Origin of the sequence: Brassicibacter mesophilus, assembly GCF_050433385.1 — a bacterium.
Taxonomy (GTDB): domain Bacteria; phylum Bacillota; class Clostridia; order Tissierellales; family Proteiniboraceae; genus Brassicibacter; species Brassicibacter mesophilus.
In genome coordinates this window covers 173,015-288,357 of sequence record NZ_JBNPXI010000001.1, presented here as the reverse complement: position 1 = coordinate 288,357, position 115,343 = coordinate 173,015, and the positions used below count along the sequence as shown (strand labels likewise).

Sequence of the window (115,343 nt, the reverse complement as noted above, 5' to 3'; positions counted from 1 at the left end):
AAAGTACCAGAATACTGAAAATCAATATCGGGGTGCATAGTGCAAGTAACATAAGCGATATAGTTAGCTTCATCTTCTCTGGCAAAACCGCGTTGATGCGCCATTTCATGAGAGGCTGTATTTGGAAGCATTATATCAGGAATATTTGTGTTTACATTTGCTTCTGCTGTATAGGGAAAGTAAATCCCCGAAATTCCTAGATAAGACATTGCTGTTGATGATAAGACCTTCTTAGGCTTGCCATATTTTCCTTCAAGTTCAGGATATATAGCAGAAACATTGTCATATCCTTTATATGCTCTATTAAGCACGTCCATATCATATCTTGACATATTTGCCGTATTGTTGTATGACTGCTTAATAGATTCGTCTTTTAACTTATTTGCTCTTTTTATTAAATCGGTACAAAGATTCTCTAGCTCTGACAGCGATGCAGGTTTAGTATCCAATTTAGCTATCCTTGAGAATGGTAGACGATAATAGTTTAGTCCCCAGACTAACAGGAAGCAAAAATATAATAAGCTAATAGTAATAAGTATATTTTGCAGAAAATATATTATTGCTTTTAATCTGTATTCTTTACTATTTTTAATCCTTACTATACTTAATATAATTTTAACGACTATGAAAATAAATAGAGCATAGAGAAGGAATTCTGCTACAGAATAAGGTACTATTCCTGTAATATTACTTAAAATATAAGTGACAGTTTTGTAAAATCCAGTTGAATAAACTTTTTCAACTATTTGAGGATTGTGTTTTGCAATATTTGTTAGAATTATACCTAAAGGTATAAGAAGTACTGATAACAGTTTTTTGTTTGTTTTTAAACATTTCATGATAATCACACTTTCTTTTGAGTATATATCAAGCTTAAGCCTTGATTTATTGATCATAAATCAAGGCTTTTTGTTATCTTAAATCTTCTAATAACTTTACCTTTTCTGCTGTTTTATTATCCTTTTCTTTGATAATTTTTGCTGGAGTTCCTGCAACTACACAATTAGCTGGAACATCCTTAGTTACAACAGAACCAGCAGCTACAACAGAACCTTTTCCAATCTTAACGCCTTCAAGTATTACTGCATTAGCACCAATTAGAACGTCATCTTCTATAGTGACAGGAGCTTTACTAGGAGGCTCTAAAACTCCTGCTACAACGGCTCCAGCACCTACATGGACATTTTTTCCGATTATTCCTCTGGCTCCAACTACTGCGTTCATGTCAATCATAGTATTTTCACCAATTTCAGCACCGATATTGATAACTGCTCCCATCATGATAACTGCGTTTTTTCCAATATTAACTCTATCACGAATTATGGCACCAGGTTCTATTCTTGCTTGAATGTTTTTTATATCTAATAGGGGGATAGCAGAATTTCTTCTATCACATTCAATATGATAGTATTCCATATGTTGCTTATACTTATTAATTAGCTCTGATATGGCGTTATATTCTCCTATGACAATTCTTGAATTACCTTCTCCAAATACCATTATATCAGAAAATTCTACATTTTCAAAATTACCTTTCATATAGACTTTAACTAGCGTAGATTTTTTTGCTTCTTTGATAAAACGTGCAATTTCGTATGGATCTGTTAGTTGATTACAAGAAGTGTATTCAGTGTGCTCTATTTTCATTAGTCTATAAGACCTCCTTATTTTCTGTTGTATAGTAAAAAAGTTGATTATTTAATTATTTAAATAAGTCATCCATTGTGTATAATCCAGGTTTTTTATCTATTAGAAATCTTGCTGCGTTTATAGAACCTGCTGCAAATATTTTCTTAGATGTAGCAGTATGTTTTATTTCGATTACTTCATCTATCCCAGCGAAGATTATTGAGTGTTCTCCGACAATAGTACCACCACGAACTGCATGTATTCCTATTTCGTTTTGAGATCTAAGCTCACTTTTTCCTTCTCTTCCAAACACATATGATTTTGAATTTTTTAATTCATTATTAATTGCATTTGCAATCATATATGCAGTTCCACTTGGAGCATCTACTTTTTTATTATGGTGTTTTTCTATGATTTCAATATCAAAAGAGCCATTTAATATTGGGGCAGCTTTTTTTGCCAAGTTCACTATCACGTTTACTCCTAAAGACATATTAGCAGAGAAGAATATAGGGATGCTATTTGCAGCATTTTTTATTTCTGTGATGTGATTATCAGAATATCCTGTTGTAGCTATAACTATAGGAATATTTTTAGATACTCCATACTTTAATAAATTTGAAATTGAATTTGGATTAGAAAAATCAATAATTATATCTGCATCTCCATTAAAATCAAATATATCTTCATATACAGGATAAGAATTATTCACTTTTTTAGGATTTTTATCTATACCAGCGACTGTTTTTAAATCATCAAATTCGAAAATCTGCTCGGATAAAACCTGACCCATTTTTCCGTTGCAGCCGCTAATAATTATTTTTATCATAACATTGCCTCCTTAAAGCACTCCATAAGCTTTCATAGCTTTTTTTAGGATATCTAGGTTAGATTCTGTCATCGATGTTAAAGGTAGTCTTAGCTCTCCAGCATTCATTCCCATTAAGTTCATGGCAGTTTTAACTGGTATAGGGTTAGTTTCAATGAACAATGTATCAATAAGCTCTTTCATATCAAGCTGTAACTTTCTAGCTTTCTCAATATTTCCCTCAAGATAGCTAACTACCATATCATGAGTATCTTTAGGTAGGATATTTGCAACTACAGATATAACACCGCTACCTCCAAGTGATAGTAATGGGACTACCATGTCATCATTTCCAGAATATACATAGAAGTTGTTATCACATAGTCTTGCTATCTCAGCTACCTGACTTATGTTTCCGCTTGCTTCTTTTACTGCTTTAATATTTCTGTGCTTTGAAAGTACCTCTACAGTTTTCGGAAGAAGATTAAGCCCAGTTCTACCAGGAACGTTGTATAATATAATTGGGATATTAACATTGTCAGCTATAGCACTATAATGTTCTATTAATCCTTTTTGAGTTGTTTTATTGTAGTATGGTGTTACTATTAATAGCCCATCAGCGCCTTGTTTTTCAGCGTATTTACTTAGCTCAATGGAATAAGCTGTATTGTTGCTTCCTGTTCCAGCGATAACTGGTACACGCTTATTTACTTTTTCTATGGTAAATTTGATTACTTCTCTTCTTTCTGAATCAGACATCGTTGAAGATTCACCAGTTGTTCCACAAACTATTATTGCGTCTGTATTATTCTCTATTTGCCATTCTATTAATTCAGACAGTTTATCATAATCAATCTCATCATTTGTAAAAGGAGTTACTAAAGCTACACCTGATCCTTTGAATAACATAGTTAACATTCCTCCCATCATAATAATTTCCTTGAATAATGATTATAGTTTTTGCACTAATAACTCTGCAATTTGTACAGTGTTTGTCGCAGCTCCTTTTCTAATATTGTCTGCTACAACCCACATATTGATTCCATTTTCGACACTAAAATCTCTTCTTACTCTACCTACATATACTTCGTCAGTATCTTCCGCATTTATTGGCATAGGGTATATGTTATTTGCAACGTCATCTTGAACAATAATACCTTTACTGTTTCTTAAAACTTCAAAAACTTCAGATAACTTAAATGGCTTTTCGAATTCAACATTTACAGAAACACTGTGACCAGTTTTTACAGGCACTCTTACAGTAGTAGCAGTTATTTTAAGATCGTAATCGTTTAATATTTTTTTTGTTTCTTCAATCATTTTGATTTCTTCTTTTGTATACCCGTTTTCCATAAATACATCAATATGAGGGAGACAGTTGTATGCAATTGGGTGAGGATATTTCTTATTAGGATCACCTTTTATGCCATTTTCTAAATCCATTATTCCTCCGACACCAGAGCCAGAAACGGCCTGATAAGTAGAATATACAATCCTTTTAATTTTAAATGCATCGTGAAGAGCCTTGATAGGTAAAACAACTTGGATTGTAGAACAGTTAGGATTTGCTATTATACCATTATGCCATTCTATATCTTGAGGATTTACTTCAGGAACTACAAGTGGTATATCTTTATCCATTCTCCAAGCACTGCTGTTGTCTACTACGATTACACCTTTTTCTTTTGCTATTTTAGCAAACTTCTTACTTATATCTCCACCAGCAGAAAATAATGCTATATCTATGTCTTTGTCAAAAGATTTTTCAGTTAGTTCTTCAACAACGTATTCTTTGCCTTTAAAACTTACTGTACTTCCGCTTGATTTTGCTGAAGCTAGCAAATGCAAATTGTTAATAGGAAAATCCCTTTCCTCTAGTACTTTTAAAAAAGTTCTTCCAACCATTCCTGTTGCACCGACTATTGCTAAGTTCACATTTTTCATTCTAGTCACCTCTATTTTAAATTTTCTAATGCATATAAACAAGTTATAAATAGCTAGTTATTCCAATTATATTCACCTTTACATACTAATTGTGCTGGTCCAGTCATAAATATGTGATTATTTTCCTGATTAATTTTTAGTTTTCCACCTAAAACATGAATATTTACTTCTTTATTAGTACCATATATCATAGAACATACGATAGCAGTAGCAGCTGCACCAGTGCCACATGCAAGAGTTTGACCTGCACCTCTTTCCCATGTTATAACCTTTATATTTTGATCGTCAAGAATCTCACAAAAATTCACATTTGTTTTTTTGGGGAATAATGTATAATTTTCAATTAATGGTCCTATTTCTGAAATTTTGATATTATTTAAGTTATCTACTCTTACAACTGTATGAATAGTGCCTACAAATAATGAAGATATTTTATAAGTTATTTTGTTTATTTCTATTTCTTTATCAATAAAATCTGCTTTATCAGTATTTATAGGAAAGCTATCTGTAGAAAAAACTGGTACACCTAAATCAACCTTAACACTATGAACTTTACCATCATTAATGATTAATTCAGGCTTCATCATTCCCCCAAGAGTCTCAACTGTAAATGTGGTTTTCGGTACGATTTTATTATCATAGACATATTTAGCAAAGCATCTTATTCCATTTCCACACATAGGAGCTTCTGTACCATCAGCGTTATAAAAAACCATTTTAATATCGGCTGTTTCTGATTTCTCGACAACTATCATACCGTCAGCACCAATTCCAAAATGCCTATCACATACACTTAAAGCAAGTTTTTTGTACTCTGGTAGATTACCATTTAATCCGTTAAATATTATGAAATCATTTCCTGTACCATGGAATTTTTCAAATGTTAACATCTTTTTCCACCCCCAACTTATTATAAATATATTATATATCAAAAGTAATAATCATTAAGATTACAAATTTAATTCTCTTGCCAAAACATTTATTGCTTTTTGTTTATTTAGATTGCTTATAGTGTATGAAATACTTATCTCTGATGTTGTAACCTGTTTAAATTCTATACTGTTATTTGCAAAAATATTAAATACTTTTGCTGCTACTCCAGAGTGATGTCTCATTCCTGTACCTATAACAGATATCTTTGATATATTTGAATCTTTAGTTACTTCAATGCTTGACATTTCTTTTTTTAATTCAGCAATTATAATATTTATAGAGTTCTCATCATCCTTAGCTGTGGTAAATGAAACATTGACGTATCCGTCATAAGGGGATGTTTGGCTAATCATATCTACATTAATATCCTCATCTGCTAATTTTTCAAAGATTAGTGAGATATTTTGTGTATTATATGGTACGTTGTTTATAGTGACCATTAGTACATTATCACTTGCTGTAAGTCCGGTTACTGTTCTTTGTTCCATGTTTTCATCGAGCTCCTTTATATAAGTTCCTTGGATTTTTCCATTGCTAAGTGCTACATATATTGGTACATTAAACTTGTGACCTATTTCTACTGATCGCGTTTCCATTACTTTTGCGCCTAGACTTGACATTTCCATCATCTCTTCATAACTAATGCTTTGAAGCTTCTTTGCACCTTTATAAAGTCTGGGATCAACAGAGTAGATACCTTCTACATCAGTATATATCTCACACAGGCAATTTAGTTTTGCAGCTAAAGCAACGGCTGTAGTATCTGATCCGCCCCTTCCTAGAGTAGTAATATCACCATCTTTATTAACACCTTGGAAACCTGCAACGATTACGATCTTATCCTTGTTTAAATGAGCTTTTATTATATCTATATCTATATCTTCTATACGGCTTTTAGTATGATTTCCTTGTGTTCTAATACCAGCTTGAAGGCCAGTTAGCGATATGGCATCATAACCAAACTCTTTAAAAACCATTGATAATAAAGAAATAGAAACTTGCTCTCCTGTGGATAACAACATGTCAAGCTCTCGTTTACAAGGACTTTCTGAAATATCCTTTGTCATTGCTATTAAATTATTAGTAGTTTTTCCCATGGCAGATATAACTATCACCATATCATTACCTTCTATTTTTCTATCTATTACTTTTTTTGCAATATCTTTCATTTTATCGATAGTCTCAACAGAAGAACCACCATATTTTTGAACAATTATAGCCATACTTAACCCTCCCAAAGTTCAAGTTAGAAAACATCATTTTTTATTAGATCTTCATATGATTCTCGTTTCACAACTAGTCTTGACTGACCATTCTTTACAAATATTACTGCCGGTCTTGGAATTCTATTGTAGTTACTTGCCATACTATAGTTATATGCTCCTGTACTGAATACAGCTAGAATATCACCTGCTTCAGCTTTAGGCAGCATAATATCTTTAACTATCATGTCTCCTGATTCACAGCATTTACCAGCGACTGTATAAAGTGTTTTGTTATTTTCGAGGACTTTGTTTGCAATTGTTGCTTCATATTTTGCTCCATAAAGGGCGGGTCTGGGGTTATCTGTCATTCCACCATCAACAAATATATAGTTTTTTTGTCCAAAAGTTGTTTTGGTAGCTCCAATATCGTAAAGAGTAGTACCTGCATTTGAAACAATAGATCTTCCAGGTTCTATCATTATTTTAGGTACCGATAGATTTAGCTCGTTTGACTTCTCAATTATTATCTTAAGCATATTATTAAGAAAACTCTCTAGTTTTATAGGAGTATCTCCGTTAGCATAATATATACCAAAGCCGCCGCCAAGGTTTAATTCTTCTGAAGAGTATCCGCAGTTGTTTTTAACTTTATTAAGAAACTTAAGCATTACCCAAACCTCTAGATAAAATGATTCCTCTTCAAATATCTGTGAACCTATATGACAGTGAAAGCCTTTAAGATTTATTGTTTTACTGTTAATAAGTGTATTTATTGTTTCGTAAATATTATTACTAAATATAGACTCTCCAAATTTAGAATCATTCTTAGTAGTTTGTATATATTCGTGTGTATGGGCCTCGATACCTGGGTTTACTCTAAGAAGCACATCAACTTTTTTATCTAAAGTTTCACAGATTTTTTCTATTATCTCAATTTCTTGCTTATTATCTATTATTATTCTTCCAACACCAGCTTTGATAGCCATTGTAAGCTCTGATTTTGTCTTGTTATTTCCATGCATATAAACTTTTTGAATTGGGAAACCTGATTTTATTGCAGTATATAGCTCTCCACCAGAGACTACATCTAAGCTTAGCCCTTCTTCGTTAATCAACCTACACATACCTATAGTGAGGAATGCTTTGGAAGCATATATCACTTCAGTTTCTATATTTTTTTCTACAAAGCTATTTTTAAAGATCTTACAATTATTTCTAACAAGCTCCTCATCTATAACATAGAGGGGAGTACCAAATTTCTTAGCCAAATCTAAAGAATTGCATCCACCAATTTCTAAAATACCTTTATCAGTTACTCTCGAAGTACCGAATAATTTCATGTCTTTTCACCACTTTCTAGATTTTTTTATAACCCATAGGAAAGTCTTAATTTTCCTTAATATTAACTTTCCGTTAGATGGATTTCAAAAAAGGTTTCCTTAAACATAATATTAATGCTTCAATAGAAGCTTTTTTTATAACGAATAGGAAAGTTGTACTTTAGTATTCCATATCAAGAACTTTCCGTGGATGAGTTTCAAGAAAAGCTACCTCTAATGCTTCGTTAGAAGCTTTTCTTATAAATAAAAAAACAGCTATGAGCAAAAGGTACCCATAGCTGTTTATGAATAGTCAAAAATAAACAGAACCTTTCGCCCCAACATGATATAGCACTCCAATAGAAGACTGGGCTATCTCCTATCGACAGTACTATGCTTATTCAGCATAGTCCCAACACATAAACTTTCAAAAATGTGCTTCGGCAATTGCACCTTTCCTTTAGAATGCTAACCTAAAGTACTGTTTACAATTGCGGCCTCTATATCATATTGCTGTTACCCAGTATTTAATTATCTCCAATCGTAACAGATATTAAAATTGTTGTCAATAACAAAAAATTACAAAGCTAAAGCTTGTATATATTTTATTCATAATTCAATAGTTAAAACTAATTAGAATATAAAAAAGTAATTCTTGTTATAGACTATAAAATAGATATAATATATTCTAAAAATAATATAATTAATGACGAGTATAAAAATGATTATGAGGGAGGTTTTAAAAGATGAATAAGTTATTGGATATATCGCAGATGGTAGTTAATTTTAGAAAAGAATTGCATCAGATGCCTGAAATAGGCTTTAGTGAAATAAATACATCAAGATATATAATAGAAAAGCTTCAGGAAGCTGGATTTAAGACAGAGGTTGTTGCAAATACTGGTGTAATAGGATTTAGAAAAGGCAGTATGGATTCGAAAGCCATAGCTATTCGGGCAGATATAGATGGCTTAAGAATAAAAGAAGAGACTGGACTTTCTTTTTCATCGAAGAATGAAGGTATGATGCATGCCTGTGGACATGATGGACATACAGCCATATTGTTAGGACTTGCATTCTATATATCTGGTTTAGAAAAAATACAAAGAGATATAGTGTTAATATTCCAACCAGCGGAAGAAGGTCCTGGAGGAGCAGAGGTCATAGTAAGAGAAGGGGTTCTAGAAAAATATAATATAGAGGCAATAGTGGGACTTCATATAATGCCTGAGCTAGAAGAAGGAAAAATAGGATTAAATTCAGGCCCTATAATGGCACAAACAGGAGAAATAGATATTTGTATTAATGCAAAGGGTGGACATGGAGCTATGCCTCATAAAGGGATAGATGGCATATGTATAGCAGCTCAATTAATAAACGCTTATCAATCAATTATTAGTAGAAATATTGAACCGATTGAAGGTGCTGTATTATCCATAGGAAAGATAAATGGAGGAGAGGCACGCAATGCCATAGCTGGTAAAGTTGAAATGGAAGGAACAATAAGAGCGTATAGACAAGAAATATATGATATTATCAAGGAAAAAATGAAAGAAATCAACAAAGGCATGGAAATAATGCATGGTATAGATATCAATATGCAGGTTAGAGATATGTATCCTGCAGTCGTTAATGATAATAAGCTATTTGAAATTGTTAAAGAAGCTCTAGATGATAATGAAGTAGAAATTATTAAACCTATGATGATAGCAGAAGATTTCTCGTATTATCAAAGACAAATACCAGGCATATTTTTTATGCTAGGATCAAGGAATGAAAAGGAGGGATTTGTCTTTCCTCTTCATCACTGTCGATTTAACTATGGTGAAGATGTATTGGTTCATGGTGTCAAAACATATGTCAAAATATGCAAAAAAATAGGAGTGTTTTAAGATAAGTAAAAGAATAGACGTGTCTATCACAACAATAAGATATTGAATTATAAAAAAATGCAAGTTAATTACAATTAACTTGCATTTTTTACTTGATATTTGTTTTTGTATATGTTAAAATCATTTTAAGTTATTATACGACGCAGTAATATATGTAATTATACGATATATTGAGGAGTAATAACAATCATTACTAATTATGCATTATAATCACATGTGCTAGAATACGTTAATTAAGAAATAACTTTAACTATATACGCATAAATATAATACAAAACGAATAAATACTACAAAATAACATTAAGAAGTCAAATGGATTATTGCATGGAAAATATATAAAACTTGCATAAAATAAAGTTGTATATATTTTCTTCTAAAGGCTGATAAAGGGAGGTATTGTGATGAAAAAATCAAAATCGGTGTCGTATCCATATAGTGTTATTGACACAATAAGACCAAATTTATTTAAAGAAATTTTTCCATATGAAGAAATCCCAAAGATTAATTTTAACAAAATCCAATTACCCATGGAATTACCGGATGATATTTGGATAACGGATACTACATTTAGAGATGGGCAGCAGTCAATGTCTTCTTTTACTGAAGAACAAATCGTTAGGCTTTATGATTACTTACATGAGCTTGATAATAGCTCAGGAATAATAAGACAGACAGAGTTTTTTTTATATTCAGATAAAGATAGAAATGCTGTACGAAAGTGTATGGAAAAAGGATATGATTTTCCTCAGATAACTTCGTGGATTAGGGCGACTAAAGAAGATCTTAAGCTAGTTAAAGATATGGGAATAAATGAAACAGGGATGCTTATGTCTTGCTCGGACTATCATATATTTGACAAGCTTAATATGACAAGACAGCAGGCAATGAATATGTATTTGTCTATAGCTGAAAGCGCTCTAGAAAATGGAATAATACCAAGGTGTCATCTAGAAGACATAACAAGAGCTGATTTTTACGGATTTGTTGTACCGCTAGTAAATAACTTGATGAAGCTTTCAGAGAAGTCAGACATACAAATTAAAATAAGAGCATGTGATACATTGGGATTAGGTGTGCCATATGTTGGCGTAGAGCTGCCAAGAAGTGTTCCGGCCATAATACACGGCCTTAGATATCACTGTAACGTTCCTTCTGACGCTATCGAATGGCATGGTCATAATGACTTTTATTCTGTAGTAACTAATTCGACTACATCTTGGCTTTATGGAGGCTCTTCAGTCAATACAACCTTATTTGGAATTGGTGAAAGAACGGGCAATTGTCCTATGGAAGCTATGGTTATAGAATATGCTCAGCTTAAAGGAACGACAAAAAAAATGAACTTAAAAATAATAACCGAAATAGCAGATTATTTTCAGAAAGAAATGGATTATACAATACATCCTAGAACACCAATTGTTGGAAGTGAATTTAATGTAACTAGAGCTGGGATTCATGCAGATGGATTACTTAAAAATGAAGAAATATATAATGCATTTAATACATCAAAAATATTAAACAGACCTGCTATAGTTGCTGTTAATCAATATTCGGGGTTAGCTGGCATTGCAGCATGGATAAATGGATACTTTAAACTTGATGAAGATAAAAAATTAAGCAAAAAAGATTCTAGAATTTTACCTATAAAAAAATGGGTTGATGAACAATATGCAAACGGAAGAACTACAGTTATAAGGAGTGAAGAACTTAAGAAAATGGTTCTTATGTATATACCGAACATTATTGAAGATGAAGAAACAAAAGCTATGTAGATGCAAAATAGGAGGGATAATGATGGGACTAACTGTTGCAGAAAAAATTATAAAAGAACATATAGTTACTGGAGAATTTAAAAGAGGAAGTGAGGTTGGTATAAGAATAGATCAGACCTTAACGCAGGATTCAACAGGTACTATGGCCTATCTTCAGTTTGAAGCTATGGGAATAGATAGAGTAAAAACAAAAAAATCAGTTGCATATATTGACCACAATATGCTTCAAGCTGGCCCTGAAAATGCCGATGATCATTTATATATTCAAACTGTAGCAAAGAAGCATGGAATATATTTCTCAAAGCCAGGAAATGGTATATGTCATCAGGTACATTTAGAAAGATTTGGGATACCAGGACAAACTTTACTTGGTTCAGATAGTCACACACCTACCGCTGGAGGTATTGGTATGCTTGCTATTGGAGCAGGTGGACTTGATGTAGCCGTAGCAATGGCAGGTGGCGAATATTATATTATAATGCCTAGCATTGTAAAAGTGGAACTAAAAGGAAAGCTTAATTCTGGAACTACAGCTAAAGATATAATACTAGAGGTTTTAAGAAGATATACAGTTAAAGGCGGAGTGAATAAAATATTTGAATACTGTGGAGATGGACTTGCTAATCTAACAGTTCCTGAAAGAGCAACAATAACTAATATGGGAGCAGAACTAGGGGCTACAACATCAATATTCCCTTCAGATAAATTGACTTATGACTTTTTAAAGGCCCAAGGGAGAGAGAATGATTTTTGTGAAATAAGAGCAGATGATGGTGCAATATATGACGAGGAAATAGTAATTAACCTTGATGAATTAGAGTCATTAATAGCATGTCCTCATAGCCCTGATAATGTTGTATCCGTATCTAAACTGCAAGGTACAAAGGTGAATCAGGTTGCAATTGGAAGTTGTACAAATTCTTCGTATATGGATTTGATGAAGGTAGCAAAGATATTAGATGGAAACACTGTTAATGAGAATGTATCTCTTGTAATTTCTCCAGGGTCAAAGCAAGTTCTAAATATGTTGGCTGAAAACGGAGCATTAGCCAAACTTGTTTCTGCCGGAGCAAGAATTCTAGAATGTGGCTGCGGACCATGCATTGGTATGGGACAAGCGCCAAATACTGATGGTATCTCACTAAGAACGTTTAATAGAAATTTCAAAGGAAGATCTGGCACTGTTTCTGCTAATGTGTATCTTGTAAGTCCCGAAGTGGCGGCTGTATCAGCATTAACAGGAGTTATAACTAATCCATGTAGTTATGCGCATAACATGGGAATATCTATGCCTGATAAGTTTAAAATCAATGATAATATGATAATAGAACCTAGCGAATCGAATAGTGAGGTTGAAATAATTAGAGGGCCAAATATAAAGCCATTTCCAAAGAGTGAACAATTAAAGAATAAATTGGAAGGGAAAGTGTTAATAAAGGTTGAAGATAATATTACTACAGATCATATTATGCCTTCTAATGCAAAGCTATTGCCATTTAGATCGAACATACCTCACCTTTCTGATTATTGTTTATCACCTTGTGATCCAAAATTTCCGAAAAGAGCAAAGGAGAATGGCGGAGGATTTATAATAGGAGGGTCAAATTATGGTCAGGGATCAAGCCGTGAGCACGCTGCCTTAGTACCACTGTATCTCGGGATAAAAGCAGTTCTTGCAAAGTCATTTGCGAGAATACACAAGCAAAACCTGATAAATAATGGTATTTTGCCACTAAGCTTTGAAAATATAGAGGATTATGATGATATAAATGTTTTGGATGAATTAGTTATTGATAATACTTTAGCTCAAATAGAGAATGATACTATGTTTTTAATAAATAAAACGAAAAATAAAGAATATAAAGTAAGTCTAGAAGTTACTGAAAGACAAAAGAAAATGCTTATAGAGGGTGGATTACTGAATCTTATAAAACTAGGGGTAAAATAATAAAAATATTATTGAATATTTATAAAAATTATTGTATATTATTGAATATAGCAGAAATAATAAATTACTTTAGTTTGTTTAACAAAAAATCCTTGTGTGACCCCATTCCCCCTAACTAATTTTCTGATACCTGTCTCGCACAAGGATTTTTCTTATAGGAGGGTAATAAAATGACGTATAGAATAACCTTGATTCCTGGAGATGGAATAGGACCAGAAGTAACATCAGCAGCAAAAAAGATAATAGATGCATGCGGATTAAATATTGAATGGGATGTAGTTGAAGCTGGTGCAAATGTCATGGAAACTTATAAAACACCATTGCCAGATCATGTAATAGACAGTATCAAGAAAAATAGGATTGCTCTAAAAGGTCCAATAACTACACCTATTGGAACTGGATTCAGAAGTGTAAACGTAGCCTTAAGGCAGAAATTGAATTTATATGCAAATATAAGACCAGTAAAGTCTTATGAAGGGATACCATCTATTCATAAGAATGTTGACTTCATAATTGTTAGAGAAAATACTGAGGATTTGTATGCTGGAGTAGAGCACATGGTAGGCGAGGATGCTGCTGAGAGCATCAAGATAATTACTAAAAAAGCAAGTGACAGAATAGTAAAGTTTGCTTTTGAATTAGCGCAAAAAGAAGGAAAGAAAAAAGTTACTGCTGTACACAAGGCGAACATCATGAAGTTATCTGACGGATTATTTCTAAAATGTGCAAAACAATATGCAAATGAGCATAGAGAGATTGGATTTGAAGATGTAATTGTAGATGCTATGTGTATGAAGTTAGTTCAAAACCCACAAGCATATGAGGTAATAGTTGCACCAAATTTATATGGAGATATATTGTCTGACTTATCAGCTGGGTTAGTAGGAGGATTAGGGCTTGCACCTGGAGCTAATATTGGTGACGATGTAGCTGTGTTTGAACCTGTTCATGGTTCTGCACCAGATATAGCTGGCCAAAATCTTGCAAATCCTACTTCGACGTTGCTTTCTGGGATAATGATGTTAAAGTATATAGGTGAATTTGACTTTGCAGAAAAAATTGAAAAAGCTTTAACAGAAGTTCTTAGAGAGGGAAACAAGCTTACTAAAGACATGGGAGGAACTTTAGGTACGGATGAATTTGCAAATGCTATAATACAGAAAATGATTTAGAATATGATAATCATTAGAAAAAGATATAGATAACTAAGCTAAATAATTAGTTTAGTTATCTATATTTATATATGTGAATAGTAAGACAAAAAAATGAGACTATATTTATATAACAAAAACGACATTATAATACTAGACAAATAAATAGCTTAACTTTATAATAACGATTAAGGTTAATGAGTCAATGTATTAAAAGATAAGATGATACAATAATTTTGCTTAGAAAGCGAGGCGATATAATGAGAAAATTTAAAAGGGTTTTAGTTGCTAATAGAGGAGAAATTGCAATAAGAATCTTTAGAGCATGTAATGAGTTAGGAATCAGAACAGTTGCTATTTATTCTAATGAAGATAAAAACTCATTGTTTAGAACGAAAGCTGACGAATCTTATTTGATAGGTAAGAATAAAGGCCCTGTAGAAGCTTACTTGAACATTGAAGAAATAATTAGTTTAGCAGTAAAGAAAGGAGTAGATGCCATACATCCTGGATACGGTTTCTTATCTGAAAACATGGAATTTGCAAGAAAATGTGAAGAGGCAGGAATTGAATTTATTGGTCCTACTCATGAGATGATGGATCAGATGGGAGATAAGATTAAATCTAAGCTTGTAGCTAATAAAGTTGGAGTTCCAACCATACCTGGAGTTGAAAAGGCTGTAGCATCAGAGGAAGAAGCAAAAGAGTTTGCAAATTTTTGCGGATATCCAGTAATTTTGAAGGCTGCAGCTGGCGGTGGTGGTAGAGGAATGAGAATTGTAAGGGAAGAAAATGAATTAATAAAGGAATTTCATAGTGCAAAAAATGAAGCTAAAAAAGCTTTTGGAATAGATGATATTTTTATTGAAAAATATTTAGAGAAGCCAAAGCATATAGAGGTACAAGTGTTAGGAGATAAATATGGAAATATAGTGCATCTATATGAAAGAGATTGTTCAATACAAAGAAGACATCAAAAGGTAATTGAATTTACTCCTGCTTTCTCAATAAGTGACAAACTTAGAAAAGCTATATGTGATGATGCGCTTAAAATTGCTAGAGCAGTAAATTATAGAAGTGCAGGAACAGTAGAGTTTCTTGTTGATATGCATGGAAATCACTACTTTATTGAGATGAATCCAAGAATACAGGTAGAGCATACAGTAACTGAAATGGTAACTGGAATAGATATAGTGCAAAGCCAGATATTAGTAGCAGAAGGCTATAGGCTAGATTCTAATGAGATTGGCATAAAATCTCAAGAGGATATTAAGCCCAGAGGATATTCGATACAATGTAGAGTAACAACAGAAGACCCATTAAATAGCTTTGCTCCAGATACAGGGATAATAGATGTATATAGAACTGGTTCGGGATTTGGAATAAGATTAGATGGAGGGAATGGATTTACAGGTTCTGTTATAAGTCCATATTATGATAGTTTACTTGTAAAAACTACATCATGGGGAAGAACCTTTGAAGACGCAGTGAGAAAGGTTAGAAGAGCTATAAAAGAGTTAAAAGTTAGGGGTGTTAAGACTAATACTGCTTTTTTAATAAATGTGCTTAATCATCATGATTTTTTAGATGGAAAGTGTGATACTGGGTTTATTGCAGATAACCCTGAGCTTTTTGATATTACATCAAAAGTTGATGTTGAGTTAAGAGTATTAAAATATATTGGTGAAAAAGTTGTAAATGAAACAAAAGGAAACAAGAGAGAATTTGATGTACCAATTGTGCCAAAGGTTGAAAGAAACGAAGAATTATATGGTACTAAACAATTACTAGATGATAAAGGACCTGAAGGTGTAGTTGATTGGATAAAAAATCAGAAAAAACTATTGCTTACAGATACTACTATGAGAGATGCTCACCAGTCACTTATGGCAACAAGAATGAGAACTATAGATATGGTGAAGATAGCAAAAGCAACTTCAGTATTAGCTCATGACTTATTTTCTGTTGAAATGTGGGGCGGAGCTACATTTGATGTTGCATACAGATTTTTAAAAGAATCTCCATGGACTAGACTTGAGCTACTAAGAAAAAAAATTCCTAATGTATTATTCCAAATGCTTATAAGAGGAGCTAATGGAGTCGGATATAAAAACTATCCTGATAATGTCATTAAAGAATTCATCAGAGAATCAGCTGAAAGCGGAATAGATGTATTTAGAATATTTGATTCACTAAACTGGTTAAAAGGAATGGAAGTAGCAATTGATGAAGTTGTTAAAACTGGTAAAATAGCTGAAGCGTGTATATGTTATACAGGTGATATATTAGATGAAAGCAAAGATAAATACACTTTAGATTATTATGTAAAAATGGCAAAAGAAATAGAAAAGACAGGTGCACATATATTAGGAATCAAAGATATGTCCGCACTGTTAAAACCTCATGCTGCATTTAAGCTAATAAAAGCACTAAAACAGGAGATTGGATTGCCTATACATCTTCATACACATGATACTAGCGGAAACGGAGTAGCTACACTGTTAATGGCTGCTGAAGCTGGAGTAGATATTGTAGATACAGCATTTAACAGTGTATCAGGCTTAACGAGCCAACCTGCACTAAACTCTGTTGTTGCAGCGTTAGAGAATACTGAAAGAAGTACAGGATTAGTTTTAGATGATATACAAAAAATTTCTGACTATTGGAGTGCGGTAAGGCCAGTATACAGCCAACTCGAATCAGGTCTTAAATCAGGAACAGCTGAGATATATAAGTATGAAATTCCTGGTGGACAATATTCAAATCTTAAGCCGCAGGTTGAAAGCTTTGGTTTGGGTCATAGATTTAATGAAGTAAAAGATATGTATAAAAAAGTTAATGAAATGCTAGGGGATATAGTAAAAGTAACTCCTTCTTCAAAGGTTGTAGGAGATATGGCGATATTTATGGTGCAAAATGATCTTTCACCAGAAAATATATATGACAAGGCTAAAGATATGGCATTCCCAGACTCTGCAGTATCCTTCTTTAAAGGAATGATGGGGCAGCCAATTGGAGGATTTCCTGAAAAATTACAGAAGCTTGTATTAAAAGGTGAGGAGCCCATAACATGTAGACCAGGTGAATTACTCCCATCAGAAGATTTTGATAAGATTCATGATCGTATTAAAACAAGATTTAATATAGAACCTGGAAAAAAGGATATGCTAAGTAGTGCGTTATATCCAAAGGTATTTGATGACTATCTACAATACATTCAGGAACATGGTGACTTTAGTAGAATGGGTAGCGATATATTCTTCCACGGATTAAGTGAAGGAGAGACATGTGAAGTTGAAATAGCAGAAGGAAAGGTCCTTGTTATAAAGCTTTTAGAAATAGGAAGATTAGACGAAGAAGGAAATAGAACTCTTTACTTTGAGGTTAATGATAGTAGAAGAGCGATAAAGATATATGATAAAGCTAGCTCGGTTAATAAAGAAGTTAACTTTACTCAAATGGCAGACCCTTCGAATAAATTAGAAATTGGGGCTAGTATACCAGGTACTGTGACTAAAATCATAGTAAAACTTGGAGAGACAGTAAAAGAAAATCAAACAGTGGCAGTAATTGAAGCAATGAAGATGGAAACAAACATTACTGCTCCAGCTGATGGTATTGTGGATTCAATCATTGTAAAAGAAGGACAGATTGTTAAAGCAGGAGAATTGATAATTAAATTACAATAAGAAAGGAGCATATGCTCCTTTCTTATTAGTGTGTAATTTTTTAGCATCTATTGCCGTAACCACAATTACAGAACAATACAACTAATAGCAAGAAGAAGAATAACAAGCTACTGTCGTCTCCGCATCCGCCACCAAATAGTCCACCTAATAAACCTTTGTTTTCTGCCATGTGATAAACCTCCTTATATGTTTTATGTTGATTTATTATCATAGTATGAAAATGAAGAAGAATTGGTGCTAAATAAAATAACCAAAAAATTCATTTGACAATGTAGGATTTTTATAATAAAATAAAATGAATAAATATAAATCTTGTTAACAAAAGAAGATATGATATGCTGAGAAAGGTAATAGTAGATATTTATGATTTACAGAGAGAAAACCCATGGCTGAAAGGTTTTTAATCCGCTAAATATTGAACCAGACCTAGAGCTTCTAAACTGAAAGTAAGTAAGTTTAGACGGTTTTAACCGTTATATTATTAGAGGTGAACTAGTTGAATAGCTAGTTAACAAGGGTGGTAACGCGGATAACCTTCGTCCCTATTTTTATAGGGATGAGGTTTTTTTTATTTACTTGATTTCCCTTGAACTAATTTTGGCTTAAATGCATGCATGCAATTTAACACAGTATAACTTTAAAACGATAAAGGAGGAACAATTATGAATAATTATAACTTAGGAATTATATTTACTTTTGTAGTGTATCTTGGGGTAATGCTGCTGATAGGTTTTATTTATTATCGCAAGACAGAAAATTTGTCTGAATACATTTTAGGTGGAAGAAAGCTTAATAGCTGGGTAACTGCACTAAGTTCGCAAGCGTCTGATATGAGTGGATGGTTATTACTAGGACTGCCAGGATACGCATATGCAAGTGGTATGGAAGCTATATGGATTGCAATTGGATTAGGCATAGGAACTTATTTAAATTGGAAATTTGTGGCAAAAAGATTAAGAAAATACACAGAGATATCTAGAAACTCTATTACGTTATCATCATATTTTGAAAACAGATTCAGAGACAATTCAGGAATTTTAAGGATAACTTCTGCAATAATAATTTTAATGTTCTTCACTGTATATACAGTATCTGGATTTGTAGGTGGTGGTAAGCTGTTTAGTACTATTTTCGGTATACCTTATACCTATGCATTAGGGTTAGGGGCTATTGTTATAATCGTATATACTTTTTTAGGTGGGTTCATGGCAGTGTGTTGGACAGATTTTTTTCAAGGAATGCTGATGTTCTTTGCTATTTTAGTAGTTCCAATAACTTGTATGCACCTAATAGGTGGTTATGATCAAACTGTAGTTTCTTTAAAGTCAATAAATCCAGAATTATTAAATGCGTTTACTACTATAGATGGCAAAAGTATATCATTTATATCGGTAGTTTCTTTATTGGCATGGGGTCTAGGATACTTTGGTCAGCCACACATACTAACAAGATTTATGGCAATAAAGTCTTCTGATCACATTAAAAAAGCTAGGTTAATAGCAATGGTATGGGTTATAGTATCTTTGGGTGCAGCAGTATTAGTTGGTATCGTAGGAAAAGTATACCTTACAGAAGCATTAGAAGGTGGAGCTGTAGAAACGGTATTTATGGTTATGGTGAACTCAACGTTTCCAACAATAATAGCAGGTATATTACTAGCAGCTATTCTTGCAGCAATAATGAGCACTGCTGACTCACAGTTATTAGTTTCAGCATCTGCATTGACGGAGGATATTTACAAGTCACTAATTAGAAAGAATGCAAGTGACAAAGAATTAGTTTGGGTAAGTCGTACGACAGTTGTTATTATAGCTGTGATATCTTTTTTTCTTGCACTTAATCCTGAAAGTTCAATACTTGTATTAGTATCCTATGCATGGGCTGGATTTGGAGCTGGATTCGGACCAGCAGTGATTATGTCTCTAGTATGGAAAAGGATGACAAGAAATGGGGCATTAGTTGGTATGATTACAGGAGGATTAGTAGTTATTATATGGCAGAGACTTCAGGGTGGAATATTTGATCTTTATGAAATAGTACCAGGCTTTATTTTTTCAGCTATTGCTATAGTGGTAGTGAGTTTGTTAGATAAAGAACCTATTCAAGAAATAACTGAAGAATTTGAAAGTGTAAAGGTAAGTAATATATAATTTAGAGCCCTAGAGCTGTAGGGATGCTCTAGGGCATTAATATTGTTTAGCTGTAAAATACTTCAGTAACTCTATTTAATATACCATTCATATGAGCTATAGCTATACCAAAATTAGTTATTGGAACGTTTATAGATTCTGACTTTAAAATTCGCGTCATCATCTGCTTTCTATTGAACATACAGGCACCGCAATGAATTATAAGCTTATATTTTGATAGGTTATCGGAAAAATCCACACCTGCTTTTACAGTTACGTCAAGATCTGCATTTGTATACGTTTTGAGCCAATTTGGCAGCTTAGTTCTTGCAATATCACCTTCGAGAGGATGATGAGTACATGCTTCTGCTATCAAAACCTTATCGCTAGACTTCAAATTATCAATTGAATGAGCACCTTTTATAAATATGTCTAAATCGCCTTTATATCTAGCCATTAATATAGAAAATGAAGTAAGCGGGACTTCTTCGGGTATTATAGCATTTACCTTTGCAAAAACCTGAGAATCAGTAATGACTAAGTTTGGTTTTTTATTTAAAATATTCAGAATGTTATCAAGCTCACTGTCCTTAACTGTCAATGCCATTGCATTGTGATCGAGAATATCTCTGATTACTTGCACTTGAGGTAGAATGAGTCTGCCTTTTGGAGCTTGAATATCCTGAGGTGCTACAACCACAACTGTATCTTTAGGGTTTACTATGTCTCCAACAATTGTAGATCTTTCGAAATTTATTGGTGCATATGAGTTAATTGCTTCTTTTAATTCAGAAATATTGGTTCTATCCTTTGCACTTACTTTTACTAAAGGAATATCTAGTTCAGATAATGATTTGTAGTCTACATTATCTATTAAATCAATTTTGTTAATTACACCTATTACTGGTATTTTTCTGCTTTTCAACTGATTTAACCATTGTATCTCAGGAGATAAATTATTATCTAAAGCATCAAACACTAATAAAGCTAGGTCTGTTTTATCCATTACTTCTTCTGCTTTCTTAATCCTAAGTTCACCTAGACTTCCAGAGTCATCTAGGCCTGCTGTATCAATAATAACTACTGGTCCTAAAGGTAGCAGTTCCATTGACTTATAAACTGGGTCAGTAGTTGTACCTGCAATGTTCGAGACTAAAGCTATATCTTGATTTGTAATAGCATTTATAAGACTTGACTTTCCAGCATTTCTTTTTCCGAAAATAGCGATATGCAATCTGTTTGATTTAGGGGTATCTTGCATATTAAGTCTCCTTTCTAGAATCTAAAGTCTCTTTCACCTGACTGCATTTTTTTCAAATACTCAGTAGTTACTTCCTTTGCTTTTTGATTTGGAATTTGCTCTATAGCTTTTTCAATAGTTTTTTGAGCAATTTCTTTTAGCTCTTCATCGCCGTAATCTAATACAAACTCATTTAAAGTTAAAATTGCATTTGGAAGGCATACGTTGTGTATCTGACCATTTTTAGCAAGTGACATAAATCTTTCTCCAGTTCTTCCTTCTCTATAGCATGCAGTACAATAGCTTGGTATATAACCTGAGTTGCATAAACTTTTAAGTATTTCTAGAGGAGATCTGTGGTCACCTACTTCGAACTGTGGTTTATCTTTATGCTCATGACTTCTATATTCCTCATTGTACCCTCCTACGCCAGTACATGATCCAGCACTTACCTGTGATATCCCAAGTGATAAAACCTCACTTCTAAATTCAGCTGTTTCTCGTGTAGATAGTATCATTCCTGTATATGGAACTGAAAGTCTTAATACAGCGACTATCTTTTTAAACTCATCATCTGAAACTAAATATGGGAACGTTTCAAGATTCACTCCTTCAGCTGCCCTAAGTCTTGGTACTGAAATAGTATGAGGACCAACGCCATAAACCTCTTCTAAATTCTCAGCATGCATTATAATTGCTATAGTTTCGTACATGTAGTCGTAAAGTCCATATAAGACTCCCATACCTACATCATCAATACCTGCTTGCATAGCTCTGTGCATTGCAGTGGTATGCCAATTATAGTCGTGCTTTGGACCTTGTGGATGCATTTTATCATATGTTTCTTTATGATATGTTTCTTGAAATAAAATATAAGTTCCTATATTAGCATCTTTTAGCTTTTTATAATTTTCAACTGTTGTAGCAGCAATATTGACATTAATTCTTCTTATACTGCCATTTTCAAGTTTAATAGAGTATATTGTGTTTATGCAATCGAGTATATAGTCAATGTCACAATTTACAGGGTCTTCGCCTGCTTCCAGTGCTAACCTTTTATGTCCTAATGATTCGAGAATTTTAACTTCTTCTATAAGTTCTTCTTTGTTAAGTTTTTTCCTTTTTAAATCGTCATTTGAATGTTTGTACCCACAATATTTACAGTTATTCACACAATAATTACTAACATAAAGAGGTGCAAAAATTACAATTCTTTTACCATAGATTTCTTCTTTAATATGCTTTGCTGTTTTAAACATCTCGTCTAGAAGTTCTTTATCTTTTATATTTAAAAGTACAGATGCTTCTTTATGAGTTAAGCCTTTGCATTCTTTTGCTTTACATAATAGTTCTCTAATATATTCTCTGTCCTTTGATTTCTGTTTCCCAAACTCAATACACTCTTTTATTTCAGAATCTTTGATAAAATCTTCAGCATTATAGTTACTCATAACACGGCCTCCCTGTTAAATTAATAACATTTCATATTACAGCTTCAATAAACTTAATTGTTTCTCTATACTTTTGTTAAAGCAGATTTCACACTCACTCCATTAATTTTACCAAGTTTACCTGTCATTGCACTTATTTCATCAGAGGTACCATCGACTATTAAAGATATTACTGAAATATTTTTCTCTCTGTATGGAATACCCATTCTTCCTACGATTATGCTAGAATGATCATGTAATACAGAGTTTACACTTTCAGCATTTTCAATAATTTTTACAACTATACCGACAACTCCAATTCTTTTCTCCATATAACTCCTCCTTCAGAAAAAATAATACCTCCCGTAAAATACGGAAGGTATTGATATACAAAAAATATATCTATAGTATCTCCCCCTTTTACTCAGAAACTCCTTGTAATTAGGCTGAATCCGATATCCAATTTACCAGTACAACCAGTATATCAGATGTCTTGTTAATATTATAACAAATTATTGAATTGATTGAAACTGTTTTTATCAAAAATTACTAATAATATTAAAAATTACTTATTAAAAAATTTCTTTCAAGGATGCCCAGTTAATTGCATACATAATACAATTGTAGTAAAATTTAATGTATAGATAAAGATGAAATCGTAATAGTTTGAGCAAAATATTGGAGGGATTTTTTTGCCTAATGAAAGGCTATTGATTAAAAATAAAGAATTTAATGAAGCTTGGGAATCATTTGTTTCGACAGGGATTTTAAAAAAAGAGTTCATTAGGGAAGTAATAGCTGACTCTTGGATAAGATGTAAAATGAATAATGTAGACCCGTTGTCTGAAATTAAACAAATTAAATTAAATAAAGATGAGATAATTGAGAGATATAAGAAGTACAATTCATTACTGAAAATTGCAAAGCCATTCATGATTAGTTTAAATAAAATAGTAGGAAGTGAAAGTTTTGTTGTTAGATTGACTGATGCGGACGGATATGTTTTAGTATGTGCTGGAGACAAAAATATAATTGAGCAAAACGAGAATGTTATTATGAAAGAAGGATATTGTGTTAAGGAAGAAGTAATCGGAACAAATGCTTTAGGAACAGCGCTTGTAGCTTGCGAACCACTACAAGTATTTGGATCAGAACATTATTGTAAGAAGTATCATAGCTGGACTTCATCTGCATGTCCAATAAAAGTAAACAAAGAAATTATAGCAGTTTTGAGTATGACTGGACCGCATAAAAAAGTTCATCCTCATACTCTAGGAATGGTAGTAGCTGCTGCCCAGGCAATAGAAAATGAAATGAAATTAGATGAAACTAATAAAATACTTACAATAGCTAATAATAATTTTCAAGCTATAATGAAGTCTATCTCAGAAGGAATAATTTCTTTAGACAACGATGGCGTTATTAGAAAGTTAAATCTTTTTGCTAGTAAATTGTTAGGGATTAAAGAGCGTGATATTGCTGGCAAAGATATTAACACTATATTACACAAAGATAACAGCGTAAATCTTATTAGATTAATAAATGATGAAAAAAAATATGAAGAAGAAGAGATTTTCTTTAAAAATAAAAGAGGTAAAAAAATATCTTGTATAGTGAATATGACCCCAATAAAAGATACTTCAACTAACAAGGCAGATGGCATAGTTATGACGTTTAAAGAAGCTAAAGTTGTTCATAGCTTAGTTAATAAAATCGTTGGCGCTGATGCAAAATTTACTTTTGAAGATATACTAGGGAATAGTAAGAAAATAAAAGATACAATAAAACTAGCATCTATGGCAGCGAAAACTGATGCAACAGTACTTTTGCTTGGAGAAAGTGGAACGGGAAAGGAGATGTTTGCTCAAGCAATACACAATGATAGCAGAAGAAAAAGAAAGCCATTTGTTTTTTTAAATTGTGGCGCGATACCAAGGGAATTAGTGGCAAGTGAGCTTTTTGGTTATGTTGAAGGAGCATTTACTGGAGCAAAACTGGGAGGGCATCCTGGTAAATTTGAACTTGCAAATGGAGGCACAATATTCTTAGATGAGATAGGAGATATGCCTCTTGACACACAAGCGAATTTATTAAGAGTTTTGGAAACAAAAGAAATAGTTAGAGTAGGAGGACATGATGTAATACCGATTGATGTTAGAGTAATTGCTGCAACACACAAGAATTTAGAAATAGAAGTTGAAAGAGGTAATTTCAGAAGAGATTTATTTTATAGATTAAATGTAATGCCTATGCATACACCATCTCTTAGAGAGAGAAAAGAAGATATTAAGATTTTTACTGATTACTTTTTTGACAAGTTTAATACAGCAAGCAATAAAGGTGTAAAAGGCATGAATGATAGTTTTTATATGGGGATGATGTCATACGATTGGCCAGGAAATGTAAGAGAGCTACAGAATGTTATGCAGCTTATTATCAATACAGCGACGTATGATGAGATTTTAGGATATGAACACTTGCCTAAACATATGAAAGCGATAAAAGAAACAGGTGATGAAATAAGCTTTAATGAACTATATTCATTAGTCGAGATAGAAAAAGCAGCTATAGAAAAAACTTTATTACGAGTAAATGGGAATATAGCATTAGCATCTAAAGTTCTTGGGATAGGTAGAAGTACATTGTATAGAAAAATGGAAAAATATAATATAAAAAGTGTCTAAAAATGAAACATATGTAACAAAATGAAACATTAAAAATTATTATTTATACTCGAAAGTGTTATAAAATGATACATTTCAAAGGAATTGAATTGCTCTATTCAATTCCTTTTTATTGTGTTTAATTTTTGAGTAAGGCGAATATAAGTAAAATAGAGGTATATAGGAAAGAAATAAAAAAAACATTAAATTGGCATACTTATTGCAAAGATATAATAAGGACATTTTATATGGAGGTTAGTTATGAAGGGCAATTATAAAATTATATTAAGCTTATTAGTATTTTGGATTGTATTATCTGAGAGATTAAATTTAGAAACTTTATTATTAGGACTAGTTATTTGCTTAGGGATTTCCTATATAAATGGAGATAATAATACACAAGTGACGAAAGGCGCGTGCAGTTATGCTAAAAAAATCTACTATTATTTTTTGTATGCGTTGGTTTTAATGAAGGAGATTGTTATTTCAAACATTCAGGTTGCAATGATTGTTTTGAGTAAAGATATGGACATTTCTCCACGTATTTTTGAGTATAAGACTAAATTATCTAAGGATGAATATAGAACAATATTTGCAAACTCAATAACACTAACTCCAGGAACTATAACAGTATCTTTGGATGAAAATAAAATAACAGTTCATTGTATAAAAGATGAATATGTTAGATCAGTTATGAATTCAAAATTAGAGAAAATACTATTAAAGATAGAGGGATAATTTATGGAAATAAAGATTCTAGTAATATCAATTATAATACTTGCCTTTACAATAATGCTATGTCTTATAAGAGCAATTAAAGGGCCGTCTCCTGCGGATAGATTAATCGCAATAAATGTAATAGGAACAAAGACTATTGTACTCATTTCCATTGTATCTTTTATATTGAAGGAAACTTATTTTATTGATGTAGTTCTAGTGTATGCACTTATTAGCTTTGTTGCATCAATAGTCATATCAAATATTATGCTGAACACGGGAGGGGAAAAAGAGTGAGGATTATATTGATGGCTCTTTTGTTATCCGGAGGACTATTCTTTTTCATAGTGGGAACGGTAGGACTATTAAGATTTCCTGATACGCTTACTAGGGCACACAGTGCAGCTAAATGTGATACATTAGGAGCTGTTTTGTGCTTAATGTCATTAATTGTTTATAATGGTTTTGGTTATTCTGCGGCAAAGCTTTTGTTAATAATTTTGTTTTTATGGATAACTAATCCTACTGCAACACACTTGATTGCACATAGTATTCACAAGAAAAATAAAAAGTAGAAAAAATTAATGGAGTGGAAATTTATGAAAACTTTTAGCATTATCATGATTTTATTTCTGATAGGATCATCCATAGCTGTTTCAGCTATAAAAAACTTATTTGGGGCAATAATTGTATTCATGGTCTATAGCTTAATTATGGCGATTTTATGGCAGCAGTTAAATGCTCCGGATTTAGCTATTACTGAAGCTGCTGTTGGTGCAGGAATTACTACATTGTTATTTGTGTTAACACTTAAGAGAATTAGAGGTGCTGGCAAATGAAAAAAGTTCTATCAGTAGTAATTGCTATAACTATTATAAGTATTTTGCTTATTGGTGTAATAGAACTACCTGAGTTCGGTGCAGCTGAAGTGCCTGCAAATAACTATGTGACTGAAAGATACATTGAAAAAGGAGTTCAAGAAACAGGTGCATTAAATATAGTTACAGGCATAATTCTTGATTATCGAGCATTTGACACTTTTGTTGAAGCTACAGTGTTATTCACAGCGGCAATTATAGTAACTTTTGTTTTAAAAAAGCATGATGAAATAGGATAAAAAGAAGGTGTTTCACTTGAACAACACAATTTTAAAAGAAATAAGTAAGATGATGATACCTATTATACAGGTTTTTGGGATATATGTTATATTTTTTGGTCATTTGTCACCTGGAGGAGGCTTTGCAGGAGGGACCATTATTGGCGTAAGTTTCATATTATACAGGATAGCTTTTGGAAAGAAACAAGCAAAAAATAAACTGAAATATGCAACATTATTAAAGACTATATGTTATGCATTAATTATTTATGGAATATTAAAAGGATATAGCTTTTTAGCAGGTGGAGGTAACATGCATGGGTTCAATATTCCATTAGGAGATCCAGGTAATATTTTTAGTGGTGGGTTCATATTACCGCTTAACATAGCTGTTGGTTGTATTGTAGCAATAACTATATACTTTTTTTTCAGCTTGTTCTATGAAGGAGAAATATAGATGGAAAAATTAATGACAAATTATATTGAAACAGGAGCAATTATTTTATTTGGTGTGGGCTTTGCAACCATGCTCATGCATAGTAACTTAATCAAAAAGATTATTGGCATGAATATAATGGACACAGCAATATTTTTGTTTTTCATTGCAAAGGGTTATATAAGAGGAAGAGAGGCACCGATTATTGTAGGTGCTAACAAAGGAATAGAGGGATATATAAATCCAGTTCCCACTGCATTAATGCTTACAGGAATAGTAGTTGCAGTGAGCATGACAGCATTTCTCTTAGCACTTACTATCAAACTTCATGAAAAGTATGGAACTATAGAACTTGATGAAATCGTTAAAATGAGAGGAGAGTAATATGACGTATATAAAAAATTTTCCACTTATAATAATACTAATTCTTTTTATAAGCTCTTTTACAATGCCAATAATAAAAAAGAGAAAAACAGTAAAGATTATAAGTTTATCAATAATGACAATAGCAAGTTTGCTGTCTACTATTGTTTTCATATATGTTGTAAAATCTGGAGGATTCACTTATAGAGTAGGGCATTGGGATGCTCCTTGGGGTATTGAGCTTCAAATAGGTATCGTAGAATCGATAATCAGCATTTTGTTTACGACAATATCAGCCATAATTATTTGGTATTCAATATACAGTATTGATAAAGAAATTGATGAGTCGAAAATACCTTTTTACTATTTATTGATAAATATATTAATAGGTGCATTATTAGGGATAGTATTTACAAATGACATGTTCAATGCGTTTGTATTTATTGAAGTTAGCACATTAGCTTCTTGTGGCATTATTGTGATTAAAGATAAGAAAGAAAATATTAAAGCAACTCTCAAATACTTAATTCTTAGTAGTTTGGGGTCAGGATTAGTATTAATGGGGATAGCGTTTATATATTCTATAACTGGGAATCTTAACATGACTTATATTGGGAAGGAACTTCTTTCTATTCATGGAGATTATCATAATACAATTCTTATTGCTATTTCATTATTTACTGTTGGATTAGGAGTTAAAAGTGCCATGTTTCCATTACACACATGGTTGCCTGATGCGCATTCAAGTGCACCATCTACATCAAGCGCTTTACTTTCATCAATAGTATTAAAAGCATTCGTATTGCTATATATGAAAATTCTATATAGAGTGTTTGGTTTTGAAATGCTAAGCAAATTTCCCATACTAGATATTGTGTTTATACTAGGAAATCTAGGGATGATTCTTGGTTCAGTACTTGCTATTATGCAGAAGGAAATAAAGCGAATTATAGCTTATTCTACAGTTGCACAAATGGGATACGTATTCTATGGTATAGGTCTTGGAAATACAGCAGGCATTACTATTGCTATATTTCATATAATAGGACATGCGATTACAAAAACAACACTGTTCTTATCAGTAGGAGCAATGATTGAACAGACTGGAAAGAAAAAGGTAGATGAGCTAAAAGGAATAGGAAGGGAAATGCCTGTTACATTGGGTGTATTTACAATAGGAGCATTATCAATGGTTGGAATTCCTATACTTCCAGGATTTATAAGCAAATGGAACCTTGCACTAGCTAGTATAGAAAGTGGAAAAATTTTATTTTTGTCTACAGTTCTAATTAGTAGTCTTCTTAATGCTGTATACTATTTCCCAATAGTAATAAATGGATATTTTGGTGAAGATAATATGAAGAATAACTTTGCAGGTTCAAAAAGAAAACCGATAAAGGAACTATTACCCGTACTAATATTAACTATCGGGATGCTCATATTAGGAATCGTATCAAGTGATTTGATTAATATGATAAGTATGACATTTGTGAATTAGCAGTTGGTTTTTTAGATTAGTGTATAAAGGATGTGAAGTTTTTGAATAGAGCAATAATACTTGTTCCTATATTTTTTCCGATTATAATGGCTATTATGATGGCGTTTATTAAATTTAAGAAAGAGAAAATCAGGAACGGATTTGTAGCAGCTGCAATAATCATTAATTTTTTGCTTATGATATTAATACTGTATAGCACAAAAATAACAGAGGTTCATTTGTTTAGGTTCAATGCTTTTATTGATATATATTTTAAAATCGATAAACTTGGTGTTTTATTTGCAGTGCTTGCATCATCATTATGGATATTTACAACGTTTTATTCAATGGAATATATGAAACATGAAGGAAAAGAAAAAAGATTTTTTGTTTTTTTTACGACAACTCTAGCAGTCACACTTGGAATAGCTTTTTCAGGAAATCTTTTTACCTTGTATATTTTTTATGAACTATTAACACTAGCAACTTTTCCGTTAGTTATTCATGCTGGAAGTAAAGAGGCGCTAGAGTCAGGTAAAAAGTATCTTATTTATTCTTTTGGAGGGGCTACATTAGTACTACTAGGTATGGTCTTATTGTTTAATTTAACAAATAATCTCGATTTTACTGCACATGGGATATTAAACAGTGCAAGTTCATCAGATAACAAGCTTCTTCTTTCAATATTTATGGCAATGTTTTTGGGTTTTGGAGTAAAAGCAGCAATAGTTCCTTTTCACTCTTGGCTCCCATCTGCTATGGTTGCTCCTACACCAGTTAGCGCACTGCTTCACGCGGTTGCAGTTGTGAAATCTGGTATATTTGCCTTAATAAGGATAAGCTATTATATCTTTAATGCAGATATAATAAAAGATATAAACGGAAACTTGTATATAAGTGTTTTGGTAGGTATAACAATATTATTAGGTTCTTTACTGGCACTTCACCAGGAAAATCTAAAAAAGAGATTAGCTTATTCTACAGTAAGTCAGTTAGGATATATACTTTTAGGAATCGTTTTGTTGAATGAAAAGGCACTAATTGGAGGATTGCTGCATCTAATTAATCACGCGCTAATAAAGATAACTCTATTTTTCTGTGCTGGAGCTATTTATTATAATACAGGGAAAAAAAGTATAAGTGAAATAAAGGGTATTGGCAAGCAGATGCCAGTTACAATGTGGTGCTTCGGAATAGCTTCGATTTCACTTGTAGGAATACCACCAACGAATGGATTTGTTAGTAAATGGTACCTAGCTTTGGGAGGATTGAGTGCAAACAAGCTACTATCAGCTGTAATTTTGCTTTTAAGTGCATTTTTAACAGCAGCATATTTACTTCCAATAGTAGTTACAGCATTTTTTCAAAGCAATAAAGATACTAGCACTGAAAGACAAGAAGCTCCATTAAAGATGTTAATACCAATAATGGCACTGACAGGTATAGTTGTATTTTTGGGATTGTTTCCTAATGTAGTATTGAACTTTATTGAAGGCATAGTAAAAGAGATTATTTAATATAGGAATAATAATCTACTATATTATTGGACTAGAAAAGGGGAGTGGTTAATGTTGCAATATACGATGTGGTTACTAGTCATAATGCTTTTACCGATGATTGGATCATTAGTTAGCTATTTTATTGGTAAGAAAAATGAAACTTATAGAGATTATTTTAATATTTTGATGACTGGAATAGAGTTTGTTATTGTATCATTTCTATATGTACCGGTTTCCCAAAACACATTAGAGCTGTTTATTCCTGATATAATGGGAATAGGCTTAAGTTTAAAGTTAGACGTTTTTAGATATGTATTTGTATGGATAACAGTTTTTGTGTGGTTTTTAACTACCATTTATTCAACACAATATCTTATAAAGTATAAGAATAGAAATAGATACTACTCGTTTTTTATGATGACTTTAGCTTTTACAGTAGGCATATTTTTATCGGAGAATATTGTTAATTTGTTTACTTTTTTCGAGATGATGTCATTTACTTCTTATGCTTTAATTATTCATGATGAGGATGAATACTCTCATGAGGCAGGTAAATCCTATATTGGTATGGCAGTAGGAGGTAGTCTAGTATTGCTAATGGGTATATTCCTGTTATTTGACTATACTTCTACTTTGAATATTAGCGACATAGCCATAAAAATCAGGGAGCTTGGAAGCATAAAATACCTTATTACTGGACTAATAATTGTAGGTTTTGGTGTAAAGGCAAGTATGTTTCCACTTCATGTATGGCTACCAAAGGCCCATCCTGCTGCGCCTACTCCTGCTAGTGCTATTTTATCTGGTATTCTTATAAAAACAGGGATATTTGGGATACTAATTACTTCAGGAATAATGATGGAGGGTGATTTTTCATTATCTGTTGTGCTGTTCATTATTGGTATTTTGAACATGCTTGTAGGCGGTTTCCTTGCCATGTTTCAAAGAAATATTAAACGGATTCTTGCTTATAGTAGCATGAGCCAAGCAGGATATATAATTCTTGGTATAGGGCTTATTGGAATATTGAAAGAGCATAAAGCCATTGCTGTTTATGGAGTTCTTTATCATGTATTTAATCATGCAATATTTAAAGTGCTGCTATTCTTGGTAGCAGGAATAATATACATGATACTGCATGAGCTAAGTATAAACAAAATAAGAGGATTTGGAAAGCATAAACTAGTTCTTAAAGTGGTATTTATAGTTGGACTATTTGCTATAACAGGAGTACCAGGGTCTAATGGGTTTATTAGTAAGACATTATTACATGAAGCATTGGCTGAAGCACATCATATGTATCACAGCTCATGGTTTACATTAGTAGAAATATTGTTTACCTTAAGTAGTAGCTTTACGGTAGCATATCTTTTAAAAATATTTGTAGCGGTATTTATTGAAGAAAACAGTGAGTTTAAAGGGCAGTATAAAGCGTTTATTAAAAAAAGAGCAATTATGCCTATGATTGTATTAAGTGTAGTAATTATTTATATTGGCATTAGACCCCATGTACTGTTAAATATAATCCAAGGAGCAGTATCAGTATTTAGTGTTGAAAGTCATATAGAAGTTAAGTTCTATACTGTAAAGAATATTCTAACATCAACTGTTACTATACTGATAGGAGTGGGAATTTATGTTGGATTTATTAGAAAAATATTGTTATCTAATGTCAACAATGAAAGAATATATATAAATCCTTCTCTCACGTGGGTCAGTTTGGAGAAAAGTGTATATAAACCAGTGCTATCAAGTGTATTTAAAATAAGCACTAAAATATTTCATAGTATAGATATATGTGCAATTAATACGGTTAAATCAATAAGTGATTGGGTTAAGAAACTGAGTCACACTGAAATTAGCTTGGATAAAAATAGAAAAGTAAATAAGTTAAAAAAAGGATTATCAACCTCTGTATCAGAAAAAAAACATATTAAACTTGAAGGTATAATGCAGGGCACTAGAAGTATAGCAGAGATATTAAGTGTGATCAGAGATAGATTAAATACTATGATGTATTCATTATTTGTTTTTGCATCAGTACTAGTAATTATTCTGATAATATTGGTTTTTTAGTAAAGAGCCGTAGCTGAATGAAATCTAGCTACGGCTCTTTTAGCTTTAAAATGTTACAAAAAAGAAATAAAAATATTAAATAAATTTAAATTAAGAGGTAAAATAAAGAAATAAATAGAAAATTACAATGTCTGTTAACGTCTATCATTAATTTATTACTAAAAAATTGTCTTATGAAGTAATAGTTAATTAGATTTTATTAAGGGGGCATAACAATGTCTAAAAATATAATTAGAATTGTGTCAATATTGCTAATATTAATTCTTCTTTTGATTTTAGTAAGATATAAAAATACTAGTAAACAAACATATGTTGAAGGAAGATACAATCACAACGAAGAGGTCACCATAATATTGCCAGATTACGATAAATGGTACTATTTGTCTACTTATAGAGTATTAGCTATGATGTCAGAAAGATTTTCTTATAAAACTGGTATACCTATAAAAATGGTAAAGATTAGTACTGATGATTATATTAGAAAGAGAAATGATGAATTATATACTAATAATGGACCTACTCTTATTTTTTTCCCTATGTGGGGAGAATCTTATAAGGATTTGGCATCTAAAGGGGTAGGATTAGATATTAAAGATAGGATACCTAATTATAGTAAAATTTACGACAGCTTAAAAGATGAAGAAAACTGTTATGTTCCTGTAGGAATGGTATATAAACCTTTAGTACTTAATAAGCTTGTATTAAATGACTTAGGAATAAAGGAACCTTCCTTTGATTGGAATTATGCTGACTATAAAGAAATCAGACGTAGTTGGCTAGACAAGGAACCTAGATATTTTACTAGAGATGAATTTTTTGAAATTATAAACAATCCAATAAGAACATTGAACATATTAGATTCAGAAAATAAAAGAGTAAGTTTTAATAATGAGAAGGTAAAGAAATATATGTTAGATGTTAAGAATGAAATATTTTCAGGGAAATATAAACTTAATGTAGAGTATACATATTCAAACTATGTAAACTTGATAAAAAATCCTAGAAGTAAGGAAAGCTATGACATAGGAAAGCTCATTGATTTTGGATATAAAAGTGAGCTATTGTCTCAATATTCTGGGAATCCCTTGAATACCTCAGGTTCAGTAGGTAGTTCCCATCAAATCATACTTCCTGAGGTTAGAAGTACTTCTTGCTTCTCTTCATGGGGTTTTATGGTAAATAAGAGAGGAAAAAATGTTGATAATGGATTAAAGTTTATAAATGAAATATTAAGTGACGAAGTACAGTTTGAGATATTCTTAACTGACCATAAAGTATATCCAGTTAATAAAAACATTACTAAACAAATTGAGGAATATGAAATAAGCAGAAATGTTAACAAACGCGCGATAGATTTAAAGAATTACCTTTTGAAACAAATAGAAAATGGAGAAGCAGCTTCGACAAGTGAACTAGATGAAATATATCAATATATTGAGGGTAAATTTGAAAATATATTATTTGATTACATTTTTAAGGATGAATCATTAACAGATGAAGAACTTGAAGAAAAACTGCAAAAAATAGAAGATGAGCTTAATTTATGGCTAAGTGAATAAAAAGAGGTGACAATATTGGAGTCCAAAAATATAAAAGGATATTTATTTTTATTACCAAGTTTAATAGGGTTTGCGTTTCTATACTTTATTCCTTTTGTTGCTGGTATAAAGTATTCATTTAACAGAAGTGGTTTTGATACTACTTTTGTTGGTTTTAAGAACTATCAAGATATTTTTGCCAGCTTTGCTTTTCGAACAGCCTTTAAAAATACTGCAATATTTATGCTTATATCCATACCACTAATTATAGTAATATCATTTGTCTTAGCGTTGATAATACATGAAATCAAAACACCGAGATTTGTTAAGTTTTTTATTATTTTACCTATCGTTATACCCTCTGCTGGTGTTGCGGGATTTTTTAGAAAAGCATTTGGTGAAGGAGGGTTAGATTTACTCTATACTAAATATGCTATGGTAATTGTAATTCTAATATTCATATGGAAAAATACTGGTTATAATTTGATATTATATTTGGCAGGTTTATCACAGATTAATAAAGGGCAAATTGAAGCTGCAATGATTGATGGAGCAAGCTATATTCAGAAGCTCAGACATATAATAATTCCATTATGTACTCCAACTACAGTATTTGTTGTAATATTATCAATTATTAATTCATTTAAAATATTTAAGGACGTATACATACTACAAGGGAAATACCCTAACATTAACATTTATATGCTTCAACACTATATGACTAATAAGTTTAGAGAATTTAACTATGAAAAGCTGACTGCGACAGCTTATGTATTTTCTATAGTTATATTTATTAGTGCACTATTATTTTTATTATTAGATAAAAGGTATCAGAGAAGGGTAGGTGAAGAATAATATGAAAAAAGCTATACTAATCTTTGTAATAATTATTTCTTTATTATATTTTTTGCCAGTGTTTTTTACTTTTTCGAGTTCATTTATGAATGTTCAGCAATTATATGCAGACGGGGTTAGGATATTACCTGATGAGTTTAGCTTACAGCAATATTACTCTATTGTACTATATAAAGGAGAATATTTTAAATTCTATATCAATTCTATTGTGCTAACTATATCAATTATAATAGGTCAGATAGTAGTTGGAGTATTTGCTGCATTCGCACTAGCAAAACTTAAATTTCCCGGAAGAAACTTCATATTTGCAGTATATGTTCTAGTACTCTTATTACCATTTCAAGTTGTCTCAGTTCCAAACTATTTAGTATTTGATAAGATGGAGAAAATGTTAAGTCTAAAGATTTTTGATACATATTGGGCCATAATTTTACCGGGAATATTTTCCACTCTTGGGATTTTTCTCTTAAGGCAGTTTATTGTTAATATTCCTAATGAGATAATAGAAGCTGCTAGGATAGATGGGGCTAGCTATACTAAAATATTTTTTACAATAGTTTTACCACTGGTAAGACCTGCGATTATTTCTTTAATATTTCTATCATTTATAGATAATTGGAACCTTGTTGAACAAGCAGTAATATTTATTGAAACTCCGTCAAAGCAACCATTATCTGTTTTTTTAGAAACAGTATATTTTCAAGATTATAGTGTTTTTTATGCAGCATCAATTCTGTATATTATCCCTGCAGTGTTTTTATTATTAAAAGGTGAGAAATATTTACAGGAAGGAATTCTAATGGGGGGAATTAAATAATGGAGATAAAGCTCGTAAAAAATATTAAGAAAGTAATTATTGCTTTTTTTGTAATTGTGTTTATCCTTGGATTTTTTTCTAAGTCTATAATCAATTCCTTTTTACCTAAAGTAAGTGTACAAGCACCTACTGGTAAATTCATAAAAAAAACGTTAGAAATTAGCGGAGTAATTGAGCCTCAGAGAACATATAAAGTTAGGCTTGATAGAGATGTTATTATTGATGAATTCTTTGTTCAGAAAGGCGATGAAGTAAAAGTAGGTGACCCAATATTCAAAATCAATAGCAGTTATATAGAGAGCGGATTAGATGACGAACTTAACAGACTACAGACTGCATTAGAAGAAGAGCATGTTAAACTAAATAAGCTTAATGGAGCTTTTTTTATTAAGGAAGAAAGTGATATTCAAGAACTTAAGGATACAATAGAAAAACAAAATACTAATATTATTAAATCAAGACAACTGTTTGAGCAAGGTGCTATATCTGAAGCTGAGCTTAATCAGCAAGTTGAGGAAATAGACAAGTTAAAGAGAGAATTGGTTACTAATCAGATACTTCTAGAGCAAAAGAAAGATGAAGCGTCTTTAGAAATAAAAGAAATACTAAGTAATATTGAAAGATTAAAAAGTGATATTGATAAATGCTCTAAGAAAAAAGGATTTTATAGTATAGTTGATGCGTACGGAATATATCATTCTGATGTTAATGGTATAGTATATAATCTAGGTGATACAGAATATGTATTAGGTCAAAATACAGTTCTAGCAGATATAGCAATTATAGAGGACTATAAATCCTTAAAATTTGTTGCCTTTTTACCAGAAGAAGAACAAGATTTTGTTTCTGGCGGAGGCTATATTGATGTGGTCTATGATGTTTCAGATAAGCCTCTAACTATTAGAATAACAAACATATCCAAGATTGTAGAAAATAATCATATAAGAATAGAAGGAGTTTTCCAAGAAAGTAGAAGAAGAATGCCAACCATAGGAGAAAGAATCAGCGGAACAAAGGAAAAAGAATTTAGAGCGCAAATGAGCATACCTAAAGCTGCAGTTGTACCTATAGAGGGTTTAAAGTCTGGATGTGATGCTTATGTGTATGTTGTTGATAAGAAAGAGGGCATTCTTGGTACAGAGTATATAGCTGTAAAAGTAAGAACCTTAATAACTGCTGTAGGGGATAGCAAAGTGAGTGTTGAAAATTTAGGGGGAATAGAGGATCCTATGGTTATAACTAATCTATCGTATAAAATAAGAGATGGAGTAAGAGTTTTTCTATGGCAATAAGAAAAAAATTATTTATTACTTTTATAATTATACTTTTATTAATCCCCTATTTTTTCTTAAAGAGTAAGTATAACTATATGACAATGGAGCTAAGATTTAGTGATAGATTGACTAATGAACAATTTTTAGAGGTTAAAAAGAAAAACAATATACAATTTTATTCGATAAACTATATAATGCCTAAAGAAGATGAAAATATAATAATGACAACTGGAATGGACTATGAGTTCAAGAAAATTTTCCTTGAAAAAGGAGAATTCGTCATTGATTTTAGTAAAAAAGAGGCTGTAATAGGAGATAATATAGTTGATAAATATTTTAGCAGACCAAATGTCATTGGAGAAAATATCAGTGTACTTGGAAGGACATATAAAGTAATTGCTATTGAAGATAAAAGCAGTAATATATACATACCATATAGCTATGACTTAATTGATAATAATTGGGAGAAGAGAGTGATAAAGTTCGAGACTTATAAAGATGAAAGACCTTTATTGTGGATGGAAAAAATTCAAACACATCTAAGAATCTTAGGTGTAAATACATATGATCCAATTATATATAGAGAAATTATTAGCTTATATATAAATATAATAATACTGTTAATTGCCATCGTTTCAGCTCTATATTTTAAAAAAAATATTGTTGATATAAAGAATCAAATAACCTGTATAAAGATGCAGTACCAAAATCAAATTAGAACAACTGAATGGCACAAATTTTTAAAAAGTGAAAAAGGAATGTTTGTTAGTACTATTAAATTAATTATAATAGATGTATTTATTATGATTTTTATAATAAAACTAATATCGTATTTAGTAATACCATTATCATTAGTTCCTGATAATTTATTTTCATTAAATAGCTATGTAAGCATGGCTAAATATAATATTCATATATCTAGAATGCATATGTTATACGGATATAATGAGTTAATGACTGACATGAAGTATATTAATATTTTAATAATCATATTTATATTACTAGTTTATTTTAAATTCATAAATGCCAATAGAGAAAAAGTCAATTAATATTTTGAAAAATAATGGTTGCATTTAAATGCGCAAAATCTGTTGATTTTTGGTGACTAAGATTGTATAATAGCTTAAAGCATTAGAAAACTATGGGTAAACAATAACTTCGCTCGTATAACTTTGGAAATATGGTCCAAGAGTATCTACCAGACCACCGTAAATGGTCCGACTACGGGTGTTTAATACAATGTTTAAAGCATTAAGCTTATAAATTGTCTTAGTGCATATATTTTTTATAAAGATATTTGTATTGAACTCCTAACCAGGCATGGCTAGGAGTTTTATGTTTTAAAATGAAATCATAGGAGGAGATTAAGTGGAATTATTAAAAAATAAAATTATGACAGAAGGTAGAATAGAGCATCCAGATATTTTAAAGGTAGATAGTTTTTTAAACCATCAGCTAGATATATCATTTTTAAATGATTTAGGAAAAGAATTTAAAAAGAGATTTGAAGATAAGAGAATTACTAAAATCCTTACTATAGAAGCTTCAGGAATAGCAATTGCAAGTATTGCAGCTCAGTATTTTGATGTTTCAGTTGTATTTGCAAAAAAGGTAGAATCTAAGAATTTGGATAAAGAGACTTACGAGAGCGATGTATATTCATTTACAAAAGCCAAGACATACAAAATAAAGGTTTCAAAAAGATATATAACATCAGATGACCATATTCTTATATTAGATGATTTTTTAGCCAATGGAAGAGCAGTTTTAGGATTAATAGATATTGTGAATCAGGCCGATGCTAAGCTAGAAGGAGTAGGTATAGTTATAGAAAAAGGATTTCAGGAAGGTGGAGAGATATTAAGAAACCAAGGCATTAATTTAGAGTCACTTGTAATAATTGACTCATTTGATGACGGGAAGATAGTGTTCAAATAGAATATTAATTTATCTGCTCATTTGACAAAGGACTAGTATACTTACTCGATTTTTGCTAAAATGTAGTATAATATATAATTATATGCAGAAATAAAAAGGGGGCAGGTATATGCTTATTAAAAATAATAAAAAAACCAGTATCAGAAAGCAGCTAAATAAGAGATTTATGCTATTAATTATAGGAATTTTTATAATCATGAACATTGTTTCGTTCCTATCAATACAAAGCATACTTTTAAGCACAGTTAAGCAGACTGTAGATGGAATATCATCAGTGATGGCATATCAGATGAAGCAAATTGATATAGAAAAATTAATTGATGATGGAGAAAGCAGTAGTGGATATGCTTTATTGGATAAAGCTTTAGACTATCTAACATCAAAACAAAAAGGGATAATTGATGATGTATTTATTATTTCAAAGCAAGATGATGGAAAATGGGCTTATATAATTGATAAAGCAAAAGAAAACCCTGCAAAATTAGGAGATGTTATGGAGAATTCAACTGATGATGAATTGAAAAATCAAGCTATTGAAACAAAACAAATGACAATCTCTAAAGGTGATAGTAATATCAAAAATAGAACTACTGATATTTCTGTTTATATACCTATAGACACTAAACAAGGCATTAACACATTAATGTGCTTTACTTTCAAAACAAATATTATTATTGAAGCTCTAATCAATATACTTGTTTGGTTTGTTATAATTTTAATTCTTTCTCTAATAATAATAAGAATTATAGTCGGTCGAATTACAAGAAGGCAAACAGCCTCTATTGATAAGCTAGTTGATAAAATGAAAGACATGGCAGAACTGGATGGGGACTTAACTCATAGGATAGAAATAAACAGCAATGATGAAATTGGAGAGCTAGCATACTATACAAATAAAATGTTAGATACTATTAATGACATCTTGATTAAGGTTAATAATACATCAAAACAATTAACAAATACCAGCAATGAGTTTGAGATGATACTGAATAAAGCTATTAATGACTTTGACAAAATGAATACATTAGTAGATGATATAACTAATAGAATAGATAATCAAACATCAGATCTTTTTGTTGTAAATGAAAATATCAGCATGATAAGTGAAGCAGTTAGTAATGTGGCAGAAAACTCTCAATCGGTTACTGCTCAAGCAGTAAATACTAGCACAAATGCAATAGAAGGAAATAAGGTAATGATAAGCTTGAAAGATCAATCTGAAGGTATAGTTGAGGTAGTTAATGAAACATCAGACCTTATTGACAGCTTGTCAGAAAAATCAGTTGCTATTAATAGTATTGCTGATACAATAAATTCAATTTCTGAACAAACTAATTTATTAGCGTTAAATGCTTCCATTGAAGCTGCAAGAGCAGGTGAATACGGGAGAGGGTTTGTTGTTGTAGCAGAAGAAGTAAGAAAGCTTGCTGAAGAGTCATCTAAGTCTGCTAAAGAGATATTTCATCTTATACAAGAAGTGCAAAATGGTATAATGAATGCAGGAAAATCCATGGAAAATGTAACAAAGAAATCTATTGAGGGAAACCAATATGTTATTGAAGTAACAGACAGATTTAATGAAATTGTAAATTCTATAAGTGAAGTATCAAACATGGTGGAGGAAGTTTCATCTGCTACTGAGGAAATGTCTGCAGGGGCAATGACTGTTGCGTCAAAGATGGAAACACTTACAGATATATCAGAAGAGAATAATGCTGCAGCAAACGACGTGTCTGCAGTAATTAATGATCAAACTGAAGAAGTAAGAAAATTATCTGAAATGATGACAAGTCTTAATATTTATGCTGAAGAACTATCTAACAGACTTTCAAAGTTAAAGCTTGAATAAATAAGAGCGTTGATCTAGTTAACTAGATCAACGCTCTTAACATATTATAAAGATTTTACTGCTCTTTCTATTCTTTGAAGACCATCAAGTAACATTTCTCTAGGACATGCAAAGTTTATTCTTTGAAATCCTTGTCCACCGTTTCCAAATGTGTATCCATATTTAAATCCAATTTTCATTTTTTCTATAGCTAGTTGTTCTAGTTCCTTATCATTTAGTCCAAGTCCATTAAAGTCAAGCCAAGCAATATATGTACCTTCAGGCTTGATGAGTTTAACTTGAGGAATATTCTTTTCAAAATAATCAATCATAAAATTCCTATTTGCTTCTAAATACTTTATTGCTTCATCGAGCCAATCCTCACATTCATTATAAGCAACTTCAATAGCTTCTATAGAGAATAGATTTTTTAACAAAATTTGCATAGCATCTGAAACGAAATCATATTCTTCTCTTAATCTAGGATTTGGAATTGCAATAATAGTTGGCTTTAGTCCAGAAAGATTAAACCCTTTTCCAGGTCCAAATATTGTAACAGTACACATTTCTAATTCTTTTGATAAGCTTGCTATAGGGATGTGCTTATTTCCTGTAAATACAACATCTGAATATATTTCATCGGATAGGATTATTATATTATTTTTTAGACATATTTCACCAATACGTATAAGCTCTTCTTTCTTAAACACCTTGCCAACAGGATTTTGTGGATTACATATGATTATCATTTTTACTCTTGAGTCAATTTGTCTTTCAAGAGTATCAAAATCAATTTTATACTCTCCATCTTCATATAACATTGTATTATTTACAATATGTCTTCCATTAAGTGTAACAGAATTATGAAACCTATAATATACCGGGTCTTGTATGATTACTTTATCACCAGGCTTAGTAAAAGCATTAACTGCTACAGATACTGCAGGGATAGCTCCAGAAGAGTTTCTAATCCAGTCTTTTTGTATAGTCCAACCATTTCTTCTTTTTTGCCAGTTAATAATTGAATCAAAGAATGAATTTTCTCTAACTGTATAGCCATAGATACCGTGCTGCGCTCTTCTTATCATTGCTTCCTTAAGTGCAGGAGCTACTTCAAAATCCATATCAGCTTCCCACATGGGAAGTAGATCATTAGTACCATAATGTTCTAGCATACCATCCCATTTTTCTGAGTGAGTATTCCAACGATCAATAATCTGATCAAAATTATATTTCATAGCATTTCCTCCTTTGAATTATCACATCAAGCTTTCCTTATATAATAAGTACTTCCACAAATATTTACAGATTAATATATTATAAGTATTATTACATATTAATTATTATTGTATTAATTTATAATGAATAAGTCAATTAACGTGTTGTAGAATTATTAAATAATAGCTCATATAACGTATAAATACTGATAATTTGTTAATTATATCTTAAGTATGTTTATTATAATATTTAGTTGTATTATTTGGCAAAAAAAGAGGGACAATTAATGTATATATTGAATTAATGAAATAAAAAATAGTATAATTAATAGTACTATTATTTTATCTGTTATACTATAAATAGGAGAGGGGGATTTTATGATACTAGATTGGAAAAAAATACTTATTCCTTATCAACAAGCAGTTGAGGAACTAAAAGTTAAGTTTAAAAGTATTAGAAATGAATATAAGAGGATTGATGAATATTCGCCTATAGAATTTGTAACAGGTAGAGTAAAGGAAATTTCAAGTATCTTAGATAAAGCAAAAAAAAGGAATGTCCCGATTGATAAAATAGAAGAACAAATTGAAGATATAGCTGGTATAAGAATAATGTGTCAGCTAGTAGATGACATTGATAAGGTTGTAAATCTTATAAGAAACAGAGATGGTAAGGACTTAAAGATTGTTGAAGAACGTGATTACATAAAAAACATTAAGGAAAGCGGATATAGAAGTTATCATATAATTATAAAATATACAGTTCAGACTGCTTTCGGAGAAAAGGAAATTTTAGCGGAAATACAGATTAGAACGTTAGCAATGAATTTCTGGGCAACTATCGAGCATTCACTGAATTATAAATTCCAGCATAATATACCTAAAGATATACTTGAAAGGTTAAAAAATGCAGCTGAAGCAGCATTTCTGTTAGATCAGGAGATGTCAGAGATTAGAGATGAAATAATGGATGCACAAGAACTATTTATACGAAAGTCTACACTTGTTGCAGATATTCTAACTAAAATTCAAAATCTTTACTTTTCAGGAAAATTTGAGCAGGTTGAACAAATTCAAAGAAGATTTATTACGCTTCAAGAAAATGGTAATATTGCTGAATTAAAAAGCTTTAATAAGGAACTAGATAGTTTAATTCATGAAGAATAGAATCTTTTGTCCACTATATGTCTATTATGAGTTTATATTATCTGATAAAGGGTAATAATAAACATGCGAAAAATAATACATAGGAGTGATTTTAGTGGATAGAATTGAAGAGAATTTGAAGTATTTTATTGAAAAGTATGGAGATATATATGAAGCATATGAAAATTATGGGAAAAAGATACATTATGAAGGAGGTCCATTGGATCAGAAAACACGTTGGTTGATAAAAGTATCGACTTCAGCAGCATGCAAGCATCATTATTCAGTAAGAACTCATATAAGGAAAGCTTTAAAGAGTGGTTGTACAAGAGAAGAAATCGAACATGCACTTATGCTTGTGGCACCGACAGCCGGATTTCCTGCATTTATGGAAGCACTACTCTGTTTAAGAGAAGAAATAGACGGAGATGCATTATAGTAGAGAGCAGTACATGATTAATCAAGGTTATCATGTACTGCTTTTTTTATTCTGACTCTAAGCTACGATAGTTATGCCTTTATTTCTTGTTTTATTATGTTAGAGAAATTTAACGCTCTATTTTCAACCTCAGGTATTTTATTGATTGCACCTATATCATTAGCAGTTTCCATGATACAAAAATGTGGAGGTAACCTAAAAGTTTTATTTATATTTAAAGCACTAATTAACTGTTTAGCTATTGCATCACTACCTGAATTACCTGAAACGATTACCCCAAAGATGCTTTTATTATAGAATTTAGTTTTTCTGAATAATGCTGTGAGCCGATTAATAACTGCAGAAATATTGGCGGTTATAGAATCATTATAGTTTGGACAAATCCAAACTACTGCATCAGAGTTCAAAACAGCTGGATAAATTTCCTCGACCATAACTCCTCCATAAAAGCAGCTAGTTTGTTGGCCATAGTGTTTGCAAGTCTTATAGGAGCATCCGATACAATCACGAACAGTACCATTTTCTATATGTATTTCAGTTATATGATACTCACACAAGTGTTTTTTTACCATGTCCCAAAGCATCAGAGTATTTGATGTTTTTCGATTACTTGCATGAAGAACTAGTATTTTAGGACTATGTATAAGCTTAGAATTATCAGCTTTAAGCCTTTGACTAAGCTCTATGCATGAATCTAGACAAACATCAACAAGAGGCTTTTTAATTACCTTTTGAATTGTAAGGAAATTTCTTAATGACCCAGTGGCTTCGACTATTGGTCTGCCAGGGAAGCGACAGCCAAGCTGATTAGCAGTAAAAATGATATTCTGAGCCATAGTTTTTGTATATAGTTCATTGTTACTGTGAATTAGTACTGCTCCAGTAGAGCCATATAAGGCATTTTCTCCTTCGTTACATATCTTTGAAAGTATTTTAAGCAGAGTTACATTTATACCATCATTATTTAGTTCTACTGCAAAAACTATCGTTTTATTTGTTAGAACAGGGATGTTTTTTTCATCTTTTATTATTATGGTGTTCCAACCAGAGATGAAAGCATTAATCATATTCAAAAGAGTCTCAGATGGTTTTTCAGGTATTATCAAATAAAGGTCTTTCATATAATTTTCGCCAGCCCTTCATAAGATTTAACTAATCTTTTATACAATGAATCTGATAGAACAAGTCTCTCTATTTCTGTTCCAGATGGAGATAATCTGTTCTTAGCTCCCATATATACTCCTCCCATAAATGTGGAGCTATAATGCCATTCTCCCTTTATAGTAGATAATATTGATAGCGCTCCAGAAGACAATGCAGGTGCGATAAATGGTTTGTATCCAGCTTTTCTTATTTCTAGATTTGCGGTAATGGCTTGTTGTGTTAATTGTAAAGATAAGGTGTCATTGTAGTTATTAATACTGTTAGCAATTACTAAGCCATTTCCATGAGGACCAAAAGCTCTCCCTTCATTTTTGTAGTGATTAGTTTCAGGTGATAAAGAAGCGTAATAATTAGCTCTTGCATTCATAACACCTAGCCCATAACCTCTTATTTGCTCTGGAACAAGACCTTTATAGTCAATAATTCCGTTATTATTTTTATTACTATCAATAAAAGCAACTTTGCATAGCAAATCAACTGGGTCAGAAACAACTGCAAATATTCCTTTAAAATTTTTTTCTCTTGCTAATTTTGCATATTCACTTATTATTCTTGAGTTACTTTCGAGCTGTACCATCCTAACGTCTTTAACACTGCTTCCAACTGGAGGAACTTGCTGAGATGCACAGAAAACAAACATATCACAGTCAAAAATCTGATGCTTCGATATTCCTTTTACGATAGGATAAGAGTCGGCTTCAAAAGCAGCCATTATTTGATTGCATTCATACTCCCATCTTTTAACTGTCTCTTGTGATCTAGAATAGATACCAATAGTTGAAACGTGATTTCCTGATAAAAGTCTAAGTCCTGTAAGAAGCATGCCACCTACGTCACCTAAGCCTACTAGATTTATCCTCCAGGCTGACGGATACGATTGACTAAATACCTGTTCCCATGTACTATAGCTAGTATTTATAGATATAACCTTTCTAGATTTGATTTTTGATAAGATCCAATCTGGAATACTTTTATCTTCACGATGTTTTGCCCTGAGTAAATCTAAACCTTCTTTCTCCAGATATAAAAGTGATTCATCAGATATGCAGAAACTCCTCCTAGAACGTCCAACTTCCATTTTAGTTAGGTAAAATATTTTATTACATATCGCTTTTGCATGATCTTCTGTTACTTTTTGTAATTCTGGATAGTCACAAAGAGAAAAAGCAATTTCATTTTGTATTTTATAGAAATACATTCTAATCACTCCTAGTGTACTATTTTTTATCACTTTCTTCGTATTATATCTTCGACTCTTTTTAGATGCTCAAGATCATTTACTAAATATTGCGATGGCTTAAGATTTAAATCATATTCAATGTTTTTACCATGATCTGGACATCTTGGAGAGATGAAAACCTCACTTAAATGCTTAAGTGTGAAATTTCTCTCATTAGTTGCCTGATATTCTTTTTCGATAGTTGATAAAATATCAATTGCATTAACGATACATGTTTCAGATAAGTTGTAAATTGCATCATTTGAAGTATCTTTTATAAAAGTGGGTGAAGTATATGGCATAATAAAATTTATTGATGGAATTAGATTTCGTTGAGGATAAGCTCCTCTCCATACAGTATCTCCTCCTATAAAAGGATACATAGAATTTTCATTAAACCATACTCTAAGGTTTGGTATAAAATATGCACTATCAACCTCTCTATTTTGTATATCCATAAGCTCTTTTCCACGTCCAGACAGAATCCCTACTACTATCTTCTTAACATTAACTCTTTCTTTTTTTAGAATAGGGTCTATGGCTTTTATTCTATATCCTTTGTGAAGAAGATCGTCTACAAGTATAACTGGTTTGCTAAATGAATTAAGCATTTTTATTTGATTTTCAAGAGTCATATAGTAGGGATATGGACCTATGGTAAAGCTTTTAATATCAGGTGTAAACATTTTTTCTGTGTGCATAGATTTTGTAATAGTATTTGGGACTATAAGTCCTTTTAGGATTGAACCAAAAGGAACACACATAAGATTACCTAAATTTCTTGGTATAAGATGCTCAGTTGAAACATTATTTATTTGGCATATCTTTTCTATTAATGATTCATACAATGTATCTCTGTCAAATGATAATACGAGATGACCAGGATAAAGCTTTGTTAAAGCCCACTGCAGTCTCTTTCTGGATCTTAGTACGGCTTTTCTTACATTAGGATTGCTTCTAAAAGGCTCTTTTATAACTGTATCAACGTCTAGGTTAAGTGTACATGGTTTTGTCATATTGACTACAAAAACAGGACTCTTTTTATTGCTATTTGCTATTCTTTGAAAGCCATGAGATTCTAAAGTTTCATAGAATAAATTTGGAGTTTTGTAATCTAGTAACGGTTTGTATATTGCATAAGTATAGTCTTTAGCTAAACAAAATGATAGAGTTTCTGTTAATAGTATTTGATACAGATTGTAATAAGGTGCCGATTTATCTATATATATTCCATCTATTAAAACAATTCTACCAATAGCATTTTCTCGGATGTATTCAGAAATATTATGGTCTTTTAGCTGATTGAATAGCATACTAGTTCTTATCCAATGAAACATGGAAAAGCCTAGTATTTTGTTATTATCTTTTATGTTTCTAATAATAATGATTCTAGGGTTTGAGTTAGTACTTGTAAACTTAAACTTTTCTATAACTTGATGACTAACATTGAAGAACTGAGAGCACAGCGCATAGATCAGCTCTTCATCAATATTATCTACTACCTCAATATTTAAAGATTTAGTCTGAAGCAATGTCTTGTATTGAGGTTCTTTTCTATATATACCATACTCATATATATATTTTTGTGCTAAAGGATCAATAAGTTGTGAGATATCTCTATTTTCATCGACGTAAGTTCTTATCTGAGTAGAGCTTATGTCCTCATACTGAGGAGCTAGAGATAATCTTATTATATCTCCATCTATACTTTTTATAGCTTTATCAAGCTTTACATCATCAAGTTCAGTAGATATTGAACTTCTTCTTTCAAAAATTATATGCGAAAAGTTGTGTATAGAGTGTTTTGATTTTGACTTTTTATAGCTAGATGCATTTAATACAACATCACTCCCAACAACGATATATACGTCTGAATCAACAAATGATTTTCTTAAGCCTTCTAAATCAGTATTGTTACTAATGTTAACTTGTATGTCTTCAGGGAAAAGATGAATGCTAAGCTCATCAGCTATTGACATACTTATGATTTCTCTACGAAGTTTATGGGGTTGGGTTCGCTTTGACCATGAGAATTCATCTACAGCTAAATAAACTTCAAAGCCCAAATCTCGTATTTCTTTTGCGATCTCTTTATGACCTAAAGAGAAAGGATCAAAGGTTCCAGGAAAAAAAGCAATTCTAGGATTATGGTCTAAATTTATTTTTCCATAGAAAAATATGAAATCAGAGATAAATCTGTAAATGTGATTTAAGGAAGCTGAATTATTTAAAAATACAAGCTCATTTTCATCAATTTTAGCTATTAGCGTTAATATTTTTTTAGCAATAAGTTGAAATATACCATTTTTTTGCAATAAGGAAAGAGCTTGAGATCCAAATATTTCTTTACCAATTACTCTAAAGGCTTCTTGATTAACTTGGTCATCATAACTTACTAACCCATTTAATAGTATTCCTAACAGTTTAGATAGCCTTGCTTCATAGACTTTATCATTTTCTTTAAACCTATTTTTATATTCAGAATAGTGCTGAATAGTACTTCCAATAGTTTTAAGTAATAGAAAGTTAATTTGGGTACTTGATTGTTTTATTTTCTCGATAAAGTCATCTAATATTTCATCAAGTTCTACTGGGTGTAAATATAGCATTATCTTTCCTAGAACTGGAGGGATATATTTTGTGAACTGAAAGCCTTGCATTTCAAGGGCTCTTAGGAGTTCTACAGTTACATCGTTTCTTTCATCTAGTGAAAGTAAAGGAAATAGCTTAAGTAATGCTTCTCCTGCATGCGTTCGAACATTTTCAGTAGCACTTACTTTTATTAGATTGCAATAATGCATTGCTGTATGAAGGCCATTTTCCTTGGGATTGCTTATTGCTTGTTCTAATAAGAAATCAACATGAATTTTTTTTACAATCCAACTAGTTGCAGTTTTGAGATTTTTTAAGAATATATCTGAAATTTTTTGTTTATCCATATTATAAAAATTTAGGTATTGAATATGAAGCATACTATTGGGGTTCAATTTTTTTATAATACTATATTTTAAGAAATTTTCTGCCGATGTATCCGAATATTCTATTTTCTTTGAAAATAACTCGACTATTATGTCAATATAATTGTTAGTACTATCAATATTAGAAATTAGAAAGTCAATATTTTCTAGTGCAGATAGCCGCACATCAAGTTCATCGCAACTTAGCATTTTAAGAACAAAGTTGAAAGGTCTATCTAATGATATATTTATATACTTTTTGATTGGTATATGCTTTATTGTTTGTAATAGATAGAGCTTTGTATTTTCTTCATTGCTCATTATATTGTAAAAATAATCAAAAAGAATTTCGATATACTTTAAGCCTTGTTCTTCACTACAATCTTTAAATAATGAGAAAATCATATTGCTTAAGCTATATCCTATCCACTCTCTGTGTACTTCTATAATTTTATGATCAGGATATAAAAACATCTGTAAATATTTTTCAAATAAGCTATAGCTTGTTATGTCAGGAGTTTGTAATATTACATCGTTTGGAACTTCTTTTCTATATTCTTCATCAAATGTAGATATTAGTGTGCCAATTAGCTGAGCACATTGCTTTCTAATATCTTCTTCACTATGGATCAGAAACTCATAAAGAAAGCTTAAAGTAATGAGTTTTTGCTTCTGTGTTAGATATGTTGAATATTCTTCAAATATATTTAAATATCCTCTTAGCTTTTTCCAATCACTTTCAGACAATGCCATTTCTAAAATCGTATTTAAAGAAGCCTCACTGCTTAGTTTATCCATGAGATATATGTTATGACTAATAGCTATATATTTGATATTATCAATAACTTCTTGACCATGCATTAGTGAAAAGTATTTTTGATTTATTACAGGTAGTTTATTTTCAAAGATGTCTACATTTATGCCAATATTAATCATGTAATCCTCAAAATCTTTAAGTTTAGCATATACACGTCGATATCTCTTCTCTTTAGCTTCATCAACGTTATCAAGCTTGTTAAGTATTATTTCAAAAGACTCTCTAAGAGAATATATATACATTTCTCTATTTCCGTAGCTATTGATTTTATTCTTTACTCTGAAATCGGAATATATAAGAATCAGCGATTCTACAGGCAGATTTTCAAGTTCTAAGTCCCAAGTAGAGTGGTTTGTAGCAATATGACCTATATATTGCATATCATATTGATTAAACCATAGATCAGTATAATAATAGTGAAGATATGGAACTCTTTTAAGTTCATTAATATTACAACCATATTTGCCAATATCATGGCCAGCAGCTGCACCAGAAACTCGTCCTAAGTCTACTGGTAATCCAGACTTATATAATTGACGGCCAATATGAAGAGCTAAAAAATGAACTCCACATATATGGTCAAGAGTATTATGTTGTGTAATTTCCTGATTTAATTTCATCATCTCGTAAATATAATTATTTTGGAAGATTTTTTTAAACCTTCTATATTCGCTAGTATTGGTCAGCTTTCTTTCTTCTTCTGCAGACAGGAATATTAGTGGGTATTTTTTTTGACAAGAACTAGTATCGTAGAGTTTTTCAAAATCTAATAGAACTCTAAATACTTTTAGGTAGAATAAAGCAGCTTTGTTAGATGATTCATTGAAGGATATATTCACAGCATTTGGAAAAGACATGCTTAATACAAATTGATATATATATAACAACCAATCGTTTGGAGGATTATGGTTACTTAATTCATATAACATAGTATCACATAGACTTAGGGCTGCTTTACATCCATAGTCATTATTATGTATAAAAGATTTAATTTTGCATGAAAAATCTTTACTATATATGAAATTTGAGACATAATTTTTATCTAATAAAATTGTATTTAAAAAAGTCTCATCGAGTAAAACGTTTTCTATTTTCTTTTGGATTTTTTGGTAAAGTAGCTTACTCATCGTATACCTCCTATCTGTTTTCTTAATTTTAACACTTATAAATACATTTTTCCAGCTTTCTCTCATATACATATAAGGTGGTCAAGACTTCTTATTTAGGGGGTACTGCTTTATGTCATATTCACATTATAGAATAGTTCTTTATACTATAATATCTATTTTAATACTTGGAACAATAAAAACATCAGATGATAAAAAGAATTTTGAGTCAGAAAAACATACCAAAACTAAAATAACAGAAGACTTAAGAGTATGGAAACACAGAAACCTTCAAAACAAGCTTGAATCAGAGGAGAAGTTAAAGGATAATATGAAAAATCAGAATACTAAACAAGAAGCTAAGATCAAGTACGGATTAATCAATGATGAATTACTATCTAATATTAAGTCACAAGTTGAGATTAAAGATAGGTTATGTGAAGAGTATGATATAGATGAAAGCATTATCATGAAAGAAGGACAAGAATATAACAAAACTATTGGAATAACAACGTTTAGAGGAAATACATACAGGGATTCCGCAAGCTATGGCAATGCAGACATAACACAACGAAAGCTTGAAAAAATATGGCATATTCCAATAGGAGCAATAGATAGATGGACTGGAATAGGATGGAATGGGCAACCTGCTATTGTAAAATGGGACAAAGAAATACTTAAAATGATGAATATATTTCAAGATAAAAAAGACAAGTCAGATTTAAAAGAAGTTATTTATGGAGCTCTTGATGGGAAAATATATTTCATTGATCTTGAAGATGGATCATATACAAGAGAACCAATAAAAGTTCCAGGTCCAATAAAGGGAAGTGTTACAGTTGATCCAAGAGGCATACCATTATTATACGCTGGTCAAGGTATAAACAGAGTAAATGGTAATATTGTTGAAATGGGATATAGGGTATTTAGTTTGATTGACCAAAAGAAGCTATTTTTTATTAACGGAAGAGATACATTTGCGCACAGAACTTGGTCTGCATTTGACTCAACTGCACTTATAGATGAAGATACAGACTCATTACTAATATGTGGGGAGAACGGTATATTTTATAGAGTAAAGCTTAATACTGAATTTGATCTCAAACAAAATACAATAGATGTAAATCCTGAAGTGATTAAATATAGATATAAGATTTCAGGAAATAATTATCAAGGAATTGAAAACTCTGTAGCAGCTTATAGAAACTTAGCTTACTTTGCTGATAATGGAGGCTGGCTTCAGTGCATTGATATTAATAGCCTTAAGCCTGTCTGGATACGTGATGTTACTGATGATACAGACAGTACAATAGTGCTAGAGGAGAAGGGTGAAGAATTGTATCTTTATACTGCTTGTGAGGTGGATAAGCAGGGGACTAAGGGTAAAAGTTATATTAGAAAGATAGATGGACTATCGGGGAAATTAATATGGGAGCGTTCATATGTATGTGATTCAAAGCTTGGGACTAATCCTAATAACGGAGGGGCACTAGCAACTCCTGTAGTTGGGAAACATGGCTTAGGCAACATAGTTATATACAACTTAGCTAGATATGGTGGCTATAATAAGGGATTATTAGTTGCTTTAGATAAAGAAACTGGGGAAGAAGTATGGAGATTTGAGCTTAATAATTATAGCTGGAGTTCCCCAGTCGCAGTATACTCTAAGAACGGGGAAGGTTTTATTATACTATGTGATTCTGGTGGAAATATTCATTTATTTGACGGGAAAACTGGAACTCAAGAAGACAAAATTAATTTAGAAGCAAATGTTGAGGGCTCACCGGCTGTATTTGAAGATATAATTGTTGTTGGAACAAGAGGACAAAAAATATATGGGATAAAGATTAAATAATCTTTATCCCATATATTTTTTATTTAATATCAACAGACAAATTGCCTACCCCTATGTCAATATCAATATCTACCTTCGAGTTAGCATTGGTATAATTAGGTGAAATGTAATAGGTATCAGTTTTTGTCCACCCTAATTCACCTAAGTTACTACTTTTAAGTCCTCCATCAAACCTTATCTTAACACCTAAATCACTTGGTACTATTAAGTTAACACTGGTCGCACCCGCTTCAATATCTATATTTGAGTTTTCAAGCAATGTACCTAACATAATATCTAGCTTTCCAGCTCCACAGTCTATGTCTAAAGACTTTGCTTTAATGTTATTTAAGTCTATTTTTCCATTTACTGCTCCTATATTTGCGTCAATATCCCATATTATGTTGTCTGATAGATTATATGTAGCGTTATAGCTTTTTTTAGTAACTGGAAAAGTCCTGTGCTTTTTTTCTTTAAATTCAATTGATGCAGTTTCATTATTATTTCCATATGATACATTATGAATTACATATGGGCTTGATATAGAAGTATTTATTAAATTATTTTTTGTTGAATCAATATTTAGATTCACTCCACTTAAATCTATACTAAGTTCAGCGTTTTTAATATTTTGATTTGATTGCAATTCAAAAGAAGGTGAAGCTGATTTAAATGGTTGATTTTCATTATATTGAATAAAAAAGCCATATGCAAAAATTATTACTAAAAAAATTATCCAAGCTATGCTTTTTATTATGTTTTTATCATTAAAAATAATCGATATACCAATGATTACAAACACTAAGGGCCATAGGTCTACGACTGCTTCCCATATAGACCATGTAATTAATCCCATATTACTAAGCAACCAGAAAAGGCCAATAAAAATGAAAAAAACACCTAAGAAAATACTATTTTTTTTCATTAAAAAAACCACCTTTCTCTTTGAGTATAAGGTATATACCAACTAACACCATAAAAATAGGTAAAAGGCTTCCAAAATCAAGCCAATGAATAAATTTTTTAGCTACTAGTACTAATCCTAAAATAACTAATACGACCCCTAAGATTATTTTACTATTGTCATCAGAGTAATTGCTTTCTGTATCTACATATTCAGAGTAAGCCGAGGTGTTTTCAGGTATTATTATCATACATATTATATATGCAATAAATCCTATGCCTTTAGTAAAAGTAATTAAAGCCCATAGTAGTCTAATAATAATTGGATCAATTTCAAAGTATTCAGCTATTCCACCACATACACCACTGATAATCTTATTATGAGTAGAACGATATAATTGCTTTTTCATGATGATTCTCCTTTCAAAATATTGTCTTGGTTTCTTTATATATTTAAGACTCTACTAAAATCTATTATACTTCATTATTATGAAAAAAGTTGAAATAATATGGTATATCTTTTGATTAGTGGTCAGTTTTTAGGAGATACTATTTTTGAAAAGATTTCAGGGAGGTATGTTGCATGAATAGATATGTAATCAGAACAGATAAGGAAATTTCATCACCTATGACAAGAGAAGAAGCTATTAAGACAGTCAAAGAATATGAGCAGAGAGGAATATCTGCTTATATAGTGTCCGAAGATGAAGGAGAGAGATTAAAGAACAGTAAGTTTAATATACCTAAATGGGACTAGGTATTTATTAATAACCCCGCGATTTTATCGTGGGGTTATTAATAAGGTGAATTATAATATATTTGACTAATGTATATACTTGTACTAAAGTATTTTAAAGAATATTGTTTTATGATAAATTATAAGAATAGAAGCATATACTGATATATCTGTTTTACTGCTTAAAATCAAGGATGTAAGACTATTAATAAAATAGTATGGTGGTGATAAAATGTTCAATATTTTATCTTTATTGTTTAGATATCTGTTTATATTACTTATATACCTTTTTATGGTTGGCATTATTAGAATGATATATTTAGATATCAAAAGCATGAGTGGTTCTACAAGTGATAATGGCACTTATCTAAAACTATTAAACAGAAAAGATACTCTTCCCTTTAAGATAAAGGAAGTATATAACGTGGAAGATGAATCCAGTATTGGAAGAGGCAATCAAAATGAAATAGTTATAAGAGATCCATATATTTCAAAAGCTCATGCAAAAATAGTACTAGATGAATGTCAATATTTCTTAGAGGATCTTAATAGTGCAAATGGAACATTTCTAAATGGAACAAAAATTTTAGATGCTGTTAAACTAAGTAATGGAGATAGAATAAAGTTAGGACAGATAGAGTTTATATTTGTTCATCAGGATTAAGAGGTGTGTATTATGATTAGAAAGCTGTTAAGTTATAAAGTACCACAAAACTTATTAGTACTGATTAATGCTTTGGCACTTCTGTTACTAATAACGTATAATAAAAACTTGGACAAAAACATTATAATTTCTGGAGTGTTATTGATTTTTACTATTTATATTTCAAGTTTCATTTTATATAAATTTTCAAGTGGTGATCATTATATTTTTCTTATTACAACGATGCTCGTAAGTATAGGAATAATAATGGTATATAGAATAAATCCTGCATTAGGTTTTAAACAAATAATATGGTTTGGTGTTGGGATTATAATTTTTTATCTAAGCTATTTTGTTGTTAAATATATTAAAGGATGGAAAAAATGGACTATTCTTTATTTAGTACTATCTTTAGTCTTATTTTTATCAACATTAATTTTAGGGGTAAAAGTTAAGGGTGCTACAAACTGGATAAAGATTGGTGGGCTTGGATTTCAGCCATCAGAAATTATCAAGATTCTATTTATATTTTTTTTAGCTTCTTATTATACAAATAAAGAAAAGATTAAAAATAAAATGTTTTTTTTAGGAATAGTTTATACGTTTATAGCTTTTCTTTTTATACAAAAAGATTTAGGTACTGCTTTATTATTTTATATGATATTTATCACTATATTTTATGTTTATGAAGATAATAGAAAACTTATTTTATATAATCTTTTAGGAGCTTCTGTACTTGGTATTTTGAGCTATTTAACACTAAATCATGTCAGAGTTAGAGTAGAGACGTGGATAAATCCATGGAAATATATTGATGGTAAAGGGTATCAAATTACTCAATCATTATTTGCAATTGCATCAGGAGGTTTTTTTGGAACGGGACTTGGATTAGGTCATCCAGAATTTATACCTGAAGTTCATACAGATTTTATATTTTCTGCTATATGTGAAGAAATGGGGATATTTGCAGGAATTTCAATTATCATGTTATTTTTGATAATAGTATATAGAGGTATAAAAATTACTCTTCAACAGCAGGACATGTTTTTTAGAATAATAGCTCTTGGAATAACTTCAATGTTTGGTTTTCAAGCATTTATTATACTTGGTGGCGTCATAAAAATGATACCACTTACAGGTATAACTCTACCCTTTGTAAGTTATGGAGGAAGTTCGTTAGTATCTAGCTTTATAGCACTTGGTATTTTACAAGTTGCTTCTGAGGAGCTTGATGTAGAACAGGAGGAAGACGATGAATATAGAGTCCAAAAGGATAATTAGGGTGCTTATAGGTCTTTGCATATTATTTATAAGCTTAATAGTGTATCTTAGCTATTTTGAGATTTTTAGTGCTGCTAAGGTAGAATCAAATAGCTACAATAAAAGACAATGGCTTAATGAAGAAAGTGTAATTAGAGGAAAAATTTTAGACAGAAACGGTAATGTTTTGGTATATAGTGAAAAAAAAGATGATAATCAAATCAGGTATTATAAATACGGTTCATTATATAGCCATATTATAGGATACAGCTACAAAGAATATGGAAAATCAGGACTTGAAGCCACATATAATAATGAACTACTAGATTTAAGTGATTTGAATCCAATAAACGACATCAAAAATATTATTTCGGATAAAGAAACTAATGGTAATGATATAATGATTACAATAGACCATGATGTTCAAAAATATGCTTCAAAATTATTAAATGGAAGAAAAGGCTCTATCGTTATGATGAACCCAAAAACTGGTGAAATATACACCATGATAAGTTATCCTAGCTTCAACCCATCTACACTTAAAGATGACTGGGAGGAAATAATCGAAGATACTAATAGCCCTTTACTTAATAGGGCGACAATGGGAATGTATACACCAGGGTCAATATTTAAGGTAATAACAGCTACTACTGCTTTACAGCATGAAAACATACAGACAGAATATAAATGCAAAGGTTCAGTTAATATTGATGGATATATTCTGAGTGATTATAAAGGAGAAGCACATGGTGATGTTGACCTAGAAAAAGCATTAGCAGAGTCCTGCAACGTTGCATTTAGTCAGATTGGATTATCTTTAGGTCAGGAAAGATTAAGGGATGCTGCTGAAGACTATTATATTAATAAGTTAATACCTTTTGATTTAAAAACATCAAGGTCGTTGTTTAGTACTAAAAATATGACAAAAGCTGATCTGGGTGCGACTGCTATAGGGCAAGGCAAAACGCTTGTTACACCACTAAATATGGCTATGGTGGCTTCTGCTATAGCTAATGACGGAGAGATGATTAAGCCTGTTTTGGTTAAAGAGGTTATAGCTGGAAATGGCAAGGTTATTAAGCAAAATAAAACTGAGGTACTTACAAAAACAAGTAGTACAGAGATATCAAATAAAATAAAAGATATGATGGTTAAGGTTGTAGATGAAGGTACTGGCAAAAATGCTAGAATAAGAAATATTTCAGTTGCAGGAAAAACAGGTACAGCAGAAAATGAGACTGGAAAAGAGCATGCATGGTTTATTGGATTTGCGCCTGCTGATGACCCAGAAGTAGCTATTGCAGTAATACTGGAGAATAGTGGCTCTACAGGAGGTAAGGTTGCAGCTCCTATTGCAAGAGATATTATGATAAAAATGCTTAATAAGCTAAAATTGTATTAGAAGAAAAAATGTCCATTCTTATATTAATTAATGTAGGAATGGACATTTTTAGTTATGATATAGTAGCAATTTCTAAATTTTTTAATATATTAATAGTAGCAAAAGATAAAGGAGGTGTTGTTTTGGCTTATTCCAATCGTGAACTATTAGCTAGAATAATCAAATGTGAAGCAGGTGGTGAAGGAGATACTGGGATGAAGGCAGTAGCAACTGTAGTAATGAATAGAGTAAATGTTCCAGATGGTGAATACAGAAGAGTAAATCAGGGAGATTTACGAAAGGTTATATATCAAAGAGGACAATTTGATTGCGTAAGAAGCGTTCTTAGAGGACAACCAAATCCACAAACTATATGGGCAAATCCACCAGAAGATATACATTATCAGATTGCTGATTGGGCAATAGCAGGAAATAAAGTATGGAATATTGGAAGAAGTTTATGGTATATGAACCCATTTAGACCAAATTGTCCGCCGACATTCCCATATAACGGGAGCGGAAGAATTAATTCAAGAATAAGAAAACATTGCTTCTATGATCCTACTGAGTTATATAAAAGCACATAATTAAATAAGGAGGGATATAAATGAGAAGACAACAAAGCGACCAAAGAGATAACAACATGCCAACTAGCCCAATTTTACCTAAAAGACCAATGATGCCAGATATGATGCCACAGATGCCTCAAATGCCTCAAATGCCACCATGTATATATCAGCCAGGAATGCCACCAGGGATGTTTCCACCAGGAACTGCATATAATCCTATAGGAGTTCCACCTGGAGCTATTGCTGATCCAGTATTACCACCAGGAAGAATGCCTACGCCAACTGTACCAGCTGTGCCACCAGGCAGAGGAGCGATTCCTGTAGTTCCAGTTGAAGGTTCACCTGTTGATATTATTCAGGAACCAGGACCTCCAGTTATGGTAGATACAAACTACATTCAAGGATATTTAAGAACACTTATAGGTCAGTATGTAAAGGTAGAATTCATTCTTGGTGCGAATATGCTGATGGACAGAGAAGGTGTATTAAAAGAGGTTGGTATAGATCATATAGTGTTACAAGAACCTCAAACAGATGATTTAGTAGTAGCTGATTTGTATTCTATTAAGTTTGTAAAAGTATTCTTATAACACATAGGAACTTATGTATTTTTAAAAATTGTATATAAGTAATAACTTCCTTAGTGTGTTTCAATAAAAATAACATGAAGTTTAAGAAGAAAGATTTTGTTTTAATATAACCCATATAGGAATAAATACATTTTTAGAAGTGCAGTTCATTAAATGAGATAAGAATCTAAAAATAGAGAATTGATAATCTATATTAATTCTCTATTTTTTATGATTTCTGAACAAGCATACAATGGTATGTCTTGTATAGAACACGCTTATATGATATTCTTTGAAATAATAGTTAACTATAATTAATTTGAAAGGTAATAATTGATATATAATATTATTTTGATTACATTTTCACATAAAAAGGGAGGCAATAATTATGGCGATTGTTAGACCATTTAAGGGAATAAAACCAAAGCAAGATATTGTGCATAAAGTTGCATCACTTCCATATGATGTTATGAATAGAGAAGAAGCTAAAGAAATGTCAAAAGGAAATGCACAATCTTTTTTACATGTTGTTAGACCTGAAATAGATGTAGATGATTGCATTGATGTCCACGATAAAATTGTGTATGAAAAAGCAAGAGAGAATCTAGAAAGTATGATATCAAATGGAGTGCTCATTCAGGATATCCAACCTAAAATATATATATACAGACAAGTGATGTTTGGAAGAGTTCAAACAGGGATTGTAGGGTGTACATCAATTGATGATTATTTGAATGATATAATTAAAAAGCATGAGTATACACGACCTGAAAAAGAACAAGACAGGATAAATAATTTTGATTATTGTGATGCTAATACTGCACCAATTTTTTTAACCTATAGAAAAAATGAAAAAATAAATTATATTATAAATGAATGGATTAAATTTCATAAGCCTATTTATGATTTTAAATCGGAGGATAGTATAACGCATATTGTATGGGATATAGATGATAAACACATTATAGATAAAATATGCAGTTTATTTAAAACTATTGAATATCTTTATATTGCAGATGGACACCATAGGTCTGCTTCTGCTGTAAAAGTCGGACTAAAAAGAAGAAAAGATAACCCAAACTATACTGGAGAAGAAGAATTTAATTATTTTATGTCAGTTATTTTTCCTGATGAGGATCTTTTTATCATGGATTATAATAGAGTAGCTAAAGATTTAAATGGATATTCTATAGAACAATTTATGGACAAGGTAAATGAGAAATTTCTAATTGAAGAGTATACAAAAGAGGGACCATATAAGCCGTACAAGAAACACACTTTTGGAATGTATGTTGACAGTAAATGGTATATATTAACAGCAATGAAGGACACATATGATGAGAGTGACCCAGTACAGAGATTAGATGTCTCAATACTACAGAATAATCTTCTTCAACCAATATTAGGCATACACGATCCAAGGACAGATAAAAGAATAGATTTTGTGGGTGGAATAAGGGGGTTAACTGAACTTGAGAAAAGGATATCTAAAGACATGAAAATTGCATTTTCTATGTATCCGACTACAATGGAAGATTTAATGTCAATAGCTGACAGTGGACAGGTTATGCCTCCAAAATCTACATGGTTTGAGCCGAAACTTCGTAGTGGGCTCTTTGTTCATAGATTATTTTAGTTATGTAAAAGGAAGAAGAAAAAACTTCTTTCTTTTTTGTTTTTTTGGGCATCATAATGATAGATATTTTTAACGTAGGGATGATAAAATGAAATTTGTTGAGAATTATTATGGGACTGCATTTAAGACTTTATTAAGAATAATAAATCCTTTCAAAAAAATAATAATAAAAACAGAAGTAAAAGTTCATCAATTTATTAATATTCAAGCTATAAGTATTTTATATGAACATGGTTACATTAGGCAATATGAATTTCTAAATAAATATATAGATCAAATAAACAAAGGAGTAGTATGGGCAGACCAGGATTTTAAGAGTATAAACCATTTCTATAACCCGGTCAAGAAAAAAGGATTATATGGGCATAGTAATGCATTATTATTAACTCAAAAATATTATGAAAACGCTATAAAGTACTGGAAAAAAAGCAATATCGAAAAGTCCATGTTTTACTTAGGAGCTTGTGTACATATTATTCAGGATTTAACTATACCTCAGCATGTTAACATTAGATTGTTAGATAGCCATCGCCAATATGAAAACTTTGTTAAAATGACACATGCTGTAGTAAATGAATTTAGCACATTAAAACCACCTATATTGTTTGATGACCTTGAAAAGTATGTTAGATTCAATTCTAAGGTTGCATTAAGAGTATATAAACAATTTAAAGATATTAAGAAAGATAAAGTTAGATTCCATAAGATTACACACTGTGCGTTGCCCCTTGCTCAAAGAACTACGGCAGGTTGTTTGCTGATGTTCATGAATGAGGTGGAATTATAGTTAAGGTTTAACATTGACTTACAAATGTAGTTTTTTACAGAATTAATATACTTAATGTTAATGGTTAACATTAAGTATATTAATGAAAATAACACATAATATATGGAAATATTTTCTCATACAGTATAAAATAGAAATATATTATAAAGGGAGATGAGATTAGTATGGCTGATAACAAAAAACAATTAAGAGATAGAAAAGATATTGATACGAAATATAAATGGAATATTAGTTCTATGTACGAAAACGATGAAAAGTGGGAAGAAGATTTTAAAAAATTAAAGCAGTTGTCAAAAAACATATCAAAATATAAAGGTGTAGTAGTTAGTTCCAGCCAACTGTTACTTGAAGTCCTGAGGTTGAAAGATAATATTTCTAGAATAAGTGAGAATATCTATACATATGCAAAAATGAAGCTTGATGAAGATAGCAGAAACGATAAATATCAATCACTTACAGACAGGGCTACAAGTCTAATGGTAGAAGTAGAAGAGAGTATGTCATTTATTGTTCCAGAAATATTATCATTAGATGAAGATAAGATAAAAGAGTATGCCAATAATGAAGATGGATTGAGGATATATAATCATCATATTCTAGAAATAATGAGAAAAAGGGAGCATGTTCTTTCGCCACAAGAGGAAGCAATAATAGCTCAAACTGGAGACATGGCAGGAACTGCTCAAAACATATTCTCTATGTTGAACAATGCAGATATTAAGTTTCCAACAATTAAAGATGAAAATGGAGAAGAAGTTGAAATAACTCACGGAAGATTTGTTCCACTTATGGAAAGCAAGGATAGAAGTGTTAGAAAAGATGCATTTAAGGCACTTTATGGAACATACAAGAATTTTAGAAATACATTTGCCACAGCATTAAATAGTGATATCAAAAAGAATATTTTTTACTCAAAGGTTAGAAAATACAATTCAGCCTTAGAAGCAGCTTTAGATGGGAATAATATTCCTGTAGATGTGTATAAAAATTTAATTAAAGCTGTTAATGATAATATTGAACATATGCATAAGTATGTCAGGTTAAGAAAAAAAGCATTAGGACTTGAAGAACTTCATATGTATGATCTATATACTCCTATAGTAAAGGACGTTGATATGAAAATCTGTTATGATGAAGCACAAAATCTTGTCCTTGATGGATTAAAACCACTTGGTGAAAATTACTTAAGTGTTGTAAAAAATGGACTTGAATCAAGATGGGTAGATGTGTATGAAAACAGGGGTAAGAGAAGTGGGGCATACTCTTGGGGTACATACGACTCTGAACCGTTTATATTACTCAACTATCAAGATACATTAGATAATGTGTTTACACTGGCTCATGAGTTAGGTCATTCACTTCACAGCTATTACTCAAAACATAATCAACCTTATATATATGGAAGCTATAGTATATTTGTTGCTGAGGTTGCATCAACTGCAAATGAAGCATTACTTATGAATCATATGCTTGAAAATTCAAAGAGCAAAGAAGAAAAGCTATACTTGCTTAATCATTATCTTGAGCAATTTAGAGGAACTGTATATAGACAAGCAATGTTTGCCGAATTTGAGATGCTTATACACGAGCGAGCAGAGAATGGTGAGTCGTTAACCGCAGATAGCTTATCTAAAATATATAGGGATCTTAACCAAAAATACTATGGTCCGGATATTATTGTTGATGATGAAATTGCTATGGAATGGGCTAGAATACCTCATTTTTACTACAATTTTTATGTCTTCCAATATGCTACTGGTTTTTCTGCAGCAGTTGCTTTATCACAAGGAATATTAAATGACGGTAATAAAGCTGTTGAGAAGTACTTAGATTTCTTAAAAAGCGGTAATTCTGATCATCCAATAAACGTTCTGAAAAAAGCTGGTGTTGATATGACTCAACCTGACCCAGTTAATAATGCTCTTAAGTTATTTGGAGATTTAGTGGATGAAATGGAAAAATTGCTATCATTTTAAGAAAATGAAGGCTTTCTCTTAAAATAGAGGAAGCCTTTACTATTGCTTAAAATATATTTTAATATTAAAATTAATAACTAGGAGACTTATTTAAGGATGTTTGATTAATGAATCTAGAAAAAGTTAGTAAATACTTAATATATTTGATTATTATTTTGGGAGCTTTTTTTCCTATAGCTTCATATGTTTTGATGGGAATCATTATCATTAATATAATTCTATTAAAAAAGGAACAGGAGATTATTATCAAGCTGAGGAATAATATAATATTGCTTATGATGGTTATATCTATGATATTGTCATCAATATTTTCTGAAATTTGGTATGTCAGTGTTTTTTTCTCTATTTTTTTTATAATACAGGTTCTCTTTTCAATATCTGTAAGTACATTTTTGGATGAGAGTGATTTTAGTCGTGTACTTTCTATTATAATGTACTTAGGAATAGCAGTTTCTGTAATTGGGTTATTTCAATATTATTTTCAGATTGGAAATATCCAGAAAAGTTGGATCGATAAAAATGTATATAATATTGACTTTAGGGTTTATTCTACATTTTTTAATCCTAACATACTAGCCATCTTCCTTAATTTAACTATTATAACGAGTGTAGTAAGCATTACTGAAACCAATAAAACAAAAATTCTTGTTCCAGCAGCTATTTGTACTATGACTTCTACTGTATGTTTGCTTTTAACTTATTCTAGAGGAGGATGGATTCCATTATGTATTTCCTTCGTGTTACTTGGTATTTTTGACAGAAGGTTTTTAAAATATATAGTTGTGTTTGGAGCTATTTTTGGGGGATTTGACTATGCTTCAGATGTCGGAAGACTTATGCCTCAAAAGATTGTGATAGACTCTAGTGTTGGCTATAGAATTAAACTTTGGAAAGCATCCTTTGACATAATCCAAGATAACCCTATATTAGGAATAGGAAAAGGAACTGTTTGGAACAAAATACCAGAGTATTCTAATACAATAACAGCATATGTTTCTCATGTACATAATGTTTTTTTGCAAATATTAGTTGATACAGGCGTAGTTGGAGCTACAGTGTTTGTTATATTTATCAAAGATATTTGGAATAGAATAAAATTTAATATAAAGAAAAAACAGTCTATAGGATTAATAACCAAAGTTTCACTTGGTTTTTATGTTACACTTATAGTTAATGGTTTCTTTGATGCAGTATGTTTACAATCTCAAATATCAATATTTGTATGGTTTCTAATAGGGATTAATTTTATAGATGAAAAAGCAAATGATTTAGAACTAATGCAGGAAGAATACTAATGATACTAAGAAAGGTGATATAATGAACGAATCGGTAAGAAGATTAAAAAGACTTGTTAGTGAACTTGAGTCATATGCGTACTGTGAGAATTCTAAAAAAGTGATTCAGTTGTCTGATGAAATAGTTACTATCGCAGCATCAATAAAAAAAGAATTTAATAGTAAAAAATCTAAAACAAGTTTCTATGATAATGAATATTCAGAACTAGAAAAAATAAGCTCACTTCCATTTATTTTTAAACCAGTTACAGTTAGAAATTATTATGAGGGGAATTACCTTGAAAAATTTAGTGAACAACGAACAGATGAATTAAAAAGAACTGGTATTCTTGATTTACATGATAAATTTTGGACATCAAATAATGTTGAAAGAGGTAATATTTTTGGATCAATTCCAATTGAATTAATTCCTAAAGATGCAGTTTCAAAATTATTAGGTATGGGCTGGGAACATGCAGATGTTACAATATATGAGGTAGTCAAACAAATGAAATTAACTCAGCTTATTAATTTATGTGATAAAAACTTCAAACATTACATAATTGCAACCGAGATGAGAAATAACAGTAGGCTTGTATTACACTTTGATCTTACAGATAAATGATAATGGAAAAGAGATATAAATTGGCTTATATCTCTTTTCACAGATATTATAAAAATTTGTCTTTGACATTTGACCAGAAGCTTTGAGTATCTATAGTTAATTTTCTTAAAGTCATATCAGAGAACTTAAAGGTGACTTCAACAATGTTATCATATTTAAATTGATTGCCATCTACAACCATTAAAATTGAGTTTTCATCTCTGTATTCTGGATTAACCTTTATGGTCATGCTATCTGGTATGATGGCACTATTAGTTAAAGATCTATATGCCTTAGAGTTTATAGGAGCTAAAGGTGTTAGTTGAAGTATCTTTAGTGATGGGTAAACGATGCTTCCTCCAGAAGAAAAGTTATAAGCAGTACTTCCTATTGGAGAAGATACAATTAATCCGTCACCACTAAATCTTTCAAGGTAATTATCATTTATAGAAACGTTTAGATGTATAACTTTTGATTCGATGCCTTTTATGACAATTTCATTAACTCCAACTAATTCTATGCAGCTAGTACGTGTACATACTAAAGCTTCAACTAAATATATTTCTTCTATCATGTATTTATTTTGGTGAAAGCTTTCAACAAAATGATCTAGTCTATCAGGCAGTATTTCTTGAAAAAAACCAAGATGACCGGTGTTTACGCCTATAAATGGGATATATGGGAAATTATAGTTATGTATAGCTCTTAGAAATGCACCATCACCACCAATACAAATGTTTAGTATAGCATTATAATCATATACCTCAGAAATGATGTACCCTTTTTGACGGAGTTTGTTTTCTAAAATTTCGGTAGTTTTTCTTGAACGAACATCATCATTATGTATTATATTTATAATGTTCTTTTCTTGTGTAGTATAGCTCAAAAAAGTCCCCTCCATAAAAAATGTATGCTAAACAAAAATAGATAATAGAAATAATTATTATGTTTATATTATACACTAAATAAACCTATAATAAAATGGAGGCAATGATATGAAAAATATTATAGAGAATGAAAGCGTATTACTATTTAAAGTAAATTCTTCTAACCATACTATAGAAGAGATATTAACTCAGACCTATGATATATCTGGAAGACTTCTTAGAAAACTTCAGAGAAGTAAATTAATTTTCTTAAATGGAAAAAAAGCGAAAGGTAATTCAATTACTAAAGATGGTGATGTTATATCTATTATTATGGAGGATGAAGAAGAAAACAATACTCCACAGAATATACCGATAGATATTATATATGAGGACTATGACCTGATCATCTTAAATAAGCAACCAAACATAGTTGTACATCCTACTAAAAGCCACTCAGAAGGAACTATAGCTAATGGTGTAGCCTTTTATTTCAAGCAAAAAAATATTAATAAAAAGGTGAGATTTGTTAACAGGTTAGATATGGATACATCCGGCGTTCTTGTTATAGCTAAGAACTCTTTTGCTCATCAGCAAATGTCTATACAGTTTGAAAATAATAATATAGAGAAAAAATATTATGCTGTTGTAGAGGGAGTAGTAAAAGATGATGAAGGAATTATTGAAGAGGCAATAGGTAAATTAGATAGTGAACCCATGCTGCGATCTGTTACTAAAGATGGTAAAGGGGCATTAACAAAATATTTAGTATTAGATAGATATGATGATGCCACTTTACTGGAAGTTCAGATTGAAACTGGAAGAACTCATCAAATAAGGGTACATTTAAAGCATATTGGACATCCGATTATAGGAGATTCACTTTATAATAATCCAAGTCATATGATAAACAGGCAAGCGTTGCATTCATATTCATTGAAGTTTAACCAACCAAGAACAGGAAGAAGAATAGAAGTGAAGGCAGAGCCATCAGAAGATATAAAACTCTTGATAAGTAGACTAAAATATAACGTGGAAGATTAAGTAATCTTCCACGTTAATTATGCTATATTTAGCATCCACCATATCCACCGTAGCATCCACAGAATAGAACAACTAAAAGTAAGAAGAAAAACAACAACGAAGAATCAATTCCGCCATAGCATCCTAAATTATTTGACATAAGATAACCTCCTTAAAATGTTTGTTACCAATATTTTGGTTACTACAGTATATTAATGAATTACCACTTTGGTTACACTTTAGGCTACAATGAAAAATAACTAGTAATTAAGGACTTTATATTTATTTTCTCTCCTCAATATACCACGTGAATAAGCTGTAACGTATGTTCCGTTCCTTTCATAGTATTTTTTTAAATTATAAATTCCGCGATTATACTCTGATAGTATTTTATGATAGTCATCTCCATATGCTTTTTTTAGGACATGAAGGTAAATAGCTCCTAGCCCTATATTATATTCGGGTTCAAAAATATTATTTGAACTATATTCTAAATCCAAAATATGCCCATAATTTTTAGTAAGCCATTTCTCTGTGCCAGGAATAATCTGACAATAGCCCCTGTCATTATGTTCTCCAACTTCATATTTGTTAAAATTACTTTCTTGCTCAATTAAAGCTATAAGTAGAGAAGGCTTTAAATCAAGCTTTTTTGAGTATCCTACTATAATGCCAGATGTATATAAATCTAGAGGTGTAGAGTTTGATATTGCAATTGTTGTTTCAAATTCTTTTTTATTATTTAGATCAATAAACTCTCTAAGTTTATTAAGTGATGCTATTTTTTGAGGCATTGCTGGATCATTCAAGAAGAAATCAATTTGCTTGAGATGTTGCAAAGTCTCGTTTATAGAATTATAGTTTTTTTCTATTAATTCTAAATTATTATCTTCTAGTTTTGATAAATGATTGTTTATTTTCTGAATATCTATTATCATGTACACAGTCATGAATAAAGTAAGGGTAAGAAATACTAAAATAAGAATCATAGAAATTTTAACTCTTGTTTCAAAGCTCATTATAAATCACCCTTTATATAAAATATGCTGTATATAATATTATGGACTTTGCTTATAGGGGGCGGGGGAGATTAATAAGCAAAGTCCAATAATATAGCTACTCATTATATTATCTGCCAAAAAAAAGAATATTAAACATATTTTGCAATAAACAAAAATAAAATTTATGAAAAATAATATAAAAATTGGGAAAAATACAACTGAGGTGATTAAATGCTAAATAGTATAAGAGAAATAAGGGTACGCAATAAGAAAGACTTATATAATCTTATGTTAGAAGTGCCAGAAAAAGAGTTTTTTCAAGTATACGACGATGCAAATAAAGAATCCGCACAGGATCTTATTAAACAATATTTAGTATATCGTCAAGACGATGCTAGACCAGAAAATATAGAGATAGAGTACGATAGAAACAAGCATATTGTAAGTTTATCTAGTGAGTTACATTACTTAGGAAATGACCATACAGATTATTCATAATAAAAAACACAAAGTTAAATAATTAATATACAAATATAAAAACAGATACAGCTTATCTAAATCAAAAAAGCTTTATCTGTTTTTATATACCTTTTTTTCATCTTTACTAATGAACTCTACTCCTATGTACAACAAAACTCCTAATACTATCACTAAACCATCCATAATATCACTCCTAGATTCCTTATATTTCTATATTATCACAGTATAAGGAATTATATGACATTGTAATAATATTTTAATATAACTGTAATCTATGTAATAAAAAAAGAAGCTTCATGAGCTTCTAATTGTTGAAAAGGTGATATTATTTTTCCGACTTTTCTTTATCTGGAGTATTTAATACATTAATCATTTCAAACATTTTCATCATTTCTTTTGCTTTATCCATACTTTTATCTGCGTCTTCTCCTAACATAGGCTTAATTGCATCAAGCATATTTTCTAATTGCATGTTTCTGTTAATTTCATTATTTTGGTCAGATTGATTACTTTGTTTCTCTGACTTGTTTGATGATGAACTTGTTGAAGTTAATGTAGACATCATATTAATAATAGTCTTATACTTATCAAAATTCAGTGCAATATCTAAAATAGGTCTAATATTTTTTATTTTATCCTCAGGCATCTCTTCTTGTATGATTGTTAAAATATGACTGATTCTTTCTTTGTTTGAAAGATTATCTACAGTAGCAATAGGTTTTTGCACCTTGTTTGCTGATACAACATCCATCAGACCTATAACTTTGTTTACACGGTCTAATGAGACAATTACTGTATTAATTGTTCCAACAGATGTTTCAGGTAAGTACGGTCCAATTTTTTTAAGTATTTCAATTTTACCTCCAAGATTTTCAAAGTCAAGTAAACTAGGCAGTTTATAGAGAATATCGCTAAATGCATTGTCGGTAACTGATGATTTTTTTACTGTGTTAGATAATATAAAAAATAGTGGGATAAATAGTATATATTTACTATTAAATAGATTATTTGATCTAGCTGGAACTATAGGATTTTCTGGAGCTGGTACTAATTCATTCACTTTTACGCCTCCTTAGCAAAAAATTACAATAAAAAGCTCTGTACAATATAGTATGTAAGTGCTTATTTTTTTGTTACACATTTTGAAAATAAAATGTTTGTAAAAGTATGAATACTGGATATAAATAATATATAGTAAAAAGACAAGGAGTGAATTACATGGGGTTTTATGAAGAGTTAAGTAAATATTATGACATAGTTTTTCCCGTTACTAATGACAAGGTTAGTTTTGTACACAATAAATCAATTAATAAATCTAGAATTCTAGATGTAGCTTGTGGAACTGGAGGATATTCTATCGCTTTATCTAAGTTAGGCCATACAGTGCATGGAATCGACCTAGACAAAGAAATGATAGAGTCTGCAATTAGAAAGGCTAGAAATGAGGGACTAGATATTTATTTTAGACATGGTGATATGAAAGATATATTTAATATATTTAAAGAAAATAAGTACGATACTATTTTTTGTATAGGGAACTCTTTAGTCCACTTGAATAGTGAATTGGAAATAGAGCAATTCATTCATGATACTTATAAAATGCTTAATGATAATGGAAAAGCCATTATTCAAATAGTCAACTATGATAGGATATTAGATTTTGGTGTAGACTATTTACCAACTATAATACGTGATGAAGAAAGACTTAAATTTATTAGAAGATATGAGTATAATAATGACAGTAATAAAATATACTTCAACACAGAACTGTCTATAGAAAAAGATAATAATGTAGAAAAATATGTGAACTCAGTTCTACTCTTACCATTGAGAAGTAATGTGTTAGCTAAGATGCTTATGGACGCTGGATTTAAAGAAGTAGATATGTATGGAAGCTTTAATGAAGATAAGCACATTATTCAATCCTTTGCTACTATAGCAGTAGCTTCAAAATAGATTATCTTAATATATGGACCTTCTATTACTATATTGATGTAATATATCCATGTAAAAGTTCATAGATATATATAGATAGTAAAAGGAGGTAATGTATATGGAAAATGATAATAATAAAAAAATTGAAAAAGCTATAGAAGACCTTAAGGGCAAAATTGAACCAACAGAGGAGCAGCTTGATAAGATTAAAAATATAGCTGAAAAGTATTCAAATAAGTCTGATGAAGAAATATTTTTTGAAATTATAAAGCTTAACAAACAAATGGCTGGAAGTATGGGAGAAGATGAATATAAAGATAAAATAGCTAAACTGGAGAAAATACGTCCTTTGTTGAATGAGGAACAAAGCAAGAAATTAGACATGATATTAATGTTAATGAGGAATGGACAGTAATGTAAACCTCATAAGATAACTAGACACACTTTAGAGTGTGTCTTTTGCTTTACCTATTATTGTAAACTATAGAAAATTGGTATATTAGACAATGATGATACTGTGTGTTATAATATCATATATATTATGTAAACCTAGAAAGGGGACGATTATGAAGCTTTCAAGGAACAAAAAGATATTGAGTGTAGCTATTTGCTTAATAATAGTCTTATCTTTATCCCTATTTGTTTTTCTGCAGGATAATAGAGACTACAAAGAAGTTTCATATATAAAATTTATTAGCAACATTGACAAAGGGAATATAAAGTCCGTAAATTTAAGTAGTGATGCCAAAATTACCGGTGAACTGAAGGATGGTACCTATTTTAAAACTGATAATCCTAGATCTGAAAATTTTAAGGAGAAGCTTCTTGAATCTGGGGTAGAGGTACAAGAGACTGAAGGAAGCAGTACTGCAAAGGATGTAGGAATGCTAATATTTGTACTTTTAGCATTCAGCGGAATGGCATATTTTTTTAATAGAAATTCAAGTAAACAGGCACAAAAGGAAATGACACAAATGTCTGATATAGATAATGATAATGAAGATTCAGCAAAAATTACATTTAATGATGTAGCAGGTAATGAGGAAGTAAAAGAGAGTCTCAAAGAATTAGTTGACTTTATTCAAAATCCAGAAAAATATGAAAAGTATGGCGCAAGAATGCCAAGAGGTGTATTACTTTATGGACCGCCAGGTACTGGAAAAACTTTATTGGCTAAAGCGTTAGCTGGAGAAGCAGGTGTTTCTTTTTTTGCAGTAACAGGTTCAGATTTCATACAGGTTTATGCTGGTATTGGTGCAAGTAGAATAAGAAGTTTGTTTAAAAAGGCTAGACAAGCAGGGAAATGTGTTATTTTCATAGATGAGATTGATGCTTTAGGTAAGAAAAGAAGAGGTGGAGCATCAAGTGGGGGTTCAGATGAAAGTGATAGAACGTTGAATGCTTTATTAACTGAAATGTCAGGTTTTAAAGGTAATGAGGGAATTATTGTAATTGCAGCAACAAATAGAATAGACACCCTAGATGAAGCATTATTAAGACCAGGAAGATTTGATAGACAGATAGAGGTCGGTCTTCCAGACATTAATGCAAGATATAAAATTCTTAGACTTCATAGTTTAAACAAACCAGTTAGTGATAATGTCGATCTGAAAAAAGTTGCTTACCAAACAGTATATTTTAGTGGTGCAAAACTTGAAAGCCTTATGAATGAATCGGCTATGTTAGCAGCGAAAAATAATGATACGCAAATACAAATGAATCATATTGATAAAGCATTCTATACAGTTATTGCAGGTGAAGAAAAAAAAGATAGAAGCAGTATTTCTCATGAAGAGAAAGAAATTACCGCATATCATGAAGCTGGACACGCACTAGTAACAAAGCTTGTTTCTCCAAAGAACAGAGTTACTAAAATCAGTATAATACCAAGTACAAAAGGTGCTGGTGGATTTAGCATGAATATACCTCCGGATAAGATGTATCAAACAAAAGAGGATATAAGAAATCATATCATAATAGCATTAGGAGGAAGAGCGGCTGAAGAGATTATATTCGGAAAAGAAATGATCACTACAGGAGCGTCTAATGATTTGCAGAAAGCTACAGATATGTCTTTAGCTATGATTGCAAGATTTGGTATGGATGAAGAAGCGGGATTATTGAACTATGAGACTTTATTAGGACATAGCTTAGGCTCAAATGCTTATATCCTAGAAAGAACTAAAAGTGTAATTAATAGTCTATATGAACATACGTTGAATATACTAAAATCAAACAAAGAAGTATTGGAGCTAATTGTAGCTACACTTTTATTAAAAGAAACCATTGATGAAGATGAATTGAACAGTATTTTAGATAAAAAAGTAGCCTAGATAATAATTGTAAATATTTTTATGAATTAAGGGGATAGTATAGATACTATTCCCTTAACAAAAAAAATGGCTATTTGTCAACACTTGTATATATGTGAAATACTTATTATAGTTTACATAAATAATAATAACATAAAATATTTTTCTATAATTCTAGTTATTAAGTTTTTAATTTTATTAGAATTGTAGTATAATAATTACATAATAGTTTTCCTAAGATGTACGATAGCTTTTGATAATTCAACCAACATAGAAGATACGGGAGTTTGGGTCCCCTTTCCGATGATAAGCCTTTATAATATGGAAATCAGGAGTTCGAGGCAGAACACCCACCTGCATGAGTAGCGGGTATGAATTAGATGGGCGACCGGCATCATGGGAATATAAAATCCTTAAGCGATTAGCTTAAGGATTTTATATTTTTGTCAATTTGTTACAATGTTTAGATTCTTTATTTATTAAAGTTAATATAATTTTAACAGATTTTTAATACTAAGTGTTATCTAATTATTATATGATAAATGAAGAATAAAGTTAAGGGAATGGTGTTATGGAGAACCTACATTTCGATCATCTATATACAGAGTTAAGTAATATTTTAAAAAGTAAAAGTGTTAACACACTTTTTCAACCAATTGTTTCTCTAAAGAATGGAGAAGTATTAGGGTATGAAGCATTAAGTAGAGGGCCTAAGAATTCATTTTTTTATAATCCGCTTGAATTGTTTAATACAGCAAAACAATATAACTTGTTATGGGACTTAGAATGTGTATGTAGACAGAAAGCTTTAGAGAATGCTTCTAATAATCTTAACGATAAAAAGCTGTTTATAAACATTGATCCTGATATAATACAAGACAAAAACTTTAAGCAGGGATTTACTAAAGAACTACTAAAGAAATATAATATTAATCCAAATGATGTGATCTTTGAAATTACTGAAAATACATCTATCAAAGATTTGAAAAGCTTAAGAAATATACTGGATAATTATACTGAGCAAGGATATAATATTGCTCTTGATGATACAGGTTCTGGGTATTCAGGTTTATTGATTCTCGCAGAAACTCGTCCAAATTATATTAAGATGGATATGGAATTAATTAGAGATATTGATAAAAATAAATTTAAAAAAGATTTACTTGCTACTTTTCGTGAATTTGCTCAAAATACTAGAGTACATATTATAGCAGAAGGAATAGAAACCGAAGATGAATTAAAGACACTCATAGGGTTAGGTATTGAGTATGGTCAAGGATATTTACTTCAGAGACCAAACGAAAAAATAAAAGATATCGACAGAGATATAGTTGAGATGATAAAGAGCTTAAATTCTAAAAATGAACTTTTAGAAGTTGGTGGAACAGAAGATTTCTGTATAGGATTTTTAGCTAGAAAAGATAGTTATATTGAGTTAAATACTACAGTAGAAGAGGTTAATGATATATTTTCATATAATTATAGGTTACAAGGTATACCAGTAGTATCTGAACGAAGACCTGTTGGATTAGTAATGAGAAATAAATTTTATTATCAAATCCTAAAAAAAAGCTATGTAGAAATAAACAATAAATCAATCGAAACTATAATGACAAAACTTCCGTTAATAATTGATTATGATGCACCAGTTAAAAAGGTTGCTAATTTAGCAATGTCTAGAAGAGAAGAATGCACATATGACTATGTTATAGTAGTTAAGGATAATGAATATTTTGGGATAGTTACAATATTAGATATATTGGATTTACTTTCAAGATAAAGAATACAGCTAAAAAATAGCTGTATTCTTTATCTTTTAAAACTATATAAAATTTTTATAAAATGTTGTGGTAGACCTTTAGTTATGATTAAGGCTAAAAAATATGTTACTCCTCCACTAATTAGACATATAAAAAAGCTTATATAGCTTTTCGTATTAATATTAGTTAGATATTTATAAGCTGTCAGTATTGTAAAGATGGATAATATTGATGCAAAAATAGGTTTAAATATATAATCAAAGATTTTTATTTTTATTTGGATTGTATGATTAAGGGTCATATAATTGAGCAAACAGATAGTAAATGTTGAAAGTATGAATCCTAAAAAGAATCCATTTATTCCGAATGCTGGATTACCTACAAGAAAGTATGTAGTAAAAAGTTGTATTGACATACCAATTAAATAATTAACAGTTGCACTAATCTGCTTACCCATGCCGTGCAGTATCCCGGATAGTGTATGTTGTAGTGAAATGAATATTGTACTATAGCCTAGTATACCGATATATTCACCAACAGCTTTATCGCCATAGAAAAACATTGCCAGTGGATTAGAGAAAAATACATAAAGTAAGGTTAAGGGTATTGATATGAGTAGTGTAATTCTCATAGATAATGCTATATTAGTTTTAATCAAACTATAATTTTTTAATTCCATTTCTTCTGATAAGTTTGGAATAATATTTATTACTAGTGCGGATGTAACTATAAATGGTAGAAAAATAATCGGCATAGACATTCCTACTACTCTTCCAAAGATAGATATGGCTTCTTTATTTGAGTATCCAGCAATCATTAGTCTCTGAGGTATAAGCACTGCATTAGCAAGCTGCATCAATACACTTATAACTCTGGAAATAGTGATTGGAACAGCTATATAACTAATTTTTGAGATAATTGTACGATATTTTACCTGTCTTTTTGCGTTTGAGTGTGTAGAGCGTGATAATAGTCTATAATGAAATACTAACCAAGCTAAACCAAAGAGTTCCCCGACACTAATTCCTACAACAGCTATTATAGAACCTAGTTTAGGGTTTACAGGATATAAATAATATATAATACCTAGAACAAATATAATCCTCGTCAGTTGCTCTATGATTTGTGCTATTCCAGCAGGACTTATCCTTTTTAGACCATAGAAATATCCTCGCATTACAGAAGATAATGAAATTATTAGTACAGCTGGTGCAGTTAATAACACAGAAAAATATATATCATTGTTTTTCAATATGATGGCACATATATTTTTACCAAGAAATATTATTAATAGACTAAAGAAAACAGCTATGATAAAGGTAAATAAAAACGCTACCTTAAAAACCTTTTTTGCACCGTAGCTGTTTCCTATTGAGTTCTGCTTTGCAACAAGCTTTGACACAGCTATAGGTATGCCAGCTGTAGTAAATGTTATGAAAAACATTAGAACTGGAAATACCATTTGGAATAGACCGATTCCCTCTGGACCGATAAGCTTAGACAATATGATTTTATAGCTGAATCCAATAATACGTACAATAAAGTTTACTGTAGCCAATATTATCGCACCATATATAAACCCTGATTTGTTCAATATATCACCCCGCTATTACTATATTATGCAAGAATAGATGTAAAAAGAATGCAAAGCTATAAAACTTAACTTCTATAAACAGTAGTTTTAAAAAGCATAAGTATTTTTTTGATAATATATAACATAATATTCTTGTTGTTTATAGTGATAATACATGGTATACTAAGCTAGAAAATTAAATAAGACAGTTCGTAACCATCCTGTCTATAAACAAAACTAGGATTGAATGTTAAGTATTTGATGTTCTGTTTGTGTTTTTTGGGGGTGTAATACCTCTTTTTTATTTAAAAAATTTACTCAAGCGCAAAAAGATGACTAATATAAATACTTGATTATGATAGTTTAGGGGCAGAATATGCCCTTTTTTTATTGGTTCAATTCGAAGAATTGACATCTTGTTAAAAGGAGGTAATGAAATGCGTGCAAAAAGAAGCGGTGAAAGAAATTTTGATAAGAGTTCAAGTATGTCTAATGTTAGGAAGATTACAACTTCAGGAATTGTTATAGCTTTGTACGTTGCGGTTATGTTTTTTACTCAAGGATTTGCCTTTGGGCAATATCAAATTAGGATTGCTACTTCAATCTATGCATTAACTGCTATTCATCCATTTTTAATTGTGCCAATGGGATTAAGTAATCTACTAAGTAACATACTTATGGGTGGATTGGGGATTTTTGATATTATTGGCGGTTTTATTGTAGGGATTTTGACATCTACTATCGTATATCTAATTAAAAGGTATAATCTAAATGATTGGCTTATTACACTGCCAATTATATTAATCCCAGGGCTAATTGTACCAATCTGGTTGTCTTACCTAATCAATGTGCCTTATAGAATATTAGCGACTAGTATTATTATCGGTCAGATACTTCCAGGAATTTTTGGGGTTATTTTAGTAAAGAACTTAAGAAATAAAGGAATATAAATTTTGATGCTTAAACTGTCAAAACATTTTTTTAGAAAAAATATAATTATTATATTAAATGGAGGAGTAATAATGAACGGAAGAAACGAAAAAGAATTAGAAGGAGTTACTTTGCTAGGAAATCAAGGTATTAAATATAATTATGATTATAACCCAGAGGTATTAGAGTACTTTATTAATAAGCATCCGGAGAACGATTATTTTGTAAAATTTAATTGCCCTGAATTTACTAGCCTTTGTCCTAAAACAGGGCAACCCGATTTTGCAACTATTTATATATCTTATGTGCCAAACAATTTTCTGATTGAAAGCAAATCGTTAAAGCTTTATTTACTAAGTTTTAGAAATCATGGGGATTTTCATGAAGATTGTATGAATATTATTATGAAAGATCTCATCAAGTTAATTAGTCCTAAATATATAGAAGTAAGGGGTAAGTTTACTCCTAGAGGAGGTATTTCTATCGACCCTTATTGTAACTATGGAAAACCTAATACTAAGTGGGAGGAAGTGGCTATAAAACGACTATGTTATCATGATATGTATCCAGAAAAAATAGATAACAGATAGTAAAATACTTTTGTTGGTTATTGATTCTATTACATTTATAATTTTTTCACAATAAGCTCAAGTTTTGTAGGCTTTAGCTAAACGTTTAATAGTAGTATTTGTATTATTACAAATGAAGTTTTGTGTAGTATAATTAGAGTTAAAGAAGTTTACGGGGGTGTTTCAAATAAAAAAGATTGAAAAACTAATCATAAACGGGAATTTTATTACTATGAATGAGGATAATCCTAAAGTGAGTTATTTAGGGATTACAGGTGGAAAAATAGTAAAGGCAGGAGATCAAGAAAAGTTGCCTGAATTGATAAGAAATTGTGACCGTGTAGTAGACCTTGAAGGAAGAACTGTTCTTCCTGGACTTACTGATGCTCATATGCATTTGATTTCTTATAGCAATAAGAAATCAAATCAGGTTGATTTGAATGAAGTAAATAGTATGGATGAGCTTATTAATACTGTAAAGGAATTCATTAATAAAAAGAATATAAAGCCTGGGGAATGGGTGATAGGCTCGGGATGGAATCATGAGAGATATGCCGATAGTGAGCTTCCAACAAGAGCACATCTTGACAAGGCATCTACGATTAATCCTATCATGCTTTTTAGAACATGTTATCATATTGTTGCGGTCAACTCAAAAGCACTTGAGGTAGCTAAAATAGACGAGAATACTACATATTCAGATGATGGGAAAATAGATAAGGATATACATGGAGTACCAACTGGAATAATAAGAGAAAATGCTATAGAGCTTATTGACGATGCCATTCCTATGTTTGAAGATAAAGAAACAATAAAAAAGTTGATAGTAAGTGGATGTAATGACTTAGCTGAATATGGAATAACAACAGTTCATACAGATGATTTTTCTTATATTAGTAATAAGAAAGTACTATTAGAAGCGTATAAAGAACTGGAATATGAAAACAAGCTTCCTATTAGGGTTGTATTACAGCTAAGGGTTCATAGCAAACAGGATTTATACGAATATATCGATATGGGAATTAAATCTTATGAGGGTAGTGATATGTTAAAATATGGTCCTGTTAAACTTATAGCTGATGGCTCCTTAGGCTCGGGAACAGCTGCATTAAACGAACCTTACTCAGATGAACAAAACAATAGAGGCATCTTTACATTTGATGAGAATGTTTTTGAAGAGATAATTTTTGAGGCTTTCAAATCTGACTTCGACATAGCAATACATGCTATAGGTGATAGGACAATGGAAATTGCATTAACAGCATTTGAAAAGCATAAAGACCTATATAAGAGTAAAGATTTTAGACCATCAATAATTCATTGTCAGATTGCAAATAAGGATATTATCCATAGGTTTAGCACGAATGATATAATTGCCAATATTCAGCCAATTTTTATTAATTATGACTGGTCAATTGCTGAGAAGAGAGTTGGTAAAAAACGACTTGAATATAGTTATTGTTGGAACAAATTCACAAAAAATGGCATAACATGTGTTGCAAGCTCAGATGCTCCGATAGACACTTTTAATCCTATGTATGGAATATACTGTGCTGTTACTAGAAAAGATTTAAAAGGAATGCCTGATAAAGGCTGGCTAGAGCATGAAAAACTTAATGTGTATGAAGCTATTAAGTTATATACAATAAATTCTTCAGTTTTATCAAAAGATGAAGAAGAAAAGGGATGCTTAAAAGAGGGAATGTACGCAGATTTTATAGTTTTATCAGATAACATCGAAAAAATTACTGAAGATAGTATTAGAGACATTAAAGTAATTGAAACATACATAAATGGGGAGAAACTAGGAAAGACTCTTAATAATATATAGAGCTTATGACGAGAGAAGGTATAGGTATGGAGTTAGTATGCCCATTATGTAATGGAATAGTAGACTTTAATATTAAGTGCCCTATATGCGATAATTCCATGATAAATGAGGGGCCTGTAGTTGATTATTTAGACGAATACAGTCCATATTTAGCTAGTGATATTACACAGCTAGTAGATGGAGCACCATATGATAAGTGCGTTCATCTTTTTCAATGTAAACATTGTAATTATGATAATAGAATTCAAATAGATAGAGTAAGAATGTAGTATTCTTACTCTATCTTTATGAAGTGCTTTTTTCTATTTTTATAATTAGTTATATATTTAAATCCTAGTTCTCTTAACAGATTTATTACATCATTATATGCAAAGCAGATATCCTCTGGTTTGTGTGCATCGGAACCAATAGAAAGTATTTCTCCACCCAAATCTTTATAAAGCTTTAATATTTCAACAGTTGGATGAAAGGAGTTTACTCCGTATCTAATACCTGAAGTGTTTATCTCGATCCCTTTTTCTTTAGCTATTAATTTTTCTAAAACCTTTGTAAGTAAAGGTTTATATTCTCCTAATTCCAATCCTTTATCCATATATTTAACATATCTATCTATCAAATTCAAATGTCCTATAACATCAAAATCATTGAAAGAGCTCAAACATGAGTACAGGTCGCCATAATAGTCTTTATAAGCATCTTGTGGAGCTTTATTGATGTAAAATTCTCCTTCGTGAAGTTCTTTTCCTTTTGCTGTATGAATAGACATTATTATAAAGTCAAACAAATCAAGGCATATTAAGCGGTTTATGGTTTTGCTTAAGTGAGGCTGCATACCTAGCTCGATACCACTGAGAATTTCAATCTGACCACGATACTTATGCTTTATTTTTTTGAATTCTTTAAAATAATCATTGACATCAAAAACAAAATCTATTTCACTGTTGCCATAATCAAAGTCTATGTGATCAGTAAACGACAAAACTTTTACATTTTTTTCTATTGCACCAAGAACCATTTCCTCCATAGAATATTTACAGTCACCTGAAAAATTACTATGGACGTGATAGTCATACATTAAATCCACTCCTAAATATATTTTAGATATTTTAGAAAACCACTACCAACTTATTCTACTAAAATAAGCTTAACAAGTAAAGAAGCTTAAGAAATAGTTTTAGCATATTTCTTAAGCTTAGTATATTTTAAACGTTATAAGCTTACTTTATCTTGAAAATCCTCCTTGTATTGCAACCTGTATAAGTCGTAATACATTCCACCTTTGTTTAATAATTCTTGATGAGAGCCAATCTCTTTTACTTTTCCTTTATGCAGAACTATTATTTTATCAGAATGTTGTATTGTTGAAAGTCTATGAGCCACAGCAATAGTAGTTCTTCCTTTGATGAGTTTCAGTAGTGCGTCTTGTATAAGTGATTCTGTTTCTGTGTCTATATTAGAAGTGGCTTCATCCAAGACTAATATATCAGGGTTAAAAGCTAAGGCTCTGGCAAATGCCAGTAGTTGCCTTTGTCCAGATGACAAAGTGGAACCTCTTTCCATTACTGGTTCATCATATTTATTAGGAAGCTTATCAATAAAGCTATGCGCATTTACATATTCTGATACTTTTATTATTTCCTCATCGGTTATATTTTCACTATTTAGCCTTATATTATTTTTTATACTACCTGTAAATAGAAATACATCTTGAAGAACTATACCTATATGCTTTCTAAGCTCATATTTATCTATATCCTTTATATTTTTATCATCTATGAGTATTTCACCCTTTTGAATATCGTAAAATCTATTAATCAGGCTGATAATTGAAGTTTTTCCAGCACCTGTTGCTCCAACAAAAGCAACTGCTTCGCCAGGGTTAATTGTGAAGCTTACATCACGTAAAACCCAATTTTCTTTTTCATAAGCAAACCATACATTTTTAAACTCGATCTTTCCTTTTGATTTCTTGAATTGAACTGGAGTTTGACTATTTTTTATATCTTCATCCTTATCAAGAATCATGAAAATTCTTTCAGATGATGCCATTGCTGCCTGGAGAATGTTATATTTTTCAGTTAAGCTTAGGATAGGCTCAAAAAACATTTGTAAGTAGTTTATGAATGCATATAGCACACCAAACTCAATTGCTCCAGATATTACATCACCACCGCCAATCCAAACAATCATAGCAATACCTAATGAACGGATAATTTCTATTCCAGGTCTAAATATTGCATACACGAATATCTCTTGTTTAGTTGCGTCTAGATAGTCATTATTAATATGATCAAATTCTTTGAATTTCTTGTTTTCTTTTTTAAATATATGGACAGTCTTCATTCCTGTAATATTTTCATTTAGTGTTGAGTTGATCCGTGCAAGCCTAACTCTTACAAGCCTATATACCTTTCTAATTTTAGCTCTGAATATCATAGAAGCAACTAGTATTAGCGGAACTACAGATAAAGAAAAGAGAGCGAGTCTGTAGTTCATTTTAAGCATTGTTATGACTATTCCTATCAATAAAAAAATATCCTTAAACAGATTCACTAAAACGTTAGTATACATTTCATTTAATGCTTCTGTGTCATTTGTAACTCTTGTAACAAGTCTTCCTAATGGGTTTTTGTCAAAATACGAAAGTGACATTTTTTGAAGATGAGAGAAAATTTCTTGTCTAATATTGAAAATAATTTTTTGACTAGTATAGTTCAGAATATAAACTTGTATATAGTTAAATACAAAACTTATTGTTATAACTCCAAGAAATAAAAGTCCTACTCTTGAAAGTCCATCTATGTCACCAGCTTTTATGTAGTTATCTATAGCAATTTTTAAAATATATGGTCTTGCTATGTCACTTACAGTTACTATTATAAGAAGTAAAAAGCATATTAAAATGTATATCCAATAAGGCTTTGCGTATGATAATAATCTTTTCATGAGCTTGGAGTCATACGCTTTGCCAAGGTTTTCTTCTTCGTGAATATTTGCCATTTAGATACCTCCTTTATTGGTTATTCAATTTTTCCTCTAAGAGCTGTTTTTCATATATATCATTATATATTCCTTTAATTTCTATCAATTCCTCGTGAGTACCTCTTTCTACGATATTTCCATCATCTAAAACAATTATTTCGTCAGCATTTTTAATAGTAGATATTCTATGAGCAATTAATATTGTTGTACAAGTATTCATTATATCTTTAAGGCTATTAAGAATTTTTTCCTCAGTTTGAGTATCAACTGCAGATAAACTGTCATCGAGTATAAGTATACTTGGCTTTTTTATTATAGAGCGAGCTATAGCTGTTCTCTGTTTTTGCCCGCCAGATAGTGTAACTCCTCTTTCTCCGAGCATAGTATCAAATTTATCAGGAAATTCCATAACGTTATCATAAAGCTCAGCTGCTTTTGCAGCATTTATTATTTCTTCATCAGATATGGTATCTTCAAATGCAAAAGCTATATTTTCTTTTATAGTATTTGAAAATAAAAAGCTGTCTTGAGATACATATCCGATGTTTTCTCTAAGAATCTTAAGTGGAATTTTGTTAATATCTATACCGTCTACAAGAATTTTTTCTTCAGACGTATTAAATAGTCTAAGTAATAGATTTACTAAAGTTGTTTTTCCACTTCCTGTTCTTCCTATAATGGCTAAAGTACGACCTTTTTCTATATTTACATCAATGTTACGAATTGCATAATTTTCGCTACCAGGATACTTAAAGGATAGGTTTTTAAATTCTACTTTTCCATCTATATGGGAAACATTCAAAGTATTATTATCATATATATCTGGCTTTTCATTGAAAATATCATTTAGCCTTTCCATAGATGCCGCTCCTCTTTGCAATACATTTATTACCTGTCCTATAGCAATCATTGGCCAAACCATTAATCCTAAATAACTATTAAACGCAATAAAGTCTCCCAGTGATATTTCTCTTTTGATTACAAGCATCCCTCCATACCATATTACTACTAGAAAACTAAGAGAAGAAATAAACTGAATTAGAGGATGAAATATTCCCCATACTTTAATTAACCGAATATTCATCTTAAAATTATGCTGGTTAGATTTAGTGAACTTTTCTATTTCTTTTTCTTCTTGAACGAAGGATTTTACTACTCTAATGCCAGCAAAATTTTCTTGAACCTTATCTGTTAAATTTGAAAAAGAATCTTGTACGTCTTTAAAACGTAAATGTATTAACTTTCCGAATTTTCCCACCATAATAGCTAGAAATGGTAGTGGGAATAAAGCAAGTATAGTGAGTCTAGCATTTGCGGTATGAAACATCATAATTACAGCTGATATGGTCATAAATACAGCATCAGTTATCATAACTACTCCTGGGCCTAAAGCCATTCTAACGGCATTTATATCATTAGTTGCATGAGCCATTAAATCTCCGGTTTTATGATTGTTAAAGTAATTTGTTGAAAGTGCTTGAAGATGTTTAAATAATTTGTTTCTCAAATAATATTCAAGAAATCTAGAGGTACCGTTTATATAAATTCGCCAGAAATATCTACCTATACCAATACCCAGTCCTGTTATTATTATGTAAGAAGAGTATTTTAATAGATCTTGACGTGTTAACAAACCAGATTCTAAAAGGTTAGTCAATTTTCGTAAAATTTGAGGGACTATCAATTGTATGATATCTACTAATATTAGCCATAACACACCTAGAATATATTTCCACTTGTGCTTGATGAAAAAGCTTTTGAGTGTTTTAAAGCTACTCATGTTATACCTCCTTAAAAAGACAGAATACTATATTTATTTCGATACTCAAAATATATTACCTGCTTTTTAAAAAAATTTTTTTATCACATAATAAATATGTAATAAACAAACAATAATCATGAATGAAAATTATTTTTAAACTTAGACTTTTGGATTATTTTGCAGGGAGGTGTTTGTATTATGGAAATGAATACGAAAGATATGGTAAAGAAAAAACTACTTGATGCGCAAGAGATGGTAAGAGACTATGAAATGTTTTCTAAGCAAACTAGTGATACTGAATTGGTAGAGACTTTCAAAATGTTTGCTGAAGAGTCTGGAATGCAGGCTAGAAGACTTCAAGCAATCCTAGATAAATACGAAGGTTTTAAATAAAGTATAAAAAATAAGACCCTAATATTGGGTCTGTTTTTTGTGTAAAAATATTATTGAAACAAAGCAGGAAACAATTAGTATGGGAAGAATATACTTTTAGAGAAGGGGGAGATGTTTGTGAATAATCCTAAAATAATTGCACATAGGGGGGCTTCAGGATACGCACCAGAAAATACTATGTCATCATTTAGAAAAGCTCTCTCAATGAATGCTGATGGTATAGAGCTTGATGTACACCTTACAAAGGATGGACATCTAGTAGTATGCCATGATGAAAGAGTTGATAGAACTACTGATGGGAAGGGCTTTATAAAAGAATTGACATTATCAGAAATCAGACAGCTAGATGCAGGCTCATGGTTTAATGAACAATTCAAAGGAGAAAGAATCCCAGTGCTTGAAGAAGTCTTTGATTTGATAAAGTGTAAAGATATTTTATTAAATATAGAGTTAAAAAGTGGTCCTATCTTTTATGATGGTATTGAAAATCAAGTTATAGATATGATTAGAAAATACAAGATGGAAGAAAGAACTATAGTGTCTTCATTTAATCATTATAGTTTAATAGAAATAAAGAAAATAAATAGAAAAATAAAAACTGGAATTTTATATATGGCTGGGGTAGTTGATCCATGGATATATGCTAAGAGAATAGAAGCAAATGCTATACATCCCTTATTCTATAATATTAATCAAAGATTTATAAAAGGCTGTAGAGAAAATGGACTAACTGTGACCCCTTTTACTGTAAATGAAGAGGAATATATGATAGCTATGATAATATCAGGAGTATCTGGTTTTATAACGAATTATCCAGATAAGGCAAAGCGAATAATTGATAGATTATAGGGCATAATTCGATTAACAGACTCTAGATTCATATATGTACTTTGCTGAACTTTTGTATTATAATAGTTACTGGTAATCGTAATTGTAGTAATATTTATAATTGATGTGTTGGTTAATCAAGTAAGGAAAGGTGACATTATGAAAAAGGTCAAAATAATATATAATCCTTCTTCAGGAAGACAGTTAATACAAAGAAGGCTAGATATAATATGCAAAATACTTATGGACAATGGTTATATAATAGGGAAATTTGCAACTAAGAAGAAAAATGATGCTATGAATGAGACCATTAAATGCTGCAATGAAGATTGGGATCTAATAATTACATGCGGCGGTGATGGTACTGTCAATGAAGTTGCTACCGGAATTGTGGTAGGAGGTAGAAAAATACCAGTTGCTATTCTAGCAGCAGGAACTGTAAATGACTTTGCTAATTTCATGTCATTACCAAGGACTTCTAGAGAATTTTGTGATATGATAATAAAAGAAAATATAATCGATGTAGATTTAGGTAAAATCAATGATAAATACTTCGTGAATGTAGCAGCGGGAGGACTTCTTACTAACGTTGCACATCAGGTTCCATCAGAAGTTAAAACTGTATTAGGCAGGGCTGCGTATTACATAGAAGGTATAAAAGAGATACCAAAGCAGATGTTTAAAGCAATCAACGTTAATTTTCAAAGTGATGAGTATACTGCACAAGATGAAATCTTTCTCTTTTTAGTATCTAATAGTTCGTCCATAGGAGGGTTTAGAAAACTTGCACCGAAGGCACAAGTAGAAGATGGGCTATTAGACTGTATAATCATTAAGAAATCTGAGATACAAGATGTGTTTTCAATATTTTTAAATATACTTAAGGGGGAGCACATTAACCATCCAAATGTTGAGTATTTCAAAACAAAAAAGATTAGGATAGATTCAAACGAAGATGTACAGATTGATGTTGATGGTGAATATGCTGGAATTCTACCATCAACATTCGAAGTTTTACCAAAAAGTTTTAGAATCTTTATAGCATAAAAAATGCACCTCAAAATATTAGACTGACGCCTAATATTTAGGGTGCGTTTCATTTTAGGCTCCTTTAGTTTCTAACTCTTTTAACTCTTTACTTTTATTTGATTTCTGACTTTTGCCATCCGTAGTATTTTGCATTTTACACTTTCCTTCAAAAATTGCATTTTCATCTACAATGAAAGTTTTAACATCTACATCTCCAAACAATGTAGCAGTACTTGCCAACCTGAGTTGCTCATTACATTTGGCATTACCTCTAATGGCTCCAGAATTGAACAAATTATCACACTTGACATTTCCAATTATTTTTCCATCAGGACCTATAACAACATTGCCTTCTACTATTAAATCACCAGTTAGTTCTCCGTCAACTCTAATTGTTCCTGTACCTTCGACTATTCCTTGAAGTTTGGTGTTTTTACCTATGAGTGTATCTATCCTATCTGTATTTATCTCCTTTTTTCCAAACATCATTATCTCTCCTTTAAATGGCTAATCATAATTGTTTATAACATTTTTAGGATTAACTGTCTTACCATAGAGACGTACCTCGAAATGAAGATGTGGGCCTGTACTGCGTCCCGTATTACCCATCTCGCTAATAAGTTGACCCTTTTCTACTTTATCTCCAACTTTGACAAGTAGCTCTCTATTATGTCCATATACCGATTGATATCCATACCCATGACTTATGACTATCATTTTGCCATATCCACTATTGTATCCTGCAAAAGTAACAACACCCTTACCAGCAGCTTTTATTTTAGTACCAGAATTGTTGGCAATATCTATTCCAGTATGGAACTCTCTACCTCTACCGAAAGGATTTTTCCTATACCCATATGGAGATGTAATCTTTCCACTTGTAGGCATAAGATTTGGCTTTGACTCTAAATATTTTAATTTTTTTTCGACATCAGTTATTAACGAATTCAAATCATCGCTGCTTTGATCCAACATTTTTGACAACTCACTCATCTGAGCCTCAAAATGATCATCATTTTCAGCAAGAGAATAATCACTTCTTGAAACTAATCCACCACCCCTAGAGGTATTAGTGATTGATTTGCTGCTGTCTTTTGAATCGGTTAATCCTACCATATTTTTCACAGTTTCTTGCAATGAAGATATGGATTTTAATTTTTCCTCAACTTCTGCAGTTTTCGTTCTTAAGCTATTTATTTCATCTTCTTGTTGAAGATTTATTTGTTCTAGCTTTTCAAGTCTAGTAGTTTTCTCACCATAGTTTTCTTTAAGTTGATTATATGATTCATATAGGTTCCATGTTAAATATCCAGAGGTGCAAATTACTAGTATTGCTAAGGAAAGTATAAATTTTGGTATCCATGAAGCAAATTTTAATTGCTTTATGTCTTTAGAATGTGGAACTATAAGGAGTGAAATTGACTTAGATTCCTTTGATTTAGTATGTATTGATTTCAATATTCCCCTCCTTTCATTTGGAATTTAAAAATTAGGCATGTCCCTATAACACTATTCTATCTTAAAATTAAAATTCCTTCTTTTGATTTAGAAAAAGTATATTGTTTTAATTGACAAAAATCGTTAAGTGCTTTATCCCGTTGACTTAATTATCACTATAATGTTAGAATATTTAGTGTACCGAAATATATTGGAGGGTGATAAATTGAGTAAGGTTGAAATGGATGCAAACGTGGTTCAAATTGAAAAAAATTTGAGAATGGTTGATTTTATTATCAGAAAAAAAGGTAGGGAAATTCTAAATGACTTTAACATAACAGGACCTCAGTTTACTGCACTTCAATGGCTGATAAGTGATGAAAAAATGACCATAGGAGAATTGAGCCAAAAAATGTCATTAGCCTGCAGTACCATTACTGATTTAATTGATAGGATGGAAAAAAGTAATTTAGTTTTACGTACTAAGGATGAACAAGACAAAAGAGTAGTGAGACTTCAAGTTCAGCCAGTAGGTCATGATTTAGTCAAAAAAGTTTTGGAGAAAAGACAAATGTATTTAAATGAAAAACTTAGTGCATTTACCGAAAAAGATAAGCAGTTTCTCAGTGATAGTTTAAAAGCATTGTATGAAGCAATGGGAGATGAGGGGGAATAAGCATGGCTGAGAAAACAATTATGGAACAAGAAAGGCAGCTTCCTGATACTGATCTTGGGAAAGCAACATTTAAGCTCGCGTTACCGGCTATAATGGAAATGTTAATGCAGACGTTATTAGGATTTGCAGATATGGCTATGGTAGGAAGCTTAGGAGCAGTAGCAATTGCTGCTATAGGGCTCAGTGACATGCCTATGATGACAGCTATGTCATTGTTTGCAGCTTTAAGTGTAGGAACAACTGCTTTAGTAGCAAGAGCTATTGGAGCACGAAATCAAAGTGAAGCTAGTAATGTAGCAAAACAGTCACTTATTGTAAGTATAGCAATGGCTATAATTTTTACTTCATTAGGGCTTTTATTGGCTACCCCTATAGTTAAATTGATGGGCGCCGAATCAGATGTCATTCCAAAATCAGTTGCTTATTTCAGAATTGTCAGCTTAGGACTACCATTTATGATTGTAACTATGATAATGAGTGGTGTCTTAAGAGGCAGTGGAGATACAAAGACACCCATGTATATAAACGGAATTTCAAATATAATTAACATAATTGGAAACTTTTTTATGATATTTAGCAGCAGAAATATATCGATAAATGTTCCTTTTATTGAAAAGAATATTTCGATATTTGTTCCAGGTGCTGGTCTTGGTGTATCAGGAGCTGCTATTTCAACAACCTTTTCTAGGTGCTTAGGTGGAATAATTCTTCTAATTATCTTAACAAAGGGAAGGGCTTTAGTTAAATTAAATCTACGAGAAAAAGTAGAGATTGATTTTGTTACAATCAAAAGAATATTTAAAATAGGTATACCTGCAGCTATAGAGCAATTTCTTATGAGGTTCGGACAACTTCTTTTTGCAAGAATAGTTTCATCTTTAGGCACAGTAATGTTTGCAGCACATAGAATAACCTTAACGGCTGAATCTTTATCATTTAATGCTGGATTTGGATTTGCACTTGCGGCAACTACTCTAGTTGGACAGTATCTTGGTGCCAATAAACCTAAGTTGGCTGAAAAAAGTGGATTTATTGCTGTTAAAATGGGGGCTATTTGGATGGCTGCATTTGGAGTATTCTTCTTTATTTGGCCTGATGCGTTTTTAAAAATATTTACTAGGGATAAAGAAATATTAGATAGTGCTAGATGGTGTCTAAAAATAGTTGCTATTTCTCAGCCTTTTTTAGCTGCCGTAATGGGATTTGCAGGGGCATTGAGAGGGGCTGGCGATACAAAAAGAGTTTTAATAATTACATTTACAGGTATTTGGGGGATCAGATTGACTTTTGCGTACTTGCTAGCTATCGTATTAAAGCTTGGGTTGATAGGAGCATGGATAGCTATGAGTATCGATTTGGTTGTCAGAGGAATACTGTTCTTTTTTATGTTTAAAGGAGGTAAGTGGAAAAGCATTAAAGTTTAGGTATAACTTAAATTAATTAATGGTCAAAATACATATAAAAATAGTAAAAAAGTATGATATAATATAAAAAAATTTGAATTTCCCCTAGGACTTTATTCTAGGGGAATCTTGGTTCTTCATTTTTCATGGGGGAAGTGTGAAGATGCAACTAATAAATAATAGATACAAAATTGAAGGTATCTATGGAGATTATGAAAATGCAACTGTTTATAGAGCAAGTGATCTATGGAATGGAAATAAAAAATTATTGTTGAAATTATTTCTTGATGAAAGTCAGAATATTGACATTGTTCAGAAAATATCAAGTGATTTTTTGGAATTGTCTAGTGTTAAGCATAAGAATATTATATCTAATCATAGTTTTAATATAGTTAGCTCTATTGACAATAAACTAGTAAGAAAAAACCAATTTTTCTACACAAAAGACTTTGTTGATGGAGTTAAGTTGAATTATTTTTTCGGTAAGCTTAGTTTGTACGAGATACTTGATATAATTGTTCAGTTGATTGAAGTTGCTGATTATTTACAATTTAGAGGATATGTATACCAATACATAACGCCTGATAATATATATGTAATTAAGGATAATAATAATAATATAACTGTTAAGGTAGCCGATCTTGCAGAAATCTTAGAAAAGAAAATAAATAATTCATACAATGATAGTCATAGCTTCTATTTAGCGCCTGAAGTAAGATTAAAACAAAAAAGTGTGGACAAGTCTTCAGACATATATTCTATAGGTATGATTTTTTACTCATTATTAACTGGACAGCAAAAGGAATATTTGCCTAATCGCTCTGATAATAGCTATTTAAGTATTAATACTAATCAGAAATACAAGATAGATGCTTTGCTAGAAAAAATGGTAAATAAGGAAACTAATCTTAGAACCTCAAACTCTGATGCTATTGTCAAAGAAATAAACAATATTTTTGAGACTAATTGCAAATTAAATGTTAAAGATGGTAGAAATGAGCTTAACTTTAAAACAAAAATAGTTGGAAGAGATAAAGAAATTAGGCTAATTAAGTACATAGATAATCAGTTTGAAAACAGGTGTTTCAATAATAATTTAGTAATTGTAACTGGAGAAGAAGGGATAGGTAAGACTAGGTTATTAAAAGAAATAGAATATGGACTGAGAATAAAAGGAAGAACAATTTATTCTACTAATATACCTGATGATAATACTAAGGAACTAGGTCCTATAATTAAAATTCTAAAACAAATGATTAATAATTGTGACACTAAGCTTATAGATAAGTATGGAAGTGAATTAGTAAAAATATTGCCTGATATAACATCAATTAAGGATGTAAAGCCATCATCCATGCTTAGTGGGAATCGTGAAAGGCTAAGGTTGTATGATAGGATATGCAACTTTATTGTTGATACTGTTAATAATAGGCCTACTTATATTGTAATAGATAATTTTCATAATAGTGACTTTGAAACAATAAATTTAATTAATTATATTGTCAATAATAATAGAGGATGCCCATTGTTAATAGTTTTATCCTGTAATAAAGATGTAATGCCAAATAGGAAAAAATTTAATAGTATTATTGATGAGTGGTCTGAAACTGAAGGAGTAGAAGAACTAAAACTTCTTAGGTTTAATTTTGAAGAAACAGCAGAAATGATAAAAAATGTTTTAGGCATTAGCTTTAGACCTATTAATTTTTCTACTAGAGTAATTAATGACACTCTTGGCAATCCAAGACATATAGAGGAAACTTTAAAAAGTCTCCTAGCTGTAGGAGAAATATTTATTAACGATAGCGGATGTTGGGACTCTAAAACAAAAAACTATACTAAAATACATATTCCTGCAAATGTTGATGAGGCTATTAAAAGGCAGTTAAAGCTATTAAATAAAGAATTGCTTGGAGTTGCTGAGTATGTATCAATTTTTAACACATCAGTATCAAAGTCAATAATAGGCAAGATAGTTAATAACCAATTCACTGACATTGATGAAAAGATAAATAAACTTGTTTCAATGAAGATATTAGAAGAAAGGGTGGAAGATTGGGGCTATACTTATGATTTCTATAACAAACAGCTAAAAACATACATATATCAAAGTATAGACCAAGAAAAAAGAACTAAGTTTCATAAATTAGCTGCAGATATTTTGGAAGAAGTATATTTAAGACAGAACAGAGGTAATACAGATGAGCTTATTTATCATTACAACTTATCTAATCAAATAGAAAAATCCATTAAACAAGCAATATCTACTGCAAAAAAAATGAGAGGACTTGTAGGAAATCTTCAGTTGATTTCATTATGGGAAAATGCTTATGACCTAATGAAGGGAAGGGCAAACATTGATAAGGTAGATGTATTGGTTAATCTTGGAGGTCTTTGTATTATTCAAGGTATGAATGAAAAGGCTTTTGATTATTATAGAGAAGGATTAATTGATGCACAGAAGCTTAATGCGCATAAATACATTGTAGTATGTAACAATGGAATTGCTGATGTTTTTTACAGACGAAAAAACATTGAGGTATCAGAAAAATATGTATTAGAAGCAAAAAAAATTGCTGATAAGTATCATGATATCGAGGGTACATTAGAATGTATAAGAATACTAAATAAAATCAACATAGCAAAAGGTAAATACTATGATGCAATTAGAGATAGTGAACAGTATCTTTCTTTAGCGTTAGGGGAAGAACTTTATTACTATGTAGGACATTTTTATAACCATATAGGAATATCATATGCATTTACAAACCAAATTGAACGGACGAGGGAATGTTTTGAAAGAAGTATAGATTACTTTTTTAAATCTGGTGATTTTATAGAATCTACTAGGCCTATCAATAATTTAGGAGCTATATATTCAGATTATTATAATGATATGAATAAAGCAATGGAATATTACTTGCAAGGGTTAGATATTTGTCAGAAATACCATTCTTTTGAAAGTGAAGCCAATTTTTTAAATAATATTGGAGAGTTATACATTAGAGATGATCAGTATGAAAAGGCTAAAGATTATGTGGAAAAAGCCGAAACTATAACTAGAGAAATAGAAGATGAAAGCCTACTGTTTATGATACAAGTAAATCTTGCAACTATATATTTAAACCTTGGGGAGTATGAAAAGTGTTACAAATATTTCCTAGTTGTTAAGAATGAATTTGAGAAGACATTCATAGAAGAGCAGCATATCAGCAGATATCATAATTTCTTGAGTATTTTTTATCATAAATTTGGTATGTATAAGGAATCATTAGATCATGCCATTATGACAAAGGATAAAAGTAAAGAACTTGATAAAAAACTCATATTAAGCTCTGAAAGTAGAATTGCATTATTAAATTATACAATAGAAGGAGTTTCTGATGAAAAAGACATAGATAGGATATCATTAAAGTATAGAAAATCTAATTATATAGGTGATAGGAGAAAGCATCTTCTGATGTTTGCTTATATTGCTGTACAGGCTGGAGATGTAGAGTATGCTGATAGACTATTGTCTGAAGATGAAGAGGCATCTTTAATGTTTACAAATGCTTATATTGATGCATTTAGAGAATATGTTATTTGCCTAATTGATAAAGATAACGATGGATTAATAGAACTGAAAAACAAGATTAAAGGTCTTCATTTTAATGGGTTAGAGTATTATGTATATTTATCTTTAGGTGATAGTCATTTTAAAAGAAAAGAGTATTATAAATCTGCAAACTATTATTTAGCTGGACTAGATTTGTTGTATAGATTGGCAAAAAAAATACCTAATAAACATCTTCAGGTATCTTATATTGAAAAATACTGTGGAAAAACAGTTAAGAACAAAATCAATATTATTACAGCGGTTGTTAAGAAACAAGGAATTTATAATTTAGAAGAAAAAAGCTTTAGCATTGATATGGAGCTTGAAGATTATTTTGATTTTACTAGCATGATAGAACTATTTAATGAGGAAATATTTAATCTTGAATACAGAGAAAACACTAACACAAAAATTAAATATATTAAAAATATTGAAGAACTAATATCATACTTTGCTTATAATTACAAAGCAAATTTAGAATTGATATTGGATTTTGTTGTTCAAAAGACTTTTGCTAATAGAGCTATGATATATGTTTACGATGACCATTCAGATGAATTAGAGACATTGGTTTCTACTACTGAAAATAATTTTTTGCCAGAAAAAATGCAGATATTATCAGAGCTTAGACAAGAGAGCGAGGGACTATTAATTAATAGATCCTTTAAGCATGATAACAACAACTTGTTCATGTTATTACCTGATGATATAAAAGCATTGATGTGTGTTCCTATATTAAAAATACGAAGTGAGCATATAAATGTACAGACTAAGGATAGAAGAAAGAAATCGAAGCTAACATTACATGACGATATAATAGGTTATTTGTATTTAGACACTGATAAATTGTTTAATAGATTTGATACTAAAAGGCTTAAACTAATAGAAGTATTGTCTCATCTTATCTCTTTAAATATGGATAATCATAACCTTAAGATTACTTCTTCTGTTGATAAAATGACCGGTGCTTATACAAGAAAGTACTTTGACTTAGTGTTTAAAGAGATAATAAACAAGGCTATAAAAGAAGAGTCTTATTTTACAATTATTATGTCTGATGTAGACAAGTTCAAGAATGTAAATGATACATTCGGGCATCAAAAAGGTGATGAGATTTTAAGCAAGGTAGGAAAAATAATCTTAGATAGTATTAGAGAAACCGATATTGTAGGAAGGTATGGTGGAGAAGAATTTATTATAATATTATCTGACTCTTGTGAAAAAGATGGAAAAATGGTGGCAGAGAAGATAAGAAAAAAAGTAGAAAGTACAGTATTAGTAAGTCCAGAATATCCATTAACTATTAGCATGGGAGTATCAATGTTTCCTCAACATGGTCAGACTATTGAGGAGCTTATAGAAAAAGCAGACCAAGCGTTGTATAAAGCAAAAGAAAGTGGAAGAAATAAGAGTGTTGTCTGGAGCAACGACATTGGAAATTCTAAAAATAGACTTGATAAACTGGCAGGGATTGTAACGGGGAATATAGTTCAAGACCAAAGAAACGCTCTGGCTATGGTAGAAATAATCAATCTTCTAAAAGAGGATGTGTCTAGAGAAAAAAAGATACATAGATTCTTAGGGAGAATTATTGAAATAATCGAAGGAGAACAAGGTATTCTTTTTACTGTCAATGATAAGAAAATAGATAGAATTTATGCAAGACAGAGATTTTTAGACACATGGATAAAGCAACCAAGATATAATAAAAAGATAATTTTAAGGACTATAGTTGATAAGAATGGTGAATTTTTAATTGATTGGGAAGATATAAGAGACATCGATATTATAACTGGTAAGCCTAACTGGCAGTCACTTATTGTTGTTCCTTTAATATATAATGGAATGGTTAAAGGTGTATTGCAGATTTCTGTACCAATTAAGGAAAAAGAGTTTGATTATAATAGTTATAACTTTGTTAACAATATTGGAAATGTAATAGCAGCTATGATATGAGTCATTGCTGCTATTACATATATAATGAGACAATATGATATAATAGAAAAAAAGATGAATTTTCTATAAATTTGTATTATAATTAAAAAGTTAATAATTTGAGAACAATAAAACTAATATAAAACGAAAAGTAATAATTGGAGGTATAAAGATGACAGCTACTATAAAAGATGTTGCGAAAATGGCAGGCGTTTCGATATCTACTGTATCTAGAGTTATAAACAATTCAAAGCCTGTAAGTCCTGAAATTAGAAAAAAAGTTTTAGATGTAATAAATGAAGTTGGATACAAACCAAATGAAATTGCAAGAACTCTTGTAACAAAAAAATCATTTTTAATTGGTGTAATAGTTACTGATTTGGGAGATTCATATATTGCAGAAATGGTGAGAGGAATTGAAGAAGTAGGGAAAATGTATGACTACGATATTCTCCTTTGTAGTACATATGGTGATAAGGAAGCAGAAGTTAAATATGTACAGCTTTTAAATAGAAAGCAGGTTGAAGGTATTATTTTAATTTCTGATATTTTAAATGATGAAATTAAGGAACAAATGAGTGAATATAAGATCCCATTTGCTTACTTGAATAGATATTTTTATGAAGAAAACTATCCGACAGTTTCTATTGATGATTTAGAAGCTTCTTATGAGATGACTAACTATCTTATTAAGTTAGGGCATAAGAATATTGCTTATGTATCTAACAATGAAAATGATCATTCTCTTGAAACACTAAAACTTGAGGGTTACAGAAGAGCTATTGCTGAAAATGAAGAATGTACAGAAAATTTATACTTTACTGAAGGAAGAAATATTGATAATGGCTATGAAATTGCAAGAGATATAATAAGCTTTAATGAAAACATTACAGCAGTTTTTTGTGGTCATGACGAATTAGCTATAGGAGTTTTAAATTTCATGTATGATAATAACATTAAAGTTCCAGAGCAAATTTCTGTGGCTGGATATGGAGATGTTAAGATAGCTTCTATATTTAGACCAAGATTGACAACTATTAAAGAACCATTTTATGATATAGGAGCAGTAGCTATAAGAAGAATTATTAAGGAGCTTAAGGGAGAAAAAATCGACATGAATAATATAATACTTCCGTTCCAAATTCAAAAACGAGATAGTTGTGCAAAATTAAAATAAATTTAGAATAAAAGCCGCCTCGATTACTTATAATACCATTAAAAGTATGTGGAGGTGAGATTATTGCACAATAAAATTGCTGTAGAAGATAGTTTAGATAATGTAAAGGAATTTTTGACAAATAAAGGCTATGATGTATCCACTTTAAAAACCCCATTACTAGCGTATGATGATGATACTGATTATGAATTTGGCGATGAAAATTACTATGATGCTATAGTGATATCTGGGCAGAGTCAAAATTATATGGGGATAACTAAAAGATTAACTGATGCGACAATAATAGACGCAGCTGGAAAAACTCCAGATGAAGTATACAATCAAATAAAAAGCATATCAAAATAGGCAGCTATTAATATATAGCTGCTTTTTTCTATAATATATATAGAATAGCAAAAACATTTATTAAAAACCTTAGTATAACTATTTTTTCTTTTAATATATGCAATTATATTTTTTCATGTTGAATATAGCTATCTACACTGATAAAATGAATTATATGGATATGAATGGAGGTATACTATGGCAAATTATTCTAATCAGGATTTTAGTTCTAGCTTTTTTAAAAATAAACATTTCAAAAAGTTTTTGTTAGCTACTTTGACATTAGATATTTTAATATTTATAATAGCAATTATTATACATGGAAAAAGTATTAGTAGTATAATTTTAAGTAATTATTTTTTTACCATTGGAATAATCTTATTAATACTAGGTACTTTTTCAAGAGGAATTGCTTGGGGAGTACATAAAAAATCAGTACTTAAACCTCATCAGGACAATGAAAATGATTTGTTAATTGCAAAAGATAAACTTAAGCTTCTTGCTAAGATATTAGGATTTATGGGATTAATTAGTATGTTGATATCATTAATATTTGCAATAAATTACTATTAAAAAGCCACTTTGAGTGGTTTTTTTATGTGTTTATTTCAACACTTTATCAAGGTATAACTACATATTACTAAAATTTGTTGAAGTCTTAAAATTTTTTTGTAAAAACAGCAGGAGTTTTTGAATATTTAAAGAATAAGATATGTAAACTTAATTATAATTGCTAATAAGGAGTGATGGTATAGTGGGAAAAGTTATTTTGGATGGAAATAATCTTACAATAGAAGATGTTGTTAATGTCGCAAGATACAACTATCAAGTTGAATTATCTGAACAAGCTATAGAAAACGTTAATAAGTCAAGGAAATTAGTTGACAGATTTGTTGATGAAGAAAGAGTTGTATACGGGATTACAACAGGATTTGGTAAGTTCAGTGATGTGGTTATATCAAAAGAAGAGGCTCAGCAACTCCAAAGGAACCTAATTATAAGTCATTCATGTGGGGTAGGTGACCCGCTGGATGAAGAGATAGTTAGAGCAACTATGCTTTTAAGAGCTAATGCACTTTCAAAAGGTTTTTCAGGTATAAGGCTTTCAACTTTAAATACTTTAGTAGAAATGCTTAATAAAAAGGTTCATCCAGTAATACCTGAAAAAGGTTCACTTGGCGCTAGTGGAGACTTAGCACCATTATCTCATATGGTGTTAGTTTTATTAGGTGAAGGTGAAGCTTTTTACAATGGCAAACGCTTATCTGGCAAAGAAGCAATGCAACTAGCGGAAATATCAACTGTAGAACTCACATCAAAAGAGGGGCTTGCATTAATTAATGGAACTCAGGTTATGACTGCTATAGGAGCATTAACAGTATATGATTCTGTAAGATTAAGTAAGTTAGCTGATATTGCAGCATCATTAACTATTGAGGCGTTAAATGGTATTGTTACTGCATTTGACGAAAAAGTTCATAATGTGAGACCACATTTAGGTCAAATTAATACTGCTAGAAATCTGTTAAAGATATTAGATAATAGCAATATGACTACAAATCAAGGTGACATTAGAGTACAAGATGCTTATGTTTTAAGATGTTTACCACAAATCCATGGTGCAAGCAAAGACGCTATAGAATATGTAAAGGAAAAGGTGAATATTGAAATTAACTCAGCTACTGATAATCCACTTATATTTGAAAATGTTGAGCAAGTAATCTCAGGTGGGAATTTTCATGGGCAGCCAATGGCTCTAAGCTTTGATTTTTTAGGAATAGCTTTATCTGAACTTGCAAATGTTTCCGAAAGAAGACTTGAAAGATTAGTAAATCCAGCATTAAGTGGATTGCCAGCTTTTTTAGTTGAAAAAGGTGGCTTGAACTCTGGATTTATGATTGTACAGTATTCAGCTGCGTCATTGGTATCTGAAAACAAAGTGCTAGCGCACCCTGCTAGTGTAGATTCAATACCTTCTTCTGCCAATCAAGAAGATCATGTATCAATGGGAACCATAGCTGCAAGAAAGGCAAAAAATATATTAGATAATGCAAGAAAAGTTATTGCTATGGAAATGCTTGCAGCATGCCAGGCAATAGACTTAGCTGGAAACAAAGGATTAGGAAAAGGAACTAAGATAGCTTATGAGGAAATAAGAAATGTAACAAGTAAAATAGAAGATGATAGAATAATGTATATAGAAATAAACAAATGTGAAGAATTGTTAAAATCTAATATAATACTTGAAAAAGTAGAAAAAGAAATAAATGAATTGAATTAAATGTAAAGAAAGGAGAAAAGAGTATGATAAATAATTTGAACATTTCACAGGCTATGAATATTAAGCTTGATAATGAGTTGCCACAAATGCCGAAATTTATTGAGGGTATAAGAAGAGCTCCAAAGAGGGAATTTACATTAACAAAAAGAGAAACTGAGATAGCACTAAAAAATGCTCTACGATATGTACCAGAAGAACTCCATGAAAAATTAGCTCCAGAATTTTTAGAAGAGCTATTAACCAAAGGGAGAATATACGGATATCGTTTCAGACCAGAAGGAAAAATTAGTGGTAAATCAATTGATGAATATAAAGCAAACTGTATAGAAGGAAAAGCATTCCAAGTTATGATTGATAACAATTTAGATTTCGATGTTGCACTATATCCATATGAACTTGTTACATATGGAGAAACAGGTCAGGTTTGTCAAAATTGGATGCAGTATAGATTAATAAAAAAATATCTTGAAGTATTAACAGATGAACAGACACTAGTTATTGCATCAGGTCACCCTGTAGGACTATTTAAATCGAATCTTCAAAGTCCAAGAGTAATTATTACAAATGCTTTAATGATAGGAATGTTTGATGATCAAGAACACTGGAATAAAGCGCAGGCTATGGGAGTAGCAAACTATGGACAGATGACAGCTGGAGGTTGGATGTACATTGGACCACAGGGTATTGTCCATGGTACATTCAATACTATACTAAATGCAGGAAGAATGAAACTAGGAGTAGCTGACGATGGTGATTTAAAAGGACATCTATTTGTTTCTTCAGGTCTAGGTGGAATGAGTGGTGCTCAGGGTAAGGCAGTTGAAATAGCACATGGTGTAGGGATTATAGCTGAGGTAGACTACTCAAGGATTCAAACGAGATTAGACCAAGGATGGATTAACAGAGCTTCAAGTAACTTAGAAGAAATATTTGCTTGGGCAGACGAATATATGCAAAAGAAAGAGCCTATTGCGATTGCATATCATGGAAATATTATAGATTTACTTGAATATGCGGTTAAAAATAATATTCATATAGAGCTTTTATCTGACCAGACATCTTGCCACGCACCTTACGATGGAGGATATTGTCCTCAAGGGCTAACATTTGAAGAAAGAACTGAGCTACTAAGTACTGATAAAGCAAAGTTTAGAGAATTAGTAGATAGCTCACTAAGACATCATTTTGAACTTATTAAAGAACTTTCAAATAGAGGAACATATTTCTTTGATTATGGCAATAGTTTTATGAAGTCAGTATTTGATGCTGGAGTTAAAGAAATAGCTAAAAATGGAGTAGATGAAAGTGAAGGATTTATATTCCCATCATATGTAGAGGATATAATGGGACCTATGCTATTTGACTATGGATATGGGCCATTTAGATGGGTATGCTTAAGTGGTAAACATGAAGATTTGATTAAAACAGATAAAGCAGCTATGGATTGTATAAACCCAGATAGAAGAGGTCAAGACAGAGATAACTATGTTTGGATTAGAGATGCTGAGAAGAACCAGCTTGTTGTAGGTACACAAGCAAGAATATTATATCAAGATGCATTAGGTCGTAGAGATATAGCACTTAAATTTAATGAAATGGTTAGAAATAAAGAAGTTGGTCCAATAATGCTAGGTAGAGACCATCACGATACAGGTGGAACTGATTCACCATTTAGAGAAACATCTAATATAAAAGATGGTAGCAATGTAATGGCGGATATGGCTACTCACTGTTTTGCAGGAAATGCTGCTAGAGGAATGAGCTTGATTGCTCTTCATAATGGTGGTGGAGTAGGTATTGGAAAATCAATAAATGGTGGCTTTGGATTAGTGTTAGATGGAAGCGAGAGAGTTGATAACATAATAAGAAAAGCTATACCATGGGATACTATGGTAGGAGTGTCTAGACGTGCTTGGGCAAGAAACGAAAATTCAATAGAAACTTGTATGGAATACAATAAAATGCATCAAGGTACTGATCATATAACAATACCATACTTACCGAAAGAAGAGTTAGTTAAGAACTTAGTAGAGAAAGCTTTAGACAAATAAAGGAGGAATTGGATATGGCAAGAATAGTTCAATGTGTTCCAAATTTTAGTGAAGGTAGAGATAAAGATATTATAGAAAAAATAGTTGATGAAATAAGAAAGGTCGAAGGTACTAAACTATTAGACTATTCTCCAGATAAAGACCATAATAGATGTGTTGTAACATTTATTGGGACACCAGAAGCGGTTATTGAAGCAGCATTTAATGCTTGTAAAAAAGCATCAGAGCTTATTGATATGTCAAAGCATACTGGAGAGCATCCAAGGATGGGAGCGACTGATGTTATTCCTTTAATACCTATTACTGAAGTATCAGTAGATGAATGCATCGAATTTTCAAAGAAACTTGGAAAAAGGATAGGAGAAGAGCTTAATATATCAGTGTTTTTATATGAAAAATCAGCTACAGCTGCTCATAGAGAAAATCTTGCAAAAGTTAGAAAAGGCCAATATGAAGGCATGGCAGAAAAAATGAAAGAAGATATGTGGAAGCCTGACTTTGGTCCAGATACACTAAATGTTAAATCTGGAGTTACAGCGGTAGGTGCCAGAATGCCTCTAGTAGCTTTTAATGTAAATTTAGATACAGACAATCTTGAAATAGCAGATAAAATTGCGAAGAGTGTAAGAGGAATTAGTGGAGGGTTTAAATATTGTAAGGCATTAGGTATAGAGATAAAAGAAAGAGGTATTGTTCAGATAACTATGAACATGGTAGATTATGCGAAAACGCCTTTGTTCAGAGTGTTTGATACTATAGAAAGAGAAGCAAATAGGTACGGTGTTAATGTAATAGGAAGTGAGATCATCGGGTTGGTTCCAATGATGGCTTTAATAAACTGTGCAGATTATTACTTAAAGATAGAGAATTTTAGTGAAAATCAAATTTTAGAAAAAAGAATATTTGAATAGGGTGATTTAATGAAAGCAGATATTGTTATTAAAAATATATCTCAGCTTGTTACTATGGATGGACCTAATAGACCAAGAATAAAAGAAGAAATGAGAAAAATAGATATTATTGAAAATGGAGTAGTCGCTATATGTAATGATAGAATAATTTATGCAGGCAAAGGAGAACTTCCACAAGACATATCTGTAGACGATAGCACGATAATTATGAACGGAGAGGGAAAAACTGTGACTCCTGGATTAGTTGACCCACATACACATCTAGTACATGGAGGCTCAAGAGAAAATGAATTGACTATGAAGTTAAAAGGTATGAAATATTTAGATATACTAAAAGAGGGTGGAGGAATCCACAGTACAGTTAGAGCAACAAAGGAATCATCCTTTGATGAACTATATGATAAAGCTGAAAATAGCTTAAATAAAATGTTGGAGCTGGGTATAACAACAGTAGAAGCTAAAAGTGGATATGGTCTGGATACAGAAACAGAATTAAAACAGCTTAGAGTAGCTAAACAACTTGATGAGGATCACCCAGTGGATATTGTATCAACTTTTTTAGGAGCACATGCGATTCCTACTGAATATAAAGACAGACCTGAAGAATTTGTAGAGTTGATAATAAATGAAATGCTCCCTAAGGTTTCAGATGAAAAACTTGCAGAGTTTTGCGATGTTTTCTGTGAAGAAGGAGTTTTTACTGTAGAGCAGTCAAGAAGAATTCTTAATGAAGCAAAGAAGCTTGGATTATTGCCTAAGCTTCATGCAGATGAAATTGAACCATTAGGTGGAGCTGAATTAGCTGCAGAAGTTGGAGCTGTTTCAGCAGATCACCTTGTAGCTGCAAGCGAAATGGGGATGAAGATGATGGCTGAAAATGGAGTAATAGCAGATTTATTGCCAGGCACCTCATTTAATTTAAGAACAGATAAATATGCCAATGCTAGAAAAATGATTGAGCTAGGTGTTCCTGTTGCATTATCTACGGACTATAACCCAGGAAGTTGTCCTACAGAAAACATTCAACTAGTTATGTCTTTTGCTTCCCTTATCATGAGAATGACTCCTGAAGAAGTGCTAACTGCTGTAACAATTAATAGTGCCTGCTCATTAAAAAGAGAGAACACTATAGGTAGTATAGTGAAAGGCAAAAAGGCAGATATCGTTATTTTTGACTCACCAAATATTAATTATATAATATACCATTTTGGAATAAATCATGTTCAGCATGTTATAAAGAATGGCAAAATTGTAGTAAAAAATCGAGTACTGATGGGCACACTGTAGATGTGCTCATTTTTTATTTGAAAAGCTTATGATTATGATTTAAAATATAGAAATGGAAGGGGTGATATTTTTGATTTCAAAAGAAAAGATAGATAGAATTAACTTTTTAGCTAAAAAGTCAAAGACTATAGGGTTAAGCCAACAGGAAAAGGAAGAACAACAGATTTTGAGAAAAGAATACTTAGCTAATTTTAGAGAGAATTTTAAAAAGCAACTTAACAACATAGAGATAGTAGATTAATAATTAAAAAAGTATTTAAATATTAATATAAATAACTCCCTTAAGAAGGATTATTAAAAAAATTGTAGAAATATAAGGTAAACACTAATATTTGGGGAGGTATTGATATGTCTGAAAAACAATATGTAGTTTTTAAGCTCGGTAAAGAAGAATATGGTATAGATATAATGAATGTAAAGGAAATAGTTCCTTATCAAGAATGTGTTAAAGTTCCAAATGCACCTAGATTTGTTGAAGGAATAATAAATTATAGAAGCAAAGTTATTCCGATAATTTGTTTAAAGAAAAGATTTTATATTGACAATACAAGTATTGATAGCAATACAAGAATAATAGTAATTAATCTAAATGAAAAGCAGATAGGATTTATCGTTGATGAAGCTTCGCAAACAGTAAGGCTTGACGATGCAGATGTAGACCCAACTCCAGAAGTAGTTGTAGGAGTTGACAGAAAATATATTACTGGTGTAGGGAAGCTTGACAACAGGCTTATTATTTTAATAGATCTCGAAAAAGTATTAAGTGATGAAGAAAAAGAAAAGATTATTAGCATGGAAGCATAACTGATTTTAAAGTTTATATTGTCGTATTTTATTTTATAATAAAAGTACTGTAACTTTATGTCAATAAAAAAAAGTAATACACTTCAATAGTTGCTAAATTTTTTATAAAGGTTCCTCTATACTAAATATTGAAGACTAAATTAGTATAGGAGGATACCTATGAAAAAGCTAAGTCTAGTAATAGTTGTTATTTTTATTTTTATTATTTTACTAAATGGATATACTGTAAAAGCATCTTTTCAGAAAGACAAATTTAATGAAATAAACCAAGAGTTGCTCCAAGCTTTAATTATGAAAAGGGCAGAAATAATGAACAAGGGTCTTTATAATTGTGATAATATTGAACTAGTAATAGACGAATTGAAAGCTATTGAAAAAGACATTATACTGGAAAATGATATATCAGTACTAAAGGAGGCTCATTCTAATCCAACAGATTATCCTAGAGTAACTAATGTCAGAATAAAAGATATTGCAGATATAAAAGTTGAGGATGATATGTACGAACTTATAGCAGCTATCGAATGGGATATATCTTATAACTTAGAAGACAGTACTGAAGAGTATGAGTACATTATCCAAATAGATCAACATGATAGTGAATACTTTTTAATTGACTTCAGATTAAAAAATGAGTAATAAGGCTGGCAGAGAAGCTAGTCTTTTTTATTTTATCTAAATAATCTTTACAAATGGGACTTAATACCTATACATTAATTTGTAATATTTTATCGATTATGAAGGAAAATTGCATTAAAAGGTAGAAACTATACAAGTGCTATTTTGCTCAGCAGCAAATTAATTTTATGAGGTGTTTAAATTGCAGAAACCGATTTTAGATATTAAGAGAATGAATGAAATAATTGAAAAAACCGTTGCAGCAATAGATGAGGGAAGGCAAGAGATATTTGATATAGCGGAAAATGCAAGAAAAGAGTGTGAAAGAATAAAAAATGAACTGGATGATCTACATGAGAGGATATTAACAATGATAAATAGTGTTGATAGACTTGAAAGAGATGAAAAAAGAGCTAGATCACGGCTTATGATGGTGAGCAAAAATTTCAATAAATACTCCGAAGAAGATATACGAATTGCTTATGAAGAAGCTAATAATGCTAGAATAAGACATATATTAAGAAAGCAAGAAGAAAAAGACTTAATTCAAAAAAGAAATGAACTTGAGGTAAGTTTAAAGAAAACTTTTGAAATAGTAAAAAAAGCTGAAAAACTTGTATCACAAGTAGGGGTAGCAATGGAATATCTAAAAGGTAACTTGAATGATATTTTTGAGACGATTGAAGATATGAGTAAGAGACAATATCTTGGAATAAGAATCATTGAAGCCCAGGAAGAAGAACGTCAAAGAGTAGCACGAGAGATACATGATGGACCAGCACAGTCTATGGCTAATGTCGTTCTTAAAGCTGAACTATGTGAAAAACTATTAAGTTTAGACATAAGTAAGGCTAAAGATGAGCTTAAAAAACTGAAAGAAATAATAAGAGGAAGCCTAAAAGATATTAGAAAAATAATATATGATTTAAGACCAATGTCGTTGGATGACTTAGGGCTGATACCCACTATTCAAAGATATACGCAAAACTTTACTGATGAAACAAGTATAGAAGTGGAAATGATGGTAATTGGAGAACAGATGGAAGCAGACTCAGTTGTACAGATAGCATGTTTTAGAATTATACAAGAGTCATTGAGTAATATAAGAAAACACTCAAGGGCTAGTAGAGTTATGATAAAAATAGAAAATTCTACGAATAAACTAAGTGTTATTGTTAAAGACAATGGAATAGGATTTGAATTGGATAAATTGCATAAAAGTGATAATCTGAGTGAAAGTGGCTTTGGATTAATCGGCATGAGAGAAAGAGCCGAGCTTTTAAATGGTAAGCTTGAAGTTATTTCTGGTCATGGAGATGGAACAAAAATTATGCTAACAATACCTCTAATTAGAAAGGATGATATATATGAAAAGTAATAAGATATTAGTGATGATTGCAGATGACCATTCATTAATGCGAGAAGGGCTAAAACAAATACTAGAATTGGAAGAAGGAATTGCAGTTATAGCTCAGGCAGGAAATGGAGAAGAGGTAATTCAGAAAGCTCAAGAGTACAAACCAGATGTAATTTTAATGGACATAAATATGCCTAAAATGAACGGAATAGAAGCTCTTAGAAGACTAAAAGATATAGGATTAGATTCAAAAATTATAATGCTTACAATACATGATGATAGAGAGTATTTATATGAAACTATAAAAATAGGAGCAAATGGCTATGTTTTAAAAGATGCTGATTCAGATACCTTAATAAAGGCAATATTTGATGTCTTTAAAGGTAAATCATACATACAGCCTAGTATATCTGAATTGTTAGTTAATGAAATTAGCCCAAGTGGATCTAAGTCAATAGAGAGTAAGCAGATAGATTCTTTGACTAGAAGAGAGTACGAGGTATTAGTTTTAATAGCTGAGGGATTAAACAATAGAGAAATAGCTGAAAGATTATTTATAAGTGAAAAAACTGTGAAAAATCATGTTTCTAATATTTTTAAAAAAATAGGTGTTAGTGATAGAGTTCAAGCAGCCATATTTACATATCGAAACAATATAAAGAAAATCTAATAGCTTTAATACTATAACGATATAATATATTATTTTATATTCATAATTATTGACAAAAAAAGTATGTAATTATATGATAATACTTAGAGTCACTAAATATTTTTTGATGGAGGGATATAAATGACTGAAAAATCAGAGGGAAAGAAGCTTCAAGAAAACCTTACTCACAAGTGGGTAAATGCGTGGGAGAGGTTAGAAGGACCTGAAAGAGAAAAGGTTTTCAGTATATGTCAAGAATATAAAGATTTCCTTGATAAAGGAAAAACTGAGCGGGAATCTGCAGATGAAATAATAAGGATAGCAAAAGAAAATGGATATATATCAATTGATGAAGTAAAAGAAAAAGGAATTAAGCTAGATTCAGGAATGAAAATATATGCAAGTAATAAGAATAAAGCTGTTGTGATGTTTGTATTGGGTAAGGAAAAACTAGAAAACGGAATGCATATTGTAGGATCGCATATTGATGCACCAAGAATAGATTTAAAACAGTTTCCTCTTTATGAAGATTCTGAACTAGCTATGTTTAAAACACATTATTACGGTGGTATTAAAAAATATCAGTGGGTAACATTACCACTTGCTTTACATGGGATTGTTATAAAGTCTAATGGTGAAAAAGTGAATGTTGTTATCGGTGAAGATGAAAATGATCCAGTATTTTTTATAACTGACTTACTGCCACATTTAGCTAAAGATCAAATGTCTAAAAAGATGGATGAGGGAATAACAGGTGAAGGCTTAAATATTTTAATTGGAAGCATACCTTATAACGAGGATGATTTGAGCGAAAAAGTTAAGTTAAATGTACTTTCTATTTTAAATGAAAAATATGGGATGAAAGAAGAAGATTTTACTACAGCAGAATTTGAGATAGTACCAGCGGGTAGATCAAGAGATGTTGGGATAGATAGAAGTATGGTTGGAGCATATGGACAGGATGATAGAGCTTGTGCATTCACATCACTTAGAGCTATACTGGAAGTTGAGGCTCCAAACAGAACAGCGGTAGCATTGTTTGTAGATAAAGAAGAAATAGGAAGTGTTGGGAATACTGGTATGGAATCAAAATTCTTCGAAAATACTGTATCTGAACTAGTTGCTATTACTGAAGAATCATATTGTGAATTAATAGTTAAAAGAGCTTTAGCAAATTCATGTGTACTATCTGCCGATACATTAGCTGGATTTGATCCAAATTATCCTGAAGTACTAGATAAAAGAAATTCACCTTTCATTGGAAAAGGAATTACAATAGTTAAATATACTGGAGTTAGAGGAAAAGGTGGAAGTAATGATGCTAACTCAGAATATTTAAGCAAAATTAGAAAAATATTTAACGACAACGATGTAATATGGCAAATGGGTGAGCTTGGAAAAGTTGACCAAGGTGGTGGTGGAACAATAGCATACATACTTGCAAATTATGGAATGGAAGTAGTAGACTGTGGGATTCCTCTATTGAGCGTACATGCTCCATACGAAATATCAAGTAAGGCTGATATATATATGGCATATAAAGGATATAAGACATTTTATCAGGCATAATGAAAACTGGGCTTTTTGCCCAGTTTTTTCATAATTAAATACTATATAAGAACTATATTTCACTTTGCATAAATGAAGGGTTTGAAACATAATCAATAACAAAATCCTTAAATGCTTGACTTAGTGGAGATAATTGTCTTTTTTTATGATAAACAAAGTAAAATTTTCTTTTTAAGCTAAAACCTTTAATAGCATAAGGTTTCAATATGCCCATTTGTATTTCGCGCTTAATAGCTCGTTCCGAAATAAAACTGATTCCAATACCTAACTCAACGAATCTTTTGATGGTATCAGTATCTTCAATATAAGAAACTACATTAAGAGATTCAAAATCGACATTGTTTTCTCGAAGCTCTTTTTCAAACAAATATCTTGTTCCTGAACCTTTTTCTCTTAAAATCAGCTTTTCGCTCAGTAAAAAGTCCTTATCAAGTTCAGAGTATTCTTCCCATAAATATTTTCCGTTGTTTGGAACTACGGCGTATAACCTATCTTCTATTAAATCGATATATTCTAATTGTGATGAATGAAATTTTGCGCCAATAATTCCAAAATCAGTATCACCATCAATTATATTCTCAACCACTTTTTTCGAATCATTATCAGTCAAAGAAAATGTAACATCAGGATATTTATTAGTAAATTCTTTAAGTAAATAAGGCAAAACGTATTGTCTTGGTATGGAGCTTGAGCTTATTTCAAGATGACCTTGTATTTTTCCTTTGTACACACCAAGATCAAATTGAGCCATGTTACGCATATTAACAATGTTAAGGGCGTACTTGTAAAGTAAATTTCCTGCACCAGTAGGAGAAATTTTTTTACCAGACCTATTAAGTAAAACCGTACCTATTTCATTTTCAAGATTTTGGATATGACTTGTAACTGTAGGTTGAGTAAGAAAGAGCTTCTGAGCAGCTTTAGAAAAGCTCTTAAGTTTTACAACTTCAATAAAGGTTTCCAATTGTCTGAAATCCACAATATCACCGCTTTCTACGTTTCTCCTTAAATAATATGTGAAATATTTCTATTTGTCAATGTTGTACTAATAATCTTTCATAAATACCTTTTTAAAAAAATATATTATATTAAAATTAATATACTAAAGGAGGCTTTCAAATGAAGCATGCTACAATAGTGGAGTATAATGATGGTTCAGGACTTGAAGATAAGGTTAATGAATGGATAGCAGAAAATGAACAGCAGATTTTAGATATAATTGATGTAGAATATTCACAGCACGGAAATATCTATCTAGCTACTATAACCTATGAGGAAAGAGAGGAATAAGAAAAGATGAGTAATAAGAGGAATAAGCTGTTAAGTATAGAATAATAGATACAGATAGTAATATGGTGATGTGCTGAAGAAAAGGTTGGGAGGAAACTTCATGAATAAAAAGTTTTGGAAAAGGTATTTTATTTACTCTATTTTGATTATTAGCATTGCTTTTATTGGAGAATTCGCATTTAGAAGTGTAAGATTGAATTTTAGTAAAACATTTCGGTTCAATCCATATACTTATAACTTCCTAGCAGTATTTCTTTATGGAGCAATAGGAGTATTACTGGGCCTAGAATATTTTCTTCAGCAATTGAAAAAGAAAGGTAGATGGAAGATGAATTTACCAAAGTTAATTCTAATAGGAGTGCCAGCACTATATTTTTCACTGTATTCACTGTTATATTATTCTCCTTTTCAATTTATTGGACAGATAATATCAATTCCTATTACTTTTCTTATAGAAGGAGTTTCAAGCTACTTAGCAGTATTTCAAGTGATTTTAGGATATGTAGCTATTACTAGTTTTTTTAAGTGTGATAAAAATGAGGTATGATTTTATTTGTCGTTTTATTAAATACTTAAAATGTGTTGTATACATGGAGTTAATAAAGATAAAAAATGATATATTGAATTGGATATTTTACACACCTATTCAAAGAAAATCAGTAGGAAGTAGCTAGGATTTTTGATAAGGATTTTTTAGAGTGTTAGAAGATTTGTTAGAAAAACATATAATTTTATAATGAAATAATAAAAGACTAGGTTACTCAAACCTAGTCTTTTCAATGGTGCCGAAGGAGGGACTCGAACCCTCACGGTATCGCTACCACCGGATTTTGAGTCCGGCGCGTCTGCCAGTTCCACCACTTCGGCATTATTAGCTACAAAAAGTATATTAACATATATGCATCAAGAAATCAATAGTTTTGTTTTAAAAAATAATATTAAAAAAAAATCACTATATATTTACAGAAATACTCATTAATCACATTTAAAATTATACGAATAATATGCTATAATTTTAATGTTGATAATATAGAAATGGTGGTGGAAGGATGGACCCAATAACACATGGAATAATTGGATTAGGAATTGCTGCACTAAGCGGACAATCTATAGATATTGCAAACCCAATAACGTTAGGAACAGTCATAGGAGCAATGTCTCCTGATATAGACATCATAGTGAAGTATTGGGGAGATTATCAATATTTAAAGCATCATAGAGGATTTACACATTCGGTTTTCGGAATTATCGGGCTTTCAACAGCTATATCTGTTGGGTTAAGCCTAATTTTCAATGAATATAGTTTTTTTAGTATTTTTATTTGGACTTTGCTCGGAACCATGTCTCATACAATTTTTGATGCTTTAAACTCCTATGGAGTTAGACCATTTTTACCTTTTACAAATAAAAAGTATTTAGCTAGTATTTTAATGCTATATGATCCATTTATTACAGTTCTATGCTTGGGCTTAGCATTTACAAACGTTGAAAGAGAGATAAAAACAACTGCGTCTGCAATACTACTTTTAGCGTATATTTTGTTTAGAGTATTAGTTAAGAAAAGAGCTAATAGAGTTATTTGTAGTAAACATTGTATAGATAAGGAGAATAGTAATATATTTATTTTGCCAGCAATGATGAATTTTTTTAAGTGGGATTTTATTATAGATACTGATAAGCTTAATATAGTAGGGCAATATAATTTTTTAACGAATAAAATTAAAGTTAGAAAAGAACTTATAAAAGAAAGTCACAATCTTATTAATCAAGCATATAAAACAAAGCTTGGAAGATATTTTTCAGAATTTACGCCTATTACTCATGTAGAAGTTTTGGAGCAAGATAAAGACACAATATTAAAAATTACTGATTTAAGATATCTTATGAGAGATAGCTTTATGCATCATGCTACTATAGTTTTTGATAAAGACACAAAAGTAGAGAAAGAAATATTCCATCCATATAAATATAAGAATAGAATATTAGTTAGTGATAAGCAAAGTGCATAGGTGAATTGTTCCTATGCACTTTCTTTTCTGCATGAAGCTTGTCTAATTTTATCAAATTATTGCATAAAAAAAGTACCTCCAAAATAAATATAGATAGACATTGAAAATAGGAGGGACCAAATTGAAAAAACTACTAGTATATTTATTAGTTTTAATAATGTCCGTTAATACTAATGCTTATTCATGCGCTAACGAAGTTGAAATGCAAGTGAAGGTTATAATTGATATTCCATTAAGACAATTATTTTTATACAACAATGGTCAATTGGTTAAGACATACCCTGTTGCTGTAGGCAAGCCTAATAGTCAAACCCCTACTGGCGAGTTTAAAGTAATCAATAAAGTTGTAAATCCTTATTATTCTAAAATGAATATACCAGGAGGAAGTCCCAACAATCCGTTAGGAAGTCGTTGGATTGGATTCAAGTATCTTTATGGAATACATGGGAATAGTAATCCAAAATCAATAGGAACTTTTGCTTCTGGCGGTTGCGTAAGAATGTTCGAAAGAGACGTACAGGAGTTGTACAGTATAATCCCAGAGGGTACTGTTGTAAATATAAAGTATGATCTACTAAAGATTGAAAATGATGTTGATGGATCTAATCCTGTATTAATAGTTTATCCTGATCATTATTCTAAAGAGTTTGATATGATAAAAAAAGTTAATCTTAAGCTTGAAGAAATGGAGTTAATTGGGTATATTTCTAATGAAAAGATTGAAAGATTGACAAAACTTATAAATAAAAAACAGGTAACTTTTTCTGATAAATGGACATATTTTGTTAACGGAAGATATGTAACTAATGATATAATCAATAATAATGGAGATATTCTTGTAAATGCAGAAAAGGTTGGAAAATTTTTAAATGCCGAGGTTTTAAAGATTCAAGACCAAAATTATATTAGATTCTTAGGCGTGACAATGTCGGTTATGCAAATAGATACTAAAAATTATATATTATTAACTGATATTGAAAAAGCATTGGGGGGATCACATGCTATTGATAAAGATACAGAGAGAGTTGACTATAAACTAAACTATGTTTTGCTAAATAACAAGCTTATTATTGGTGAGCCGCTAGATATTCAGAACAATCCCAAAATTTTATTAGATTCATTAATAAGCGCATTACAGTTAAACGTTGATATAAAAAAAGATAGTACTAATATCATATTTAATAATAAAAAAATTGAGTATAGTATTTTTAATGGAAAAGCATACGTAGATGCTAGTGAACTCATAGACTTATTAGGTGCAAGAGTCGAAACATTTACTATAGATAATCATATTGAAATTTTTAGTAAACCTGATATCATTTATAATGATACAATTTTTGAAGGAAGGATTATATCAAAAGAAGTGTTTGTACCATATATTATGTTAGAACAAACTAACTCTGAGACTAGTTCAGATGTAAAATATAGTGTAGAACTTAATGGATTAGAACGTATTAGCTTTGATAATGAGGAGTATGTAAAGATGTCTGACTTGTTATATTATTTTGATATAGAGAGTGATTTGTATAGTACAAAAATATATATTAAGAGAAATAAACTATAAGTATAGCTTTATATTTTATATAAAGCTTATGAAAAAATGTACAAGCATAAAATGTTACATATGACAGTACATTTTGTTGATAGTGGAAGGGGTGAGATATAGATGATAGATAAGGAGCGTAGACTCATAAAAAAATGTACTAAAGGAGATATAGAGGCTTTTGAAGAGCTTATTGCGAAGTATGAAAAGACTGCGTATAATATTGCACTTAAAATGCTTAGAAATCAAGACGATGCTATGGATATTTCTCAGGAAGCATTTATAAAGGTTTTCAAATCAATAAAAACGTTTAATTTTGAATCATCATTTTCTACATGGTTATATAGAATAGTGACAAATACATGTTTAGACTTCTTAAGAAAGAAGAATAATAATGTATATTCAATAGATAGTCCTATAAATACTGAAGATGGAGAGATACAGAGAGACATACCAGATACTGTTAATACTCCAGAAGAAATGCTAGAAAAACAACTAACAAAAGAGTTAGTGCAGAAATCAATAAACAAGCTTGATAATAATCATAAAGCAGTTATAATACTTAGAGATATAGAAGGATTTAGCTATGAAGAAATATCTCGAATACTGGATTGCTCACTTGGAACAGTTAAGTCAAGAATTAGTAGAGCAAGAAACAATTTAAAAGATATTATATTGAAGGATACGGAACAAAATACAGAGTCTGTCGTCTAAAAAGATGAGAGGAGGGATAGTATGAATTGTGATAAATTTGATAATGATATTTCTTTTTATATAGATAATGAACTTAGTGATATTGAAAAAAAAGAATTTGAGCTCCATTTTATGAAATGTGAAAAATGCAGAAAAAAGTATGAAAGCATGATAAGTGTGCTTAAAATTGTTAGAGCAGACGAACAAGTAGAGTTGCCTGAAGGATATAGAGAGACACTTAAAGGAAAGCTATTAAAAGCTTCAATAGAGCAAAGAAAGACGAAGAATTGGAAGCTTATGGCTTCTATTGCTGCAAGTTTGTTAGTGCTATTTACATCTTATGAACTTATTTATAATAATAATATTTTTAATCTAAACAAAAGCGACTCTAGCTTAGAGCTTGAGCAAGGAGATGAAATGTACAAAACAAGCGATGCTGAAGATAAAACTATGAGTATGGCCCAAAAAAAACCTGCAAATGAAGATAATAAGAGTACAACATTGATGGATCAAGAACCAGAGAAATTTAGTGCGGGGACTCAAGCTAGTATAGT

At 30.8% G+C, this 115,343-nt stretch carries 101 protein-coding genes, 1 tRNA gene, 1 other RNA gene, 2 riboswitches and 1 other annotated feature (2 of these 106 running past the window's edge); of the genes, 74 read left to right on the top strand and 29 right to left on the bottom strand.

The features are described 5' to 3' along the window. The 8 genes from HNR33_RS01460 to lysA all read right to left on the bottom strand — a co-directional run. A protein-coding gene (locus HNR33_RS01460) for a DUF3810 domain-containing protein (RefSeq protein ID WP_429079297.1) crosses the window boundary here: on the bottom strand, window positions 1–839 show its 5' portion. The gene continues 274 nt to the left of window position 1, outside the view; the window shows 839 of its 1,113 coding nt (coding positions 1–839); the start codon lies at window positions 837–839; the stop codon falls past the left edge of the window. A 73-nt stretch (window positions 840–912) separates the two neighbouring features. Then, window positions 913–1,647 carry a 2,3,4,5-tetrahydropyridine-2,6-dicarboxylate N-acetyltransferase gene (gene dapD / locus HNR33_RS01455; RefSeq protein ID WP_429079296.1) on the bottom strand — a complete coding sequence of 245 codons (735 nt, stop codon included), beginning with the start codon at window positions 1,645–1,647 and terminating at the stop codon, window positions 913–915. A gap of 55 nt (window positions 1,648–1,702) precedes the next feature. Further along, entirely contained in the window at window positions 1,703–2,458 is a 756-nt protein-coding gene (dapB, locus tag HNR33_RS01450; protein WP_429079295.1) for a 4-hydroxy-tetrahydrodipicolinate reductase, read from the bottom strand. A 12-nt stretch (window positions 2,459–2,470) separates the two neighbouring features. Next, the gene (dapA, locus tag HNR33_RS01445; protein WP_429079294.1) at window positions 2,471–3,346 is read right to left on the bottom strand and encodes a 4-hydroxy-tetrahydrodipicolinate synthase; all 876 of its coding nucleotides are present in this window, start codon (window positions 3,344–3,346) and stop codon (window positions 2,471–2,473) included. Window positions 3,347–3,388: 42 nt separating this feature from the next. Next, window positions 3,389–4,381 (bottom strand): aspartate-semialdehyde dehydrogenase, encoded by a 993-nt coding sequence (locus tag HNR33_RS01440; protein ID WP_429079293.1) that lies wholly within the window; start codon window positions 4,379–4,381, stop codon window positions 3,389–3,391. A gap of 53 nt (window positions 4,382–4,434) precedes the next feature. Beyond that, a complete protein-coding gene (dapF, locus tag HNR33_RS01435; RefSeq protein WP_429079292.1) occupies window positions 4,435–5,271 on the bottom strand; it encodes a diaminopimelate epimerase in 837 nt (278 codons plus the stop codon). A 60-nt stretch (window positions 5,272–5,331) separates the two neighbouring features. Beyond that, the gene (locus tag HNR33_RS01430) at window positions 5,332–6,537 is read right to left on the bottom strand and encodes an aspartate kinase (RefSeq protein WP_429079291.1); all 1,206 of its coding nucleotides are present in this window, start codon (window positions 6,535–6,537) and stop codon (window positions 5,332–5,334) included. A 23-nt stretch (window positions 6,538–6,560) separates the two neighbouring features. Further along, entirely contained in the window at window positions 6,561–7,859 is a 1,299-nt protein-coding gene (gene lysA, locus HNR33_RS01425) for a diaminopimelate decarboxylase (protein ID WP_429079290.1), read from the bottom strand. 320 nt (window positions 7,860–8,179) lie between these two features. Further along, window positions 8,180–8,349: riboswitch (Lysine riboswitch) on the bottom strand. A gap of 235 nt (window positions 8,350–8,584) precedes the next feature. Between lysA and HNR33_RS01420 the strand changes: the two genes are divergently transcribed. The 5 genes from HNR33_RS01420 to HNR33_RS01400 all read left to right on the top strand — a co-directional run bounded on the left by HNR33_RS01420 (window position 8,585) and on the right by HNR33_RS01400 (window position 18,290). After that, window positions 8,585–9,730 carry a M20 metallopeptidase family protein gene (locus tag HNR33_RS01420; RefSeq protein ID WP_429079289.1) on the top strand — a complete coding sequence of 382 codons (1,146 nt, stop codon included), beginning with the start codon at window positions 8,585–8,587 and terminating at the stop codon, window positions 9,728–9,730. 401 nt (window positions 9,731–10,131) lie between these two features. Continuing rightward, a complete protein-coding gene (locus tag HNR33_RS01415) occupies window positions 10,132–11,502 on the top strand; it encodes a beta/alpha barrel domain-containing protein (protein ID WP_429079288.1) in 1,371 nt (456 codons plus the stop codon). A gap of 22 nt (window positions 11,503–11,524) precedes the next feature. Then, complete coding sequence (locus HNR33_RS01410; RefSeq protein ID WP_429079287.1) at window positions 11,525–13,450, top strand: aconitate hydratase; 1,926 nt, start codon at window positions 11,525–11,527, stop codon at window positions 13,448–13,450. Window positions 13,451–13,620: 170 nt separating this feature from the next. Beyond that, window positions 13,621–14,622: an isocitrate/isopropylmalate dehydrogenase family protein gene (locus tag HNR33_RS01405; protein WP_429079286.1), complete on the top strand. Its 1,002-nt coding sequence runs from the start codon at window positions 13,621–13,623 to the stop codon at window positions 14,620–14,622. Between the two features lie 239 nt (window positions 14,623–14,861). Next, window positions 14,862–18,290 carry a pyruvate carboxylase gene (locus HNR33_RS01400; protein ID WP_429079285.1) on the top strand — a complete coding sequence of 1,143 codons (3,429 nt, stop codon included), beginning with the start codon at window positions 14,862–14,864 and terminating at the stop codon, window positions 18,288–18,290. 40 nt (window positions 18,291–18,330) lie between these two features. Here HNR33_RS01400 and HNR33_RS01395 read toward each other — a convergent pair whose 3' ends face one another. Then, window positions 18,331–18,459, bottom strand: coding sequence for a hypothetical protein (locus HNR33_RS01395; protein ID WP_429079284.1), 129 nt, complete (start codon window positions 18,457–18,459; stop codon window positions 18,331–18,333). A gap of 162 nt (window positions 18,460–18,621) precedes the next feature. Further along, window positions 18,622–18,837, top strand: a binding site (T-box leader). A 115-nt stretch (window positions 18,838–18,952) separates the two neighbouring features. Here HNR33_RS01395 and putP point away from each other — a divergent pair. Continuing rightward, window positions 18,953–20,440 carry a sodium/proline symporter PutP gene (gene putP, locus HNR33_RS01390; protein ID WP_429079283.1) on the top strand — a complete coding sequence of 496 codons (1,488 nt, stop codon included), beginning with the start codon at window positions 18,953–18,955 and terminating at the stop codon, window positions 20,438–20,440. Window positions 20,441–20,486: 46 nt separating this feature from the next. Here putP and hydF read toward each other — a convergent pair whose 3' ends face one another. The 3 genes from hydF to HNR33_RS01375 form a co-directional block, all read right to left on the bottom strand. Next, entirely contained in the window at window positions 20,487–21,680 is a 1,194-nt protein-coding gene (hydF, locus tag HNR33_RS01385) for a [FeFe] hydrogenase H-cluster maturation GTPase HydF (protein ID WP_429079282.1), read from the bottom strand. 14 nt (window positions 21,681–21,694) lie between these two features. After that, window positions 21,695–23,110, bottom strand: coding sequence for a [FeFe] hydrogenase H-cluster radical SAM maturase HydG (hydG, locus tag HNR33_RS01380; RefSeq protein ID WP_429079281.1), 1,416 nt, complete (start codon window positions 23,108–23,110; stop codon window positions 21,695–21,697). Between the two features lie 65 nt (window positions 23,111–23,175). Further along, complete coding sequence (locus tag HNR33_RS01375) at window positions 23,176–23,421, bottom strand: TM1266 family iron-only hydrogenase system putative regulator (RefSeq protein ID WP_429079280.1); 246 nt, start codon at window positions 23,419–23,421, stop codon at window positions 23,176–23,178. A 360-nt stretch (window positions 23,422–23,781) separates the two neighbouring features. Here HNR33_RS01375 and HNR33_RS01370 point away from each other — a divergent pair, with 360 nt between their 5' ends. From HNR33_RS01370 to HNR33_RS01285, 18 genes are all read left to right on the top strand, one after another. Continuing rightward, the gene (locus HNR33_RS01370; protein ID WP_429079279.1) at window positions 23,782–25,773 is read left to right on the top strand and encodes a sigma-54-dependent Fis family transcriptional regulator; all 1,992 of its coding nucleotides are present in this window, start codon (window positions 23,782–23,784) and stop codon (window positions 25,771–25,773) included. Between the two features lie 240 nt (window positions 25,774–26,013). Continuing rightward, entirely contained in the window at window positions 26,014–26,490 is a 477-nt protein-coding gene (locus HNR33_RS01365) for a Na+/H+ antiporter subunit E (RefSeq protein ID WP_429079278.1), read from the top strand. Between the two features lie 3 nt (window positions 26,491–26,493). After that, the gene (locus HNR33_RS01360; RefSeq protein WP_429079277.1) at window positions 26,494–26,766 is read left to right on the top strand and encodes an MrpF/PhaF family protein; all 273 of its coding nucleotides are present in this window, start codon (window positions 26,494–26,496) and stop codon (window positions 26,764–26,766) included. Then, window positions 26,763–27,044, top strand: coding sequence for a monovalent cation/H(+) antiporter subunit G (gene mnhG / locus HNR33_RS01355; RefSeq protein ID WP_429079276.1), 282 nt, complete (start codon window positions 26,763–26,765; stop codon window positions 27,042–27,044). The genes HNR33_RS01360 and mnhG overlap by 4 nt, the downstream gene beginning before the upstream one ends. Before the next feature lie 24 nt (window positions 27,045–27,068). After that, the gene (locus HNR33_RS01350) at window positions 27,069–27,308 is read left to right on the top strand and encodes a hydrogenase subunit MbhD domain-containing protein (RefSeq protein ID WP_429079275.1); all 240 of its coding nucleotides are present in this window, start codon (window positions 27,069–27,071) and stop codon (window positions 27,306–27,308) included. Further along, window positions 27,305–27,586 (top strand): hydrogen gas-evolving membrane-bound hydrogenase subunit E, encoded by a 282-nt coding sequence (gene mbhE, locus HNR33_RS01345; RefSeq protein WP_429079274.1) that lies wholly within the window; start codon window positions 27,305–27,307, stop codon window positions 27,584–27,586. Before HNR33_RS01350 ends, mbhE begins: the two co-directional genes overlap by 4 nt. Window positions 27,587–27,602: 16 nt before the next feature. Beyond that, entirely contained in the window at window positions 27,603–28,022 is a 420-nt protein-coding gene (locus HNR33_RS01340) for an MnhB domain-containing protein (RefSeq protein WP_429079273.1), read from the top strand. Then, window positions 28,023–28,385, top strand: a complete 363-nt coding sequence (locus HNR33_RS01335) for a sodium:proton antiporter (RefSeq protein ID WP_429079272.1) — start codon at window positions 28,023–28,025, stop codon at window positions 28,383–28,385. A gap of 1 nt (window position 28,386) precedes the next feature. Beyond that, window positions 28,387–29,862 (top strand): complex I subunit 5 family protein, encoded by a 1,476-nt coding sequence (locus HNR33_RS01330; RefSeq protein ID WP_429079271.1) that lies wholly within the window; start codon window positions 28,387–28,389, stop codon window positions 29,860–29,862. 41 nt (window positions 29,863–29,903) lie between these two features. Next, window positions 29,904–31,358 carry a complex I subunit 5 family protein gene (locus HNR33_RS01325; RefSeq protein WP_429079270.1) on the top strand — a complete coding sequence of 485 codons (1,455 nt, stop codon included), beginning with the start codon at window positions 29,904–29,906 and terminating at the stop codon, window positions 31,356–31,358. A gap of 51 nt (window positions 31,359–31,409) precedes the next feature. Then, window positions 31,410–33,416: a complex I subunit 5 family protein gene (locus HNR33_RS01320; RefSeq protein WP_429079269.1), complete on the top strand. Its 2,007-nt coding sequence runs from the start codon at window positions 31,410–31,412 to the stop codon at window positions 33,414–33,416. Window positions 33,417–33,631: 215 nt separating this feature from the next. Further along, window positions 33,632–34,975, top strand: coding sequence for a hypothetical protein (locus HNR33_RS01315; protein ID WP_429079268.1), 1,344 nt, complete (start codon window positions 33,632–33,634; stop codon window positions 34,973–34,975). Window positions 34,976–34,990: 15 nt separating this feature from the next. Further along, complete coding sequence (locus HNR33_RS01310) at window positions 34,991–35,809, top strand: carbohydrate ABC transporter permease (RefSeq protein WP_429079267.1); 819 nt, start codon at window positions 34,991–34,993, stop codon at window positions 35,807–35,809. Between the two features lies 1 nt (window position 35,810). Further along, window positions 35,811–36,626 (top strand): carbohydrate ABC transporter permease, encoded by an 816-nt coding sequence (locus HNR33_RS01305; protein WP_429079266.1) that lies wholly within the window; start codon window positions 35,811–35,813, stop codon window positions 36,624–36,626. After that, window positions 36,626–37,918 carry an efflux RND transporter periplasmic adaptor subunit gene (locus HNR33_RS01300; RefSeq protein ID WP_429079265.1) on the top strand — a complete coding sequence of 431 codons (1,293 nt, stop codon included), beginning with the start codon at window positions 36,626–36,628 and terminating at the stop codon, window positions 37,916–37,918. The genes HNR33_RS01305 and HNR33_RS01300 overlap by 1 nt, the downstream gene beginning before the upstream one ends. Further along, a complete protein-coding gene (locus tag HNR33_RS01295; RefSeq protein WP_429079264.1) occupies window positions 37,909–38,949 on the top strand; it encodes an ABC transporter permease in 1,041 nt (346 codons plus the stop codon). The genes HNR33_RS01300 and HNR33_RS01295 overlap by 10 nt, the downstream gene beginning before the upstream one ends. Window positions 38,950–39,042: 93 nt before the next feature. After that, window positions 39,043–39,144, top strand: a riboswitch (purine riboswitch). A 124-nt stretch (window positions 39,145–39,268) separates the two neighbouring features. Continuing rightward, window positions 39,269–39,838, top strand: coding sequence for a xanthine phosphoribosyltransferase (locus HNR33_RS01290; RefSeq protein ID WP_429079263.1), 570 nt, complete (start codon window positions 39,269–39,271; stop codon window positions 39,836–39,838). 109 nt (window positions 39,839–39,947) lie between these two features. Beyond that, a complete protein-coding gene (locus HNR33_RS01285; protein ID WP_429079262.1) occupies window positions 39,948–41,687 on the top strand; it encodes a methyl-accepting chemotaxis protein in 1,740 nt (579 codons plus the stop codon). Window positions 41,688–41,731: 44 nt separating this feature from the next. Here HNR33_RS01285 and HNR33_RS01280 read toward each other — a convergent pair whose 3' ends face one another. Further along, the gene (locus tag HNR33_RS01280; protein WP_429079261.1) at window positions 41,732–42,904 is read right to left on the bottom strand and encodes a MalY/PatB family protein; all 1,173 of its coding nucleotides are present in this window, start codon (window positions 42,902–42,904) and stop codon (window positions 41,732–41,734) included. A 357-nt stretch (window positions 42,905–43,261) separates the two neighbouring features. Here HNR33_RS01280 and yjbM point away from each other — a divergent pair, with 357 nt between their 5' ends. Both yjbM and HNR33_RS01270 read left to right on the top strand, forming a co-directional pair. Next, complete coding sequence (gene yjbM, locus HNR33_RS01275; RefSeq protein WP_429079260.1) at window positions 43,262–44,050, top strand: GTP diphosphokinase; 789 nt, start codon at window positions 43,262–43,264, stop codon at window positions 44,048–44,050. Window positions 44,051–44,144: 94 nt separating this feature from the next. Further along, entirely contained in the window at window positions 44,145–44,468 is a 324-nt protein-coding gene (locus HNR33_RS01270) for a carboxymuconolactone decarboxylase family protein (RefSeq protein ID WP_429079259.1), read from the top strand. Window positions 44,469–44,539: 71 nt separating this feature from the next. Here the strand turns inward: HNR33_RS01270 and HNR33_RS01265 are convergent, their stop codons facing one another. Genes HNR33_RS01265 through HNR33_RS01255 form a run of 3 tightly spaced genes read right to left on the bottom strand, consistent with a single transcriptional unit; the run spans window position 44,540 to window position 51,752 of the window. After that, window positions 44,540–45,589, bottom strand: a complete 1,050-nt coding sequence (locus HNR33_RS01265) for a flavodoxin family protein (RefSeq protein WP_429079258.1) — start codon at window positions 45,587–45,589, stop codon at window positions 44,540–44,542. Further along, window positions 45,586–46,830, bottom strand: coding sequence for a Rossmann-fold NAD(P)-binding domain-containing protein (locus tag HNR33_RS01260; protein WP_429079257.1), 1,245 nt, complete (start codon window positions 46,828–46,830; stop codon window positions 45,586–45,588). Before HNR33_RS01260 ends, HNR33_RS01265 begins: the two co-directional genes overlap by 4 nt. 29 nt (window positions 46,831–46,859) lie before the next feature. After that, window positions 46,860–51,752: a nicotinate-nicotinamide nucleotide adenylyltransferase gene (locus tag HNR33_RS01255; protein WP_429079256.1), complete on the bottom strand. Its 4,893-nt coding sequence runs from the start codon at window positions 51,750–51,752 to the stop codon at window positions 46,860–46,862. Between the two features lie 112 nt (window positions 51,753–51,864). On the opposite strand from HNR33_RS01255, the gene HNR33_RS01250 reads away from it, so the two are divergent. After that, window positions 51,865–53,586, top strand: coding sequence for an outer membrane protein assembly factor BamB family protein (locus HNR33_RS01250; RefSeq protein ID WP_429079255.1), 1,722 nt, complete (start codon window positions 51,865–51,867; stop codon window positions 53,584–53,586). Window positions 53,587–53,605: 19 nt separating this feature from the next. Here the strand turns inward: HNR33_RS01250 and HNR33_RS01245 are convergent, their stop codons facing one another. Both HNR33_RS01245 and HNR33_RS01240 read right to left on the bottom strand, forming a co-directional pair. Next, on the bottom strand, window positions 53,606–54,490 hold the full coding sequence (locus HNR33_RS01245; RefSeq protein WP_429079254.1) for a toast rack family protein: 885 nt from the start codon (window positions 54,488–54,490) through the stop codon (window positions 53,606–53,608). Beyond that, window positions 54,477–54,878, bottom strand: coding sequence for a PspC domain-containing protein (locus HNR33_RS01240; RefSeq protein WP_429079253.1), 402 nt, complete (start codon window positions 54,876–54,878; stop codon window positions 54,477–54,479). The genes HNR33_RS01245 and HNR33_RS01240 overlap by 14 nt, the downstream gene beginning before the upstream one ends. A 173-nt stretch (window positions 54,879–55,051) precedes the next feature. On the opposite strand from HNR33_RS01240, the gene HNR33_RS01235 reads away from it, so the two are divergent. From HNR33_RS01235 to HNR33_RS01185, 11 genes are all read left to right on the top strand, one after another. Then, on the top strand, window positions 55,052–55,225 hold the full coding sequence (locus HNR33_RS01235; RefSeq protein ID WP_429079252.1) for a hypothetical protein: 174 nt from the start codon (window positions 55,052–55,054) through the stop codon (window positions 55,223–55,225). A 211-nt stretch (window positions 55,226–55,436) separates the two neighbouring features. Beyond that, window positions 55,437–55,868, top strand: a complete 432-nt coding sequence (locus HNR33_RS01230) for an FHA domain-containing protein (RefSeq protein ID WP_429079251.1) — start codon at window positions 55,437–55,439, stop codon at window positions 55,866–55,868. A 12-nt stretch (window positions 55,869–55,880) separates the two neighbouring features. After that, window positions 55,881–57,128, top strand: a complete 1,248-nt coding sequence (locus tag HNR33_RS01225) for an FtsW/RodA/SpoVE family cell cycle protein (RefSeq protein ID WP_429079250.1) — start codon at window positions 55,881–55,883, stop codon at window positions 57,126–57,128. Further along, window positions 57,100–58,509: a peptidoglycan D,D-transpeptidase FtsI family protein gene (locus HNR33_RS01220; protein ID WP_429079249.1), complete on the top strand. Its 1,410-nt coding sequence runs from the start codon at window positions 57,100–57,102 to the stop codon at window positions 58,507–58,509. Before HNR33_RS01225 ends, HNR33_RS01220 begins: the two co-directional genes overlap by 29 nt. Window positions 58,510–58,547: 38 nt before the next feature. Beyond that, window positions 58,548–59,075, top strand: a complete 528-nt coding sequence (locus tag HNR33_RS01215; protein ID WP_429079248.1) for a cell wall hydrolase — start codon at window positions 58,548–58,550, stop codon at window positions 59,073–59,075. Window positions 59,076–59,095: 20 nt separating this feature from the next. Further along, window positions 59,096–59,647, top strand: coding sequence for a hypothetical protein (locus tag HNR33_RS01210; protein ID WP_429079247.1), 552 nt, complete (start codon window positions 59,096–59,098; stop codon window positions 59,645–59,647). Between the two features lie 367 nt (window positions 59,648–60,014). Further along, window positions 60,015–61,262: a DUF1015 domain-containing protein gene (locus HNR33_RS01205; protein WP_429079246.1), complete on the top strand. Its 1,248-nt coding sequence runs from the start codon at window positions 60,015–60,017 to the stop codon at window positions 61,260–61,262. A gap of 88 nt (window positions 61,263–61,350) precedes the next feature. Further along, window positions 61,351–62,049: a zinc dependent phospholipase C family protein gene (locus HNR33_RS01200; protein WP_429079245.1), complete on the top strand. Its 699-nt coding sequence runs from the start codon at window positions 61,351–61,353 to the stop codon at window positions 62,047–62,049. A gap of 164 nt (window positions 62,050–62,213) precedes the next feature. Beyond that, the gene (pepF, locus tag HNR33_RS01195) at window positions 62,214–64,025 is read left to right on the top strand and encodes an oligoendopeptidase F (RefSeq protein ID WP_429079244.1); all 1,812 of its coding nucleotides are present in this window, start codon (window positions 62,214–62,216) and stop codon (window positions 64,023–64,025) included. A gap of 107 nt (window positions 64,026–64,132) precedes the next feature. Continuing rightward, window positions 64,133–65,320, top strand: a complete 1,188-nt coding sequence (locus HNR33_RS01190) for an O-antigen ligase family protein (protein WP_429079243.1) — start codon at window positions 64,133–64,135, stop codon at window positions 65,318–65,320. A 22-nt stretch (window positions 65,321–65,342) separates the two neighbouring features. Then, window positions 65,343–65,924, top strand: a complete 582-nt coding sequence (locus tag HNR33_RS01185; protein WP_429079242.1) for a hypothetical protein — start codon at window positions 65,343–65,345, stop codon at window positions 65,922–65,924. Window positions 65,925–65,970: 46 nt separating this feature from the next. Here the strand turns inward: HNR33_RS01185 and HNR33_RS01180 are convergent, their stop codons facing one another. Further along, a complete protein-coding gene (locus HNR33_RS01180; RefSeq protein ID WP_429079241.1) occupies window positions 65,971–66,789 on the bottom strand; it encodes an NAD(+)/NADH kinase in 819 nt (272 codons plus the stop codon). Between the two features lie 109 nt (window positions 66,790–66,898). On the opposite strand from HNR33_RS01180, the gene HNR33_RS01175 reads away from it, so the two are divergent. Then, the gene (locus tag HNR33_RS01175) at window positions 66,899–67,813 is read left to right on the top strand and encodes an RluA family pseudouridine synthase (protein ID WP_429079240.1); all 915 of its coding nucleotides are present in this window, start codon (window positions 66,899–66,901) and stop codon (window positions 67,811–67,813) included. 239 nt (window positions 67,814–68,052) lie between these two features. On the opposite strand, the gene HNR33_RS01170 is transcribed toward HNR33_RS01175, so the two are convergent. Continuing rightward, on the bottom strand, window positions 68,053–68,811 hold the full coding sequence (locus tag HNR33_RS01170; protein WP_429079239.1) for a lytic transglycosylase domain-containing protein: 759 nt from the start codon (window positions 68,809–68,811) through the stop codon (window positions 68,053–68,055). 213 nt (window positions 68,812–69,024) lie between these two features. Between HNR33_RS01170 and HNR33_RS01165 the strand changes: the two genes are divergently transcribed. Continuing rightward, entirely contained in the window at window positions 69,025–69,291 is a 267-nt protein-coding gene (locus tag HNR33_RS01165) for a hypothetical protein (RefSeq protein WP_429079238.1), read from the top strand. Between the two features lie 307 nt (window positions 69,292–69,598). On the opposite strand, the gene HNR33_RS01160 is transcribed toward HNR33_RS01165, so the two are convergent. After that, the gene (locus tag HNR33_RS01160) at window positions 69,599–70,333 is read right to left on the bottom strand and encodes a hypothetical protein (RefSeq protein WP_429079237.1); all 735 of its coding nucleotides are present in this window, start codon (window positions 70,331–70,333) and stop codon (window positions 69,599–69,601) included. A 158-nt stretch (window positions 70,334–70,491) separates the two neighbouring features. Here HNR33_RS01160 and HNR33_RS01155 point away from each other — a divergent pair, with 158 nt between their 5' ends. From HNR33_RS01155 to HNR33_RS01135, 5 genes are all read left to right on the top strand, one after another. Then, complete coding sequence (locus HNR33_RS01155) at window positions 70,492–71,229, top strand: class I SAM-dependent methyltransferase (RefSeq protein WP_429079236.1); 738 nt, start codon at window positions 70,492–70,494, stop codon at window positions 71,227–71,229. 97 nt (window positions 71,230–71,326) lie between these two features. Further along, the gene (locus tag HNR33_RS01150) at window positions 71,327–71,623 is read left to right on the top strand and encodes a hypothetical protein (protein ID WP_429079235.1); all 297 of its coding nucleotides are present in this window, start codon (window positions 71,327–71,329) and stop codon (window positions 71,621–71,623) included. A 151-nt stretch (window positions 71,624–71,774) separates the two neighbouring features. Then, window positions 71,775–73,541 (top strand): ATP-dependent zinc metalloprotease FtsH, encoded by a 1,767-nt coding sequence (gene ftsH, locus HNR33_RS01145; protein ID WP_429079234.1) that lies wholly within the window; start codon window positions 71,775–71,777, stop codon window positions 73,539–73,541. 207 nt (window positions 73,542–73,748) lie between these two features. Beyond that, a non-coding RNA gene (gene ssrS, locus HNR33_RS01140) (6S RNA) lies at window positions 73,749–73,927 on the top strand. Between the two features lie 164 nt (window positions 73,928–74,091). Next, window positions 74,092–75,300 (top strand): EAL domain-containing protein, encoded by a 1,209-nt coding sequence (locus HNR33_RS01135; RefSeq protein WP_429079233.1) that lies wholly within the window; start codon window positions 74,092–74,094, stop codon window positions 75,298–75,300. A gap of 29 nt (window positions 75,301–75,329) precedes the next feature. On the opposite strand, the gene HNR33_RS01130 is transcribed toward HNR33_RS01135, so the two are convergent. Continuing rightward, a complete protein-coding gene (locus HNR33_RS01130) occupies window positions 75,330–76,874 on the bottom strand; it encodes a putative polysaccharide biosynthesis protein (protein WP_429079232.1) in 1,545 nt (514 codons plus the stop codon). Between the two features lie 416 nt (window positions 76,875–77,290). Here HNR33_RS01130 and HNR33_RS01125 point away from each other — a divergent pair, with 416 nt between their 5' ends. From HNR33_RS01125 to HNR33_RS01110, 4 genes are all read left to right on the top strand, one after another. Further along, window positions 77,291–77,803 carry a QueT transporter family protein gene (locus HNR33_RS01125; RefSeq protein WP_429079231.1) on the top strand — a complete coding sequence of 171 codons (513 nt, stop codon included), beginning with the start codon at window positions 77,291–77,293 and terminating at the stop codon, window positions 77,801–77,803. 72 nt (window positions 77,804–77,875) lie between these two features. Then, window positions 77,876–78,373 carry a preQ(1) synthase gene (queF, locus tag HNR33_RS01120; protein ID WP_429079230.1) on the top strand — a complete coding sequence of 166 codons (498 nt, stop codon included), beginning with the start codon at window positions 77,876–77,878 and terminating at the stop codon, window positions 78,371–78,373. 211 nt (window positions 78,374–78,584) lie between these two features. After that, window positions 78,585–80,183, top strand: a complete 1,599-nt coding sequence (locus HNR33_RS01115) for an amidohydrolase (RefSeq protein WP_429079229.1) — start codon at window positions 78,585–78,587, stop codon at window positions 80,181–80,183. 5 nt (window positions 80,184–80,188) lie between these two features. Beyond that, on the top strand, window positions 80,189–80,452 hold the full coding sequence (locus tag HNR33_RS01110; protein ID WP_429079228.1) for a hypothetical protein: 264 nt from the start codon (window positions 80,189–80,191) through the stop codon (window positions 80,450–80,452). A gap of 5 nt (window positions 80,453–80,457) precedes the next feature. On the opposite strand, the gene HNR33_RS01105 is transcribed toward HNR33_RS01110, so the two are convergent. The 3 genes from HNR33_RS01105 to HNR33_RS01095 all read right to left on the bottom strand — a co-directional run bounded on the left by HNR33_RS01105 (window position 80,458) and on the right by HNR33_RS01095 (window position 84,945). Beyond that, a complete protein-coding gene (locus HNR33_RS01105; protein ID WP_429079227.1) occupies window positions 80,458–81,258 on the bottom strand; it encodes a histidinol-phosphatase HisJ family protein in 801 nt (266 codons plus the stop codon). Window positions 81,259–81,392: 134 nt separating this feature from the next. Continuing rightward, complete coding sequence (locus tag HNR33_RS01100; RefSeq protein ID WP_429079226.1) at window positions 81,393–83,183, bottom strand: ABC transporter ATP-binding protein; 1,791 nt, start codon at window positions 83,181–83,183, stop codon at window positions 81,393–81,395. Between the two features lie 13 nt (window positions 83,184–83,196). Further along, the gene (locus tag HNR33_RS01095; protein ID WP_429079225.1) at window positions 83,197–84,945 is read right to left on the bottom strand and encodes an ABC transporter ATP-binding protein; all 1,749 of its coding nucleotides are present in this window, start codon (window positions 84,943–84,945) and stop codon (window positions 83,197–83,199) included. A gap of 180 nt (window positions 84,946–85,125) precedes the next feature. Here HNR33_RS01095 and HNR33_RS01090 point away from each other — a divergent pair, with 180 nt between their 5' ends. The 3 genes from HNR33_RS01090 to HNR33_RS01080 all read left to right on the top strand — a co-directional run bounded on the left by HNR33_RS01090 (window position 85,126) and on the right by HNR33_RS01080 (window position 87,195). Next, entirely contained in the window at window positions 85,126–85,320 is a 195-nt protein-coding gene (locus HNR33_RS01090; RefSeq protein WP_429079224.1) for a hypothetical protein, read from the top strand. A 117-nt stretch (window positions 85,321–85,437) separates the two neighbouring features. After that, window positions 85,438–86,169, top strand: a complete 732-nt coding sequence (locus tag HNR33_RS01085; protein ID WP_429079223.1) for a glycerophosphodiester phosphodiesterase — start codon at window positions 85,438–85,440, stop codon at window positions 86,167–86,169. A gap of 138 nt (window positions 86,170–86,307) precedes the next feature. Continuing rightward, a complete protein-coding gene (locus HNR33_RS01080; protein ID WP_429079222.1) occupies window positions 86,308–87,195 on the top strand; it encodes a YegS/Rv2252/BmrU family lipid kinase in 888 nt (295 codons plus the stop codon). A gap of 54 nt (window positions 87,196–87,249) precedes the next feature. On the opposite strand, the gene HNR33_RS01075 is transcribed toward HNR33_RS01080, so the two are convergent. Together HNR33_RS01075 and HNR33_RS01070 are read right to left on the bottom strand one after the other, a co-directional pair. Further along, complete coding sequence (locus tag HNR33_RS01075) at window positions 87,250–87,663, bottom strand: bactofilin family protein (RefSeq protein ID WP_429079221.1); 414 nt, start codon at window positions 87,661–87,663, stop codon at window positions 87,250–87,252. A 21-nt stretch (window positions 87,664–87,684) separates the two neighbouring features. Continuing rightward, on the bottom strand, window positions 87,685–88,635 hold the full coding sequence (locus HNR33_RS01070) for a peptidoglycan DD-metalloendopeptidase family protein (protein WP_429079220.1): 951 nt from the start codon (window positions 88,633–88,635) through the stop codon (window positions 87,685–87,687). Window positions 88,636–88,840: 205 nt separating this feature from the next. Between HNR33_RS01070 and HNR33_RS01065 the strand changes: the two genes are divergently transcribed. The 16 genes from HNR33_RS01065 to HNR33_RS00990 all read left to right on the top strand — a co-directional run bounded on the left by HNR33_RS01065 (window position 88,841) and on the right by HNR33_RS00990 (window position 109,254). Continuing rightward, complete coding sequence (locus tag HNR33_RS01065; RefSeq protein ID WP_429079219.1) at window positions 88,841–89,290, top strand: MarR family winged helix-turn-helix transcriptional regulator; 450 nt, start codon at window positions 88,841–88,843, stop codon at window positions 89,288–89,290. A 2-nt stretch (window positions 89,291–89,292) separates the two neighbouring features. Next, complete coding sequence (locus HNR33_RS01060; protein WP_429079218.1) at window positions 89,293–90,714, top strand: MATE family efflux transporter; 1,422 nt, start codon at window positions 89,293–89,295, stop codon at window positions 90,712–90,714. 142 nt (window positions 90,715–90,856) lie between these two features. Further along, window positions 90,857–96,247 carry a diguanylate cyclase gene (locus HNR33_RS01055; RefSeq protein WP_429079217.1) on the top strand — a complete coding sequence of 1,797 codons (5,391 nt, stop codon included), beginning with the start codon at window positions 90,857–90,859 and terminating at the stop codon, window positions 96,245–96,247. A 151-nt stretch (window positions 96,248–96,398) separates the two neighbouring features. Further along, entirely contained in the window at window positions 96,399–97,403 is a 1,005-nt protein-coding gene (locus HNR33_RS01050) for a LacI family DNA-binding transcriptional regulator (RefSeq protein WP_429079216.1), read from the top strand. Window positions 97,404–97,466: 63 nt separating this feature from the next. Further along, complete coding sequence (locus HNR33_RS01045; RefSeq protein WP_429079215.1) at window positions 97,467–97,748, top strand: YkuS family protein; 282 nt, start codon at window positions 97,467–97,469, stop codon at window positions 97,746–97,748. A 177-nt stretch (window positions 97,749–97,925) separates the two neighbouring features. After that, a complete protein-coding gene (locus tag HNR33_RS01040) occupies window positions 97,926–98,300 on the top strand; it encodes a hypothetical protein (protein WP_429079214.1) in 375 nt (124 codons plus the stop codon). A 181-nt stretch (window positions 98,301–98,481) separates the two neighbouring features. Continuing rightward, a complete protein-coding gene (gene hutH, locus HNR33_RS01035; RefSeq protein WP_429079213.1) occupies window positions 98,482–100,008 on the top strand; it encodes a histidine ammonia-lyase in 1,527 nt (508 codons plus the stop codon). 23 nt (window positions 100,009–100,031) lie between these two features. Beyond that, window positions 100,032–102,059 (top strand): urocanate hydratase, encoded by a 2,028-nt coding sequence (gene hutU / locus HNR33_RS01030; protein WP_429079212.1) that lies wholly within the window; start codon window positions 100,032–100,034, stop codon window positions 102,057–102,059. 14 nt (window positions 102,060–102,073) lie between these two features. Further along, a complete protein-coding gene (ftcD, locus tag HNR33_RS01025; RefSeq protein ID WP_429079211.1) occupies window positions 102,074–102,970 on the top strand; it encodes a glutamate formimidoyltransferase in 897 nt (298 codons plus the stop codon). Window positions 102,971–102,979: 9 nt separating this feature from the next. After that, entirely contained in the window at window positions 102,980–104,257 is a 1,278-nt protein-coding gene (gene hutI / locus HNR33_RS01020; RefSeq protein ID WP_429079210.1) for an imidazolonepropionase, read from the top strand. Between the two features lie 70 nt (window positions 104,258–104,327). Next, a complete protein-coding gene (locus HNR33_RS01015; RefSeq protein ID WP_429079209.1) occupies window positions 104,328–104,498 on the top strand; it encodes a DUF896 domain-containing protein in 171 nt (56 codons plus the stop codon). A gap of 107 nt (window positions 104,499–104,605) precedes the next feature. Continuing rightward, a complete protein-coding gene (locus HNR33_RS01010) occupies window positions 104,606–105,061 on the top strand; it encodes a chemotaxis protein CheW (protein WP_429079208.1) in 456 nt (151 codons plus the stop codon). A gap of 159 nt (window positions 105,062–105,220) precedes the next feature. Then, complete coding sequence (locus tag HNR33_RS01005; RefSeq protein ID WP_429079207.1) at window positions 105,221–105,700, top strand: hypothetical protein; 480 nt, start codon at window positions 105,221–105,223, stop codon at window positions 105,698–105,700. Window positions 105,701–105,881: 181 nt separating this feature from the next. After that, window positions 105,882–107,057: a sensor histidine kinase gene (locus HNR33_RS01000; protein WP_429079206.1), complete on the top strand. Its 1,176-nt coding sequence runs from the start codon at window positions 105,882–105,884 to the stop codon at window positions 107,055–107,057. Then, entirely contained in the window at window positions 107,047–107,706 is a 660-nt protein-coding gene (locus HNR33_RS00995) for a response regulator (protein ID WP_429079205.1), read from the top strand. The genes HNR33_RS01000 and HNR33_RS00995 overlap by 11 nt, the downstream gene beginning before the upstream one ends. A gap of 120 nt (window positions 107,707–107,826) precedes the next feature. Continuing rightward, entirely contained in the window at window positions 107,827–109,254 is a 1,428-nt protein-coding gene (locus HNR33_RS00990) for an aminopeptidase (protein ID WP_429079204.1), read from the top strand. Window positions 109,255–109,306: 52 nt separating this feature from the next. On the opposite strand, the gene HNR33_RS00985 is transcribed toward HNR33_RS00990, so the two are convergent. Then, a complete protein-coding gene (locus HNR33_RS00985) occupies window positions 109,307–110,233 on the bottom strand; it encodes a selenium metabolism-associated LysR family transcriptional regulator (RefSeq protein ID WP_429079203.1) in 927 nt (308 codons plus the stop codon). A gap of 140 nt (window positions 110,234–110,373) precedes the next feature. Between HNR33_RS00985 and HNR33_RS00980 the strand changes: the two genes are divergently transcribed. After that, a complete protein-coding gene (locus HNR33_RS00980) occupies window positions 110,374–110,544 on the top strand; it encodes a hypothetical protein (RefSeq protein WP_429079202.1) in 171 nt (56 codons plus the stop codon). Between the two features lie 100 nt (window positions 110,545–110,644). Then, window positions 110,645–111,091 carry a hypothetical protein gene (locus HNR33_RS00975; protein WP_429079201.1) on the top strand — a complete coding sequence of 149 codons (447 nt, stop codon included), beginning with the start codon at window positions 110,645–110,647 and terminating at the stop codon, window positions 111,089–111,091. Window positions 111,092–111,324: 233 nt separating this feature from the next. Here the strand turns inward: HNR33_RS00975 and HNR33_RS00970 are convergent. Beyond that, window positions 111,325–111,411 (bottom strand) — tRNA-Leu (locus HNR33_RS00970). 182 nt (window positions 111,412–111,593) lie between these two features. Here HNR33_RS00970 and HNR33_RS00965 point away from each other — a divergent pair. From HNR33_RS00965 to HNR33_RS00950, 4 genes are all read left to right on the top strand, one after another. Further along, entirely contained in the window at window positions 111,594–112,553 is a 960-nt protein-coding gene (locus tag HNR33_RS00965) for a metal-dependent hydrolase (RefSeq protein ID WP_429079200.1), read from the top strand. Between the two features lie 121 nt (window positions 112,554–112,674). Continuing rightward, window positions 112,675–114,117 (top strand): L,D-transpeptidase, encoded by a 1,443-nt coding sequence (locus tag HNR33_RS00960; RefSeq protein WP_429079199.1) that lies wholly within the window; start codon window positions 112,675–112,677, stop codon window positions 114,115–114,117. 102 nt (window positions 114,118–114,219) lie between these two features. Continuing rightward, window positions 114,220–114,810 carry an RNA polymerase sigma factor gene (locus tag HNR33_RS00955; RefSeq protein ID WP_429079198.1) on the top strand — a complete coding sequence of 197 codons (591 nt, stop codon included), beginning with the start codon at window positions 114,220–114,222 and terminating at the stop codon, window positions 114,808–114,810. 21 nt (window positions 114,811–114,831) lie between these two features. After that, window positions 114,832–115,343: the 5' end (the start) of a DUF4349 domain-containing protein gene (locus HNR33_RS00950; protein ID WP_429079197.1), read on the top strand. 586 nt of this gene lie beyond the right edge of the window; 512 of the gene's 1,098 nt are visible here — the first part of the coding sequence; it begins with the start codon at window positions 114,832–114,834; its stop codon lies off the right edge, out of view.

Bases quoted from the DNA above. Each gene is read 5' to 3' on its own strand.
- dapF (WP_429079292.1), bottom strand. From the start codon at position 5,271: ATGTTAACATTTGAAAAATTCCATGGTACAGGAAATGATTTCATAATA.
- dapB (WP_429079295.1), bottom strand. From the start codon at position 2,458: ATGATAAAAATAATTATTAGCGGCTGCAACGGAAAAATGGGTCAGGTT.
- HNR33_RS01420 (WP_429079289.1), top strand. From the start codon at position 8,585: ATGAATAAGTTATTGGATATATCGCAGATGGTAGTTAATTTTAGAAAA.
- hydF (WP_429079282.1), bottom strand. From the start codon at position 21,680: ATGCAAGATACCCCTAAATCAAACAGATTGCATATCGCTATTTTCGGA.
- pepF (WP_429079244.1), top strand. From the start codon at position 62,214: ATGGCTGATAACAAAAAACAATTAAGAGATAGAAAAGATATTGATACG.
- hydG (WP_429079281.1), bottom strand. From the start codon at position 23,110: ATGAGTAACTATAATGCTGAAGATTTTATCAAAGATTCTGAAATAAAA.
- HNR33_RS00955 (WP_429079198.1), top strand. From the start codon at position 114,220: ATGATAGATAAGGAGCGTAGACTCATAAAAAAATGTACTAAAGGAGAT.
- HNR33_RS01205 (WP_429079246.1), top strand. From the start codon at position 60,015: ATGGCGATTGTTAGACCATTTAAGGGAATAAAACCAAAGCAAGATATT.
- HNR33_RS01110 (WP_429079228.1), top strand. From the start codon at position 80,189: ATGACGAGAGAAGGTATAGGTATGGAGTTAGTATGCCCATTATGTAAT.
- HNR33_RS01090 (WP_429079224.1), top strand. From the start codon at position 85,126: ATGGAAATGAATACGAAAGATATGGTAAAGAAAAAACTACTTGATGCG.
- dapD (WP_429079296.1), bottom strand. From the start codon at position 1,647: ATGAAAATAGAGCACACTGAATACACTTCTTGTAATCAACTAACAGAT.
- HNR33_RS01320 (WP_429079269.1), top strand. From the start codon at position 31,410: ATGTTGCAATATACGATGTGGTTACTAGTCATAATGCTTTTACCGATG.
- HNR33_RS01360 (WP_429079277.1), top strand. From the start codon at position 26,494: ATGGAAATAAAGATTCTAGTAATATCAATTATAATACTTGCCTTTACA.
- HNR33_RS01430 (WP_429079291.1), bottom strand. From the start codon at position 6,537: ATGGCTATAATTGTTCAAAAATATGGTGGTTCTTCTGTTGAGACTATC.
- HNR33_RS01150 (WP_429079235.1), top strand. From the start codon at position 71,327: ATGGAAAATGATAATAATAAAAAAATTGAAAAAGCTATAGAAGACCTT.
- HNR33_RS01080 (WP_429079222.1), top strand. From the start codon at position 86,308: ATGAAAAAGGTCAAAATAATATATAATCCTTCTTCAGGAAGACAGTTA.
- HNR33_RS01405 (WP_429079286.1), top strand. From the start codon at position 13,621: ATGACGTATAGAATAACCTTGATTCCTGGAGATGGAATAGGACCAGAA.
- HNR33_RS01375 (WP_429079280.1), bottom strand. From the start codon at position 23,421: ATGGAGAAAAGAATTGGAGTTGTCGGTATAGTTGTAAAAATTATTGAA.
- HNR33_RS01200 (WP_429079245.1), top strand. From the start codon at position 61,351: ATGAAATTTGTTGAGAATTATTATGGGACTGCATTTAAGACTTTATTA.
- HNR33_RS00990 (WP_429079204.1), top strand. From the start codon at position 107,827: ATGACTGAAAAATCAGAGGGAAAGAAGCTTCAAGAAAACCTTACTCAC.
- HNR33_RS01050 (WP_429079216.1), top strand. From the start codon at position 96,399: ATGACAGCTACTATAAAAGATGTTGCGAAAATGGCAGGCGTTTCGATA.
- HNR33_RS01440 (WP_429079293.1), bottom strand. From the start codon at position 4,381: ATGAAAAATGTGAACTTAGCAATAGTCGGTGCAACAGGAATGGTTGGA.
- HNR33_RS01285 (WP_429079262.1), top strand. From the start codon at position 39,948: ATGCTTATTAAAAATAATAAAAAAACCAGTATCAGAAAGCAGCTAAAT.
- HNR33_RS00965 (WP_429079200.1), top strand. From the start codon at position 111,594: ATGGACCCAATAACACATGGAATAATTGGATTAGGAATTGCTGCACTA.
- ftcD (WP_429079211.1), top strand. From the start codon at position 102,074: ATGGCAAGAATAGTTCAATGTGTTCCAAATTTTAGTGAAGGTAGAGAT.
- hutI (WP_429079210.1), top strand. From the start codon at position 102,980: ATGAAAGCAGATATTGTTATTAAAAATATATCTCAGCTTGTTACTATG.
- HNR33_RS01230 (WP_429079251.1), top strand. From the start codon at position 55,437: ATGTTCAATATTTTATCTTTATTGTTTAGATATCTGTTTATATTACTT.
- HNR33_RS01005 (WP_429079207.1), top strand. From the start codon at position 105,221: ATGAAAAAGCTAAGTCTAGTAATAGTTGTTATTTTTATTTTTATTATT.
- HNR33_RS01115 (WP_429079229.1), top strand. From the start codon at position 78,585: ATGAATGAGGATAATCCTAAAGTGAGTTATTTAGGGATTACAGGTGGA.
- HNR33_RS01165 (WP_429079238.1), top strand. From the start codon at position 69,025: ATGCTAAATAGTATAAGAGAAATAAGGGTACGCAATAAGAAAGACTTA.
- HNR33_RS01305 (WP_429079266.1), top strand. From the start codon at position 35,811: ATGAAAAAAGCTATACTAATCTTTGTAATAATTATTTCTTTATTATAT.
- HNR33_RS01250 (WP_429079255.1), top strand. From the start codon at position 51,865: ATGTCATATTCACATTATAGAATAGTTCTTTATACTATAATATCTATT.
- HNR33_RS01105 (WP_429079227.1), bottom strand. From the start codon at position 81,258: ATGTATGACTATCACGTCCATAGTAATTTTTCAGGTGACTGTAAATAT.
- HNR33_RS01245 (WP_429079254.1), bottom strand. From the start codon at position 54,490: ATGAAAAAAAATAGTATTTTCTTAGGTGTTTTTTTCATTTTTATTGGC.
- lysA (WP_429079290.1), bottom strand. From the start codon at position 7,859: ATGAAATTATTCGGTACTTCGAGAGTAACTGATAAAGGTATTTTAGAA.
- HNR33_RS01055 (WP_429079217.1), top strand. From the start codon at position 90,857: ATGCAACTAATAAATAATAGATACAAAATTGAAGGTATCTATGGAGAT.
- HNR33_RS01415 (WP_429079288.1), top strand. From the start codon at position 10,132: ATGAAAAAATCAAAATCGGTGTCGTATCCATATAGTGTTATTGACACA.
- HNR33_RS01295 (WP_429079264.1), top strand. From the start codon at position 37,909: ATGGCAATAAGAAAAAAATTATTTATTACTTTTATAATTATACTTTTA.
- mbhE (WP_429079274.1), top strand. From the start codon at position 27,305: ATGAAAAAAGTTCTATCAGTAGTAATTGCTATAACTATTATAAGTATT.
- putP (WP_429079283.1), top strand. From the start codon at position 18,953: ATGAATAATTATAACTTAGGAATTATATTTACTTTTGTAGTGTATCTT.
- HNR33_RS01225 (WP_429079250.1), top strand. From the start codon at position 55,881: ATGATTAGAAAGCTGTTAAGTTATAAAGTACCACAAAACTTATTAGTA.
- HNR33_RS01365 (WP_429079278.1), top strand. From the start codon at position 26,014: ATGAAGGGCAATTATAAAATTATATTAAGCTTATTAGTATTTTGGATT.
- HNR33_RS01235 (WP_429079252.1), top strand. From the start codon at position 55,052: ATGAATAGATATGTAATCAGAACAGATAAGGAAATTTCATCACCTATG.
- hutU (WP_429079212.1), top strand. From the start codon at position 100,032: ATGATAAATAATTTGAACATTTCACAGGCTATGAATATTAAGCTTGAT.
- HNR33_RS01190 (WP_429079243.1), top strand. From the start codon at position 64,133: ATGAATCTAGAAAAAGTTAGTAAATACTTAATATATTTGATTATTATT.
- yjbM (WP_429079260.1), top strand. From the start codon at position 43,262: ATGATACTAGATTGGAAAAAAATACTTATTCCTTATCAACAAGCAGTT.
- HNR33_RS01210 (WP_429079247.1), top strand. From the start codon at position 59,096: ATGAGAAGACAACAAAGCGACCAAAGAGATAACAACATGCCAACTAGC.
- HNR33_RS01330 (WP_429079271.1), top strand. From the start codon at position 28,387: ATGACGTATATAAAAAATTTTCCACTTATAATAATACTAATTCTTTTT.
- HNR33_RS01400 (WP_429079285.1), top strand. From the start codon at position 14,862: ATGAGAAAATTTAAAAGGGTTTTAGTTGCTAATAGAGGAGAAATTGCA.
- HNR33_RS01095 (WP_429079225.1), bottom strand. From the start codon at position 84,945: ATGAGTAGCTTTAAAACACTCAAAAGCTTTTTCATCAAGCACAAGTGG.
- HNR33_RS01395 (WP_429079284.1), bottom strand. From the start codon at position 18,459: ATGGCAGAAAACAAAGGTTTATTAGGTGGACTATTTGGTGGCGGATGC.
- HNR33_RS00995 (WP_429079205.1), top strand. From the start codon at position 107,047: ATGAAAAGTAATAAGATATTAGTGATGATTGCAGATGACCATTCATTA.
- HNR33_RS01170 (WP_429079239.1), bottom strand. From the start codon at position 68,811: ATGAGCTTTGAAACAAGAGTTAAAATTTCTATGATTCTTATTTTAGTA.
- HNR33_RS01100 (WP_429079226.1), bottom strand. From the start codon at position 83,183: ATGGCAAATATTCACGAAGAAGAAAACCTTGGCAAAGCGTATGACTCC.
- queF (WP_429079230.1), top strand. From the start codon at position 77,876: ATGAACGGAAGAAACGAAAAAGAATTAGAAGGAGTTACTTTGCTAGGA.
- HNR33_RS01315 (WP_429079268.1), top strand. From the start codon at position 33,632: ATGTCTAAAAATATAATTAGAATTGTGTCAATATTGCTAATATTAATT.
- HNR33_RS01175 (WP_429079240.1), top strand. From the start codon at position 66,899: ATGAAAAATATTATAGAGAATGAAAGCGTATTACTATTTAAAGTAAAT.
- HNR33_RS01220 (WP_429079249.1), top strand. From the start codon at position 57,100: ATGAATATAGAGTCCAAAAGGATAATTAGGGTGCTTATAGGTCTTTGC.
- HNR33_RS01300 (WP_429079265.1), top strand. From the start codon at position 36,626: ATGGAGATAAAGCTCGTAAAAAATATTAAGAAAGTAATTATTGCTTTT.
- HNR33_RS01155 (WP_429079236.1), top strand. From the start codon at position 70,492: ATGGGGTTTTATGAAGAGTTAAGTAAATATTATGACATAGTTTTTCCC.
- ftsH (WP_429079234.1), top strand. From the start codon at position 71,775: ATGAAGCTTTCAAGGAACAAAAAGATATTGAGTGTAGCTATTTGCTTA.
- HNR33_RS01040 (WP_429079214.1), top strand. From the start codon at position 97,926: ATGGCAAATTATTCTAATCAGGATTTTAGTTCTAGCTTTTTTAAAAAT.
- HNR33_RS01280 (WP_429079261.1), bottom strand. From the start codon at position 42,904: ATGAAATATAATTTTGATCAGATTATTGATCGTTGGAATACTCACTCA.
- HNR33_RS01335 (WP_429079272.1), top strand. From the start codon at position 28,023: ATGGAAAAATTAATGACAAATTATATTGAAACAGGAGCAATTATTTTA.
- HNR33_RS00980 (WP_429079202.1), top strand. From the start codon at position 110,374: ATGAAGCATGCTACAATAGTGGAGTATAATGATGGTTCAGGACTTGAA.
- HNR33_RS01255 (WP_429079256.1), bottom strand. From the start codon at position 51,752: ATGAGTAAGCTACTTTACCAAAAAATCCAAAAGAAAATAGAAAACGTT.
- HNR33_RS01185 (WP_429079242.1), top strand. From the start codon at position 65,343: ATGAACGAATCGGTAAGAAGATTAAAAAGACTTGTTAGTGAACTTGAG.
- HNR33_RS01135 (WP_429079233.1), top strand. From the start codon at position 74,092: ATGGAGAACCTACATTTCGATCATCTATATACAGAGTTAAGTAATATT.
- HNR33_RS01010 (WP_429079208.1), top strand. From the start codon at position 104,606: ATGTCTGAAAAACAATATGTAGTTTTTAAGCTCGGTAAAGAAGAATAT.
- HNR33_RS00975 (WP_429079201.1), top strand. From the start codon at position 110,645: ATGAATAAAAAGTTTTGGAAAAGGTATTTTATTTACTCTATTTTGATT.
- HNR33_RS01265 (WP_429079258.1), bottom strand. From the start codon at position 45,589: ATGAAAGACCTTTATTTGATAATACCTGAAAAACCATCTGAGACTCTT.
- HNR33_RS01215 (WP_429079248.1), top strand. From the start codon at position 58,548: ATGGACATTTTTAGTTATGATATAGTAGCAATTTCTAAATTTTTTAAT.
- HNR33_RS01125 (WP_429079231.1), top strand. From the start codon at position 77,291: ATGCGTGCAAAAAGAAGCGGTGAAAGAAATTTTGATAAGAGTTCAAGT.
- HNR33_RS01240 (WP_429079253.1), bottom strand. From the start codon at position 54,878: ATGAAAAAGCAATTATATCGTTCTACTCATAATAAGATTATCAGTGGT.
- dapA (WP_429079294.1), bottom strand. From the start codon at position 3,346: ATGTTATTCAAAGGATCAGGTGTAGCTTTAGTAACTCCTTTTACAAAT.
- HNR33_RS01260 (WP_429079257.1), bottom strand. From the start codon at position 46,830: ATGTATTTCTATAAAATACAAAATGAAATTGCTTTTTCTCTTTGTGAC.
- HNR33_RS01075 (WP_429079221.1), bottom strand. From the start codon at position 87,663: ATGTTTGGAAAAAAGGAGATAAATACAGATAGGATAGATACACTCATA.
- HNR33_RS01060 (WP_429079218.1), top strand. From the start codon at position 89,293: ATGGCTGAGAAAACAATTATGGAACAAGAAAGGCAGCTTCCTGATACT.
- HNR33_RS01350 (WP_429079275.1), top strand. From the start codon at position 27,069: ATGAAAACTTTTAGCATTATCATGATTTTATTTCTGATAGGATCATCC.
- HNR33_RS01410 (WP_429079287.1), top strand. From the start codon at position 11,525: ATGGGACTAACTGTTGCAGAAAAAATTATAAAAGAACATATAGTTACT.